Annotated in this window: 108 protein-coding genes, 1 other RNA gene and 3 pseudogenes (2 of these 112 running past the window's edge); 44 read left to right on the top strand and 68 right to left on the bottom strand. The window is 68.8% G+C overall.

Features of this window, described 5'->3' with window-relative positions:
- Positions 1 to 568, top strand: the 3' portion of a protein-coding gene (locus AB0E90_RS38035; RefSeq protein ID WP_360416731.1) for a DUF6624 domain-containing protein. Its footprint begins 560 nt before the window's first position; 568 of the gene's 1,128 nt are visible here — the last part of the coding sequence; the start codon falls outside the window, past its left edge; the stop codon is at positions 566 to 568.
- 26 nt (positions 569 to 594) lie between these two features.
- On the opposite strand, the gene AB0E90_RS38040 is transcribed toward AB0E90_RS38035, so the two are convergent.
- Positions 595 to 1,032: a hypothetical protein gene (locus AB0E90_RS38040; RefSeq protein ID WP_360416733.1), complete on the bottom strand. Its 438-nt coding sequence runs from the start codon at positions 1,030 to 1,032 to the stop codon at positions 595 to 597.
- Between the two features lie 435 nt (positions 1,033 to 1,467).
- On the opposite strand from AB0E90_RS38040, the gene AB0E90_RS38045 reads away from it, so the two are divergent.
- From AB0E90_RS38045 to AB0E90_RS38055, 3 genes are all read left to right on the top strand, one after another.
- Entirely contained in the window at positions 1,468 to 2,850 is a 1,383-nt protein-coding gene (locus AB0E90_RS38045; RefSeq protein WP_360416735.1) for a radical SAM protein, read from the top strand.
- A gap of 79 nt (positions 2,851 to 2,929) precedes the next feature.
- Complete coding sequence (locus AB0E90_RS38050) at positions 2,930 to 3,829, top strand: phosphoribosyltransferase family protein (RefSeq protein WP_360416737.1); 900 nt, start codon at positions 2,930 to 2,932, stop codon at positions 3,827 to 3,829.
- Between the two features lie 271 nt (positions 3,830 to 4,100).
- Positions 4,101 to 4,592, top strand: coding sequence for an HIT family protein (locus AB0E90_RS38055; protein WP_360416739.1), 492 nt, complete (start codon positions 4,101 to 4,103; stop codon positions 4,590 to 4,592).
- Between the two features lie 134 nt (positions 4,593 to 4,726).
- On the opposite strand, the gene AB0E90_RS38060 is transcribed toward AB0E90_RS38055, so the two are convergent.
- The 3 genes from AB0E90_RS38060 to AB0E90_RS38070 all read right to left on the bottom strand — a co-directional run bounded on the left by AB0E90_RS38060 (position 4,727) and on the right by AB0E90_RS38070 (position 6,104).
- A complete protein-coding gene (locus AB0E90_RS38060) occupies positions 4,727 to 4,921 on the bottom strand; it encodes a DUF397 domain-containing protein (RefSeq protein ID WP_360416938.1) in 195 nt (64 codons plus the stop codon).
- 100 nt (positions 4,922 to 5,021) lie between these two features.
- Positions 5,022 to 5,228, bottom strand: a complete 207-nt coding sequence (locus tag AB0E90_RS38065) for a DUF397 domain-containing protein (protein WP_360416741.1) — start codon at positions 5,226 to 5,228, stop codon at positions 5,022 to 5,024.
- Positions 5,229 to 5,246: 18 nt separating this feature from the next.
- Positions 5,247 to 6,104, bottom strand: a complete 858-nt coding sequence (locus AB0E90_RS38070) for a helix-turn-helix transcriptional regulator (RefSeq protein ID WP_360416743.1) — start codon at positions 6,102 to 6,104, stop codon at positions 5,247 to 5,249.
- Between the two features lie 604 nt (positions 6,105 to 6,708).
- Between AB0E90_RS38070 and AB0E90_RS38075 the strand changes: the two genes are divergently transcribed.
- Together AB0E90_RS38075 and AB0E90_RS38080 are read left to right on the top strand one after the other, a co-directional pair.
- Positions 6,709 to 7,227, top strand: coding sequence for a hypothetical protein (locus AB0E90_RS38075; protein ID WP_360416745.1), 519 nt, complete (start codon positions 6,709 to 6,711; stop codon positions 7,225 to 7,227).
- The gene (locus AB0E90_RS38080; protein ID WP_360416747.1) at positions 7,224 to 7,883 is read left to right on the top strand and encodes a 3'-5' exoribonuclease; all 660 of its coding nucleotides are present in this window, start codon (positions 7,224 to 7,226) and stop codon (positions 7,881 to 7,883) included. Before AB0E90_RS38075 ends, AB0E90_RS38080 begins: the two co-directional genes overlap by 4 nt.
- A 139-nt stretch (positions 7,884 to 8,022) precedes the next feature.
- On the opposite strand, the pseudogene AB0E90_RS38085 reads toward AB0E90_RS38080, so the two are convergent.
- Positions 8,023 to 9,458: pseudogene (locus AB0E90_RS38085) on the bottom strand (IS3 family transposase).
- A gap of 329 nt (positions 9,459 to 9,787) precedes the next feature.
- Here AB0E90_RS38085 and AB0E90_RS38090 point away from each other — a divergent pair.
- Positions 9,788 to 10,801: a hypothetical protein gene (locus tag AB0E90_RS38090; protein ID WP_360416749.1), complete on the top strand. Its 1,014-nt coding sequence runs from the start codon at positions 9,788 to 9,790 to the stop codon at positions 10,799 to 10,801.
- 112 nt (positions 10,802 to 10,913) lie between these two features.
- Here the strand turns inward: AB0E90_RS38090 and AB0E90_RS38095 are convergent, their stop codons facing one another.
- On the bottom strand, positions 10,914 to 11,441 hold the full coding sequence (locus AB0E90_RS38095) for a hypothetical protein (protein WP_360416751.1): 528 nt from the start codon (positions 11,439 to 11,441) through the stop codon (positions 10,914 to 10,916).
- Between the two features lie 512 nt (positions 11,442 to 11,953).
- Here AB0E90_RS38095 and AB0E90_RS38100 point away from each other — a divergent pair.
- Entirely contained in the window at positions 11,954 to 12,385 is a 432-nt protein-coding gene (locus AB0E90_RS38100) for a GIY-YIG nuclease family protein (protein ID WP_360416753.1), read from the top strand.
- 47 nt (positions 12,386 to 12,432) lie between these two features.
- Here AB0E90_RS38100 and AB0E90_RS38105 read toward each other — a convergent pair whose 3' ends face one another.
- Together AB0E90_RS38105 and AB0E90_RS38110 are read right to left on the bottom strand one after the other, a co-directional pair.
- On the bottom strand, positions 12,433 to 12,801 hold the full coding sequence (locus AB0E90_RS38105) for a hypothetical protein (RefSeq protein WP_360416755.1): 369 nt from the start codon (positions 12,799 to 12,801) through the stop codon (positions 12,433 to 12,435).
- A 417-nt stretch (positions 12,802 to 13,218) separates the two neighbouring features.
- Positions 13,219 to 16,959 (bottom strand): DUF4365 domain-containing protein, encoded by a 3,741-nt coding sequence (locus AB0E90_RS38110; RefSeq protein ID WP_360416757.1) that lies wholly within the window; start codon positions 16,957 to 16,959, stop codon positions 13,219 to 13,221.
- Positions 16,960 to 17,331: 372 nt separating this feature from the next.
- Between AB0E90_RS38110 and AB0E90_RS38115 the strand changes: the two genes are divergently transcribed.
- Positions 17,332 to 17,625: a hypothetical protein gene (locus tag AB0E90_RS38115; RefSeq protein ID WP_360416759.1), complete on the top strand. Its 294-nt coding sequence runs from the start codon at positions 17,332 to 17,334 to the stop codon at positions 17,623 to 17,625.
- Between the two features lie 652 nt (positions 17,626 to 18,277).
- Here the strand turns inward: AB0E90_RS38115 and AB0E90_RS38120 are convergent.
- From AB0E90_RS38120 to AB0E90_RS38130, 3 genes are all read right to left on the bottom strand, one after another.
- Positions 18,278 to 19,216 carry a hypothetical protein gene (locus tag AB0E90_RS38120; protein ID WP_360416761.1) on the bottom strand — a complete coding sequence of 313 codons (939 nt, stop codon included), beginning with the start codon at positions 19,214 to 19,216 and terminating at the stop codon, positions 18,278 to 18,280.
- Between the two features lie 353 nt (positions 19,217 to 19,569).
- On the bottom strand, positions 19,570 to 21,465 hold the full coding sequence (locus AB0E90_RS38125) for a hypothetical protein (protein ID WP_360416763.1): 1,896 nt from the start codon (positions 21,463 to 21,465) through the stop codon (positions 19,570 to 19,572).
- A gap of 256 nt (positions 21,466 to 21,721) precedes the next feature.
- Positions 21,722 to 22,003, bottom strand: a complete 282-nt coding sequence (locus AB0E90_RS38130) for an HAD hydrolase-like protein (protein ID WP_360416765.1) — start codon at positions 22,001 to 22,003, stop codon at positions 21,722 to 21,724.
- 359 nt (positions 22,004 to 22,362) lie between these two features.
- On the opposite strand from AB0E90_RS38130, the gene AB0E90_RS38135 reads away from it, so the two are divergent.
- From AB0E90_RS38135 to AB0E90_RS38145, 3 genes are all read left to right on the top strand, one after another.
- Entirely contained in the window at positions 22,363 to 23,229 is an 867-nt protein-coding gene (locus tag AB0E90_RS38135; protein ID WP_360416767.1) for a hypothetical protein, read from the top strand.
- Positions 23,230 to 23,452: 223 nt separating this feature from the next.
- A complete protein-coding gene (locus AB0E90_RS38140; RefSeq protein ID WP_360416769.1) occupies positions 23,453 to 23,650 on the top strand; it encodes a DNA-binding protein in 198 nt (65 codons plus the stop codon).
- Between the two features lie 357 nt (positions 23,651 to 24,007).
- Positions 24,008 to 25,252, top strand: a complete 1,245-nt coding sequence (locus AB0E90_RS38145) for an ATP-binding protein (protein ID WP_360416771.1) — start codon at positions 24,008 to 24,010, stop codon at positions 25,250 to 25,252.
- 159 nt (positions 25,253 to 25,411) lie between these two features.
- On the opposite strand, the gene AB0E90_RS38150 is transcribed toward AB0E90_RS38145, so the two are convergent.
- Together AB0E90_RS38150 and AB0E90_RS38155 are read right to left on the bottom strand one after the other, a co-directional pair.
- Positions 25,412 to 25,756 (bottom strand): Lsr2 family protein, encoded by a 345-nt coding sequence (locus AB0E90_RS38150; protein ID WP_360416773.1) that lies wholly within the window; start codon positions 25,754 to 25,756, stop codon positions 25,412 to 25,414.
- A 935-nt stretch (positions 25,757 to 26,691) separates the two neighbouring features.
- Positions 26,692 to 28,035, bottom strand: a complete 1,344-nt coding sequence (locus tag AB0E90_RS38155) for a site-specific integrase (protein WP_360416775.1) — start codon at positions 28,033 to 28,035, stop codon at positions 26,692 to 26,694.
- 313 nt (positions 28,036 to 28,348) lie between these two features.
- On the opposite strand from AB0E90_RS38155, the gene AB0E90_RS38160 reads away from it, so the two are divergent.
- Together AB0E90_RS38160 and AB0E90_RS38165 are read left to right on the top strand one after the other, a co-directional pair.
- A complete protein-coding gene (locus AB0E90_RS38160) occupies positions 28,349 to 29,368 on the top strand; it encodes an LCP family protein (protein ID WP_360416777.1) in 1,020 nt (339 codons plus the stop codon).
- Positions 29,369 to 29,380: 12 nt separating this feature from the next.
- The gene (locus tag AB0E90_RS38165; protein WP_360416779.1) at positions 29,381 to 29,728 is read left to right on the top strand and encodes a hypothetical protein; all 348 of its coding nucleotides are present in this window, start codon (positions 29,381 to 29,383) and stop codon (positions 29,726 to 29,728) included.
- 1 nt (position 29,729) lies between these two features.
- Here the strand turns inward: AB0E90_RS38165 and AB0E90_RS38170 are convergent, their stop codons facing one another.
- Both AB0E90_RS38170 and AB0E90_RS38175 read right to left on the bottom strand, forming a co-directional pair.
- Entirely contained in the window at positions 29,730 to 30,242 is a 513-nt protein-coding gene (locus AB0E90_RS38170) for a hypothetical protein (protein WP_360416781.1), read from the bottom strand.
- 64 nt (positions 30,243 to 30,306) lie between these two features.
- Complete coding sequence (locus AB0E90_RS38175; RefSeq protein ID WP_360416783.1) at positions 30,307 to 30,696, bottom strand: helix-turn-helix transcriptional regulator; 390 nt, start codon at positions 30,694 to 30,696, stop codon at positions 30,307 to 30,309.
- 137 nt (positions 30,697 to 30,833) lie between these two features.
- Here AB0E90_RS38175 and AB0E90_RS38180 point away from each other — a divergent pair, with 137 nt between their 5' ends.
- From AB0E90_RS38180 to AB0E90_RS38205, 6 genes are all read left to right on the top strand, one after another.
- Positions 30,834 to 31,073, top strand: a complete 240-nt coding sequence (locus AB0E90_RS38180; RefSeq protein ID WP_360416785.1) for a hypothetical protein — start codon at positions 30,834 to 30,836, stop codon at positions 31,071 to 31,073.
- Positions 31,074 to 31,126: 53 nt separating this feature from the next.
- Positions 31,127 to 31,528 (top strand): helix-turn-helix domain-containing protein, encoded by a 402-nt coding sequence (locus AB0E90_RS38185; protein ID WP_360416787.1) that lies wholly within the window; start codon positions 31,127 to 31,129, stop codon positions 31,526 to 31,528.
- Positions 31,529 to 31,539: 11 nt separating this feature from the next.
- A complete protein-coding gene (locus AB0E90_RS38190) occupies positions 31,540 to 31,905 on the top strand; it encodes a hypothetical protein (protein WP_360416789.1) in 366 nt (121 codons plus the stop codon).
- Positions 31,906 to 32,013: 108 nt separating this feature from the next.
- Positions 32,014 to 32,709, top strand: coding sequence for a lytic transglycosylase domain-containing protein (locus AB0E90_RS38195; protein ID WP_360416940.1), 696 nt, complete (start codon positions 32,014 to 32,016; stop codon positions 32,707 to 32,709).
- A 40-nt stretch (positions 32,710 to 32,749) separates the two neighbouring features.
- Complete coding sequence (locus tag AB0E90_RS38200) at positions 32,750 to 33,757, top strand: type IV toxin-antitoxin system AbiEi family antitoxin (RefSeq protein ID WP_360416791.1); 1,008 nt, start codon at positions 32,750 to 32,752, stop codon at positions 33,755 to 33,757.
- The gene (locus tag AB0E90_RS38205) at positions 33,735 to 34,574 is read left to right on the top strand and encodes a hypothetical protein (RefSeq protein WP_360416793.1); all 840 of its coding nucleotides are present in this window, start codon (positions 33,735 to 33,737) and stop codon (positions 34,572 to 34,574) included. The genes AB0E90_RS38200 and AB0E90_RS38205 overlap by 23 nt, the downstream gene beginning before the upstream one ends.
- Here AB0E90_RS38205 and AB0E90_RS38210 read toward each other — a convergent pair.
- From AB0E90_RS38210 to AB0E90_RS38230, 5 genes and pseudogenes are all read right to left on the bottom strand, one after another.
- On the bottom strand, positions 34,564 to 34,881 hold the full coding sequence (locus AB0E90_RS38210) for a hypothetical protein (protein WP_360416795.1): 318 nt from the start codon (positions 34,879 to 34,881) through the stop codon (positions 34,564 to 34,566). The genes AB0E90_RS38205 and AB0E90_RS38210 overlap by 11 nt on opposite strands.
- 91 nt (positions 34,882 to 34,972) lie before the next feature.
- Positions 34,973 to 35,587, bottom strand: coding sequence for an NAD(P)-binding oxidoreductase (locus tag AB0E90_RS38215; RefSeq protein ID WP_360416797.1), 615 nt, complete (start codon positions 35,585 to 35,587; stop codon positions 34,973 to 34,975).
- Between the two features lies 1 nt (position 35,588).
- Positions 35,589 to 35,867 carry an inositol monophosphatase family protein gene (locus AB0E90_RS38220; protein ID WP_360416799.1) on the bottom strand — a complete coding sequence of 93 codons (279 nt, stop codon included), beginning with the start codon at positions 35,865 to 35,867 and terminating at the stop codon, positions 35,589 to 35,591.
- Between the two features lie 22 nt (positions 35,868 to 35,889).
- Positions 35,890 to 36,210, bottom strand: a pseudogene (locus AB0E90_RS38225) (inositol monophosphatase family protein); the annotation flags it as partial.
- 14 nt (positions 36,211 to 36,224) lie between these two features.
- Positions 36,225 to 36,989: an inositol monophosphatase family protein gene (locus tag AB0E90_RS38230; protein WP_360416801.1), complete on the bottom strand. Its 765-nt coding sequence runs from the start codon at positions 36,987 to 36,989 to the stop codon at positions 36,225 to 36,227.
- A 66-nt stretch (positions 36,990 to 37,055) separates the two neighbouring features.
- On the opposite strand from AB0E90_RS38230, the gene AB0E90_RS38235 reads away from it, so the two are divergent.
- Positions 37,056 to 37,961, top strand: a complete 906-nt coding sequence (locus AB0E90_RS38235; protein ID WP_360416803.1) for a LysR family transcriptional regulator — start codon at positions 37,056 to 37,058, stop codon at positions 37,959 to 37,961.
- Between the two features lie 63 nt (positions 37,962 to 38,024).
- On the top strand, positions 38,025 to 38,876 hold the full coding sequence (locus AB0E90_RS38240) for an SGNH/GDSL hydrolase family protein (RefSeq protein ID WP_360416805.1): 852 nt from the start codon (positions 38,025 to 38,027) through the stop codon (positions 38,874 to 38,876).
- On the opposite strand, the gene AB0E90_RS38245 is transcribed toward AB0E90_RS38240, so the two are convergent.
- Positions 38,873 to 39,748 carry an NmrA/HSCARG family protein gene (locus AB0E90_RS38245; RefSeq protein WP_360416807.1) on the bottom strand — a complete coding sequence of 292 codons (876 nt, stop codon included), beginning with the start codon at positions 39,746 to 39,748 and terminating at the stop codon, positions 38,873 to 38,875. The two genes, AB0E90_RS38240 and AB0E90_RS38245, sit on opposite strands and share 4 nt — an antisense overlap.
- A 110-nt stretch (positions 39,749 to 39,858) precedes the next feature.
- Here AB0E90_RS38245 and AB0E90_RS38250 point away from each other — a divergent pair, with 110 nt between their 5' ends.
- Positions 39,859 to 40,287, top strand: coding sequence for a MarR family transcriptional regulator (locus tag AB0E90_RS38250; RefSeq protein WP_360416809.1), 429 nt, complete (start codon positions 39,859 to 39,861; stop codon positions 40,285 to 40,287).
- A gap of 52 nt (positions 40,288 to 40,339) precedes the next feature.
- Here AB0E90_RS38250 and AB0E90_RS38255 read toward each other — a convergent pair whose 3' ends face one another.
- Entirely contained in the window at positions 40,340 to 41,209 is an 870-nt protein-coding gene (locus AB0E90_RS38255) for a type II CAAX endopeptidase family protein (protein ID WP_360416811.1), read from the bottom strand.
- 220 nt (positions 41,210 to 41,429) lie between these two features.
- Here AB0E90_RS38255 and AB0E90_RS38260 point away from each other — a divergent pair.
- A pseudogene (locus AB0E90_RS38260) lies at positions 41,430 to 42,377 on the top strand (FAD-dependent monooxygenase); the annotation flags it as partial.
- 267 nt (positions 42,378 to 42,644) lie between these two features.
- Here the strand turns inward: AB0E90_RS38260 and ssrA are convergent.
- The 9 genes from ssrA to pruA form a co-directional block, all read right to left on the bottom strand.
- Positions 42,645 to 43,019: a transfer-messenger RNA gene (ssrA, locus tag AB0E90_RS38265) on the bottom strand.
- Positions 43,020 to 43,041: 22 nt separating this feature from the next.
- Positions 43,042 to 43,662, bottom strand: coding sequence for a cellulose binding domain-containing protein (locus tag AB0E90_RS38270; RefSeq protein ID WP_360416813.1), 621 nt, complete (start codon positions 43,660 to 43,662; stop codon positions 43,042 to 43,044).
- A 45-nt stretch (positions 43,663 to 43,707) separates the two neighbouring features.
- Entirely contained in the window at positions 43,708 to 44,184 is a 477-nt protein-coding gene (gene smpB, locus AB0E90_RS38275) for an SsrA-binding protein SmpB (RefSeq protein WP_360416814.1), read from the bottom strand.
- 34 nt (positions 44,185 to 44,218) lie between these two features.
- The gene (locus AB0E90_RS38280; RefSeq protein ID WP_360416816.1) at positions 44,219 to 45,388 is read right to left on the bottom strand and encodes a M23 family metallopeptidase; all 1,170 of its coding nucleotides are present in this window, start codon (positions 45,386 to 45,388) and stop codon (positions 44,219 to 44,221) included.
- Positions 45,389 to 45,607: 219 nt separating this feature from the next.
- On the bottom strand, positions 45,608 to 46,483 hold the full coding sequence (gene ftsX / locus AB0E90_RS38285) for a permease-like cell division protein FtsX (protein ID WP_360416818.1): 876 nt from the start codon (positions 46,481 to 46,483) through the stop codon (positions 45,608 to 45,610).
- Positions 46,484 to 46,549: 66 nt separating this feature from the next.
- On the bottom strand, positions 46,550 to 47,230 hold the full coding sequence (gene ftsE, locus AB0E90_RS38290; protein ID WP_203728313.1) for a cell division ATP-binding protein FtsE: 681 nt from the start codon (positions 47,228 to 47,230) through the stop codon (positions 46,550 to 46,552).
- A 143-nt stretch (positions 47,231 to 47,373) separates the two neighbouring features.
- Positions 47,374 to 48,486, bottom strand: coding sequence for a peptide chain release factor 2 (gene prfB / locus AB0E90_RS38295; protein ID WP_360416821.1), 1,113 nt, complete (start codon positions 48,484 to 48,486; stop codon positions 47,374 to 47,376).
- 55 nt (positions 48,487 to 48,541) lie between these two features.
- Entirely contained in the window at positions 48,542 to 49,057 is a 516-nt protein-coding gene (locus AB0E90_RS38300; protein WP_360416823.1) for a PadR family transcriptional regulator, read from the bottom strand.
- Positions 49,058 to 49,303: 246 nt separating this feature from the next.
- The gene (gene pruA / locus AB0E90_RS38305) at positions 49,304 to 50,935 is read right to left on the bottom strand and encodes an L-glutamate gamma-semialdehyde dehydrogenase (protein WP_360416825.1); all 1,632 of its coding nucleotides are present in this window, start codon (positions 50,933 to 50,935) and stop codon (positions 49,304 to 49,306) included.
- Between the two features lie 121 nt (positions 50,936 to 51,056).
- Here pruA and AB0E90_RS38310 point away from each other — a divergent pair, with 121 nt between their 5' ends.
- Entirely contained in the window at positions 51,057 to 51,968 is a 912-nt protein-coding gene (locus AB0E90_RS38310; RefSeq protein ID WP_360416827.1) for a hypothetical protein, read from the top strand.
- On the opposite strand, the gene AB0E90_RS38315 is transcribed toward AB0E90_RS38310, so the two are convergent.
- Positions 51,965 to 52,426: a hypothetical protein gene (locus AB0E90_RS38315; protein WP_360416942.1), complete on the bottom strand. Its 462-nt coding sequence runs from the start codon at positions 52,424 to 52,426 to the stop codon at positions 51,965 to 51,967. The genes AB0E90_RS38310 and AB0E90_RS38315 overlap by 4 nt on opposite strands.
- Before the next feature lie 150 nt (positions 52,427 to 52,576).
- Positions 52,577 to 52,987: a rhodanese-like domain-containing protein gene (locus AB0E90_RS38320; protein ID WP_360416829.1), complete on the bottom strand. Its 411-nt coding sequence runs from the start codon at positions 52,985 to 52,987 to the stop codon at positions 52,577 to 52,579.
- Between the two features lie 93 nt (positions 52,988 to 53,080).
- On the opposite strand from AB0E90_RS38320, the gene AB0E90_RS38325 reads away from it, so the two are divergent.
- Positions 53,081 to 53,608, top strand: coding sequence for an Lrp/AsnC family transcriptional regulator (locus AB0E90_RS38325; protein ID WP_360416831.1), 528 nt, complete (start codon positions 53,081 to 53,083; stop codon positions 53,606 to 53,608).
- 12 nt (positions 53,609 to 53,620) lie between these two features.
- Here the strand turns inward: AB0E90_RS38325 and AB0E90_RS38330 are convergent, their stop codons facing one another.
- From AB0E90_RS38330 to secA, 3 genes are all read right to left on the bottom strand, one after another.
- A complete protein-coding gene (locus AB0E90_RS38330; RefSeq protein ID WP_360416833.1) occupies positions 53,621 to 54,205 on the bottom strand; it encodes an Rv3235 family protein in 585 nt (194 codons plus the stop codon).
- Between the two features lie 134 nt (positions 54,206 to 54,339).
- Complete coding sequence (locus tag AB0E90_RS38335) at positions 54,340 to 54,570, bottom strand: helix-turn-helix domain-containing protein (protein ID WP_360416835.1); 231 nt, start codon at positions 54,568 to 54,570, stop codon at positions 54,340 to 54,342.
- A 103-nt stretch (positions 54,571 to 54,673) separates the two neighbouring features.
- Positions 54,674 to 57,577: a preprotein translocase subunit SecA gene (gene secA, locus AB0E90_RS38340; protein ID WP_360416837.1), complete on the bottom strand. Its 2,904-nt coding sequence runs from the start codon at positions 57,575 to 57,577 to the stop codon at positions 54,674 to 54,676.
- Positions 57,578 to 57,757: 180 nt separating this feature from the next.
- Between secA and AB0E90_RS38345 the strand changes: the two genes are divergently transcribed.
- Positions 57,758 to 58,888 carry a GNAT family N-acetyltransferase gene (locus tag AB0E90_RS38345; RefSeq protein ID WP_360416944.1) on the top strand — a complete coding sequence of 377 codons (1,131 nt, stop codon included), beginning with the start codon at positions 57,758 to 57,760 and terminating at the stop codon, positions 58,886 to 58,888.
- Positions 58,889 to 58,893: 5 nt separating this feature from the next.
- On the opposite strand, the gene raiA is transcribed toward AB0E90_RS38345, so the two are convergent.
- The 16 genes from raiA to AB0E90_RS38425 form a co-directional block, all read right to left on the bottom strand.
- Positions 58,894 to 59,514 (bottom strand): ribosome-associated translation inhibitor RaiA, encoded by a 621-nt coding sequence (gene raiA / locus AB0E90_RS38350; protein ID WP_360416839.1) that lies wholly within the window; start codon positions 59,512 to 59,514, stop codon positions 58,894 to 58,896.
- A gap of 324 nt (positions 59,515 to 59,838) precedes the next feature.
- On the bottom strand, positions 59,839 to 60,567 hold the full coding sequence (locus tag AB0E90_RS38355) for a phosphoribosyltransferase family protein (RefSeq protein ID WP_360416841.1): 729 nt from the start codon (positions 60,565 to 60,567) through the stop codon (positions 59,839 to 59,841).
- Between the two features lie 68 nt (positions 60,568 to 60,635).
- Positions 60,636 to 62,444 (bottom strand): LpqB family beta-propeller domain-containing protein, encoded by a 1,809-nt coding sequence (locus AB0E90_RS38360; RefSeq protein ID WP_360416843.1) that lies wholly within the window; start codon positions 62,442 to 62,444, stop codon positions 60,636 to 60,638.
- Complete coding sequence (mtrB, locus tag AB0E90_RS38365; protein ID WP_360416946.1) at positions 62,444 to 64,087, bottom strand: MtrAB system histidine kinase MtrB; 1,644 nt, start codon at positions 64,085 to 64,087, stop codon at positions 62,444 to 62,446. Before mtrB ends, AB0E90_RS38360 begins: the two co-directional genes overlap by 1 nt.
- A gap of 50 nt (positions 64,088 to 64,137) precedes the next feature.
- Complete coding sequence (mtrA, locus tag AB0E90_RS38370) at positions 64,138 to 64,827, bottom strand: MtrAB system response regulator MtrA (protein ID WP_360416845.1); 690 nt, start codon at positions 64,825 to 64,827, stop codon at positions 64,138 to 64,140.
- 66 nt (positions 64,828 to 64,893) lie between these two features.
- Positions 64,894 to 66,147 (bottom strand): iron uptake transporter deferrochelatase/peroxidase subunit, encoded by a 1,254-nt coding sequence (gene efeB / locus AB0E90_RS38375; RefSeq protein WP_360416847.1) that lies wholly within the window; start codon positions 66,145 to 66,147, stop codon positions 64,894 to 64,896.
- A 6-nt stretch (positions 66,148 to 66,153) separates the two neighbouring features.
- On the bottom strand, positions 66,154 to 67,245 hold the full coding sequence (gene efeO / locus AB0E90_RS38380) for an iron uptake system protein EfeO (RefSeq protein ID WP_360416948.1): 1,092 nt from the start codon (positions 67,243 to 67,245) through the stop codon (positions 66,154 to 66,156).
- 54 nt (positions 67,246 to 67,299) lie between these two features.
- On the bottom strand, positions 67,300 to 68,142 hold the full coding sequence (efeU, locus tag AB0E90_RS38385) for an iron uptake transporter permease EfeU (RefSeq protein WP_360416849.1): 843 nt from the start codon (positions 68,140 to 68,142) through the stop codon (positions 67,300 to 67,302).
- A 148-nt stretch (positions 68,143 to 68,290) separates the two neighbouring features.
- Positions 68,291 to 68,491, bottom strand: a complete 201-nt coding sequence (locus AB0E90_RS38390) for a DUF397 domain-containing protein (RefSeq protein ID WP_360416851.1) — start codon at positions 68,489 to 68,491, stop codon at positions 68,291 to 68,293.
- A gap of 39 nt (positions 68,492 to 68,530) precedes the next feature.
- Positions 68,531 to 69,391 (bottom strand): helix-turn-helix transcriptional regulator, encoded by an 861-nt coding sequence (locus AB0E90_RS38395; RefSeq protein ID WP_360416853.1) that lies wholly within the window; start codon positions 69,389 to 69,391, stop codon positions 68,531 to 68,533.
- Positions 69,392 to 69,576: 185 nt separating this feature from the next.
- Complete coding sequence (gene ahcY, locus AB0E90_RS38400) at positions 69,577 to 71,043, bottom strand: adenosylhomocysteinase (RefSeq protein WP_360416855.1); 1,467 nt, start codon at positions 71,041 to 71,043, stop codon at positions 69,577 to 69,579.
- Between the two features lie 628 nt (positions 71,044 to 71,671).
- Positions 71,672 to 72,826, bottom strand: coding sequence for a mannose-6-phosphate isomerase, class I (gene manA / locus AB0E90_RS38405; protein WP_360416857.1), 1,155 nt, complete (start codon positions 72,824 to 72,826; stop codon positions 71,672 to 71,674).
- A gap of 60 nt (positions 72,827 to 72,886) precedes the next feature.
- A complete protein-coding gene (locus AB0E90_RS38410; RefSeq protein WP_360416860.1) occupies positions 72,887 to 73,861 on the bottom strand; it encodes a cation diffusion facilitator family transporter in 975 nt (324 codons plus the stop codon).
- Positions 73,858 to 75,084 carry an SIS domain-containing protein gene (locus AB0E90_RS38415; protein ID WP_360416863.1) on the bottom strand — a complete coding sequence of 409 codons (1,227 nt, stop codon included), beginning with the start codon at positions 75,082 to 75,084 and terminating at the stop codon, positions 73,858 to 73,860. The genes AB0E90_RS38410 and AB0E90_RS38415 overlap by 4 nt, the downstream gene beginning before the upstream one ends.
- Positions 75,084 to 75,269 (bottom strand): Trm112 family protein, encoded by a 186-nt coding sequence (locus AB0E90_RS38420; protein WP_203802376.1) that lies wholly within the window; start codon positions 75,267 to 75,269, stop codon positions 75,084 to 75,086. Before AB0E90_RS38420 ends, AB0E90_RS38415 begins: the two co-directional genes overlap by 1 nt.
- A gap of 43 nt (positions 75,270 to 75,312) precedes the next feature.
- Positions 75,313 to 76,692 carry a phosphomannomutase/phosphoglucomutase gene (locus AB0E90_RS38425; protein WP_360416866.1) on the bottom strand — a complete coding sequence of 460 codons (1,380 nt, stop codon included), beginning with the start codon at positions 76,690 to 76,692 and terminating at the stop codon, positions 75,313 to 75,315.
- A gap of 144 nt (positions 76,693 to 76,836) precedes the next feature.
- On the opposite strand from AB0E90_RS38425, the gene AB0E90_RS38430 reads away from it, so the two are divergent.
- Genes AB0E90_RS38430 through AB0E90_RS38440 form a run of 3 tightly spaced genes read left to right on the top strand, consistent with a single transcriptional unit; the run spans position 76,837 to position 80,078 of the window.
- Positions 76,837 to 78,135 carry a GAF domain-containing protein gene (locus tag AB0E90_RS38430; RefSeq protein WP_360416868.1) on the top strand — a complete coding sequence of 433 codons (1,299 nt, stop codon included), beginning with the start codon at positions 76,837 to 76,839 and terminating at the stop codon, positions 78,133 to 78,135.
- A gap of 41 nt (positions 78,136 to 78,176) precedes the next feature.
- Complete coding sequence (adh, locus tag AB0E90_RS38435; protein WP_360416870.1) at positions 78,177 to 79,700, top strand: aldehyde dehydrogenase; 1,524 nt, start codon at positions 78,177 to 78,179, stop codon at positions 79,698 to 79,700.
- Positions 79,701 to 79,703: 3 nt separating this feature from the next.
- Positions 79,704 to 80,078, top strand: coding sequence for a DUF779 domain-containing protein (locus AB0E90_RS38440; protein WP_360416872.1), 375 nt, complete (start codon positions 79,704 to 79,706; stop codon positions 80,076 to 80,078).
- On the opposite strand, the gene AB0E90_RS38445 is transcribed toward AB0E90_RS38440, so the two are convergent.
- Positions 80,075 to 80,470, bottom strand: coding sequence for a GNAT family protein (locus AB0E90_RS38445; protein WP_360416875.1), 396 nt, complete (start codon positions 80,468 to 80,470; stop codon positions 80,075 to 80,077). The genes AB0E90_RS38440 and AB0E90_RS38445 overlap by 4 nt on opposite strands.
- A gap of 229 nt (positions 80,471 to 80,699) precedes the next feature.
- Between AB0E90_RS38445 and AB0E90_RS38450 the strand changes: the two genes are divergently transcribed.
- Positions 80,700 to 81,539, top strand: coding sequence for a polysaccharide deacetylase family protein (locus AB0E90_RS38450; RefSeq protein ID WP_360416877.1), 840 nt, complete (start codon positions 80,700 to 80,702; stop codon positions 81,537 to 81,539).
- Here AB0E90_RS38450 and AB0E90_RS38455 read toward each other — a convergent pair.
- A complete protein-coding gene (locus tag AB0E90_RS38455; protein ID WP_360416879.1) occupies positions 81,536 to 81,901 on the bottom strand; it encodes a DUF3499 domain-containing protein in 366 nt (121 codons plus the stop codon). The two genes, AB0E90_RS38450 and AB0E90_RS38455, sit on opposite strands and share 4 nt — an antisense overlap.
- A gap of 299 nt (positions 81,902 to 82,200) precedes the next feature.
- Between AB0E90_RS38455 and AB0E90_RS38460 the strand changes: the two genes are divergently transcribed.
- A complete protein-coding gene (locus AB0E90_RS38460) occupies positions 82,201 to 82,566 on the top strand; it encodes a metallopeptidase family protein (protein ID WP_360416950.1) in 366 nt (121 codons plus the stop codon).
- Here the strand turns inward: AB0E90_RS38460 and AB0E90_RS38465 are convergent.
- The 3 genes from AB0E90_RS38465 to AB0E90_RS38475 form a co-directional block, all read right to left on the bottom strand.
- Complete coding sequence (locus AB0E90_RS38465; protein ID WP_203802391.1) at positions 82,563 to 82,820, bottom strand: WhiB family transcriptional regulator; 258 nt, start codon at positions 82,818 to 82,820, stop codon at positions 82,563 to 82,565. The genes AB0E90_RS38460 and AB0E90_RS38465 overlap by 4 nt on opposite strands.
- Before the next feature lie 334 nt (positions 82,821 to 83,154).
- Entirely contained in the window at positions 83,155 to 85,662 is a 2,508-nt protein-coding gene (locus AB0E90_RS38470) for a bifunctional FO biosynthesis protein CofGH (protein WP_360416881.1), read from the bottom strand.
- A gap of 93 nt (positions 85,663 to 85,755) precedes the next feature.
- Entirely contained in the window at positions 85,756 to 86,676 is a 921-nt protein-coding gene (locus tag AB0E90_RS38475; protein WP_360416883.1) for a hypothetical protein, read from the bottom strand.
- 114 nt (positions 86,677 to 86,790) lie between these two features.
- Between AB0E90_RS38475 and cofD the strand changes: the two genes are divergently transcribed.
- Genes cofD through AB0E90_RS38490 form a run of 3 tightly spaced genes read left to right on the top strand, consistent with a single transcriptional unit; the run spans position 86,791 to position 89,353 of the window.
- Complete coding sequence (gene cofD, locus AB0E90_RS38480) at positions 86,791 to 87,735, top strand: 2-phospho-L-lactate transferase (RefSeq protein WP_360416885.1); 945 nt, start codon at positions 86,791 to 86,793, stop codon at positions 87,733 to 87,735.
- On the top strand, positions 87,732 to 88,799 hold the full coding sequence (locus tag AB0E90_RS38485) for a coenzyme F420-0:L-glutamate ligase (RefSeq protein ID WP_360416887.1): 1,068 nt from the start codon (positions 87,732 to 87,734) through the stop codon (positions 88,797 to 88,799). The genes cofD and AB0E90_RS38485 overlap by 4 nt, the downstream gene beginning before the upstream one ends.
- A complete protein-coding gene (locus tag AB0E90_RS38490) occupies positions 88,796 to 89,353 on the top strand; it encodes an NUDIX hydrolase (protein WP_360416889.1) in 558 nt (185 codons plus the stop codon). The genes AB0E90_RS38485 and AB0E90_RS38490 overlap by 4 nt, the downstream gene beginning before the upstream one ends.
- Positions 89,354 to 89,356: 3 nt before the next feature.
- On the opposite strand, the gene AB0E90_RS38495 is transcribed toward AB0E90_RS38490, so the two are convergent.
- Positions 89,357 to 92,551: a hypothetical protein gene (locus tag AB0E90_RS38495; RefSeq protein ID WP_360416891.1), complete on the bottom strand. Its 3,195-nt coding sequence runs from the start codon at positions 92,549 to 92,551 to the stop codon at positions 89,357 to 89,359.
- A gap of 255 nt (positions 92,552 to 92,806) precedes the next feature.
- Here AB0E90_RS38495 and AB0E90_RS38500 point away from each other — a divergent pair, with 255 nt between their 5' ends.
- Positions 92,807 to 94,750 carry an acetoacetate--CoA ligase gene (locus tag AB0E90_RS38500; RefSeq protein WP_360416893.1) on the top strand — a complete coding sequence of 648 codons (1,944 nt, stop codon included), beginning with the start codon at positions 92,807 to 92,809 and terminating at the stop codon, positions 94,748 to 94,750.
- Positions 94,751 to 94,840: 90 nt separating this feature from the next.
- Positions 94,841 to 95,569 (top strand): glycoside hydrolase family 64 protein, encoded by a 729-nt coding sequence (locus AB0E90_RS38505; RefSeq protein WP_360416895.1) that lies wholly within the window; start codon positions 94,841 to 94,843, stop codon positions 95,567 to 95,569.
- A gap of 1 nt (position 95,570) precedes the next feature.
- On the opposite strand, the gene AB0E90_RS38510 is transcribed toward AB0E90_RS38505, so the two are convergent.
- Entirely contained in the window at positions 95,571 to 96,296 is a 726-nt protein-coding gene (locus AB0E90_RS38510) for a TIGR03089 family protein (protein WP_360416897.1), read from the bottom strand.
- 160 nt (positions 96,297 to 96,456) lie between these two features.
- Between AB0E90_RS38510 and AB0E90_RS38515 the strand changes: the two genes are divergently transcribed.
- From AB0E90_RS38515 to AB0E90_RS38535, 5 genes are all read left to right on the top strand, one after another.
- Positions 96,457 to 97,605 carry a glycosyltransferase family 1 protein gene (locus tag AB0E90_RS38515; protein WP_360416899.1) on the top strand — a complete coding sequence of 383 codons (1,149 nt, stop codon included), beginning with the start codon at positions 96,457 to 96,459 and terminating at the stop codon, positions 97,603 to 97,605.
- 34 nt (positions 97,606 to 97,639) lie between these two features.
- Positions 97,640 to 98,758, top strand: a complete 1,119-nt coding sequence (locus tag AB0E90_RS38520; protein WP_360416901.1) for a sugar phosphate nucleotidyltransferase — start codon at positions 97,640 to 97,642, stop codon at positions 98,756 to 98,758.
- 81 nt (positions 98,759 to 98,839) lie between these two features.
- Positions 98,840 to 99,472: a transcriptional repressor LexA gene (gene lexA / locus AB0E90_RS38525; RefSeq protein ID WP_360416903.1), complete on the top strand. Its 633-nt coding sequence runs from the start codon at positions 98,840 to 98,842 to the stop codon at positions 99,470 to 99,472.
- A gap of 85 nt (positions 99,473 to 99,557) precedes the next feature.
- Entirely contained in the window at positions 99,558 to 99,755 is a 198-nt protein-coding gene (locus tag AB0E90_RS38530; RefSeq protein WP_360416905.1) for a hypothetical protein, read from the top strand.
- A gap of 177 nt (positions 99,756 to 99,932) precedes the next feature.
- Positions 99,933 to 100,400: a substrate-binding domain-containing protein gene (locus AB0E90_RS38535; protein ID WP_360416952.1), complete on the top strand. Its 468-nt coding sequence runs from the start codon at positions 99,933 to 99,935 to the stop codon at positions 100,398 to 100,400.
- A 1-nt stretch (position 100,401) separates the two neighbouring features.
- Here the strand turns inward: AB0E90_RS38535 and AB0E90_RS38540 are convergent, their stop codons facing one another.
- The 7 genes from AB0E90_RS38540 to AB0E90_RS38570 all read right to left on the bottom strand — a co-directional run bounded on the left by AB0E90_RS38540 (position 100,402) and on the right by AB0E90_RS38570 (position 105,607).
- Positions 100,402 to 100,851: a SitI3 family protein gene (locus AB0E90_RS38540; protein WP_360416907.1), complete on the bottom strand. Its 450-nt coding sequence runs from the start codon at positions 100,849 to 100,851 to the stop codon at positions 100,402 to 100,404.
- 13 nt (positions 100,852 to 100,864) lie between these two features.
- Positions 100,865 to 101,260 (bottom strand): hypothetical protein, encoded by a 396-nt coding sequence (locus tag AB0E90_RS38545; RefSeq protein WP_360416954.1) that lies wholly within the window; start codon positions 101,258 to 101,260, stop codon positions 100,865 to 100,867.
- Positions 101,261 to 101,507: 247 nt separating this feature from the next.
- Positions 101,508 to 102,203 carry a hypothetical protein gene (locus tag AB0E90_RS38550; protein WP_360416909.1) on the bottom strand — a complete coding sequence of 232 codons (696 nt, stop codon included), beginning with the start codon at positions 102,201 to 102,203 and terminating at the stop codon, positions 101,508 to 101,510.
- Complete coding sequence (locus tag AB0E90_RS38555; RefSeq protein WP_360416911.1) at positions 102,203 to 102,514, bottom strand: type VII secretion target; 312 nt, start codon at positions 102,512 to 102,514, stop codon at positions 102,203 to 102,205. Before AB0E90_RS38555 ends, AB0E90_RS38550 begins: the two co-directional genes overlap by 1 nt.
- Positions 102,507 to 102,893: a YbaB/EbfC family nucleoid-associated protein gene (locus AB0E90_RS38560; protein ID WP_360416913.1), complete on the bottom strand. Its 387-nt coding sequence runs from the start codon at positions 102,891 to 102,893 to the stop codon at positions 102,507 to 102,509. Before AB0E90_RS38560 ends, AB0E90_RS38555 begins: the two co-directional genes overlap by 8 nt.
- A 59-nt stretch (positions 102,894 to 102,952) precedes the next feature.
- A complete protein-coding gene (locus AB0E90_RS38565) occupies positions 102,953 to 104,602 on the bottom strand; it encodes a bifunctional diguanylate cyclase/phosphodiesterase (protein ID WP_360416916.1) in 1,650 nt (549 codons plus the stop codon).
- Positions 104,603 to 104,791: 189 nt separating this feature from the next.
- Positions 104,792 to 105,607 (bottom strand): SAM-dependent methyltransferase, encoded by an 816-nt coding sequence (locus AB0E90_RS38570; RefSeq protein ID WP_360416918.1) that lies wholly within the window; start codon positions 105,605 to 105,607, stop codon positions 104,792 to 104,794.
- Positions 105,608 to 105,881: 274 nt separating this feature from the next.
- Between AB0E90_RS38570 and AB0E90_RS38575 the strand changes: the two genes are divergently transcribed.
- Together AB0E90_RS38575 and AB0E90_RS38580 are read left to right on the top strand one after the other, a co-directional pair.
- The gene (locus tag AB0E90_RS38575; protein WP_360416920.1) at positions 105,882 to 107,060 is read left to right on the top strand and encodes an oxygenase MpaB family protein; all 1,179 of its coding nucleotides are present in this window, start codon (positions 105,882 to 105,884) and stop codon (positions 107,058 to 107,060) included.
- Between the two features lie 78 nt (positions 107,061 to 107,138).
- A complete protein-coding gene (locus AB0E90_RS38580) occupies positions 107,139 to 108,716 on the top strand; it encodes a diguanylate cyclase (RefSeq protein WP_360416922.1) in 1,578 nt (525 codons plus the stop codon).
- Here AB0E90_RS38580 and AB0E90_RS38585 read toward each other — a convergent pair.
- Together AB0E90_RS38585 and AB0E90_RS38590 are read right to left on the bottom strand one after the other, a co-directional pair.
- Positions 108,713 to 113,947, bottom strand: coding sequence for a hypothetical protein (locus AB0E90_RS38585; protein ID WP_360416924.1), 5,235 nt, complete (start codon positions 113,945 to 113,947; stop codon positions 108,713 to 108,715). The genes AB0E90_RS38580 and AB0E90_RS38585 overlap by 4 nt on opposite strands.
- Positions 113,948 to 114,092: 145 nt before the next feature.
- On the bottom strand, positions 114,093 to 114,649 hold the 3' end of the coding sequence (locus AB0E90_RS38590) for a UDP-glucose/GDP-mannose dehydrogenase family protein (protein ID WP_360416926.1). The gene runs 811 nt beyond the window's last position; the window shows 557 of its 1,368 coding nt (coding positions 812-1,368); its start codon lies off the right edge, out of view; its stop codon occupies positions 114,093 to 114,095.

The following is a 114,649-nucleotide window of genomic DNA, read 5'->3' on the forward strand; positions in this document are numbered from 1 at the left end:
AACCGACGCCCGGTTCGCGTTCTCCCCGCTGACCCCGTACGGCACCGCCCGGACCAGCCCCACCAACCCCTGGCGGCCTGGGGCCCTCGACCCACTTCGGCCGGAGGCCGGTGTCACCGTCACCGTCGATCACCCGGGCCCTCTGCCCGCTGGCACGGTCGGCGTCTATCTCGCCGCCACCCTGCGCTACCGCAACCAGACCTGCCGGATCCGCGAGGCGCTGCCCGCGCCGCTGATCTCCACCAGCAGGTGGCTCGACATCGACCCGCTCACCCGCGCCAGCTGCCAACTCGACGCCGGCCTGGCGCTCAACCAGCTCGCCGCCCGCCTGTGCCTGGCCGATGTCACACGCGCCGACACCATGATCGCGTTCGAAGGGCAACGCCGCAGTCACGGCCTCGGCGTCGAGATCGGGGTCGCGCTCGCCCACCACAAACACGTGATCATCATCGGGCTACCGCGCTGCTCCTTCGACACGCTTGCGGACGTCACCCTCGTCGACGACCTCGACGAAGCACTGGAGGTCGCCGTCACGTACGGGCAAGGCAAAATGCGGGAGCCCGCATGAGGCGGCCCCCGCATCAGCACACCGTCCTACGCCTGCAGCGGAGCCGACATCGCCAGACCGGGCAGATCAGACCACGTGGTCTCCACGACATCGACGGACCCGACCAGTTCCCGGCGTTCGGCCGTGGTCAGGATTCCCATCTCGGCCCGCCGCTGCACCGGCAGATGATCCACGGCCAGCCGCCGCGCGACGTAATCCATCAGCGACGTCGCCATCGGAAGCTCCGGGTCATCAGTCATCCCGGCCGGCACGAAGCGCATGTTCGCGAGCTTCCCGACGTACACCTCCAGGGGTGCGCCAGCCTTCAGTCCCATGGAGATGGTCTGCCCCAGGGCGTCCATCATGCCGGCCAGGGTCGAGCCCTGTTTGGCCATGCGGATCGTGACCTCACCGAGGCCGCCGTCCGCTGCCGTCGCGGTGGTCAGATATCCCTTCTGACCATCCACGGTGAACCGCGTCGTCACTCCTCGACTCATCCGAGGCACGACACGATTTGCTGCTCGAGGATGGACTCGCGGTGTCAACGAATCAGACATTCACCCTCCCGGGTAACGGCGTTCAAACACAAGCAGTGGGCACCCTACCGCAAATCTTCCACCACATGTTGTGGGCTCGCGCGGCTGGCCATACAGTCGCGCGAACGAGTGGTCAGCCTCCGCGACACGCCCCGCGATGACGATCGCGGCCCCGCTGGAGCGCGAACACCACGCAGTGGACGGTGCCGCCTGGACGGGTCGCCCGAGCTGCGGCGCGGCCATCGTGCGGTCTCGTGGAGGCCCGAGGCCGGGCTCCACGCACCCGCCCGAAGGGGCAACAAACCCCTGGCGCCGGATTACTCGCAACAGGGTGCGGCAGACGTTGTGCCCGGTTCAGCCGGCTGAGCGAAAGGAACAGTCCTGATGAATAAAGTCGTTCTGTTCGCAGGCGTCGATCCTCTGGCGACTGGCGAATCCGACTACGCGTGGCATCCGCTGTCCGTCCTGTCGATCGGCTCGATCCTGAAGGCCGACGGATTCGACGTGCTCATCCTCGACTGCCAGGTCGACCCCGATTGGCGTCACCGACTACGCCAAGCCGCCGGTGACGCGCTGTTCGTCGGGGTCACCTGCATGACCGGACCGAGCATCAACAATGTGCTGGATGCGATCAACATCGTGCGTGACGCCGCCCCCCACACCCCAGTGATCTGGGGCGGTTACCACGCCACCCTCGCGCACCAGGCCATCCTGCGCGAACGGCTCGTCGACGTCATCGTCCGCGGCCCCGGCGAGAATGCGGTACTGGCGATGGCCCGACGGCTCGCTGACGGCATCGCGTTGTCGGCGGACACCGTCGCCGACGTCCCGAACCTGGCGCTGCTCGACGGGCGCACCGCGATCACGGCAACCGGGGCCACTGAGCCGCGGGTCATTCGCACCAACTACGAGTTCCTGGGCGACATGAACACGCTGCCGCCGATGGACTACAGCCTCATCGACCCGACCCGCTACTACAACGACCGGACCCGCGACCTGTCCTACATCACCAGCTACGGCTGCCCCTACGCCTGCGCGTTCTGCTCCGAGCCACAGACCAGCACCCGCAAATGGAAGTCCTTGGCACCCGAACGCGTCGTGACCGAACTGGTCGGCCTATGGCGGACCTATGCACCGAGCCAGATCAGCCTGCTCGACCCGAACTTCTCGACCAACATCGCCCGAGTCACCGACATCGTCGCCCTGCTCGAAGCCGAGGGACTGCGACTCGAACTGCGCGCCAACATGCGCACCCGGGATGTCGTCAACCTCGCCAAAGTTATCGACCTGCGAAGACTGCAGGACGTCGGGTTCTCGGCGATCTTCCTCGGCTGCGAATCCGGCTCCGACCGCATGCTCACCGCACTACGCAAGGGCGCGACCGTCGCCGATACTCGCGATGCGTGCGCCCTGCTGGACAAGGCCGGAATCATCCAGCTCACCAGCTGGATCCACGACCTACCCGGCGAAGAGGCCGCGGACAGCGACGAAACATTGGCCCTGGTCACCGAGCTCGCCGCGCTGGAGCACAACCGGCAGAAGCACCACTTCTTCATGCCGTTCCCCGCGACCGAGCTCTACGAGCAGCTGTTCGGCAAGACCGAGGACGACGGCCGAACCCAAGCCGAGTGGGCAGCCAGCGACACCTACGGCGGCTCGTCGCTCTACGCGGGCCGGCCCGACGTCCGCCGCCGGGTTCTTGAACAACTTATCGCCCTCAAACAGCGCTTCCCGCACGCTCTCGAGAGATCGCTGCCACGCCTGTAGACCTGGCAGCCCGGCGCTTCACTACAGCGCCGCCCGACACAGTCATGATCTGCCGACCACGACGCAAAGGTGCACTCGGATGATGCGATCCACCCGGCTCGCGATCCACAACCTGCGGGCGACCGGAACCGGCCAGCTGGTCACCCAGAACGGCGACTTCGACGCGGTCGCCTACAGCCAGATGAAGTATGGGCACATCGTCCCCGCGCGCCGGTACGGATACCAGCTTGCCGAGATGTTGACCGCCGGTGGGGCCTTCACGCCTGTTGACCCGATCCGACCGATCGTCGTCTACGGCCCGGCCACGCGGCACACGCCGAAACCCGCCCACGCTATCGCCGTCTACTTCACCCAACTGTTCAACCACTTGCGGGCCCAACGTGACCTGCGGCCGGCCCAACTGCACGAGGTCAAACACGTTGAGCAGGGCGAGCCGGTACGGTACGCCGCACTCGACCACGCCGGGCGGCGTACCGCCTTGGCTGGCACCATCGACTACGTCGACCCCAACATCATCAAAGACGCATGCGTCATCTGCATCGACGACCTGATCGTGACCGGCGCCGTCGAAGACAAGATGAGCGAGACGCTCGCACCATTACGCCCCGCCGAAGTCCATTACCTCTACGCCGTTTGGCTCGACCCAAAACTCGCCGGCCAGGACCCCGCAATCGAGGAACGAATCAATAACGCCAGCACACCCACCCCGGCCAGCGTCGCGAGGTTCATCGAGCGGGACGAGTTCATCCTCAACGATCGCGTCCTGCGAGAGCTGCTCACCTGGCCTGACCGCGGCGAGGTCCAGGCCTTCCTCGCCGATCGCTCAGACCTCTTCCTGGAGCACCTGGTCACTGAACTCGCCTCGGTAGGCGTGCCCTACCACCGCCTCAGCGTCCACCTCCTCGAATGCCTCCTAGAGGCCCTGGAACGACGAAACCATCCCGTCGTCCTCGCGCTGAAACTCGCGGCCGCCGATTAGCCGGAAGAAGCCGCTTCTGAATGGTGAAAGCAGCCCACTTTTGCGACGCCGCGCGGACCTCCACCGTCATCGCCCGGTCTCGAATGCCTCCCGCGCCAACGTCTGCAGAAGCTACGTCTTGCGTCGATAGAGCCACCCTCTAGGGGGCCGGACAGTATCGTGACTTCCAGGTAAAACCTCAGCGCCGGCTCCCTCGCTGATAGATCCCGCTCGGCAAGGCGATCGGCGTGCATGCAGGTGGCCTCGGTCAGAGGCACGTCAGGGAGCCAACGTGGTGGATGGTGCGAACGAGGACGATTGGCGGCCTTGGCCATCTGACTGGCCGGCGCGTAAAGCGGGCGGAGGCTGTCAACTCTGCGAATTTCTGAGCACCGAGGATCCCGACTGGGGCGTGCGTATCTACACCGGGCGAGCGGCCAATGGATACCTCAGCGTCCGCGGCCAAATCCCAGGCTACTGCTGGGTAATCTGGCGCGGCGACCACGTCTGCGAACCCACCGAAGTGCCCGAAGTTTCTGCGCTCGACTTCTTCGCCGACCTCCTCGCGGTTGGCCGCGCCGTCACCACGCTGTTCCAGCCAGCCAAAGTCAACTACGCAGTTTTCGGCAACAATGTGCCCCATCTGCACGGCCATGTGATCCCGCGCCCGAACCTAGATCCAGACCCGCGAGGAGCGCTGGCGTGGACGTACCTCGACGACGGTCGACAACCAGCCGACCGTGTTCAGCAGAGCGCCGCAGCGCTGGAACACCTACTCAGCTAGGAAGCGCCAGTGTCTATCGCCGAGCAACCACCACCGCTCGGCTACTTGATCCGGACGGTACGGCCAGCGAGGCCTCGACGAGGCGATCTCCGCGCTTGCTGCGGGTGGGTGCTTGCTAGAAGGCCGATGAGGTGTCAGCCGAACTCGTGGGCTTTGACGCCAGCGAGGATCGTTCGCCACTGGTCTGGGCTGAACGCGAGCGCCGGGCCGGAAGGTTTCTTGCTGTCGCGTACGCCGATCACGCCGGGTACGTTGTCGGCAACTTCGATGCACTGACCGTTCGCGTCGCGTCGGGTGCTCTTGCGCCACAGGGCGCGAGACAGCTCCACCGGTTTGCGTCCTTCATTCGTTGCACAGAAGACCGATCTCGGAATCGCACACCGTTGATAGACTTGGTCGTTCAGGTGTCGCATCGCGACACCTGAACGCTTAGGAAGGGTCTAGGCCGAACTCGTTGGCTTTGACGCCAGCGAGGAACGTTCGCCACTGGTCTGGGCTGAACGCGAGCGCCGGGCCGGTAGGGTTCTTGCTGTCGCGTACGCCGATCACGCCGGGTACGTTGTCGGCAACTTCGACGCACTGACCGTTCGCGTTGCTCCGCGTGCTCTTGCGCCACACGGCGCGAGACAGATCCACTGCCGCGCCTCCTTCCATCTAGGCCAGGTCTCTGGCCGTTGCCGCGATCAGCTCCCGTGATTTGCTGGTGCTGAGAGCGGCAGTTTGCAGGTGGGTATAGGTGAGGGTAACGCGCCGGATATCGTCTTCGCGTTCGAGATACACGTCACCAGCCGGCGACTCGATGTACGCCACGGGACTGTGCACACCGTCCGGGAACTCGAGGATCGAGAACGACCCAGACGTTCCAGGATGCCAACCTTCGGTGAATGGAAGGACCTGGATAGTGACGTTCGGTCGCTTCCCCATCTCGATCAGGTGGTGAAGCTGAGTTCGCATGACCTCGTTCCCGCCAGTGCGACGGCGCAGCACAGCCTCGTCGACGACGGCCCAGAAGTTCAGCGTCGGTTCTTCGGTCAGGCACGCCTGCCGAGCTATTCGTAAATCCACGCGCCGCTCAGCCTCCGCCGGCTGATCCGGGAGCGCTGCGGTCTGGATCGCTCTGGCGTAGTCCTCCGTTTGCAACAAGCCAGGCACCACGGCCAGCTCAAAATCCTTGATCTCCGTGGCGGCGCTCTCCAAGCCGACGTACATCGAGTAGACGTTGGACAGCGCGCCGTATTGTGCCCACCAACCTCGTTGTTTGCCCTGTTTCTGCAGTTCAAACGCGGTCTCGCGCTGAAGATCGTCGGAGGCGATGCCGTACCGATCGAGCATCACGATTAAATCGCCGCGATTGATCCCAACATCGCCAGCTTCGATCTTGTAGATCTTCGACTCGGAGCAGCCGAGCACTTCGGCGATCTGGAGCTGCGAGATCTTCGCACCCTCGCGCAGAGCCTTCACCTGCCTGCCGAGCTGCCACCGCGCGATCGTCGGACCGCTTGCTCTGGGCACGTCTGCCTCACCCTCTCGAAGGTCGTAAGGCGTCAGTTTTCCCTCAGTCCTCTCGGCAGGCAAGTTACAACTTCACCGTAAGAATTACGGTATAAAACTTACACTGAAGACTTGAAGTGGACACCAGTGCATGTCAGCCTGAAAGCGGTCGGTATCACCCTGACGATTCGAGTGGCTGCCGACGAAAGCCCCCAGCGGGGGTCGGCATCGCAGGTGGGTACTTGACGTTGCCGCTCCCGCTGGGCTCGGAATCGCAGCTCAAGGGGTGCCGCATGTTGATCTATGGTCTGATCGGCGCACTGCTGACGGGCTTTGCCGCAGGCTTGCTGTCCTTCAGAGTTAAGTCGCGGTGGTGCCCACGGTGCGGAGGCACAACCTGTGTCCTGCCTTCGCCCGGCGTTGGGTGCCCCTGATGAAATCTCGAGGCGTCTTCGACACGACAGCGCGCACAAGCGCAGCCTGTCAGTGTCGTTGTGGGGCAAGTCTGGCCCGTGACCGCATTGGGCCACTATGTGGGTCCTGCGACGCGGCGGCTGGGCAGCGGTGGGCGCAGCCGCCACGGGTACCTGCTCATTTCTGGATATGTCGTCCGATCGTCGAGGCCTTGGCTGAGCAGCACATGGGTCGGGTGGTGCGCGCCTATCGGCACCATCCGTTGCATGGCGGCGCGCCGATACCTCAGGAGGTTCTCGGGCGGTGGTTGCACGTGTCGCAATGCCAGGTCAGCCGACTCGAAGGCGGTTCCGCTCGCAAGGATCTGGACTGGTTGCGGTTCGTGGCGCGGACGCTGCGGATCCCAGCGGACCGTCTGTGGTTCTCGCTCGGTGATCAGCCGACTCACGTCGAGGTTCAAACACCGCTTTCCGTGACGGCGCCTATGCCTTCATCGTCCAGCGTTCTAAGCGCGGTGGGTGCTTCGTTCGAGCCCGCCGTCGTTCGCCTGGAGGTCGCCCCTGGCGCGGAGTTGACCATCACGGTCGACTCCCACGTCAGGGTAGCGATCCGTGTCGTGGCCAGTGCGGCGCCGGAAGTCCCGGCCGGGGTGACCCCGGCGCACTCGTCGGCGGCCGTGGCCGGCGCCCGCCTGTATTCCCTCGACGCTCACCGAAGGAGCGCCAGATGACCGCACGCGACGCCCGGCCGGTCTGCGGCGTATCGCCGCAATCCAGGAACGATGACTCCGTGGTGACTCACGCCGACGCGGTCACCAAAGTTTTCCTCGACACCGAGTACGTAGATACAGGCCGCCTGATCGTGCCGATCAGCATCGCCCTCGTCGCCGAGACCGGAGCCGAGTATTACGCCGTGTTCGCCGAGAACGACCTACGTCATATCGGCGGCCACCCTTGGCTGAGTCAGAACGTCGCCCCGCACCTGCCGATCCGCTCGAGTGGCAGCAGTTGGATGTGGGATCCACGCCATCCGGACTTCACCGCCGTCAAACCGCAAAGCACGATCGCTGCGGAGATCGTGGCCTTCTTCAGCCAGCTGCCTGGCGCCGAGATCTGGGCCTACTTCTCGCCCTTCGACACCATCGTTCTGACCCAGCTCTACGGACCGTTCGACGAGCTGCCTCATACGATCCCTCGGTTCATCAAGGACCTCATGCAAGAGGCAATCCGGATCCGGCGAACAGTTCCGCAGCAGTCACAGCCCGTTCATCACGCGCTGTTCGACGCCCGTCATGCTCTGACGATCGCGGAGGCTATCGGCTTGGTCCAGCCGCGGATTGCCGTAGGCGATGGCGCCACCAGAGCGACACACCTGTCGGCCACGTGACGTTGCCCCCATATTGGGCCCGCGGCGCGATCGTCCTCGCTCAACAACCCGTCGCGTTAGCCACCACGACCGCGCCGGTACGTCCTCTGTTGTTGGCCTGGGCGAGTCGGAACGTGTCAAGATTTTTGAGGCTGGTTGATTAGGGATTCTTTGAGTGAATCTGCTGGTCAGCCTGGTTCTCGGCGGGCGGGTTGATCCATGCCGCTTCGGGCAGGGTTGCCGGTTCGGGGTGCTTGCGGACGAAGCGTTCGGGGTGGCGCTGGTAGGCGGCGGTCAGGACCTCGGCGCGGACCGCGTGGACGGTGCCGGCGTGTCCGTGGTGGACGTTGTGTGGGGTGTGCCAGGCGATCCCGGAGTGCCGGTGCTGGGTGTTGTACCAGGTGAAGAAGTCGCGGCAGAAGGCGCGGGCTGCTTCGATGGTGTCGAAGCGGTCCGGGAAGCCGGGCCGGTACTTCAACGTCTTGAAATGCGCTTCGCTGTATGGGTTGTCGTTGCTGGTGTGCGGCCGGGAGTGGCTTTTCGTGACGCCGAGGTCGGCGAGCAGGAACGCCACCGGTTTCGAGGCCATCGAGGAGCCGTTGTCGGCGTGGATGGTCAGTTCGTCGCGGTCGACGTGCTGTTTGACGATCGTGTCGGCCAGCAGTTTCTCGGCCAGGATGCTGGACTCGCGGTCGGCCAGGAGCCAGCCGACGGCGTACCGGCTGTAGATGTCGATGATCACGTACAGGTAGAAGTACTGCCATTTCGCCGGGCCGTGCAGCTTCGTGATGTCCCACGACCACACGGTGTTCGGGCCGGTCGCGACCAGTTCCGGCTTGACCCGCGCCGGGTGAGTGGCCTGCGCTCGGCGTTCGCGGACCTCGCCGTGTTCACGCAGGATCCGGTACATCGTCGAGACGCTCGCGAGGTAGGCGCCCTCGTCGAGCAGCTCGTGGTAGACCGTGGCCGGCGCCTTGTCGACGTGTTCGGGGTGGTTCAGCAGCGCCCGCACGCTCTCGCGCTCGGCTTGCGACAACGCCCGCGGCTGCGGCTTACGCACGCGTGGTTCCCGTTCGGGTTTCGGGCTCTGCCGGTGCCGGCGGTAATGGTTGGCCTGCGGCCGGCCGGCCGCCGTGCACGCCGCCCGCACCGACCCGAGCACCGCGGTCAGCTCGGCGATCGCCGCGTCGATCACGGCTTCGGCTCGCTCCCGGAGTCCGGGGCGCTGCTGGTCGCGAGCTGACCCAGCAGCGCGGAGAGTTTTCCCTGCACCTCGATCACCGTCTGCGCCTTCGCGAGCTCCGCGGCCAGGCGCTCGTTCTCGCGCCGCAGCTGGGCCAGCTCCCTGTCGCGCGTATCGGCCGGCGGACGTCCCGCCGGACGGGCCAGGGCCTGCCGGGCACCCCGATCGCGCTGCTGACGCCACGTCGTGATCAACGACGAATACAAGCCCTCCCGCCGCAGAAGCGCACCCTTGCCCGCCTTGTCGAGCGACTCGTACTCCTCCAGGACCCGCGCCTTGTACGCGGCCGAGTAACTACGCGATCTCGCCTTCGCCGGAACCTCCGGGTCAGGCACCTCACTATTCGAACCCACCGGTGGTGGTCTCCTCGCTCGCCCTCAGCTCAACGTTTCAAGAGTAGATCTTGCCTCTCATGATCTTGGCACAGAGGGGTTGCGAGAGCAGGCCGGGGATCCCGCTGGCCGTGAACGGATGCGCAGGTTTGGGTTGACTGGCTCGGGCAAAGGTCGCGACCGGGTTGGACTTCAATTTGTAGAACTCTGACTGGGCGTGTCCGGCTGGGGCAAGCGGGAGCTGCGCCTGGACCAGATTTCCCCTGCCCATCGGCTGATCAACCGGCTATCACTGACGGCTCGGCTTCCTCGTACGGAAGCCGGGCCGTCGTGCTCGTAGGCTTCCAAGGGTGCAGATGGTGACCGTGAGAAAGCTGCGCGAGGCGATGGGTGAAGCACTGCGCCACGCGATGTCCTCCCCAGAGGTCGAGCAGTTCTGTACCGGGATCGGGCTGGCTCCGTCTAACCCGGAACAGGACGACATCGCGATTCACAGCAAGCGGAAGTACGTCGTGCGGCGGCTGATCGGCAAGGAACTACCCGAGTTGCTCCGAATCGCAGAGCACGTTCTGAATGAATGCGCCGGCGAGGAAGCCGCCGACGGCGGCAAAGCCGCTGGCGAGTTGGCCAGCCTCGTCGCCCAGGCGCGTGGCGGTGGTGTCGCTGGAGACTTCAAACAGTTGATCTTCGCTGCGGACGGTCCCAAGCCCAAGTTCGTCTTCACCGACGCGATCAACAACGAGATCAAGGCAATCGATAACGCCGAATACAGCCTCATCTACGACCGCCCGCTGGGAGACGGCGGGCTTACCTGGCGCCAGATGAACCGCTGGTGGGCCGAACGTGAGCAGCTCACCGATGCCCCTGACCTCGACGTCTGGAACCACTTGGTGCAGCGGCTCTCCCGCTCGCTGGACAACAACGCCGAACGCCGGATCCTTGACGCGTACGTCAAGCGCTCGCGCCGACTAGGCCCAGACATCCCGGCCCTGGTGCCGCAGGTGTACCTGCACTACGACCCATATCCGCAGTCCCGCTACGGCACGGTGCCGGCGCCGCTGACTCATCAGCGGATGGATTTCCTGCTGTTGTTTCCCGGCCGGGTCCGTGTGGTGATCGAGTGCGACGGCGTGCAGCACTACGCCGACGACCCAGACCCGGCCAAGCCACGCGAACGCCCACGCGCCAACCCGGGCCGGTACGCCAAGATGGTCGCCGAAGACCGGTTCCTGCAGTTGCGCGGCTATGAGGTCTACCGCTTCGGTGGGTACGAGCTGATGGAGGGCGGCGGTGCCGAGCGTCTCCTCGAGGAGTTCTTCGACGCGCTGGCAGCCCGGCATGACCGGCTTCCCTCGCCCGCTTGAGCCGGCGCCTGGTCAGCCGTGGCCGGTAGGCAGGCTGCCTCGCGCTCGCACTGGGGGCGGAGTGCGGTCGCCGATTGACACGGCGATCGCCGGCCGGGGGTCAGCTCTGTATTTACTCGGCAGGTTGGCGATAGGCGGCGTCGAACCAGCGGATGAAGCCCATGGTGTTGCCCCACTGCTCAGCGATCCGCTCGTGGATTGCACGCTGGTCGTGGCCGGGGAGGAACTGCCGGGCGCCGGTGACGACTCCGCCGCACCCGCAGCCGCAGGTTCGCGGCCGGTCGAGAGGGTGGTCGTCGACGTAGGTGACCGGATTGCGGTATTGGTCGAGGCTTGGCTGGCTGATCAAGCCGTCATATAGGGGGTCGCCGGGTTCCAGGACGGTCCCGACGATCGCGGACTTGCCGCCACCGACGTCCTCGAAGTCGTCGATTTCGACCACCAGCACGATCGTGCTGGTGACGGTAGAGGAGAACGCGGCGTACCGCTCCTGGCGGGCCCGAGCGCCGAACTTCCAGCGCCCCCGGTTGCGCTCGAACAACTGGAGCGGGCTCAGCTCTGGCGACCAGCCGACATAGTCACGTTGCATGGTGTCGTCTTCGGCGGCGGGACGAGTGGGGCCCAGCTTGATGTGGATCACGCATCTCCATAAACCATAAACCTTGGTAGTTGGTTTATGAGCATGCAGCGACGGTGCTATAGATGTCAACCCTTGTGTCAAGGTTTATGGGTGAGGCTTAAGGCTGTGGTGTTGGGGCAAACCCCAACACCACAAAACACCCATCGCCGCCGAACCCATGAGTAACAGCGAGCCCTTCCCCGAGTCTTGTGGGGGAGGGCTCACGCGTGGTCTGGGCGGGGTGCCTCAGCTTTCCCGGGCCAGCGCACGGTCGAAAAACGCGTGGTACGTCTCGGCGTCGAGCTTGCCGTCGAGGCCCATAGGATTGCGCGCGGCGGCTCGCCGTTCCGGCGGCGTCGCGTCGCCCCTACACGATCCTGACTTGGCGGGCGTGGAGTAAAACGGTTGGTTATGACCATTCCCGTCCCGGCTGGCCCTCCGCCAGGTGCGCCGACATTCGGCCGTGAGGCCGCCAGCCTTCCCCACGTCCTCCACTCTCTGCCAGCACCCCTGACGAGGCGAACCGAGCCGTGATGAGCAGGAAGGCCGCGAGCCGGAAGATTGAGCAACTACGCCGCGATTACCGCGGCTCTAAGGCCCTCATGACGGACCCCGAGTATCCGCGCTACGACCCTCACAGCTTCCCTGGGGTCTACTTCGTTGTTGAATACCCCGACCGGTTCAACCTGGTCAACGGCGGGAAACCTCACCGATTCAAGATCGGTGAAAGCAAAGATCCTATTCTCAGACTCCCCACTCTCAATACCGGCAACCCGGGCGAACTGCACTTGGCGCACGTCATCTACGAACCCGACGAGCGTCGGCGCCGAGTCCTCGAAACCGAGCTGAAGCATGACTTCCGCGACCTTGGCGTTGCCCGCGAGTGGTTCCGCTGGACTGACGGAGTGGACGACTACGTCAGCTCCTTGTGCAGAGAGCAATGCTGGGATACCCCGGACCGGTGAGGAACCGCCGTGGCTAGGCCGAGCGGATCAGGCTTGTCATAACGCCGTCATCTGCCGGTTCGGGTGAGCAGGGCATCGTACTTGGTCAGGTCCGGCGGCCCAGGACGGCTGTCGACGGGAAGCGCGCCGAGTTGGACAGCCAGGCGCAGCCGGTCGTGGTAGATGCGGTACGCCTTGCGGTCGGCGGACGAGGCGCCCTCGGCCCCGGGTATGCCGGCCGCGGCGAGCAGCGCTTGGTGGCCTTCCAGCAGCGCGGTCACGTGCAGGCTGAAGCCCTGTCCACGCCGCACCATGCGTCCGCGGCGCAGCGCGTGCTGTTCGGCTTCGCCGAGGCCGGCCTGGTCGGTGAGGGGCTGGTGCCGTCCGGCTTTGACGCTGCCAGCCTTGTACTTGCACAGCCTGGCGAGCCCGCGCATAGCCGAGCAGATCCGGCTGCGCTACTGCGACCAACTGGACAGCCGGGACGGCATGCTCAGCCAGCTCTACCTAGCCGGGAGGATTCTCGACCGAGACGACCTCCCCGAGGGTCCGGCCGGGGCCGCTCTCTTCGCTCAGGCCGGGAAACTGCTGGAGGCATTAGGTGCCTCGCCCGGTGCATACGCGCACCTACGAGCCCTCAAGACCCCTGGGCGCTTAACGACTCAAGCGAAACTTCGATCAACTCCGCAGGCTAGCCGCGTTATCCGGCCTGGTGCTCCTACGCGATCGCGTCGAAAACGTCGGCGTCGGTTCCTGCTGCACGAGGGCAGGTCCTCCTATGGAGCGACCCAACACGCCGTCCCTCGACGAGTGCCCGCCGGACAGGGGGCCGATGTCCGGCGGTCCGCACAGGGCTATGGGGTCGCGTCGGTGAGACGTTTGGCGGTATCTACCGCTTCATTGTCCGACATGGCGAAGGAACCGTCTGGGTCGACGAGCGCTGCAATGAGGTCGTCGCGCAGCTGTGGAATCGGGTTCCAGCCGTGCTGAGCGGCCAGCTGGCGGATCGCTCGTAGTGCTGGTTCGGATGCGGCGGCGGTCAGGTCCGTTGCGGTCAGGATGACGGCAGTTCCCAGGGTGGCGAGGACCCGTTCCGGTGGTCCAAATGTCGCGGTTAGTCCCGCGGCTGCCGCACTTGTAAACATTTCGACGGCGCCGGGGGCGCGTTGAACGTGTTCCAATAGCTGGAACAGAGCGCCAATGAAGTTGGCCTGGCCGATGTCCTGCCAAAACGATGTGCGGGCCAGGTTGGTGAGAATCGGCGGCGCACCTGCTCCTTCCACCTGGGCGATACGTGCCGCGAGCGGCCAGGCGTTGGGAAGGTCGACGACCCGCAGCCGGAAGAAGTTCTCGATCATGTCGGTGGCGGCTTGCACATTGATCCGCTCGGCTTCGAGGAGAACTTCGATCAGGGCGAGGCTGCCGAAGGTTCGCGCACCGAAGTAGCCGGCGAGTCTGCGCAGGTAGACGTCGTCGCTGAAGAGAGCGATGTCGTGCTCGATGGCGACCGCTATCGGCGCGAGCCACGGGTTGATGGTTCTCGTGTTAAGCGCCACTCCGAGCCCGCCGGTGTCCGCAACGACGACGACGGGCCGGCACTGCTTGCTATCGTGCAGGAGCTTCTCGGCCTCGTGGAGTTCTTGCATCGGTAAGGCGTCGGCCAGCGGGGCGGAAGGCGAGTTGCCACCGCCAGGACGGGCACCCGCAGCGGCGCCCTCCGCGACGAACCTGTGGCCCAGCACGACGTCATGAGCGGCCGGCTCAGGGATGAGGATCTCTGCGAAGGCATCTTTCGCCACCGCCCAGAGTTGGGTCGTCGCGGAGGCGAGGTAGAGCGCGCTGCCCTCGATGACGATCGCGCCGTCGAGGGCACTCCGGCAGGTTTCGATCTCCTGACTATGCTGTCCATCGTTTGCTGTGATGGCCGTGATCATCCCGGCAGCTCGCCGGACCAGGCTGAGCACATACGGTTCGCCGGTGGCGGCGCTGAGCACGCCGAGCGGAAGTCGCCCTGCCCGAACGGCTTCGCGTGCCTGGTCGAACTTGATCGCGTGTGGCAGGAGAAGAGCGCGTACCTGCTCGGCGAACCCCGAACCCCCGTCGCTCTCCAGCGCGCGCGCCATTGCCGGGTGAAGGCCGACCAGATCGGCCCAGGCTCGTTCGATCTGGCGAGCGAGTTGTTCGCTCACCGTTGCCGTGGAGACGCTGTCGTCGGTGACGTCGACACGCGTCCTGTCCCTGCCTGCCCGGCAGAACTGTTGAAGGGAGAACAAAATCGGTGCGGCGACGAAGATCGGAACATCGTCGCCGCCGGCGACGGCAAGAGCGCGCTCGGCGGTCTCGGGCGTCCAGCCGTGGGCCTGGTGGAGGTCCCCCCACGTAGCGATCTCCACTGCAGTGATTGCTACGGGGTCAAGCCGTTCGAGCATGACGAACGCGTCGTCGATCTGGCCGCGGTGAATCAGGCTGACGATGACGGCCCAGCTGTAATAGCTCAGCCAGGTGTGTAGATCACCTGGCGCGGGCCTGGGACTCTCCACCGTTTCGCTGGCGGACAGCCCACGGCTTTGCAGGAGATCTTGTACTTCGGAAAGACCGGAGCGGGCGAGCTTCTCGGCCTTTAGCCAATCGCAGTGCACGCCATGTGCGTCGATAAGTCGGCAACGGATACGGTGGCGCAGATTGGCAGGAAGATCAGCGCGGCTTAGTAACTCCGTGGCGCGCTCCTGGACATCCTTAGTGCGGCCTGCCCGGCTCAAGACGTCCAGCGCGAGCAGATCCATGCGGGCGTCACCGAACCGCATCGCCGCCTCGTCGCAGACTAGGACGCTGTCCTTGGTGTCGCCTTGCGCGGCGAGCTTTCGGGCGTAGGACTCGGCCATCACGATGCTGGTGCGGCTCAGCGGCCGAAGCAGGTCGAGCGCTTCGGCCCACCGGCCGGCAGCAGCGAGGGCCTCGGCGTGCATCCCGTTGTAGAAGCCATCGGTTAGAAGGCCCCTGCTGTGCATGCGTTCCAGGTCGGGCAGGGGCCAGACGCCGAGTTCCGCAAGATGGTTCAACGCAACCAGGCGCCGGTCGTCCGGGGCATCGGTGTCGAGGAACTGCCGCCACCGGCTGACTTGTTCGGCAGCGTTCGCACCTCCTGTCGATGCCTTCACCGCAGCGCAGTGCGCGGTCCACTCAGCGTTCCCGGACCGGGCGATAGTCGCTTCGAATCGCTCGCCGGCTATGAGGTTGCCGGTCTCGAAACAGAGCCGGGCCGCGTAGAAGGCGAGCTCTGCGGAGGCGGCCTCCGCATCAGTCGCCTCACCGTCCGGGTCTGGTGCAGCGACCCGGATAGCGGATCGCTCGTCCCCGCCGAGCTCGATCGCATGCAGCAGGACCCGTGCCGCAGCAACGCTGTCCGCCCGGCACCGACGGCGGGTCGTACGGGCTCGTTCAGCAAGCGAGGCCGCCCGGCGGTAGTCGGCCAGGCTTGTTTCGCCTGGGCCGGGTTCGCGGCGCCGCAACAGTGCCTCGGCGAGCGTGAGCATTTGCGCCGCCGACCATGGCGCCAACTCCAGCGCCTTCTCGTAGAAGGTGATGGCCATGTCCGTGTCGCCGCGGCGTGCGGCCTGATCGCCCAGAAACCGTTGAACCGTCGCGTCGGCGGCTGCTTGAGTGGGATGCTCGGCGAGCACGGCGGGGACCGGAATGGGCCCGTCCAGGGTGCCGTGATCAAGCGTCGCCAGGCCCACCGCGGCGGAAAGAGCGCCGGCCGGCCTGGTAGACGCCTCAGTGAGCAGACGCCGGGCACGCTCAGGATCGACGGTGATCAGGTAGACGCCGGCGGCCGCGGTCATGCGAGCGCACATCGGGTCGTCGTCACACGCGTCGACACCCTGGAGCAGGCAGTCTGCGGCCAGTGCGTTCAGGGCGTACTCGGCCGCGTACTCGGCGAGGGCTGTCCACGCAGGCCAAGGCCATGCGATCGAGCGGGGTTTCCGGAGACGCCGCACGGCAGCAGCCGGGTCGTCCCGGCCCGCAAGGAGGACCTCGGCGAGCTCCTGTGCCACTGCAGGCGCACGTTCGCGCAGCGTCACCAGAGAGTCCGCACACGCCGACGGTAGATCGGCTACCTGCTTGTCGAACGGATCGTTCGGCGCTCTCCGCGCGAGCTCGGCCAGCCTCGGGGCGCACTCAGCGTCGATCCGTTGACCGCGCGGGACGAACACTTTGAAACCTGACCCGGTCGGCACTGCCGTGTCCTCGTCGACCACCTGCCAGTAAGCGGTATGGGCCTCGATGTCGTACAGGACCACGATCACCGAGAGTGGATAGCGCAACCAATAGCGCCGGTGTGTCTGGTCCCGCTCACGAAACCACCAGCCGCTTGCACCCGACGCTGGCTCGGTGAACCACGACGACCCGGCTTTGATCTGAACGCCCAGTTGTCGGGCGGTGGCAACCGTCTCCATCACGGTTTCAATTTGAGCGTCGATCCCCACGTCGGCTTCCAACTGCCGGCGGAAGTGCCACCCCAGACGATTGACGAGCAGGCCGACGCCATTGGCGCCGGCGGCGCCCGTCACTTCAGTGGAAAGTGGGCTGGTCACCGATGGAGATTAGCGCTCCGCCCACCGGCACAGCGGTTCCCAATTCCGGGGACGGCCTGGGCGAATGGACCGAGAGCTGGCACGCCGCCGAGCAAACCTAGCAAAAGTCACTCACAGTAGTGGGCAAGGTCCGGCGCCGCCTACGTCGCTGTCCACCTTCCGGGTGCAATCGACACCGATCGGCATCCTGGCGGGTGCCAGTTGCCCCGTTTGCGGTCTATCGTTACCGGGCGACGACATGATGCAGTGCATGTCCTCCGCCCGCCATGACGTGATCGGTTAACGCGGGTTGTTCCAGCGTCATCGACAATTTCATATCCACTCGACTCCTCCGCTTTGTAGAGCGCGGCAACCATCATTCGCGGCGAGGGGATGCCTGACGGCGTCGCCGAGCCCGGACAAGAAGGGTTGTTCGTGTTCAGCCTCATGTCTCGCGCCCTCCAATCGTCGATGTGGCTTCTGGCGTTACCTGCCGTCCTGTTCATTCTCCTTTCCCTGTGCGTCGTCCCGGCGGTGTGGGTGGCGCTGCTCTCGGGCAAAGAGACGCGACGCCGCAACGGCAAGGACGTCCTTGTGCTGCTTTTGAACGCGCTGGGCCAGACCTGCCCTGCGGCAGGCTCCTCGCCACGCCGGCCCGCCCGCCGTCGGCGCGCCGCGCCGCGCTGAAGACGCCAGACACTGATGGTGACCACGCCGACGTGCGACGGGGCGCCGACGTGGGCAGGCCGTACCCGAGCCGTTCTCGGATTGCGTCGCGTTCGTGGGAATCTCGTCCGCGGCGACGGCACCGGCGTACCAGTTCCCGGGCGCCGGCGAACGTCTACCAGCTCCGCCGTGCGGCGCAGCGGCTGGTCTCGCGAGGCCCTCTGCCGCGATCTCGAGAACGCCATCAGCGATCAGCAGCTGTTCATGCTCTACCAGCCGATGACCCGACCTGGCCGCGGGCCGCACCACCGGCCGATCCTCCTGACCGTGCCGGCCGCTACCCGGCCTCCGGCCCTCGATGTGTTCTGCGCAGCCTCGGGACACCGCGAACCACATGGCCGCCGCGGCTTCGGGGACAGCGGGACATCCACCGATCGACGACCCAACAAAGACCGATGCGCCTAGACGATCATCGAAACTGCGCCTACGTTGAGGTGAGGTACGCCGCCGCGAATTCATCCCGCCAGAAGAATCCGTGGCGGCGCCGCCATAACGACCTGGCTGGAATGCGGCTCCATAAACACTGAACCAGCATCCTCCACATCCGGCTCGGGAATGCCACTACAGGTCGGTTCTGCAACGCCGATCAACGAGTTCGCCGATGCGACCGCACCTAGACGGACATCGACAACCCCTGCCTATTGTGGTTTGAAGGCGCCGCGGGGAGACCTGCCCAGGCAGGGCGCAGCTCTGCGGAGCGGCGTTGTCGTGCCTTCTCACTCGACTGCTCAAGCCGGTCGGTCCAGTCCGCGCCGCCACGGCGCAGGTTCACGTAGCCGCCGGGATTGGCGACGAAGTCGAGCTCGACCGACCAGCAGCGGTTCGCACCGGAGTCGTGGCAGGTGCATGGTGCGTCGACGGAACCCGGCATCCCGAACACGGGATCCAGCAGGGCGCCCGCCACAGCGGCGTGGTCGTCACCGCCGTACCACTCCAGTTGGATGCTTCCCGGGTTTGTCCACACCCTGATGTCGGTGACCCCACGGAAGATCATCTGTCTACGCAACACGATGGACGCTGCGGCCGCGACGTCGTCGCAGCCCTCGCTCGCCGGCGCGTAGCCGGCGTCGCAGGATCGGGCAATGTCTTCCTCGTCCGGATGCATGACGTCCGGATGGGTTCGCCACAGCAGCAGCGTCTCGTCCGGGTCGTCCCAGATCTTCATGGAGATATCCAGGGCCCGTTGCCACGCGCGCAGCCGTACTCCGCGCAGGCACACCATCCCCGGCAGGCCGATCCGGCTCAGCTCGACACCGTGAGGAGTCAGCCTGGGACGCAGGCCCCGGACTCCCGTCGGTTCGCTGCCGGGTACCAGCATGGGAAGCAGCGCACCGATCGCCTCCGGCAGGGCGTCGGGCCGTACGGCGATATCGAGGGAGTTCGGCATCGGGCGAATCCAGTCGATCGCGAACGGCGGGTCGCCGGGTTTCCAGCCGTAGCGCTCGGTGAATCCGTAGAAACCGATGCGGCGCAGAACCTGAAGCTCAAGATGCCGCTGGGCGACCGAGCCGGTCGGGATCGGCCGGCCAGGGAATCGGCGCAGCCGGTCCAACGCAACCCGATACGGTTCACCGGTGTAGGCCCGCACAGCCCGGGCCAGCCAAGCGGATCGACCTCGCGACATAACATCTCCTCCGGCCCGCTGCCCGGCTCAGCGAGGAAGAAGTCGTTCCGTCAACACATTTGGACCAGCCCAGAGCAGCAGGTTGTCTCATTGTGCCCATGCGCGGGCGCGGCCGGCGTGCAGGCGAGCGCGGCGTTCGCGGGTCGGGAACTGCTGCGGCCGAAGGTCACGGGCGGCGTGCAGGCCGGGGTCGATGAGTTGCGTCTGCCGTCCTCGCCCTGGATGCGGACGCGGCAAGATCTTTCCCGGTGTGACGGCATCGCCGAGTAGGAACCCGGCTCCTACAGGATCTCCACGAGTGACGTGGCGGCCGGTAGTTGGGTGCGCCAAGTATCGGCGGCGTCCATCTGCCCCTGGTTCGCTTCTTTGAGAGGACTGCCGGTCATGATCGCGTCGAGAGTGCCGATTACGACCCAGGCCGACAGCTGACGGCTGAAGCGCTGTACTCGCGACACGGAGTCTGGGGTGACCGGTCCGCCGTGGGCGATGGAGTTACGTACTCGCTCCAGGCGGCTTAGCCGGATCGTCCATTGTTCCTCCAGGCTCTTGACCCACTTGGCGATGGCGGCCTCGTTCGCCGTACGGCGGGCCAGCGTCCGGACCTGGCGGGCCTGCAGGGTTCCGGCGCTCAGAATGGCCTGGATCTCGCTCAGATGCCGCGCCGGTGCGGTGACGTCCCACGTCATCTGCCCGAGGTCGAAGCCGTGGGCCATGGACCGGAGCTCGTCTTGACGCGTGCTGGCGCCGTCCACCACGAATCTGGTGCTCATTGCTCCGAGGAGGGCCTCGTTCGCCTCTTCGCGAATCGCCTGCCGCAGCCACTGGACCTTCCAGTAACGCCCCAGATATTTGTCCCACTGCATGTCAACGGTCAGGGAGGCGAGAACCTCGATGATCCTGACGTTCACGAAGACGGCAGGAGCGCCGGACTGACGGTCGGCGAGGTGCCACCAGTGCAGGGCCTCGGGCAACTCGCGCTTCTTGGTAAGCGCGTGCGGGAGCCCGGTGGCGATGATCCCGGAGTAACGGCTGAGGCCGGCCGCGGTGGCGTCAATGTCCGGCCGGAAGGTCGTCTCGATCCTGTCGAGTCCGAACGTCGGGGATCGGACGATCCGACCGTCCTGCACATGGATGTAGCCCGAGATCTCTACCCATTCGGAGCCTCCGGCGCGGGCCGCGGCGTACGCGGTCATCGTGCGGACCAGGTCGCGGGCCCGGCTCAGGGGATCGGCGCAGAACCCCGAACCCAGATCGACTCTGGCCATCACGACATCGTGGCCATCGGGCACCTGGATCGGGACCCACGTCTTGTGCAGTTCGGCGGGCAGCATGCTGCGATCGGCGTCGTCATCTTCCAGTACCGGGCCGAGTGCGTAACCGGCGTAGAGCGCAACCGGCCCGATCGTCAGCACTGGGCTGCTGGTCAATCCGGCGTTGTCGAAGGCGAGCCAGATGACGTGGTGGACAGGCCGTGGCGGCAATCTCAGGAGTCGCTCGGCGGTGGCCAACCGGTCTTTGGGCTCGGACAGCGGTGGAGTTGCGGCACCTGGCAAGGGGAACGCCTGGGCCGTTTCCGTCGCATCCTGGTTCTGTTTCAGATCGCCGAGCGTGGCGAGGGCGTTGCGCATGGCCCAGGGGTCGCCGCTCAGCAGCGAGATCAGGGTTCGGGACAGGTCGGCCGGCATCCGGCCGGTCAACTTAACGATCGCCCAGAAGTTGTCGTGGCGCACATACGGCGAGTCGATGGCAGTTTCAGGCCGCTTGCAGCTGGCCACCAGGTCTGTCCAGGCGGCGACGAGGGCGTCGTCGGTGGCGAGCAGTCGGCGGGCGTCAACGACCAGCACCGCTAGCTCGGCGACAGCGCTGGAGTCTTTGGCGATGTCGTCTGCGAGTTTCGCGTCGATTGCCGCGAAACTGCTACCGGCGAGGGATTTCAGTCCGGTGCCGACACATTTCAAGGAGTAGCGGAAGTCCGCGTTGACCGAACCCCAGCCGTTGTCGTGAAAGCGGTCATTGTAAGCCCGCGTGTCCTCGCACCAGGCCAGCAGCTCGTCCAGGGCCGCGACAATGTCTAGACAGCCCTCGGCCCAGGTGGCGTCGGCTTCCGTAAGGCACTGCATTTGCTCGAGGAGCCGCTCGTCACCGCAATGCCATACGACATCCATACCTTCGGACACTGCGCCATCTTAGGGCTCAGCTGAGCGCAACAAAATCCATTTCTGTACCAGGCACGTCGCGTTCCGGAGAAAGGCAATCAAAAAAGCCATCTAGTCACCCATTCGATGTGTCCACGGCCTAGCCGTCCGACTGCCGAGCAGGCGGACGACGGCGTCTACCACCGACCTCGGTACGAGACCGGCGGGAGGTCGGGATCAGGTACGCGCGACCATGCCCCCACCACGCCTGGCCGGCTAGGCCGTCCGCATGGGGCCGTCACTGCGATTCGCGGCCGCGAGCACGGCGGCGGCAGCGCGGCCGAGGTCGGGATAGGCCAGGCGCCGACCAGCTGCACGGGCGGTCACTGCGGGGGTCGATGAGCAGGGCGGCGGCGACACCGGTGTGCAGGCTGGCGCGGATGTCGAAGTTAGGGTCGTCGCCGATCATGACGCAGTTGCCGAGCGGGATGCCGAGTTGGGCGGCCGCTAACGCGAAGATCGCGGGTGACGGCTTGGCGGCCCCCGCGTGCTTAATATCAGGACGCGCACGGCAGCCCACAAAACAGGCCCCTCGTTCGCACTGAGCTTTCCGGGCAACTGGGTAGTTCGATGAACATCGTCTTGCGGTACAAGGGTGTCAACGCCCTGCGTGTCACCCGCATGGCCTGCAGCGCCATACCGATCACCTCGAATCACTTGGTCGAGCCGACTAGGGGCCGTCGGCAAGCACGCCATCGTGCTCGGCTCAAGCAGACGCTCTGCGGCCGCTGAGCGGTGATCGACTTGCCAATCACGCACATGTTCTGCCGATCGCGCATCGCACCGGTGAGCGGCGAACGCAAGCCAGCGCGCCAAGGTTTGACGCGCAGCTGCCGGGGCCAGGGCTGCGGAGCCTTCCCCTGCTGCGATTCTGGTCTCGTGACCGTGAATGTGGTTCCCGCTTGGAATGATCGCGCGCAGGCTTGGTGGGTCAAAGCCGACCGCGCCCAAGAGCACCTCGACCGGCTTCGAGGCCAGGTCGACGACTACCGCGAGTCAACCCCGTATGCCCTCGTCGGGGAACCGACGGATGAACCAGGGCTCACCGCTTACCGGCTCCGCTACGTGCGCCCGGTGCCGACGGCCATTCATGCCACGGTCGGAGACGTACTGAGCAACCTCCGCTCCGCTCTGGAGTCGCTGGCATACGGACTGGCAGCAATGTCCAACGGCGGCACATTGACGCCCGAGCAAGAGAGTGCCACGACGTTTCCAATCCGGGAGTCTCCCGAGAAAATGGACGAGTTCTTCGCGAAAACGGAGAAGAGGTTTCCCGGGCTCTTCAATGCCGCCGCGATGGCGGCTCTACGATCCGTGCAGTCGTTTTACTGGACAGAGTGGGCGAGCCAGGGTCGAGTAGAGCCCATCCGCCCGTATGACGATGACTTTCTCTGGCACGACCTACATCGCTTGGATCGGCTTTGGAACGTTGACAAACACCGTCGGCTCGCGGTCCTGCGGTGGTCGCCGGAACTTATTTGGTGGAATGCGGACGAAGCTTCAGACCGGCAGCTGCTCGCCGGCGAGGCAGTGACGGATGGATCAGTCCTGTTCTATCTCAAGGACGCTGACCCGAACAGGACGCCCGCCGTGCAGCATCGGTTTAGCCTGGTCCTCGCTGACGACCCCGCGTACGGGCGGGGAGTCGGACCCGAGACGGACATGCTGAATCTCCTGGATAGCTTTTATGAAACAGTCACGACCAAAGTCGTCGCTCCTATTCTTCGGAAAGTGGCTAGGCCGTAAGGACCGCCGGGCTCCTGGGTTACAGGCAGCCAAGCGGCCAATATCGGCAGGGCCCGCACCAAACTGCACGCCTTGATGGCCCAAACCCAGAAGCCGGCGCCCATCCCGCCCAGCGGAGACGATCGCCCCCGCCGTCCGGTCGGTGCAGAAGTACGGAAGTAGGGAATGCAGCTGCCACCCCACCAATTTCGGCGGTCTAGGCGTACGACTATAGTCGTACAGCATGGCGGTGAAGCGGATCCAGCTTGTGGGCACTCAGGAGATCCGCGTGCAGCTGGGCGGCGTCAGTCGTCAACGTGTCCACCAAATCACCAGCCGACCGGACTTCCCAGCACCGGTCGCCGACCTAGTCCAGGGCCGGGTGTGGCTGGCCGCCGACGTTGACGCGTGGATCGCCCGCCGTCGACGGCCACTTGCCTGAGGTCTTGCCGGCAAACGTTGGACACGGCGCCGGAACGGCGTTGTGCGTGTGGGGACGGAACCGCAAGAGGGATCGCACCGGACCAGCTCACCGGAGTCGACACACCTGCACGGGCTCGACTCACACTGCTCCCCGCCAGCGCGAGGCCACCGCCTCAGTGGATGCCGCATGAGTTGAGATCGACTTGGCCGAGGCACGCCGCTTCTCGAGCGCAGGTGCTCTGGCCCTTCTGGCCGCCCATTCAGCACTCAACGACCAACTCTCCGTCACCAACGCTAAAACCTCGGTAAGAGAACCGCTGGAACCTCCTCGGCGTCACTTGGCTGCATGAGGCGGCACAGATGCGACCATCAGCAGGTGACCGATCTCTATCGCGCTGGCCAGTGGCGCACGTGGGAAGACCTTGAGAAGCACGTCGCATCGGGTGAATTGCGCGAGTCACACACGCTGGAACTCAAGCGCGACAACTACTCCGGCGGGGAGAGCGGCAAGAAGGAGCAAGCCAAGGACATCGCCGCGCTAGCCCTCGACGGAGGCATCCTGATCATTGGGTTGGAAGAGGACAAGGCCACCGGCGCGGCCGCCAAGACAGCCCCGGTGTCCCTCCATGGCGTGATCGAGCGGATCGATCAGATCTGTGCCAACCGGATCAGCCCACAGCTGCGCGTGACGATCAGCGATAACCTGCGCAGCCCATCAGACCCGTCCACCGGCGTCATCGTCATCGAGGTACCAGCCACCGGTGTCCCACACATGGTGGACCACCGCTACCTCGGGCGAGACAACCGTACGACGCGGTTACTCGACAACACCGAGGTCGTTCGCCTGCTCGCCCGTCGTGACCTCGATGTCGAAGCCGTCGACAGAGACCTCGACGCGACGGACGCCCTGATGGCTGGGCAGGGGATGTCTGCCGCCCGGCTGGTCATCTCGGCGACCCCGATCCCCATGCTGCGGCGCGACGCGTTACGCGACCAGCTCTCGCCCGCCCACGCCGTGAAATGGTTCACCGCGAGGATGGAGGCCGCGGCCATCCGCGCCGGCGCAGAACGCAGCGGCAACGAGGCGATGTCCCGCTTATTCAGGCCGTTTCGCTGGACCGACCGCTCAAGCAGCTGGGGCACTCGTCGGATCCCGGGCGGCGCAGCACTGCGGTTCGGCCCACCCGACAGAATGCCCTTTTGCATCGAGGTGCTGGAGTCAGGTGCCGCACGGTTCGCGGCCGACTTCATCACGGAGGTCTACAAGGACCAGCGCAGCGACGCCGAGACAAAGGTCCTCTACCTGGCTGATGCGATGTCCTTCACCTGCGAAATCGTGGCGTGGATCGCCGAGGTGGCTGAGGAAGCAGGGCTGAGAGGAACCTACGGCATCGGCCTACAGCTGAGCGACCTCGCGGGAGCGGTCCGCGAACCGACGAACTCGATCGCGCAAGCCCGTCTGCACTTCCCAGACAAGACCACCTACCGCGACGACACCTACAGACAGGTCATCTTGGCGACCGGCGCCGAGCTGCGCGGTCCCTTCCTTCCGCTGCTTGACCAGATGTTCGGGCCGCTGATGCGAGCATTGGATTACGGCGACCCGCTGCGCCCGCAATAGACGGCGCCGACCCGGCGTGGTGAGGCTTACCCAGTTCGCGAGCGCCGCAGGATCTGGACAGCGCTCGCGAGCTCTGGTAATTCACTGACGGCACCGCTGCGTGTTCTCCCCGTGAAACTCGCAACGATGCCCCGGCAGGCACCCGCTACCGCCTCGCGGTCAGTGTGCGGCGTGGAACGCGTCTACGGCCGTGGTGGGGATCCGTCCCCGCTCCGAGACCTCGAACCCGTTCCTCCCGGCCCACTCGCGAATCTTCAGATTCTGCGCCCGGTGATCAGCAGCGGAGGTCGTCCGCGCTCCGTGACGACGCCGACCGTCGACGCTGCCGCGCCCAATGCGCGTTCCCGCGGCCAGGAAAGGATCCAGCGCCTTGCGCAGCTTGCCAGCGTTTTTCTCGGAAAGATCGATCGTGTAGTTCATACCGTCCAGACTGAACTCGACCGTGCGATCGGCATCGCCGTCGCCAAGGTCGTCCACCAGCTTCGTAATGATTTGCCGAGCCATACGGCTTTGCCCCTAACGGTCCCATCTAGATGCGGATTTGGCACAGAGGTGACCACTACCATAGCTGCTGCGGGGAGGAAATATCCACGACGCATCGCTTAATGACACAGCGGTCAATTGATAGTTGGCCAACGCCATCCGCTGCTTAACGGATCTAACTGAAACAATTACGCACTGCAATCGTACTACCTAACAGTCCGCACCCTCAGCTGCTCGTCGACGCCGCGCACCCTCACCGGACCGCCGCGACAAATCAATCAACGATGCAGCCAAGCAAGAAGTGCTCAAGACAGTCAACCCAAGTGGCGTTGAGACGCTCACTACCGCGCACCGCCGGCAGTACCACGACCGTTGCCATAGCCGAATCGCATCATCCACCAACGGCCCGTCGACCTGGGCCGAACGGTGCCGCGCCCGCAACAGCGCCCCACACCCGACCGCCGCCAGCGCAAACAAGGCGGTGCCGAACCAGAGGCCCCCATCGCCGGGCGTCGACAGCGCCAGTCGCAGGCAATTGAGCGCGACCATCGCCACGATCCCGAAAGCAACCGCCGCGCCCGCTATCGTCCGCGGCCTGACCGGAGGGGCGAGAGCACGTGCCAGCGCAGTCGTCTGCACGACTCGCGCCTCGATCGGCACCTCGTACCCGTATCGACCGACAACACTCCCATGCACCACCCCGCTTGTACGACCTTCACGCACAACTGCCGGCACTCGGACAAGTTGATCGGCGGAGCGGCACCGTAAGCACTCAGGCTTGGCCATCGGCGGCCCGACTCGAGACGCATTGGTCACGCCACACCTCCATTATGGACGCTCGCCGCAGTTCGGCATCCTGCTTTTCCACCAGTCGATCACAGATGCATTGAAGATCGATGCATAGTTGACGATCCACCTGCTGGCCCCAGGCACCAGCCAAAGGGCTATGTCGAGAATCAGGCCGCCTGCCCGATGCCGTCGATGAACGGCGACACAGCCTTCTTCCCCTTCCTCCCCTTCTTCCGTTTCTTCTCGAAGTCCCTCAACGCAGTAGTTTCCTGACCCGGAAGGCGCTGATCGAGCGCCTTCAGGCGCGCCTTGTCACCGCGGGTTAGGCGGTGACCGTAGACGTCGAAGGTCGTCTTGATCGACGCATGCCCGATGTGGTTTTGAATCACGAAAAAGTCCCACCCAGCATCGATCAGATACGCCACATGCGAATGCCGCAGATCGTGAAACCGCGGCCGCTGATGCAAACGCGTCTTGCACTCACAGCTCGAGACCGCTAGATCTCGGGCTCGTCGCTTCTCTGCCCGCCCGCTCACCTTGACTGGCGCAGGCGGATGTTCCGTGCATCGCTGAGCACTCGCCACCGCTTTGTTCCAATAGCGTGAACGGAAGTTGTTCGCATCCCATGGCATTCCACCCGGAGCCGTGAAAACCAAGTCTCCACGGCGCTTGCCCTTAATGCGCTCTGCGAGCAACGCCGCAATGGTCTTCGGCAGCAGAATCGAACGACGAGATCTCTCCGACTTCGGCTCCGCAAAAGTTCCACCCCGACGAAGCGTCTCCTCGACGTAGACAACAGGCTGGTCACCGCGAAGATCGACGGCGCCCACCCGAAGGCCGAAAATCTCGCCCATTCTCATACCCGTACCAAGAGCCACCAGCACTACATCTCGGATGGCTTCCGGGCAGGCCGCCACGAGCAGGTCAGCCTCTTCCGTCGACAGGAAACAGGCGTTGTATTTGTAGACCTTCGGCAGCCCATTGCTCCGATGACCGAGCGGTCGAGCCAGCGGGTTGTCCTCCCGAAACCGGGGAACCGCGTCGCGCATGACCATGCTGAGGACCGCCCAGTGCTTCTGCACGCCAGCGGGCATCAGTTCCGTGTTGAGACCTACCTTCCACGGATTGATGTCGCGGTCACGATCAACAGCGTCGACACGCAACTCACCCAGCGCGGGCACAACTCTCTTCCGGAGCATGCGTGCGTACTCCTTGTGCGTGCTCTGAGCGACGTCAACTTTCAGCGTCAACCACTGCTCGATCCACTCCTCAAGCGACGGCACAGGTGACGCAGCTTCGGTGTTCTCGAGCGCCTCGTCCTCCGCCTCGTCCAGGCCGTAGATCGCGGCATACACGTCGGAATCGGAGATCCTGTGGTTTCGGGCTTTCGCGAGCTTCTGGGCGGCCAACGCCAGTTCTTCGTTCGCGAACGTGCACGTCTGCCAATCTGCGCCGCGCCCTGCACGCCATCTGACTTCGTAGGACTGCCCCCGCGGTTTCATGCTTGCCATGCCCCGCAAGGTAGACCGAACAGGTGTACGCATGCGAGCACCGAGGAGGCGTGTCGCCTCCCACTGAGCGTAAGAACCAACAGTTCAAAAACCTTCTGACCTGCACTAATTGACAAACGCCCTGGTCACGCTGGGTAGAAAGTCGAACTGGCAGTGTGGGGGTCAGGGGTTCGAGTCCCCTCAGCTCCACCCCTTCAAGGCTCGGTCTGACGACCGGGCCTTATTTTTTCGCCCTCACGCGTTGGGCGGGGTCGCCGATAGGTCTAGGGAGAGGTCGTTTCCCCGGACAGAGGCGGTGTGAGTGGTTCGCTGGGTGAAAGCGGTCCTGGTGACCCTTACCGTCCTGGTCGCCCTGGCGGCGGCCGGTTTCGGTGCTTCGGTGCTGTACGCCGGCAACCAGGTCGGCCGGGACGACGTGCTCAGCCAGGCCTCCGCACTACCAAAGATCACCAAGGGCTCCGAGTACGTCGTGATCACCGGCCCGTCGACCGGGCTCAGTTCCGACGCGGCCGTGGGCACCGGCATCAACTACCTCGTGCTCGGCATCGACACCCGGGCCGGCTGGACCCAGGGCCAGTCCCGCAGCGACACGATCATGCTGGTCCACGTCGACGGCGACCGCCGGCACGCCAGCGTCGTCTCGTTCCCGCGCGACTCCTACGTCTACATCCCACCGGTCACGGGCCACTGGGCCGGCGGCCGGACAAAGATCAACGCGGCGTACGCGTGGGGCGGCGCACCCCTGGTGGTGCAGGTGATCAGTCACCTCGCCGGCGTGAGCATCGACCACGTCGTACGGGTGGATTTCGCCGGCGTCCGGAAAATCACCGACATCGTCGGCGGGGTCGACGTGACCGTGCGCAAGACGGTCCGGGACGGCCGCACCGGCTACGTCTTCAAGGCCGGCGTCAACCATCTGGACGGCAAGAAGGCCGAGATCTACGTACGCCAGCGGTACGGCCTGGCCGAGGGCGACTTCGACCGGGTCCGCCGTCAGCAGCAGTACCTGCACGCGCTGGCCGGCCGGGTGCTGTCGATGGGCGTGGTCACCAACCCCATCCGGCTCAACCAGTTGCTGTCCGAGGCGGCCAAGTCGCTGGTCGTCGACCAGGGCCTGGACCTGAGCAGCACCGTGCGCGAACTGTCCCACCTGCGCCAGGACGACCTGAGCTTCACCACGATCCCGTCCACCGGCTTCGTGCACACCCCCGGCGGCACCGCGAACCGCCTCGACACCAACGGCTGCCGGGCCCTGTTCCTGGCGTTGCGCACCGACACCATGACCGACTACTTCCGCACCCACAAGAGCTACCAGGCGGTCACCGGCGCGTGACAGGGTGGCGGCATGCCTGACCCCGACGAGTTGCGGCTGCGCCAGCGGGCCGCGACCGGTGACGCCGAAGCGCAGGACGACCTGATCGCCCTGGCCGTGGACCGCAACGACCTGAACGAGCTGCGCCGCCTGGCCGACGCCGGCAGCTCCGACGCCGCCGACCACCTGATCGAGCTGGCCGGCGAACAGGGCAACCTGCCCGAGCTGCGCCGCCTTTCCGACCAGGGCTTCTCCGACGCCACCGCAGTCCTGATCGAGACCGCCGGCGAACAGCACAACCTCGCCGAACTTCGCCGCCTGGCCGAAGCCGGCCACAGCGACGCCGCCGAGGTCCTCGCCGAACTGACCGACGAAGACTGAGTCAGCGCGCCGGTGGGTTTCGGCGTAGGGCTCGGACCTTGGCGTCGGGCTGGTCCGCGGTTGTCGCGGTGCGCATGCCGTTCAGGTAGCCGTCGGTTTCCCGGCGCTCGCCGAACTCGGCCGTCAGGTCGGTCAGGCGCTCGGTCAGCGCCTCGAGGTCGCGCTCCCGGTCGGCGGCGATCTCGGCGCGCAGGCCGGCCAGCAGCTCACCCAGTTCGCCGCCAGGCGTCGGCGACTGCTGCAGGCGGAGCTGGCGCAGGATCTGGTCGCGGGCGAACACCACCAGGACGGCCAGCCAGGAGAGCACGAAAAGACCGGTGACCAGCGAGAAGACGGCCAATGGGCGCAGGTTCGGCGGAGGTGGCGGCAGGCCGGCCGGGCCGGGCGCCGGCGTCTGGCCGGACGGCATCGAGCTCAGCAGGGTGACGATCAGCGCGCCGGTGGCCGCGGTGGCGATGATGATCGCGACCACGAGCAGCTTGCTGATCTGGAGCTGGAATCCCCGCTCGGTCATGGTTGGAGGCTAGTGACCCGGGACCGTCAGCGCGACAGTCCACCAGAGACAAGCCGGGTATCTGTCACCCGGATTTGCGACGCCGCAGCAGTCTCCGATAGGGATCAAGCATCCGATCGAGGACCGTTTCCAGCGCCTCACGGTCGGCTCGCGGGATCGGCGAGTCGGCGGCGAGGAGCCGGCCCAGCTCGTGGACCAGCGGATGTGCGGCCGGAGCAGCCGGCGCGGGGCCGCTGAGCCGATCGGGATAAGCGGCCAGGACCAGCTCGTTGATGCTGCGGCCGAGCACCGGCGCGATCCGCTCGATCGATTTGATGGTCGGGCGCTGCTCCTCGCTCAGCCAGCGCAGGACGACCGACGGGTCGGTGCCGACCGCGCGGGCGAAATGGGTCGGCGTCGGGAAGCGCGCGGCGAGGATCGCTTCCTTGAGGTAGACGCCGAATCCGGTGGACATCGGCTCAGCATAGGCGCGGCTTCCGCACCTACCCCTCGACATTTCGACGGATTGGCTATGTCGCCCGGCGCTGCTACCGTCATTGTCTCGATAACCAATGACCCCGGGTGAGAGGTCGTGGCAACGTGGTTCGCGCGATGATCCTGATCGGCATCGTCGTCTGCGTAGCGGCGGCGGCGTTCGCGCTCCGGCACGCCCGCTCCCGACAACGCCACCCGGTCCCGGCGGCACCGGGTGCTTCCGTGGCGGCGGAGGCACCCGGTGCGGTTATCAAGCGGCGCCGCCACGACAACAGCGGCCTCTCGCACTTCTCCGCGAGCCACCGCGGCTACCGGCAGATGCCCCGCATCGAAGAGCTCAAGAAGCGCCCGCGCTAATTTAGGAACGCTCGTTCTTGACTGACCGTTCCTAAATTGGTTACCGTGTTCGCATGGGCCGGCCAAGAGCATTCGACGAGGCCGAGGTGGTCGCCTCGGCGGCGGCACTGTTCGCGTCCCGGGCGTACGACGGAATCTCCGTCGACGACCTGGTCACCCACCTCGGTGTGCACCGCAACAGCCTCTACCAGACGTTCGGCAGCAAGCGCGGCCTCTACCTGAGAGCGCTGCGCCGGCACCTCGACCACGAGGTCCGCCCCGCGCTGCAAAGCGACCCGAACCAGGCCCCCCTCGACTTCCTCCTGCTGGCCGCGGTCGAGCGGGCGCCCGCCGACGCCGAGGTCGCCACCGAGATCACCCGCATCCTGGCCGAGTTCGACGAGGCGCTGTCGCCCGCGACCACGGCCGCACTGCTCGGTCACCGCCTGCGGGCCCGAGCAACCCCGACACCGTAAGGACAACGCTGATGGCGCAGATCAACATCGACGGCGACAACCTGATTGTGGAGATCGAAGGCTGGGACAAACTCTGGGCCCTGAAGAGCCGCCTGGAGATCCCCCTGGCCAACGTCCGCGGCGCCACCGCCGACCCCGGCATAGTCCGCGGGCCGAGGGGCATCCGCACCGCCGGCTCCCACTTTCCCGGCGTCCTCACCGCCGGCGCCTTCCGGATAGACGGCGAAAAGGTCTTCTGGGACGTCCACGACCCCACGAAGGCCATCGTGATCCAACTGGCCGACGAGCGCTACACCCGCCTGATCATCGAAGTCGCCGACCCCCGCGAAACAGTCGACCGCGTCGAGCGCGCCATCGTGGACGGTGGCCGCGCGTAAAAGTGCCCTATGACCCGTCCCACATCGGCGCGGCGGCGTTTACCATTGGCCGCCACGTAAGCCATGGTGATCCGCGAGCATCATCGGCCCCCAACGAAGGGATGCTTTGTGAACCGGCCCTGGAGCCGCATCGGCGTGCGATCCGCGTCCCTGGCCCTGCTTCTGGCAGGCGTAGCCGGCGGCGTTTACCTGGGCAAAGGCCACGAAGCACAACAATTCTCGGCGCACGATGCCGCCCTGGAAGTCGCTCAGGTCGACGCCGACGACATGCAGCTGCTGAAACTGCGACAGCGCGAACACGTGGCGGCCCGCGCATATCAGCGTCAGGCCGAGGGTGACGCCGCCGAAAAGGCCGCGGCCGAGGCCAGGACGGCGGCCACCAAGGCCCACACGCTGAACACGAAGATGGTCGAGGCGAAGAAGGCCGAGGAGGCCCGGAAGAAGGCCGAGGCGGGCGGCCCGGTCGCCTACGCCGGCCCGATCCCCGCCAGCTGCAACGAATACAGCGGAAGCCGCCAGATCGGTTGCGCCCTGATGCTCGACTCCGGTTTCGGCCTGGACCAGTTCCCCTGCCTGGACAAGCTGTTCAAGAAGGAAAGCGGCTGGAACTACCGAGCCGAAAACCGCAGCTCCGGCGCGTACGGCATCCCCCAGGCCCTGCCCGGCAAGAAGATGGCCTCGGCCGGCGCCGACTGGAAGACAAACCCGGCCACCCAGATCAAGTGGGGCCTGGGCTACATCGAGGGCCGCTACGACACCCCCTGCAAGGCCTGGGCCCACTCGGAAAGCGTCGGCTCATACTGACTCGTTCGGTTTCTGAGCTTGTTCAGTTAAGCTGAACAGCATGCAGGACCGAACACCGACCATGACCCGTGTCCTGGAGACCGTCCGGGAACGCTTGCGTGAGTTCGGCATTGCGCTCGAGATCGACCAGTCCCACGGCGATGTGACCCTCTCGCACGGAGTCACCCAGGCCCGATATGCGCTGGAAGTCACCGAGCAGATGACGCTTGGCTCCTTGGCGCCGCGCAGGTCCACGGCCCCGGCCCAATCTCTGCTGGTCGCCGGTGAACAGATCAGCCGGCGCAGTGCCGCCGCGTTCCGCGACGCGGGCATCCAGTTCGTGGACACTCTGGGGAACGCGTACCTCGAGTTCGGTCCGGTGCACATCGAGGTGCAGGGGCGCACCGCCCCGGCCGGTCACCCTCCGATACGCGGTTCGGCGGCTCCGCGACCGACCAACCTGTTCAGTTCGGGCCGTTCCCAGGTCATCCTGGCACTGCTGGCGTGGCCGGAACTCGTGGGCGGAAAGGTCCGCCAGATCGCGGCGGCCGCTGGCATCTCGGTGGGTCAGGCGCACGATGCGCTGGGTCGCCTGGAGGAGGCCGGCTATCTCGTACCGTCCTCGAAAGCCCTGAACCGGCGCGACGAACTCCTCGACTTCTGGACCGCCGCATACCCGGCCGGCCTCGGTCGCCGACTCGAGATCGCCCGCTACCACGGTGATCCCACCCGGCCGATCAACAGCAGGTCGCTGCTGCATGTCAGCGGCGAATCGGCGGCCGGCGTCGACATCGCCCGCCCGGCGACCCTCACGGTCTACGTCGATTCGCTCGAACCCGACCTACCGATCCTGAACAGATGGACGGCAAGCCCGGACCACGTGCCGAACGTCTTCGTCCGCAAGAGGTTTTGGACCTCCCCACGTCCCGACGAAAGCCCTTCGGAGTCGACGACCCCGAACGCACCGTGGCAACTCGTCTACGCCGACCTCGCCGCCACCGGCGATCCTCGACTGGCCGAAGTGGCCAGAACCTGGAGGGCTCATTGTGCTCGATCCGGCCAGATCTGATCCGTCCCTGCTGCATCCGGTCGACACCGTCGTCGCCGAACTCTTGGCGAAGGCGACGCTGCTGACCGGCGACGAGGTCATGGTCATCGGCGCCTGCTGCCGCGACATTCTGCAGAGCGCGCTGGGCCACGACTTCACGTTGCGTGCCACCGCCGACATCGACCTCGGCCTGGCGGTCGCCAACTGGGCCGCCTATGACGAACTGGCCGGGGCGCTTCCATCCACCGGCAGCACCGGCATCCGATTCCGGATCGCGAACACTTCAGCCGACCTCATGCCATTCGGCCCGGTGGAGGACCCACCGGGCACTGTGACCCCGCCCGCCCGACGCGAAGCGATCAATGTGTGGGGTTTCGCTGAGGCGTTCGCGGCTTCGCTCGAGCTCCGGCTCCCGCGTGCGGGCACTATCCGCATCCCGACGGTCGCCGGCTATGCCGCCCTGAAGCTGGCCGCGTGGCTGGATCGCAGCGCCTACGGCGAATACAAGGACGCCGTAGACATCGCCACCGCCATCTTCTGGTACCTGCGGTCGCCGGAGATCTCGACTTACATCTACGAGACGGACCACGGCCAAGACCTGTTGATGCAGGAGGGTCTGGACGATGCCGCGGCGGCGGCCCGAGCCCTGGGTGAGGAAATCGCCCGCATCGTCGGCACCGAGCGTTTGTCGGAGATCTCCGATCGTTGGACATCCACCCCGAAACACCTGCTGTACCAATACATGGCGGTGACGAACGCGCCCGACTGGCCCAACTCCGCCGACCGCCGTCGAGAGCTGATTGAAGCAATGGAACGAGGCGTGGGAATCAGGAGTTGATAGCGCGGGCGACGAATCGGAGCAGGAGCCAGCCGAGCAGGGCGGCGGCGAGGGCGAGGCCGGCGGTGCGCCAGGAGCCGGTTGCCATGGCGGTGGCGAACGTGCCGATCGACAACAGTGAGCCGATCGTGCCGATCGACAGGACCGAGGCGACGGAGCCGACCGAGAGGATCGACAGGACGGAGCCCAGCGAGGCGACGGACAGGATCGATCCGAGCGAGCCGACCGACAGGATCGAATCCTTCGAATAGATGCTCAGGATCGAGCCGCTGGACCGGTAGGACAGGATGTTCCTGGTGCGTGGCATTCACCAATCGTGATGCAGCGGGGCCGGCCGCACATCGACCACGACCGGTCGGCGCGGGATGGTTCCGCGCTCAACCGATCGGTGGAGAGCATCAACCGATGGGGATCGCGATCGTGCCCGGGAACACCGGGTTCTCCGCTTCGTCGAGCATGGCCGCGGCCACGGTTGCCCGGCTCACCCGGGCCGGGAACAGGCGTTTCGGCGCCTCGTTCAGGCCGACTGTTTGCCGGGTTTCGCTGAGCGGGCCGTTCGACAACATTCCGGCGTGGAAGACCGTTCCGCCGGCGGCCAGAATGGCGGCGTCGGCGGCGACCTTGTCGGGCAGTTCGGCGCCGAGCATTTTCAGCAGCGTGCGGGTGAAAGCGCCGGCCGCGCGGGCGGACGGGCCGGTGCCGAACGCGCCGAGCCAGATGGCGCGCTGTGGCTGGGCGGCGACGACGGCTCGGGCGCCGGCGGTTAGCGCGCCCGGTTTGTCGCCGCCGGCGATGCCGAGGCCGGAGAGCACGATTTTCTGGCCGGCCAGGGCCGCCGCGATGGATTGCTGATCGCGGACATCGGCGCTGACCCGGATCAGCCGGGTTGAATCCGGGACGGTGATGCGGTCAATGGTGCGGGCGATCGCCGTGACCGTGTGGCCGCGTTCCAGCGCCTGCCGGGTCAGTTCGAGGCCGGTCGCGCCGGACGCCGCGAGAATGGTGAGTTCCATGTCAGTGCACATCTCTCTCTTGCAGCAACAACAGCAATTCCGGGTGTACGCCGGGGGCCGCGGCCAGGATGTCGGATCGTCCCGGCTGCCACGGCCGCCCGCGCAGGTCGGTCACGACGCCGCCGGCCTCGGTGACGAGCAGGACGCCCGCGGCCACGCCGACCAGGTCGCACTCGTCCTGCCAGTAGGCGTCGACGTGACCCGCGGCCAGGTCCAGCTGGGGAAACGTGCTGGGCACCGTCGAGCGGATGAACAGCACCCGGTCCAGCAGATCCGCCACGGCGTCGCCGAAGCACCGGCACGTTCTCCTTGACCAGGGTGACCGTCACCGCCCACTGGTCCATGCCGTGCACGTAGTTGACGCCGCCCTCGATCGGGTCGACGGCCCACCATTCGCCCGGTGGAAGTGTGGTCATCTCCTGCTCGTCGCCGATCCAGCGGGCCTCGGGCCGGATCTCGGCGAGCGCGGGCTTCAGGATGCCGGTGACGAGTTCGTCCAGGCGTCGGCCCGCCGTACCCATCTCCGCTTTGTTCGCCGGGCGCGCCGTCTCGGCGTACCCGTCAAGCAGTGCCTCGCCTGCCTGGACAACGACGGCCTGGACCGGTTGCAGCAGCTGTTTCATCGTGGTTTTCCGTTTCAGCGCAGCGGGCGGAGGACGTCGAGCGCGGCGGCGTGCAGGCCGGGCGCCGCGGCCAGGTAGCCGTCGCTGGTGAGCTGCCACGGCTTGCCGTCGAAGTCGGTGACGGTGGCGCCGGCCTCCTGCGCGATCAGCACGGGTGCGATGTGCGAGCGCAGGTTGTCGAACTGCCAGTGCAGGTCCATCCGGCCGGCGGCGACCTGGGCGAGCTGGTGGCTGACCGGCACCGATGCGCGTACATAAAGGGCGTTTTGCATCATCGCCGCGATGGCGGCGCCGACTCGCTGCGCATTGGCCGGGTCTCGGTTGGGCTTGGCCTGGCCGGTGCCGGCCAGCGCCACTGACAGGTCGGTCTTTTCCGAAACATGCGTGGGTACGCCGTTCAGAAGCGCCCCCTGACCCGCGACGGCGGTGAACGTCTCGCCGGCCGCCGGGAAGTGCAGCACGGCGAGGACGGGCCGGCCGTCGCGCACCAGGCTGACGCCGATGTTCCAGTCGGCCATGCCGTACAGCGCGTGCAGGTTGCCGCCGACCGGGTCGACGACCCACCAGTCGCCGTCCGGCATCGCACCGGCGCCGTGCTCGTCGGTGTTCCACCCGGAGCCGGGCAGCGCGGCGGTCAGGGCGGGCCGGAGCACCGCGGTGACGGCGTCGTCGTTGACGCGCAGCGCGGCCATCAAGGCCTCAGCGGTCGAGGGCCGGGAACCGATCAAAGGCAACTGCTGACCGGCTTCATGTACGGCGGTGATCGTGGCTTCAAGCATGGTTCTACCTTCGAGCCGCGCCACGATTAAGTCCAGCGCACTCTCGTTACCCTAGGATTTACCGTCATGCACTTGGATTTGAACCTGCTGACGGTGCTCGACGCGCTCCTCGAGGAGGGCAGCGTCCTCGGCGCCGCGGAGCGGCTGCGGCTCTCCTCCCCCGCGGTCAGCCGCTCGCTGGGGCGCATCCGGCGGCTGACCGGCGACGACATCCTGGTGCGCACCGGCCGCACGATGACCCCGACGCCCTACGCGCTGGCCGTCCGCGAGCGGGTCGGCGACCTCGTGCGGCAGGCCCAGGAGGTGCTCGCCCCCAGCCGGGAGCTCGACCTGGCCGGGCTCGACCGCACCTTCACGCTGCAGTGCCACGACGCCCTCGCCACCGCGCTGGCGCCACCGCTGCTGAGCACGATCTCGGAGCTGGCCCCCGGCGTACGCCTGCGCTTCCTGGCCGAGCCGGCCTCCGACAACGACGACCTGCGTCACGGCCGGATCGATCTGGCGATCGGCGCGACCGCCCCCGACCTGCCCGAGTTCCACTCGGAAACCCTCGGCCACGACCAGGTCGTGGCGATCCTGCGCCACGATCACCCGTGTGCCGGGCGACTCGACCTGACCGCGTACGCCGCCCAGCCGCACATCCTGGTCTCCCGCCGCGGCCGCCTGACCGACCCGGTCGACGACCTGCTGGCCACGCACGGCCTGCACCGCCGGGTTCTCGCCTCGGTGAGCACCGCCGCGAGCGCCATGCTGATCGTCAGCCGGACCGACGCCGTCCTGACCGCCCCCGAGGCGACCTGGCGCCCCCTGATCGAGACCTTCGGCCTGCGCACCGAACCCCTCCCGTTCCCCGCTCCGGCCCCGCCGATGATCAGCAGCTGGCACCAGCGTTACGAGACCGACCCCGCCCACATCTGGCTGCGAACCCAGGTCCGCAAGGCCGCGGCCGGCTCGCTCGTGGCGGATCGGTGAGCATGCCGGTGCGGATCGGTTGCCCCGCTCAGCGCCCGGATCGGCCGGGCCGAACGGGCAGGCATGCGTCTGATCCCCGGGTTCCGTCATGGCCGTGCCAGCTCCTCCGCCACGTGGGTCCGGCGGTCCGGCCGGGTCGCCCTGATGGCCGGCCTGGTCACCCTCGGCGTGGCCCTGGCACCGGCGTCGCCGGGCCTCGCGGCGGACGTCCCGGCGGCGGCGCAGGCCGGCGCAGGTGAGCCGGCTGATGCGGTAACCGACACCCCGCCCGCGATCGTGACCACCGACCCGGTGCTGCGCGTCATGCCGCTCGGCGACAGCCTCACCTTCGGCAAGCGCGACCCGGCCGAGAACGGCTACCGCGCGACCCTGCACGACTGGCTGACCGCGACCGGCGTGCCGGTCGACTTCGTCGGCTCGCAGAAGAACGGCACCGGGGCCGACACCGACCACGAAGGACACCCCGGCTGGCGGATCGCCCAGCTCACCGAGAACATCGACCAGTGGATGGCCGACTCGCGCCCCGATGTCGTGCTGCTGGACATCGGCACCAACGACCTGCTCCACCACGACCGGATCGCCGAGGCGCCGGCCCGGCTGACCGACCTGCTCGACCACATCGTCACCGCGAACCCGCAGGTCCGCATCGTGCTGGCCAAGCTTCTCGTCGTCGACCTCGGGCACGAGGCCAACTTCCAGGCGTACAACGAGGCGCTGGCCGCGGTGGCCGACCTCTACCCGGACAACGTCACGCTGGTCAGCATGGCCCCGGTGCCGGTGGCGAACACGGCCGACCACGTCCACCCGAACCCGCTGGGCTACCAGCAGATGGCGTACCAGTGGTACTGGGGCCTGCGCGACGTCGTGCCGTCGGCTCGCATGTGGACCCCGGTCGCCAACCCTTTCGACTCTTAGCCCTGGCCCCAGCCGCTGGCGCGGATCCAGGTGGGCAGGTCCCACGCGGTCGGCTCGATCGACTTCACCGCGCCGAGGTCGGCCTGGTAGGCCGGTGTTTCGGCGAACCAGCGGAACATCGCCTGCGCGTCCTCGTTGTCGCCGAGCACGTGCAGGGGCAGGGCTTCGTACCGGGCCGGCAGCCCGGCGTGCGCACCGAACGCGGCGGCGATCTGGCTGCCGGTGCGCTCGTCGCCGGCGATCTCGATGGCGCCGCCGGCCGCCTTCGCGGTGCCGAGCAGGAACGAGGCGCTGATCTGCCCGATGTCCCGCACCGAGACCAGTTGCAGCGGGATGCCGTCGGGCAACGGCCAGCGGAACACGATCTCGCCGTTTTCGACGCTCGGCCCCATGGACGTGAAGTTCTCCATGAAGGCGACCGGCCGCACCAGCGTCGCCCGCAGGCCGGACTGCTCGAGGTGCTCCTCCACCCGGCGCTTCGAGTCGAAGTGCGGCACGCCCGACTCGCGTTCGGCACCACCGACCGAGCTGAAGACGACGTGCGGCACGGCCGCCGCGACCGCCGCCTCGACGAGGGCGATGCCCTGCCGGGTCTCGCCTTCGATCTCGGCGGGGCTGGTGCCCTCCGGGGTGGTCATGAAGAAGAAGGCGTCCACCCCGTGAAGCGCGGCCGACAGCGACGCGGCGTCGCCGATGCCGACCGGCGCGAGCTCGACCCCACGGCCGGCGAGCGCCCGCGCCCGCTCCGACTCGGGGTTGCGGACGAGGGCGCGCACGCGCGCGCCGCGGGACAGGAGCGCGTCGATGACCGCCCCACCCTGTTTGCCGGTGCCACCGAAGACCGCGATCGTGCCGGCTGGCTGCGTGTCCATGGTTCCTTCTTCCGTCGCGTACACCTCAATAGTTCTTGCCAGGAATTAAATTAGTTCTCGGCAAGAACTTCCGCAAGGTAAGCTGGCGCACAGCGAAGAAAGGTGTGCCGGTGACCGGGAACGACGGCTTCGGAAACAACCTCGTCTGGCTGTCCGTGCTGGTCCAGCGCCGATACGCGCAGATCTGCGCCGACCACGACCTGACGTCGACCCAGGCCACCCTGCTGTGCGTGATCAAGGATCAGCCGCAGGGCATGGGCGAGCTGGCGCAGTTGCTGGGCGTGGCCAAGAACGCCCTGAGCGGCCTGGTCGACCGCATGGAACGGCGCGGCCTGGTGCAGCGCGAAACACTCCAGCACGACCGGCGGGCGGTCGCGCTCAACACCACCGCGCTCGGCAAGGAGATCGTCAGCGCCCTCTACGCCGACGTAGCCACCCGCATGCCAGACATCGCCGCCACCCTGCCCCCCGACGAGCAGCACCAGCTCGCCGACTCCGTCGCCCGCATCACCGCCCCCGCCAACCTGAGCATGCGGTAGGGCAGTACGTCCGCCGGTTTGCAATGGAGTTGCTGTCGGCCTACCTGAACGCCTATCGGGCGGCGCGCCAGTTGCCGGCCTTGCGGGCCCGGCGGATGAGGATGCAGGCAGCGAACCCGCCGACCAGGACCGCCCAGATGCTGGCCTCGGGCCCGAAGGTGCCGCCACTGAAGAAGGCGGGGCCGTGCGGGGTGCCGGTGAGCAGGCCGCCGGTGGCGCTGTCGGAGCCGGAGACGGTCGCGCCGAAGATGCCGGACTCGGCGAAGTTCCAGCCCAGGTGCAGGCCGATCGGGAGCCAGAGGCTGCGGGTCGCGGCGTAGGCGGCGCCGGCCAGCAGGCCGCCCTCGATGGCGATCGACAGCGCGCCCCAGACGGTGGCGTGCGGGTTGATCAGGTGCAGGCCGCCGAAGACGACGCCCGAGACGATCAGCGCGACCAGGGTGCCCCACCGCTCCTCGACGATGCGGAAGAGCACGCCGCGGAAGGCCAGTTCCTCGATGGTGGCGACGCCGATCATCATGCCGAAGCTGGCGACCATGCCCCCGAACGAGCCGCCGTGCAGCCGATAGCCGTTACACATGAAGATCAGCGCGAGGGTGAGCACGAACAGGCCGATGCCGAGCAGCGTGCCGCGGGTCAACTGCCGGGGCATCGTGCTGAGGCTGATCTCGGAGGCGCGGCGCTCCTCGAGCCAGGAGACGAGCTTCCCGTAGCCGAACAGGACGATCCCCGCCGTCGCCAGCCCGACGACGATGCTCAGGACCGGGTTGCTCCCGGCGGCCGCCGTCAGCAACGGCGTGCAGAGCGCCTCGACCGCTAGAAAAACAACCAGCAGAAACGCGAGCCGAACCCCGATCGGCCGCAGCCAGCGCGGCGGCCCCGACCGAACAGCCTTCTCAGAACCAGCGTTCTCGATACGCATTTTCTTCTCCCCAGCAGCCCGCGGAATCGCCCCGCACCAACGAGAAGAACGCTATGGAGATCGACCAGCGTAAAAATCCCCCCGCGGTGGACAATCCCTTGTCCCCCGCGCGAGGGACACAGTTTCGCGCCTGGGAGCTGTCCGCCTGTTCGGCGACAGGAAACCATGATGTTGTACGTGTCCGGATGGGTGAGCGGGGGCCGTGGTGAGCAGTAACAGGGTGTTGGTCTCAGGGGCGAGCATCGCGGGGCCGGCGCTGGCCCACTGGCTGCGCCGGCGCGGGGCTGAGGTGACCGTGGTGGAGCGCGCGCCCGGGCTGCGTCCCGGCGGGCAGGCGGTGGACGCGCGCGGGGTGGCCAAGGAGGTCATCCGTCGGATGGGGCTGGACGCGGCCGTCCGTGCGGCCCGCACCGACACCGCCGGCGCGTACTTCGTCGACGTGGACGGGAAGGTGCTGGAGACGTTCCGCGCGGACGACGACGGCGGCGACGGGTTCATCGCGGAGATCGAGATCCTGCGCGGCGATCTGTCCCAGGTGCTGTACGACGACACCCGCGACGGCGTCGAATACCTCTTCGGCGACCGGATCGCCGAGCTCACCCAGGACGCGGACGGGGTCGACGTGACCTTCGCGGGCGGCGGCCGGCGACGCTTCGACCTGGTGGTCGGGGCGGACGGGCTGCACTCGGCGCTGCGCGCGATGGTCTTCGGGCCGCATGAGCGGTTCGTTCGCCACCTCGGTCGCATGATGGCCTTCTACACGGTGCCCAACGCGTTCGGGCTGGACCGCTGGCTGATCGACTACCAGGAACCCGGGACCGGCCGCTCCGCCGGCCTGCGGCCCATCCACGACGCGACCCGCGCCATGGCCATGTTCTCCTTCCCGACAGCGGACCTGGACATCGACTACCGCGACATCACCGCCCAGAAGCGCCTGCTGCGCGAACGAACGGCCGGCCTGGGCTGGCAGGCCCCGCAAATCCTCACCCACCTGGACGACACCCCGGACTTCTACCTGGACCAGGTAGCCCAGGTGGTGATGGACCGCTGGTCGAACGGCCGGGTAGGGCTGCTGGGAGACGCCGCGTTCAGCTCGTCACCACTGTCCGGGGCGGGCACCGGCCTGGCCTTGGTCGGCGCCTACCTGCTGGCCGGCGAACTGGCCGCTCGACAGCGAAGCCCTAACCGACTTGATCGACCGCGCAATCAACGGCGTCAACTTGCCCGACTACACAGACCTGCCGGATTCCCGGCCTACAGCCAAACCCACCACGCCATAGGCCACACCCCAGGGCGACCACCAGACCGCGCGGCGCGACCACCAGACCGCGCGGCGCGACCACCAGACCGCGGGGTTTCCGGGGGCTCGGCCCCCGGAGCAGATATACCGAAACGGCCCCCGGTTCGCGCTTTCCGCGAACAAGGGGCCGCCACGCCGTGGAGGTGCCGGGAATCGAACCCGGGTCCTTCGTTGTTTTGTCAGGGCTTCTCCGAGCGCAGCTCACTATGCCTCTACTCGCCCCTACCGATCATGTGAGCAAGTCGGTATGACAGGGCCAGCCGTGTTTAATCTCGTCGCGCGGTCCTCACGACTGGGACCGGTTGACCAACCTTCTAGCTGATGCCGGAGGTCTGGGACGAAGGTGTTCCCAGTCCGACAGACTCGCTACTTACCTCAGGCGGCAAGAGCGAAGTCAGCGCGATTGTTATCGGCGCTTATAAGTTTCCGACGACCGATTCTCGAGACGACGTCGGCTTCCTCGGCTCGCTTCCCCTGTCTCCACGTACGAAGTCGAAACCAGTCACCCCCCAGTCAGTGCAACCTGGCAATCTTAGCCCACCGAACAGGCTCCGCCCACGACGGAGCACCCGCTCGGCCGCGCCTTGCCTCGGCCGCCGCTGCTGACCTGGTAGCCGAAGGTGAAGGTGGACCCGGGCGCCAGCCCGTCGCCGGTGAAGGTCAGTCTGCTGCCGGACTGGGAGCCACGCGCGTTCCACGTGCCCGTCAGGCGCAGGTTGCTCAGGCCGTTGTTGCTGACGGTCACGGTCCACGACTGGGCGGTCCGGCCGTTGTTCCGGATTCGCACCGCGGCGACGTACCCCTGCTCCCAGCTGGCCGCGACGCTCAGCGTGGCCGCGAGATCAGACGAACGGGCCGCCTTGGTCGCGGTGGGCTTCGAAGCCGACGGCTTGGTGGTCGTCTTTCCCGGTACGGGGGTGTGCTTGGTCGCCTTGGGCGAGGCGGAGGTGCGGCTGGGCGACGGAGACACCGTGCGGGACACCGAGGGCGACGGGGAGGCCGTGTCGAGGACGAGAGCCGGCGTGTGGGCGGCCTCGGCCGGCCCGACCGCTCGCACGGCGATCCAGACGACCATCATGACCAGGACCGCGACGGCCGCGCTGAGGACTATTCGGGCGGGACCGAGCGGGCGCGCGGAGTGCTTCGGCGGCACAGGCTCCCCCTCCCTTGATCTAGGGGCGCCCGGCAGCGTACCTGGTCAGGCCATGCCTTTGGAACGTCGGCCCATCGCGCGGTTGATTTCCTTCTGGGCGTCCCGAGTGGCCAGATCCTGGCGTTTGTCGTAGCTCTTCTTACCGCGGGCCAGCGCGATCTCGACCTTCGCGTACCCGTTCTCGAAGTAGACCTGGAGCGGCACCAGGGTCGTGCCGTCGTCGTGCAGCTTGCCCTGGATCTTGCGGATCTCGTCGCGGTGCAGCAGCAGTTTGCGGACGCGGCGCGGCTCGTGGTTGGTCCAGGTGCCCTGCGTGTACTCCGGGATGTGCAGGGCGTGCAGGAAGATCTCGCCGTTGTCTTCGTGGCCGAAGGCGTCGGTCATCGCCGCCCGGCCGGCCCGCAGCGACTTGACCTCGGTGCCGGTCAGCACCATCCCGGCCTCGTAGGTGTCGAGGATGGCGTAGTCGTGGCGGGCCTTGCGGTTGGAGGCAACGACCTTCCGCCCCTGTTCGCGTGGCATGAGCTCCCCAAAAAGACCAACCCTACAGGGGAAATCAGCAAAGGCAGGACGGCAGGTAGCGGAGCGGATTTTTCGGTACGCCGTCGAAGCGCGTCTCGAAATGCAGATGATTGCCGGTGGAGGCGCCGGTGGTCCCGACCCGCCCGATCACCTCGCCGCGTCGCACGTACTCCCCCACGTGCACCAGAATGCGCGACTGGTGCCCGTAACAGGTCTGGAAGCCCACCCCGTCGAGCTTGCCGTGGCTGACGCAGGTGTAGTTGCCGTACCCGCCGTTCCAGCCGGTCCTGATGACGTGCCCGGCGGCGGCCGCGTGGATGGGGGTGCCGCCGGGGGCGGCGATGTCGGTGCCGGCATGCAGTTGCCAGACCCGGTAGTACGGGTCGTAGCGGTTGCCGAAGTCGCTGGTCTTCCAGCCGTGCACGGGCATGAGCAACCGCCCGCCCAGGTACCGCCCGTCGTTGCCGGCCTTCACCGACCAGCCGCGCAGCGCGGACCGGATGCGATTCTCCTCGGCGAGGGCGGCCCGGTAGCGGGCGAGCACGCCGGCCCGCTCGGCGTTGGCGGCGCGCAGCGCGACCTGGCGGGTGGCGGCGAGCTGCGTCAGGGCCTGCTGCGCGTTGACCGCGGCGACCTGAGCGGCCTTGGCCGCGGTGAGCTTGCTCAGGGAGACCGCCTCGGCCGCTTCGGCGTCGCGTTTGGCGAGCCCGGCCCGGTCCTGGATGGTGCGGGCCTGGGCGCGGGTGTGGATCAGCCGGTCGACGTCCTGCTGCTGGGTGCGCATGAGCTGGTCGACGAGGCTGAGCCGGTCCATGATGTCGGCCGGCCCGGTGGCGTCGACGAGCACGTTGAGCCGGGAGAACGAGCTGCCCATGTAGGTGGCCTGGGCGATCTGGTCGACGCGCTCGCGGGCGTCGGTGAAGTTGTCCTGCGCCACCTCGAAGTCGCCGGCGACCTTGGCATAGGCGGCCCGGGCGACGTCGGCGCGACGGCCGGCGCTGTTGGCCGCGGCGATCGCGGCGGCGACGGCGCCACGGGAGGTGGCAACCCGCCGCTGCGCGGCCGGCATCGCCCGGGTTGCTGCTTCCAGGCGAAGTGCGGCGGTGCGCGCTTGCGCGGTGGCGTTTTCCAGTACGGCCTCGGCCCGGTCCACTTCGCGGGAGGCGGTGTCGCCGGGGTCCGCGGGAGCGGGAGAAGGTGCCACTATCAGGCTGACAAGGCACGCAGATATTGCCAAAACGGGCCATACCCTGCTATGTCGACATTTGGACCACACAGCGACCCACCGTACCCGCATGAACCGCTACCCAAGGTCCAAATCGCCCAACGGCCGCGTCCCCTCTGAGGGGCGCGGCCGTCAAGGAGTGCCTTTAGTCCGCTCAAGGGCGGCGGAGGGGCGGTGGGCGGTGAATCAGCTGGGAATCTAGACCTTGAGGTAGAAGCGCAGGGTGACCCAGGCGGTGACCGCGCTGACCACCGCACCCACGCCGGCCAGCAGGGGCAACATCAGCCACACGTTGCTGTTGTGCACCGGGGTCAGGATCGTGGTGAGCGCATGAAGCTTGTGGTCGAGCAGCACGACCTTGCCGATGAACAGCACCACGAAGCCGATGACCGAGCCGACGATGCCGGCCACCACCGCCTCGAGCACGAACGGCGCCTGGATGAACCAGTTCGAGGCGCCCACCAGCTTCATGACCGCGACTTCTCGCCGTTTGCTGTAGGCCGCCACCTGGATCGTGTTACCGACCAGCAGCAGCGCCGCGACAGCCATGAAGGCGGCCACCCCCAGCGAGCCGAACTGGAAGCCGTTGAAGATGTTGAACACCTTGTCGAGCAGCGTCCGCTGGTCGATGACGTCCTGGATGCCTTCCATGCCCTTGATCTGGTCGGCGAAGGACTTGTACTGCTCGGGGTCCTTCAGCTTGACCCGGAACGACTCGGGCAGGCTGTCCGGGCCGACCGACTTCACGAAGTCGGGCGAGTCGGCCCAGAGCTGCTGGAAGCGGGTGAACGCCTCCGCGCGGGTCTCGTACGTCTTGTCGGACACCAGCGGGTTGCTGGAGATCGCCTGATCGATGGCGGATCGCTGCGCATCGGTGACGTCCGAGCGCAGGAAGATCGACACCTCGATCTCGCCGTAGTAGTAGTTCTTCATCTGGTCGACCTGCATGTACAGAAGCACACTGGCGCCCAGCATGAAGAGCGAGACCGACATGGTGATGACCATGGCGATCGTCATCGTGACGTTTCGCCACAGGCCCACCAGGACCTCGTTGAGGACGTACTTAAACCGCATCGGGGGGTTCCTTCCGGGACTCCGCGTCGTGCCAGTTCAGGGGTCGGGGATGCTACGGAGCCGGGCTCAGCCGTAGACGCCGCGGGCCTGGTCGCGCACGATGCGGCCGCTCTCGATCTCGATGACGCGGCGGCGCATCTGGTTAACGATGTTGGAGTCGTGGGTGACCATCACGACCGTCGTGCCGGTCCGGTTGATCCGGTCCAGCAGGCGCATGATCTCGATCGAGGTGTCCGGGTCGAGGTTACCGGTGGGCTCGTCGGCCAGCAGGATCAGCGGCCGGTTCACGAACGCCCGGGCGACCGCGACCCGCTGCTGCTCACCACCGGAGAGCTCGTGCGGATAGCGGTGTTCCTTGCCGCCCAGACCGACCAGCTCGAGGACCTCGGGCACGACCCGGCGGGCAACCGCCTTGGTCTTGCCGATCACCTCGAGGGCAAACGCGACATTTTCGTACGCGGTGCGGTTGGGAAGCAGGCGGAAGTCCTGGAAGACGCAGCCGATCGAGCGGCGGAAGTGGGGAACTTTCCAGGACCTGAGCGTCGTCACGTCCTTGGTGTTCACCACCACCTTGCCGCGGGTCGGAGCGACCTCGTGCAGGAGGAGTTTGATGATCGTCGACTTGCCGGAACCGGAGGGGCCGATGAAGAAGACGAACTCACCCTTCTCAATGCCCACGCTCACGTCGTCCAGCGACGGGCGAGACGCCTTGGGGTACGTCTTCGTCACGTTCTCGAGCTGAATCACGAGAGCGGAGTCTACGCGGTGTAACGAAATCGCCAACCCCGGCGGGTGCGCCAATCTGCACCCGGCATGCCGGAACAGGCATTCCGGCGGGCGACGCCTGACCGAACGTTCAGGCATCGTCGCCGTATGTAGTGGATCTTATATCAGCCTTCCGTCTGGCCGGTCTTGCGCCAACGGATCCCTGCCTCGATGAACTCGTCCAACTCGCCGTCGAACACCGACGACGGGTTGCCCTGCTCGTGCTCGGTACGCAGATCCTTCACCATCTGATACGGGTGCAGAACGTACGACCGCATCTGGTCGCCCCACGAGCCGGTGGTGTCGTGCTTGAGGCCGGCCATCTTCGCCTCTTCCTCCTGGCGCTTGCGCTCGAGGAGCCGCGCCTGGAGGACCCGCATGGCCGAAGCCTTATTTTGCAACTGCGACTTTTCGTTCTGACACGTCACCACGATGCCGGTCGGGATGTGGGTGAGCCGGACAGCACTGTCCGTAGTGTTGACGCTCTGCCCACCCGGGCCCGACGAGCGGTAGACGTCGACCCGGATCTCGTTCTCCGGAATGTCGATGTGGTCGGTCTGCTCGACCACCGGCATCACCTCGACGCCGGCGAAGCTGGTCTGCCGGCGGCCCTGGTTGTCGAACGGGCTGATCCGGACGAGCCGGTGCGTACCGGCCTCGACGCTGAGCGTGCCGTACGCATACGGCACCTTGACCGCGAAGGTCGCCGACTTGAGGCCGGCCTCCTCCGCGTACGACGTGTCGTAGACCTCGGTGGGGTAGTTGTGCCGCTCGGCCCATCGCATGTACATCCGGAGGAGCATCTCGGCGAAGTCGGCGGCGTCGACACCGCCGGCGCCGGCCCGGATGGCCACGACCGCCTCGCGCGAGTCGTACTCACCGGAGAGGAGGGTGCGGACCTCCATCTCCTCGATGGCCTTGGCCAGCGTGACGAGCTCGGAGCCGACCTCGGCGATCGAACCCTCGTCACCCTCGGCCTCGGCCATCTCGAGCAGCAGGCCGGCATCGTCGAGGCGGGAGCGCAGCCGCTCCATCCTGGAGAGCTCGCCGGAAATGTAGGACAACCGGCTGTTGACGTCCTGCGCCCGCGCCTGGTCGTCCCACAGGTCGGGGGCCGAGGCCTGTTCCTCGAGGTCAGCCTTGTCCTCGCGCAGCTTGTCGACGTCCAGGACGTTCTCGATGTTGCGGAGGGTGGCGTCTAACGCCTTGAGTTGCTCAGGAAAGTCGGCAGCGGTCACGACACCCAAGACTACGCCGCCCGGCCGATGTTCCGGCCGGGCGGTCCGAACGGGTTCAACTGGACGGCGCGGTCTTCAACCAGCTCAGCGCGGCCTTGTGGTAGGCGACGGCGAACTCGAGGGCGGCGGAACCGTACGCGTCGCCGTTCTTCTTCGCCTCCTTCGCCTGCTCCTTGGCCATGGCCATGGCCTCGGCGTGATATTCGCTGGCGCCGGTGTAGAGCTCTTTGAGCTGTCCACCGCTGTGCTGCTCGCCGAAGGCGACGCGCAGGGCGACCGGGTTGCGCAGAGCGTCCCGGCCGGGAGCCTCGGCGAGCCAGCGGCTGAAGGCGCGCTTGCCGGAGGCGGTGATGGCGTAGGGCTGACTGGATCGGGGGCCGGGCTTGCCGAGCCGGACGAATCCCATGTCGGCGAGAACGGGCAATTCGCGGTAGACCTGGCTCCGCGTCATCGACCAGTAGGGCCCGAGGCGGCGTTCGGCAGCCGCCATGAGCTGTCCGCCGGTCATCGGCCCCTCGTGTAGCAGGCCGAGCAGCGCGGCAGCCGTGGGATTGATTTGAGTGTCGGGCATGCCTTCTACGCTGCCACTTTGTCGTGCCCACGTCCAGGATTTCGCCCGATCCGTCCAGTTTGCGTCTCCACAAACGACTGTCCCGCACAGACAGTCCGACCACGAGGGTCGAGACGGCGCGTTTAACCGGCGAGCAGCCATCTGACCAGCTAAAATGGTCCTAGCAAACCGGTCAGACGGCGATGCCGGGCAGCAACCGGACGAAAGCGTACGGACTGCCACTGATAAATGCCCTGAAGCCGACACTCAACCCATATGTGGATAGCGCCAGGAGACCGGCGGCTCGAAGGTCTCCTTGATGGTGCGTGGCGAGACCCAGCGCATCAGGTTCAGCACCGAACCGGCCTTGTCGTTGGTGCCGCTCCCCCGTGCTCCGCCGAACGGCTGCTGCCCGACCACGGCGCCGGTCGGCTTGTCGTTGATATAGAAATTGCCCGCCGTGAAGCGCAGCGCCCCGGCCGCCCGGTCGAGCACGGTGCGGTCGGTCGCGAAGATCGAACCGGTGAGCGCGTACTCCGACGCACCGTCGGCCTGGGCGAGCACCTCGTCGAACTTCTCGTCCGGGTAGACGTACACCGCGAGGATCGGACCGAAGTACTCGGTGCGGAACACCTCGTGCGCCGGGTCGCCACACTCGACCAGCGTCGGGGCCACGAACCAGCCCTCGGTGTCGTCCGCCGTCCCGCCGGCCAGCACCGTGCACGCGTCGCTGTTCTTGATCCGGTCGAGGGCGCCGGCCAGCTTCGCGAACGCCCGCGCGTCGATCACGGCGCCGCCGAACACGGCGGGGTCGGTGACATCGCCGTACGCCATCGAACTGACCGAAGCCGCCAGCCGGTCGCGCAGGCCGAAACCCACCCAGAGGCTCCGCGGGACGTAGGCCCGCGAGGCCGCGCTGCACTTCTGTCCCTGATATTCGAAGGCGCCGCGCAGCAACGCGGTGTGCAGCGCCTCCACATCGGCGCTCGGGTGCGCGACCACGAAGTCCTTGCCGCCGGTCTCGCCGACCAGCCGCGGGTAACTCCGGTAACGGTCGATGTTCGCGCCGACCGAGCGCCACAGGCCCTTGAACGTGGCGGTCGAGCCGGTGAAGTGGATGCCGGCCAGATCCGGATCGGCCAGCAGCACCTCGGAGGTCGCCAGGCCGTCCCCGGTGACCATGTTGATCACACCGGGCGGCAGACCGGCCGCCTCGAACAGGCGCATCGTGAAGTGCGCCGCGAACTGCTGCGTGGGCGACGGCTTCCAGATCACCGTGTTGCCCATCAGCGCCGGGGCGGACGGCAGGTTGCCGGCGATCGCGGTGAAGTTGAACGGGGTGATCGCGTAGACGAAGCCCTCCAGCGGGCGGTGGTCGAACCGGTTCCACACGCCCGGCGACGACTGCGGCTGCTCCTGCAGGATCTGCTCGCCGAAAGCGGCGTTGAACCGGAGGAAGTCGATCAGCTCGCAGGCCGCGTCGATCTCCGCCTGGTAGCAGGACTTCGACTGGCCCAGCACGGTGGCCGCGTTCAGCGTGTCCCGCCAGCTGCCGGCCAGCAGCTCGGCGGCGCGCAGGAAGATCGCGGCCCGCTCGGCGAAGGGCAGCGCTCGCCATTCGCGGGAGGCCGCCTTGGCCGCTGCCACCGCCGCGGTGGCGTCGGAAACGGTCGCGTTGCCGGTCCGGCCGAGCACCGCGTGGCGCCGGTGCGGCTGGACCACCTCGATCCCGGCCCCGCCGGCCATCGACTGCCGGCCCCCGATCGTCATCGTCAGGTCGGGACGGGCGTCGCGCAGATCGGCGATCCGGGCCTCGAGCGAGGCTCGCTCGGGGCTGCCCGGGCGGTAGTCGCGGACCGGCTCGTTGCGCGGAATGGGCACGGCGAACTGGGCGTCCATGGGTTACTCCTCGACATGGTGGTCAGCTGAGTAGATCCGGGCGCCGGGGTCGCCGGGGCCGGATTTCCTCATCCTCGCACCAGTCCCGGGCAGCCCGGACTCGCCGCGTACCCTGAGCCCCATGAGTGCCCAGGACACGACACCGGACGCCGAGCGTCCCTCGTCGAACGGTCTCCTGCTCGCGCTCGCCGCGCTGATCTGGCTGGCCGCCATGCTCTGGTCGGCACGTGCCTCGATCACCGGCCGGGCCGACGCCGAGATGGAAGTGACCTCGACGGCCTATGCGCTGCCGGGTGCGGTCTCGGCGGCGCTGGTCGCCGGCGCGGCCGTCGCTCTCGCGGTGATCAGCCGCTGGCCGTCCCTGGGCTCGACGATGCGGTTCGTGGTGGCCACCGGCACCGGGCTGCTGCTCGGCCTGGCCGGAGCGGCCACGATCGTCACGATCAACACCGAGGGCTGGATCTACGCCGTCGTCGGCGGCACCATCGCGGCCGCGGCCACCATCGGCGGCGCGCTCGCCGGTTTCCGCCAGGCCCGGGTGCTCGGCGCGGTCTGCTGGGCGGCGATGGGCGTGTTCCTGGTCGGGTTCGTGATCAACATCTTCCAGGACCAGGTGCTCAACGTCCTCGGCTCGGGCGACACCCAGGCGTCGCAGGCGAGCGCGGCCCAGTGGTTCACGTTCTGCCAGTCGCTGCTGTCCGGCCTGGCCGCCGGCCTGATCGGGTACAAGGTGCTGCGCCGCCGGGGCGCGGCCGTGCCGTGGCCGTTCTACGCGCTGGCCGGTGGCGGCCCCGGGCTCCTTCTCGTCATCGGCGAGGGGCTGACCCGCACGGCCGGCTCCCGGGTGCTCGACCTGGCCGGCAAGGTCAGCGAGCTGGAGACCGCGGTGCAGAGCATGCTCAGCGGCGCCCGCTTCAACAGCGCCCTGATCGTGCTGTTCGTGGGCGCGATCAGCGCGACGATCGCGATCGGCCGGACGATCCGCCCCGCCGCCGAGGAATCCGAGCCGGAGCCCGCCGCAATCGCCGACTAGGCGAGTTCGTCCAGCTCGGAGGCCGCGTACCACTCCAGTTCGTGGTCCTCGGCGCCATCGACCGTGAACTGGGCGTCCGGGTCGCCGGCCACCGCCTCCTCGACCACGTCGGCGGCCGCGGCCACCTGCTCGGCCGCGTCGGCGCCGTCCACATGGATCGACGCCACCTCCTTGAGCGACAGCGGCTGCGGCAGCCGGACGGTGCTCGAGCCCAGATCGACGTCCTCCCGGACCAGCGCGGTCGACGCCACGTCGGCGGAGACCACCACGCGCCGGCGCGGCGCCGACGGGTCGTGCCTCAGTAGTTGCAGCGCGGCCTGCGCGGCTCGGGTGAACGCGACGTACTCCAGTTCCTCCTCGTCGCCCTCCGCATACCACTCGCGGAGAGCCGGAGTGACCGCGTGCGCCTCGGTCGGACCGTTCCCCAGCTGCCCGGAGGCGCGCATGGCCGCGAGCATCGGCACGGTGGCCGGCACGTAGACCCGGACCAGATCGGTGATCGGCACGTCTCCTCCTGCGGTATGGACCGTCCCCGGTAGTACACCGCCGCAACGGCGCCGGGAAGGCTCATTCCATCAGTCGTGTCCGGATCGTGGCGCAGTGGCCCGTCAGCAGCCGCAGACGACGGTCAGCGGGTCGGCGTCGGCCTCGACCTCCCCCTGAGGCGTTCGCAGGGTGAGGCCCTCCCGGATCCAGTACTCGACGCCGCCGATCATCTCCTTCACCGGGTGGCCGGCCAGCGCGAACGCGAGCGCGGCCCGGGTGGCGCCGTTGCAGCCCGGCCCCCAGCAGTAGGTGACCACCGGCACGGCCGGGTCGAGCTCGCCCGCTCGCGCGACGATCTCCCCGGTGGGCATGTGCACGGCGCCGGGGATGTGCCCCTGCTGCCAGGCGGCCGCGCTGCGCGAGTCGATCAGCACGAAGCCGGGCTCCCCACTCGCGAGGGCGACGGACACGTCGGAGACGTCGGTCTGGAACTCGAGCCTGGCCGCGAAGAAAGCGCTAGCAGTGATCGTCATGCCGGAAACGCTACGGAGGATTTCACGGTGAAAAAAGTGGCCTTCGACGGCGATGCTTGCCGAACGCCGGGGAAAGCCCGGAAGATGGCTGCCATGACCGTGGACTTCACACCCGATGCCACCGACTGGCGGCTGCTCGCCGAGCTGCAGCGGGATGGCCGCGCCTCCTACGCCGAGCTGGCTCGCGCCGTGTCGATGTCGCCCAGCGCCGTGACCGAGCGGGTCCGCCGCCTGGAGGAGGCCGGCGTGATCACCGGTTACCGGGCCACGGTGGAGCCCGAACGCGTCGGCTTGACCGTGATGGCCTTCGTCCGCCTGCGTTACCCCACGGGCAACTATCGTCCGTTCCACGCCCTCCTGGAGTCGACTCCGGAGATCATCGAGGCCCATCACGTGACCGGCGAGGACTGCTTCATCCTCAAGGTGCTGACCCGCTCGATGCGCCACCTCGAGGAGGTGACCGGCCGCATCTCCGGCCTGGGCGCGGTGACCACCAGCGTCGTCTATTCCAGCCCGATGGCGGGCCGGGCCATCTCTGGTCAGCCCGTCTCCGGTCAGCCCGTCTCCGGTCAGCCCGTCTCCGGTCAGCCCGGGACGCCCACCGCCACCTCCCAGCAGTAGGCGCCCCGGGGGTCAGATGAGGCGCAGGGTCGTTGCCGACCACGCCTGCTGGTGCAGCTCCATGCGCAGGGCCATGGCCCACGTGCGGTCACCGGTCACCAGGGCCACCGCCGCCTCCACCGCGCCCGGCCGCGGCTCGCACAGCCGCAGGCGGATGACGGCCACCGGCGAGGGCCGCCGGGGTGGGCGGCGGGCCGGGTGCGCGGCCTTTCGCAGCTCGGCCACCCGGCGGGCGCCGGCCAGGCCCTGCGCCACCACGCCGGCCGCCTCCTCGGGCCGGGAGAACTGGCGCAGGTGGGCGGGTGGCCGATGACCGTTGAGCACCTCGACGCAGAGCCGCACGAAGCGATGCACGGCCAGCTTGGCCTCCTGGGACGCGCCGGCCACCACCGAGCGGGGCAACGGCGGCGGAGGCGGCGCGATCGGCCGCGGCGGCGGGGACGGCGGGGACGGCGACCAGTCGAAGGCCAGCTGGTGGGCGGTGGCCCAGACGGCCGGCTCGATCTCGTCGTCGAAGGGCGGCTCGCAGGGCGGGACCCGGCGGAGACTGATCGAGGGCCGCGACCCCCGTGGCGCGAGCCCGACCGTCCGTCTCATCTCGGCACCGCCAATCGCTTACGTTTGCCTACGTTTGCTTGTGACAGCGATTGTTCCCGGAGCAGTGACTTACGGTCAACGGCGCGATGCGAGACCTCGACCGATGCGAGAAGACGCCCAAACCGGGCGGCGGATCACTCCGGTTCGCGCTCGGTCAGCGGGTTGCCGCGCACCCACTCGGCGGTTTCCGCGTATTTCCGCTGGATGTATTCCTCCAGCTTGGCGCGCTCCACCCGCCACTGACCGCGGCCACCGACCTTGATCGCGGGCAGCTCACCGCTGCGGACCATGTGGTAGACCTGCGAATCCGACACGTTCAGCTCGGCGGCGACATCGGACATCAGCAGGAACCTCGGCTCGGCCACCAGATCCACCCCCTCGCTTGCGATCGGCTCAGTTTGCCACCGTTTGCCGTCACACAAAACGGCCCGCCGGCATCACGCCGACGGGCCGTTCCGGTGCGAACGATCAGACTGGTCCGGGCGCGCCGTGGCAGCGCTTGTACTTCTTGCCCGACCCGCAGTAACACGGGGCGTTGCGCGACGGGCCACCCGACTCGGCCTGCCCGGAGGCCCGGGTGCGGCCGGCGGCGTGCGCGGGCGAGGGCGGCACCGGCGAGTTGCCGTTTCCGAGGCCCAGCGCCGGCGCCTGCTGCTGCTGGATGACGGGAGCGCCGTCGCCGGCCTCGCCGTCGATCGCGGGCGCGGTGTACTGCAGGTTCTGCGGACGGCGAGCGTTGCCGCCGAGGCCCTTGGCCCGCACCTCGACCCGGTCGGACTCGGTCGCGTTGTCGCCGGTCAGCACCCCGCCGGCCGGCAGCGGCACGGCCTTGCTCGGGTCGACGACGACGTTGGGCGACTCCTCGACCTGAACCTCCAGGTTGAAGACGAACCCGACCGCTTCCTCCTTGATGCCCTCCATCATCTGGTTGAACATGTCGAAGCCCTCGCGCTGGTACTCCACGACCGGGTCGCGCTGCGCGTAGGCCCGCAGGCTGATGCCCTCCTGCAGGTAGTCCATCTCGTAGAGGTGCTCGCGCCACTTGCGGTCGATCACCGCCAGCAGGACCTGACGCTCGAGCTCGCGGATCGCCTCGGCGCCGAGTTCCTCCTCGCGCGAGACGTAGGCCTCGGCGGCGTCGTCCTTGAGCTGCTGAACCAGGAACTCCTGGTCGATGGTGCCGCGCTCGCCGCCGGACTCCTCGATGATGTCCTCGATGGTGAGCTTCACCGGGTAGAGCTGGCGCAGGTTGGTCCACAGCTGGTCGAGGTCCCAGTCCTCGGCGTAACCGTCCGAGGTGGCGGTGAGCACGATGTCACCGATCACGTCGTCGATCATGTGCAGGACCTGCTCGTGCATGTCCTCGCCGTCGAGCACGCGCTTGCGCTCGGCGTAGATGACCTGGCGCTGCTTGTTGAGCACCTCGTCGTACTTCAGGACGTTCCGGCGGATCTCGGCGTTCTGGCCCTCGATCTGGGTCTGCGCGCTGCGGATCTGCCGGGTCACCATCTTGGACTCGATCGGCACATCCTCGGGGATGTTGAACCGCTCCATGACAGCCTCGACCGCACCGGCCCGGAACCGCTTCATCAGGTCGTCCTGCAGCGACAGGTAGAAGCGGGACTCGCCCGGGTCACCCTGCCGGCCGGAGCGGCCGCGAAGCTGGTTGTCGATGCGCCGGGAGTCGTGCCGCTCGGTGCCCAGGACGTAGAGCCCGCCCGCCGCGGTGACCTCGGCCGCCTCGACTTCGCAGGCTTCCTTCCAGGTGGGCAGGACCTCCTCGAGCGCCTTCGCATACTCCTCCGGGCTCTCCTCCGGGTCGAGACCGCGCTGGTGCAGCTCGGCCGAGGCGAGGAACTCGGGGTTGCCGCCGAGCAGGATGTCGGTGCCGCGGCCGGCCATGTTGGTGGCGACCGTGACACCGCCCTTGCGGCCGGCCTGCGCGATGATCGTGGCTTCCTGCGCGTGGAACTTCGCGTTCAGCACCGAGTGCGGGATGCCGCGGCGGCGCAGCAGGGTGGAGAGGATCTCGGAGTTTTCCACCGAGACCGTGCCGACGAGCACCGGCTGGCCGGTGGCGTGCCGCTCGGCGATGTCCTCGATGACCGCGTTGAACTTGGCCTTCTCGGTCTTGTAGATGACATCGGGGTGGTCGATGCGGATCATCGGCCGGTGGGTCGGGATGCTCACGACGCCGACCTTGTAGACCTTGTTGAACTCACCGGCCTCGGTCTGCGCCGTACCAGTCATGCCGCCGAGCTTCTCGTACAGCCGGAAGTAGTTCTGCAGGGTGACGGTCGCCAGGGTCTGATTTTCCTGCTTGACCTCGACGCCCTCCTTGGCCTCGATGGCCTGGTGCATGCCCTCGTTGTAGCGGCGGCCGTGCAGGATGCGACCGGTGAACTCGTCGACGATGAGGACCTCTCCGCCCTCGTTGACGATGTAGTCCTTGTCGCGCTTGTAGAGCTCCTTGGCCTTGATGGCGTTGTTCAGGTAGCCCACCAGCGGGGTGTTCACCGACTCGTAGAGGTTGTCGATGCCGAGCCGGTCCTCGACCCGCGACACGCCGCGCTCGGTGATCGCGACGGTGCGCTTGGCCTCGTCGACCTCGTAGTCGCCCTCGCCGTCCTTGCCCTTCTGCATGCGGCTGACCAACGCGGCGAACTCGCCGTACCACCGGGCGGAGTGCTCGGCCGGGCCGGAGATGATCAGCGGGGTGCGGGCCTCGTCGATCAGGATCGAGTCGACCTCGTCGACGATCGCGAAGTGGTGGCCGCGCTGCACCAGCTCGTCCTTCGACCATGCCATGTTGTCGCGCAGGTAGTCGAAGCCGAACTCGTTGTTGGTGCCGTACGTGATGTCGCACTCGTAGGCGGCGCGGTGCTCGACCGAGGGCCGGTTCGGCAGGATCACGCCGACCTGCAGGCCGAGGAAGACATGCACCCGCCCGACCCACTCGGCGTCACGCTGGGCGAGGTAGTCGTTCACCGTGATGATGTGCACGCCCTTGCCGCTCAACGCGTTGAGGTAGGCCGGGAACACACCGGTCAGGGTCTTGCCCTCACCGGTCTTCATCTCCGGGATGTTGCCGAAGTGCAGCGCGGCGCCGCCCATCAGCTGGACGTCGTAGGCGCGCTGGCCGAGCACCCGCTTGGCGCCCTCACGCGCCACGGCGAACGCTTCGGGCAGCAGGGAGTCGAGGGACTCGCCGTCCGCGTAGCGCTCCTTGAACGACTCGGTGCACTCACGCAACTCGTCGTCGGTGAGGTCGACGTAGTCTTCCTCGATCGAGTTGACCGCGTCCGCGATCGCCTTGAGCCGGCGCACCATGCGGCCTTCGCCGGCGCGTAGGACCTTTTCCAATATCGACACGGGTCAGCGCTCCCCTAGACAGTTTGCTCGACCATCGTAGGCACCCTCCCGCGGAAGCTGTGACCCGAGCCTCCGGTTAACCGCACAAAGGGCGCGAAACGGGGCAGTAAGTTCGCTCAGAGCGCAGCGTTTCCGGCAGGATTACCCACGAAAACGGCACTATCTGGAGGCGATTTGAGTATCACCGTGGAGATCACCGGGATCGGCGTGCGTCTACGGGCATATCGCCCGGACGACGTCGAGGCGGTGGCCGCCGGTTACGACGATCCGCTCTGCTTCCGCTTCCTGCCGCCGCTGCCCTCACCGTTCACCGTAGCCCACGCCGAACGCTTCCTCTCCGAGGGCGTGACCTCGGTGTTTGCCGACGGCGGGGTGGTCTACGCGATCGCCGATCCGGAGACCGACGAGGTGCTCGGTGGCATCGGTTTCGACAAGGTGGTGCCGAGCCGCGGCCAGGCCGAGATCGGCTACTGGGTCGCCTCCTGGGCACGCGGCCGGGGTGTGGCAACCGCGGCGGTACGCGCCCTGAGCGCGCACGCCCTCGGCGCCGGCCTCGCCCGCCTCGAGCTACTCACCCATTGGGACAATCCGGCGAGTCAGCGTGTCGCGCTCGCCGCGGGCTATCAACGCGAGGGAGTACGCCGCGAGGCGCTGCCCGGCCGGGACGGTGGCCGCGAGGATCTGGTCGCGTTCACCCGGCTGGCCGGCGACTCCGGCGAACCGATCCCCCGGCTGCTGCCCGACCTGCCCGGCGGCGAACTGGGCGACGGGGTCGTGACGCTGCGCCCGCTCGGCCCGGAGGACACCCCCTTCACGCTCACGCTGCGCGGCCTGCCCGAGGTCTGGCAGACCAGCGTGCCGCCGATCCCGCCCACCCTGGCCGAGATCCGGCAGCGCTGTTCCCGGGCGCCGGCACACTGGCTGGCCGGCACCCGGGCCGAAATGGTGATCGTGGACGCGGCCACCGGCACACCGGCCGGCGAGATCGCGCTCTTCTACCAGGAGCCGGTCACCGGGCAGGCCATGATCGGGTACAGCATGCTGCCGGCGTTCCGCGGCCGCGGCCTTGCGACGCGGGCGGCCCAACTGGTCGCGTTGTGGGCGTTCGCGGAAACGGACGTCGCCCGCCTCATCGCGGGAACGCTTCCGACGAACGTGGGATCGCAGCGGGTGCTCGAGAAGGCCGGGTTCCATCGCGAGGCGTACCTCAAATCGCGCCTGCCCGGCCCGGACGGCACGCGAGTGGACGACGTCGAGTTCGTCCTCCTCGCCGAGGACCTCCTGACCGAAGGCCCCCGGCTTGATGGCTGAGACCGCTAGGCGGGGGTCTCGAGCGACAAAATGCCGTAGTCGTAGCCGCGGCGTCGATAGACGACGCTGGGGCGGCCGCTGTCCTTGTCCAGGAACAGGTAGAAGTCGTGGCCGACGAGCTCCATCTGGAAGAGGGCGTCATCGACGGTCATCGGGTCGGCGGGGTGTTCCTTCTCCCGCACGATGCGCCACGGCTGGTCCTCGGGGTGCTCCGCGAGGGCGGTGGCGACGGATGAGTGCTCCTCGGCCGGTTGGGCCACGGTGAGGTCGGTCGGCAGGCCGGCGGTGGCGGCGGCCACCGAGACAGGCGCGTGCCGCCCGCGGTGGACCCGGCGGCGGTCGGCCGAACGGCTCAACCTTCCGTCGAGTTTGGTGATGGCGAGGTCCAGGGCTGCGTAGAAGTCTTTCGCGCAGGCCTCGGCCCGAACGACGGGGCCTCTGGTCATGACGGTGATCTCAACGCGCTGGCAGGTGTCGGCCTGGCGCGGATTGCGTTCGTGGAACAGTTCCACATCGGCCCGGATCAGCTTCTGGTCGTAGCGTTCGACCTTGCTCAGCTTCTCGGCGACGTGCTCCCGATAGTGGTCGGGAACCTCTACGTTGCGGCCCTTGACGACAATGTCCACTCGTGACCTCCCCCAACGTTTCTGTTCTGCGGGCGCCCTGATCGACGGGTGCCGGGGGCGCCGAAATGCGACGCGCTGATGATGTGCGGAGACACCGGTTGCCAGGCTCAGATCTTGAGGCTCACGCGGCGTGACCGATCGCGAATGAGACGACTCCTTTCCGGTGGCGTCCGATGCGGGTGACCCGCGCTCTCCCGGTGGGCGGATAAGCCAGCTCGCTTACCCTCGTCACCAAGACGCTAACGTGCCGATGCTCCCGCGTCACCCCTCGTTTCGGATAGCTAATCCCTGACCTTTGGCCCTTTCGGTACCTCTGGCCAGTAACTAGGAGAAACTCCCCCGCGCCGCTCGTCGCAGCCGGGTCGCGGCGAGGACCGCAGCGCCGGTGACCTGCATGTCCGCCTCCCTCAGGCGACGCGTCACCGCGGCCAGCGTGGCCCCGGTCGTGACGATGTCGTCGACCACCACCAGCGTGCCTCCCGGCGGCGTCGCGCGTCGGCGAAACCCGATCAGAGTGGATCGGATTCGCAGCGAACTCTCAGCCGCCGCACGGCGCTCTGCGGCCGAAAGTGACGCTGAGTCAGGCCTCGGCAACGCTCGCAGTGGCCGGACCACGCCAGCGTCCCAACCGGCCCCGCGCAGCCGACGCACCGCCTGTCCGGCCAGGCGTGCCAGGTGATCGCCGCCCCGCTCGCGCATCGCGGCAGCGGTCGACGGCACCGTGATCAGAGTGACCGGACGGCCGCGCGGCGCGAGCTCGGCGACCGCCGCGGCGAGCAGCATTCCCAGCGGCCGGGCGAGCCGGTGCCGGCCGCGCTCCTTGTACGCGAGCAGAGCGCCCCGCAACGGCCCCTGATACGTCCCCACGGCCACGCAACGGGGCAGGTCGGGTGGCGGTGGGGTCGGCGCCGTCCGGAACGGCCGCAGCGCCTCCAGGAGCGCCACGCAGCCGGCGCACATCCCATATCGCAACGGCACCCGCTCGGCGGCGCAACCGGCGCACGGCGACGGCAGCACCAGGCCGGCAAGATCGGCGAGGAGCGTGAGCGGCATCAGAGCAGCGCCAGTCGCATCAGAGTGGGGTCAGTCGCATCAGAGCGGGGTCAGTCGCATCAGCGGGGTCAGTCCAGGAAGAAGGGCGCGGTCGGGGTGACTCCCGCCTGCGGCGTCACGGCTGGGCCGGCCAGGTCGGCTGCGGTGATCTTGATCGGCTCGCCGAGCACGTCCCAGGCGTCGCCCGCGGTCTCGTACGACTCGGAGTCCGAGTTCTGCTCGGGCGACAGCGGGTTCGCCGGGTACGCCGTGAGATCGGTGACCGTCTCCTTGCCGATGTCGGTGAGCCGCGGATAGGTCAGCGCGCCGTCGATCGACACGTCCATCACCGCGGACCGCCCGTCGGCCCGGGTGCCGGCCACCGCGAGATAGGTCTCGCTGCTCCAGGCGACCGCCGCGACACTGCTGAAGTTCGGCGGCAGCAGCGTCTCCGGCGCGCTCATCGACAGCGTGTCGCCGCCGGTGTCCAGCACCGTGCGGTAGAGCTTGCCGCCGGCCACCAGCGCGACCCGGTAGCCGTCCGGCGCCACCGAGATCGCCCGGATCGCCCCCGGGTTGCCCTGCCAGTCGACCGGCGCCGACTTACCGCCGACCCCGAAGCTGTACAGCTTGCCGCCCACCGTGACCAGGCCGATCGCGCCGCCGGGGTCGTTGTCCGGGGTGACCGCCCAGACCGGCCGCCCGACCTCGCCGGTGATCCCGGCGACGTCCACCAGGTCGCTCTGCTGGCCGGTGCGGGCCACGGCCACCCGCAGCTTGCGGCTCTTGCCGGTGCCGGTCACCGCGGCGAAGTAGGTGTGGGTGGCCGAGGCGCTGATCGCGGCGGCCGAGAAACCCTTGTTGTCGGCGATCTTGACCACCGGCACGGCCTCGCCCGACTGCGGCGACGAGGCGAGCCGGCGGATGGTGCCGCTGTAGATCACGAAGCGCTCCGGCTGGTCGACCAGCCGGGACGCGACGTTGCTGTCCTGGTAGTCGAGGCCGGAATAGCCGACCGGGTCCTGGTTGCCGATCTTGAGTTGGAGGGTGCGCGTGATGAGCTCGCCCAGGGACCACTGCAACTGCCGGCGTAACCGTTCGAGCGCCTTGCCGTCGCCGGACGGCACGGCCTGGGCGCTGAGCGTGACCTGCAGCGTGTCACCGGCGGCGGCGGGCACGTTGTCCGGCGCGGTGGTGCCGTTCGGCAGGCCTCGCGCGCTGTCGCCCAGCCAGGAGGCCGGCCCGTTCACCAGCCAGTTGAGGATCGTGGTCGGCTGCTGCACCCGGGGCACGCTGCGCGGCATGTACCGCATGTCGGGGATCAGCCCGGTGTTGTCGCTGTTCCAGAAGTAGATCGTGCGGCGCAGGAAGAACTTCTCCAGGGCGGTGTCGGTCAGCAGCAGGACGTGCTGCTGCTGCACGTCGGTGACGAAGAAGCCGGACTGACCGGCGATCGGGCTGACCTTCAGTTTGTATTCCGCGGGCTTCGACTCCGGCGCCGACTCCAGCACGCCGTTGCTCTTCAGCGTGCCGACCTGCAGCGCGCTGAACGAGACCTCGGGGTCGCCCGGGGTGTAGAGCAGGTCGTTGGTCAGCCGGATCACCCGGATGTCCGGGCCGGCCTCGAACCCGACCTTGGCGTCGTCGGAGAGGAACGCCTTGACCCGGTTGAGCGCGTTCTCCGGATCGCCCGCCGCCGCCTGCAGGTAGTTGGTCACCAGCGTCGCGGGGTCGTTGGCGGCCTGCCGGGTGGGCGGTTCCGAGGGCTGGTCGTCGTTACCGGCGGCGAACCCGGCGGACGGCCCGGCGCCGATCACCCGCACATCGGTGTCATCGGGGATGCCACAGCCGCCGGCCAGCAGCGCGAGCGCGGCCGCGAGGACGAGAAAACGGCGCACTAGACCACCTCGGACGTCTCGTCGGCGGCGGCGATCGCCCGGTCCCGCGGGATCAGCGGCAGCGGCGCCGCGAGCAACCGGTCGCCGGAGCGGACCGGGAGCGTGAGCCGGAACTGAGCGCCCTCGCCGGGCGCGCCCCAGGCCTCCAGCCAGCCGCCGTGCAGCCGGGCGTCCTCGGCGCTGATCGACAGGCCGAGGCCGGTGCCACCGGTCTGCCGGGCCCGGGACGGGTCGGCCCGCCAGAACCGGTTGAAGACCAGGCGCTCCTCGCCGGGCTTGAGGCCGATGCCGTGGTCGCGCACGGTCATCGCGACGGCCGCCTCGTCGCAGGCCAGCGTGATCTGCACCGGGCGGCTCTCGCCGTGCTCGACGGCGTTGCCGACCAGGTTGCGCAGCACCCGCTCGATCCGGCGCGGGTCGACCTCGGCGATCACCGGCTCGTCCGGCACGCGCAGCTCGAGGGTGACGCCGACCCGGTCGGCCAGGCCGCTGAGCCGGTCGGCGACCCGGTGCACGATCGGGACCAGGTCGGTGTGCTCGGCGTCCAGGGCGGCGAAGCCGGCGTCGAACCGGCTGATCTCCAGCAGGTCGGTCAGCAGGCTCTCGAAGCGGTCCAGCTCGGCCTGCAGCAGCTCGGCGGAGCGGGCCACGGCCGGGTCGAACTCCTCGCGCTCGGAGAAGATCAGGTCGGCGGCCATCCGCACGGTGGTGAGCGGGGTGCGCAGCTCGTGCGACACGTCCGAGGTGAATCGGCGTTGCAGCCGGGACATCTCCTCGAGGCGCACGATCTGCCGCTGCAGGTTGGCCGCCATCTGGTTGAACGACGCCGCGAGCAGGGCCAGGTCGTCCTCGCCGTCCACCTTCATGCGCTGGTCGAGCAGGCCGGCCGAGAGCCGCTGGGCGGTGCGCGAGGCGTCCCGCACCGGGAGCACGACCAGGCGGGTGACCAGGCCGGCCACCACGCCGAGCAGGATGACCAGGGCCAGGCCGGTGACCAGCACGGTGGTGCGGATCTGGTTGGCCGCGCTGTCCTCGGTGGTCAGCGGCACGAGGTAATAGAGCTCGACGTGGCCGAAGCTGGTCGGCACCGGCGAGCCCCACACCAGGAACTTGATCTGCCGGCCGCCCACCTCGGCGGTGCGGACCTGCTCGGCGACCTTGGAGTCGTGGGAGACCGCACGAATCATGTCGGCGGTGATCAGGTCGGAGGTGTCCATGTTCGCCGAGGTGGCCGGGTCGATCTCGGTGAACTGGTCGGCGCGCAGGGACACCACCGACCCGCCGGACTCGGCCGGGTCGTCGTCGGCCAGCACGTTCACCGTGGTGTCGACGGTGTTCTGCAGGAGTGGGTCGCGCGCCTGCAGAACAATGCTCAGCTGGGAGGACGCGTATTTGACCTTGCTGGCCATGGACGACTGGGCCTCGTCCTGCGCGCGGTTGAGCAGGATGTTGGCGCTGCGCTGGGCCACGAAGAAGCCGAACGCGCCGACCAGCAGGCTGGAGGCGATGAGGGTGAGCGCCACCACCCGCAGTTGCAGGGAGCGGCGCCACTGACGGCGGGCCGGCGCGACGAACCGATCGAACCGGCGGGTGGCCACGCGGAAGTACCGCCGGAGCACCCGCAGGGTGCGCCGCACGGGCATCGGAAGCCAGGCCGGGGCACGCACGCGGAAAGGTTAGCCCGTCCGGGCGATCACCCGGTGCCCGCCTTGTAGCCGACCCCACGGACGGTAAGGATGATCTCCGGCCGTTCCGGGTCCGGCTCGATCTTTGCCCGCAGCCGCTGGACGTGCACGTTCACCAGCCGGGTGTCGGCCGCGTGCCGGTAACCCCAGACCTGCTCGAGCAGCACCTCGCGGGTGAACACCTGCCGCGGTTTGCGGGCGAGCGCGACCAGCAGGTCGAACTCGAGCGGGGTCAGCTTGACCTCTTCGTCGTCGCGGGACACGGTGTGCGCCGGGACGTCGATGGTGATCTGGTTGCCGGGCGGCCCGATGGTGAGCGTCTCGGGCGCCGCGTCCTCGCCCCGGCGAAGACGGGCGCGCATCCGCGCGACCAGCTCCTTGGGCTTGAACGGCTTGACCACGTAGTCGTCGGCACCGGACTCGAGACCGAGCACGACGTCGACGGTGTCGCTCTTGGCGGTGAGCATGACGATCGGGATGCCGGACTCGGCGCGGATCGCCCGGGCCACGTCGATGCCGCTCATGCCGGGCAGCATGAGGTCGAGCAGGACGATGTCCGGCCGGCTTTCCCGGAAAGCGGCCAGGGCGCGTTCGCCGTCGGCGACGAAGGAGGGCAGGAAACCCTCGCTACGCAGAACGATGCCGAGCATCTCGGCCAACGCTGGGTCGTCATCGACGACGAGTACCCGGGCTCTCATGCGGTCCAATATTGCACTGTCCTCCCAGTCGCCGCGTACCCCGGTGCCGATCTTGCCTGCCGAAGGCTATGCGAACAGCGCACGACCCCAGTAATCGTCACTGTCGGTGACCCCAGGAGGACAGGCGAACAACCCGCTCGAGACGTGCCGGACGTATTCGTTCATCGCGTCGTGCCGGGCGAGATTCAGCTGAATGGGTACGAAATGCGTGCGCGGGTCACGTTGGTAGGCGATGAAGAACAGGCCGGCGTTGAGCCGCCCCAGCCCGTCCGAGCCGTCCACGAAGTTGTAACCACGGCGCAGCAGATGCGCGCCCTTGTTGGTGTCCGGATGAGCGAGCCGCACGTGCGCGTCGGTGGCGATCGAGGTCGACGTGAGGTCCGGCTCGTCGAACTCCTTGCCCTGCCCGATCGGGGCACCCTCGCCCTTGGTGCGGCCGATGACGTCCTCCTGCTCGCCCAGCGAGGTGCGGTCCCAGGACTCGACCAGCATCCGGATCTTGCGGGTGACCATGTACGAGCCACCGGCCATCCACTCCGGCCCGTCCGCGGCCGGCACCCACAGGTGCTCCTCGAGCAGGTCGGACTCCTCGGCCTTGAGGTTGGCCGTGCCGTCCTTGAAGCCGAAGAGGTTGCGCGGCGTGGCCTGCGCGGTCGAGGTCGACGACGTGCGCCCGAAGCCCAGCTGCGACCAGCGCACGCTGACCACGCCCATGCCGAGGCGGGCCAGGTTGCGGATCGCATGCACCGCCACCTGCGGGTCGTTCGCGCAGGCCTGCACGCAGATGTCGCCGCCGGAGATGGCCGGGTCGATGGTGTCGCCCGGAAAGTGCGGCAGGTCGGTCAGCGCGGCCGGCTTGCGCGCGGCGAGCCCGAACCGGTCCTTGCCGGTGGCGTCACGGAACAGGGTGGGCCCGAACCCGATGGTCAGGGTGAGCCCGGCGGCGGGCAGCCCGATCGCCTCGCCGGTGTCGTCCGGCGGCGCCTCGAGGATGCCGGACACCGCGCCGACCTCGCCGGCGTCCTTGCCCGCGGTCATCCGGGCGGCCGCCGCGCTCCAGTCCTTGAGCAACTGGATCAGCTGAGCGCGGTCCTTGGTGAGCACGTCGAACGCGACGAAGTGCAGCCGGTCCTGGGCCGGCGTGACGATGCCGGCCTGCACCGGGCCGTGAAACGCCACGGCGTCGGGAACGGCGGTCGCATTTTCCGGGGAGCCGCCGCGGATAAGAGCGCCACCCACGGCGGTCGCGCCGGCGATCCCGGCCACGCCGGCGCCGGCGAGTGCGATCACTCGCCGGCGCGGGAAACCATCAGAGGACATCAGAACCTACTTCTGAGCGATAACTCCGGCGATCTTGCTGATCGGCTCGGCAAGCGCGTTGATCACGTCCGACAGGCCCTTCAGCTCGGCCTGGGTGAGCTCGTTCTGGTACTTCCAGCCGTCGCCGACGCGGTACTTCGCCAGCTCGGTGTCGACCGCGGTGAACGCGGAGTCGATCTGCTTCACCAGGTCAGGGCTGCGCTGCTCGAGGGCCGGGCGCAGGGCCGCGACCGCCGCCTGCGAGCCGTCCACGTTGGCGGCGAAGTCCCACAGGTCGGTGTGCGAGTAGCGATCCTCCTCGCCGGTGATCTTGCTGTTGGCGACCTCGTCGAGCAGCTCCTTGGCGCCGTTGGCCAGCTGCAGCGGGGACAGCTTCTCGGCCTTGGCCTTGGTGACGACCTCCTTGACGTCGGTCAGCAGCTGGTCGGCGACGGCGCCGTCCTTGCTGATGTCCTTGGTCACCCAGAGGTCCTTCTCCAGCTTGTGGAAGCCGGAGAACGGCAGCTCGGCGGTGGCGTCGTCCTCGCGACCGTCGATCTTCGGGTCGAGGTCGCCGAAGATCTCGGCCACCGGCTCGATCCGCTCGTAGTAGGTGCGGGCGATCGGGAACAGCGCCTTCGACTTCTCGATGTCGCCGCCCTTGACCGCGGTGACGAAGTCGGTGGTCTTCTCGACCAGGGCCTCACTCTGCGAGGTGATGTAGCGGCTGTAGCTCTCGGTCGCCTGGGCCAGCGCGGCGTCCTCGGTCAGCGGCGCGGCCGAGCCGGAGACGGTCAGGGCGGCCCGGATGCCGGTGCCGATCATGCCGGGCTTGCACGCGGTCTGGTACGTGCCGGCGGGCAACTCGACGCGCAGCTCACGGGAGAGGCCGGGGACGATGTTCTCGACCTCGCCCATCACCCGGTCGCCGGCGGCGTAGACGTAGAACTCGGTGACCTTGGAGCCGGAGTTGGCGACCTGGAAGACGTGGGTGCCGGCGTCGAGGCTGCTCTTGGCCACCTCGCAGGCGCTGTCCGAGGCCTTCACGGTGATCGGGCCACTGCTCGCGGTCGCCGAATCATCCGACTTGTCGCTGCAGGCGGCCAGGGCGCCGCCCAGGGTTCCGACCGCGACGAGCGCGAGGATCCGAGGGGTATTTCGCACGTATGTCTCCTAAGCCTGAGATGCGGGGGTGGGTTCGGCTTTGACAGGCTTGCGCGCCGGCCAGAGGAAAAGGAACAGGACCGGAACGAGGTAGATCACCCAGGCGACGATCTCGAGCACGCTCGGCTGGGGGGTGATGTTGAACATGCCGGCGAGCAGGGTCGCGTACCACGTGGAGGGGTCGAGCCAGCTCGCCGCGTCGTACGCCAGGTGGGAGATGCCGGGCAGGAACTGCGCCTCCTGCAGCGAGTGCACGCCGTACTTGAAGATGCCGGCGGCGACCAGGATGAGCAGCACCCCGGTCCATTTGAAGAAGACCGTCAGGTTGATCCGGACCGCGGTCGCGTACATCAGGTAGCCGATCGCGACCGCCGTAACCACGCCGCCGAGCAGGGCGAGCAGCGGGCCGCCGTTGAGGTCGGCGCCCTGCACCGCGGCGTAGAAGATCAGCGAGGTCTCCAGCCCCTCGCGAACGACCGCGAGGAAGGCCATGAAGCCGACCGCGAACGAGCCGACCGCCAGCGCGTCCTCGAGCTTGTTGCGCAGCTCACCGGCGATGCCACGGGCCGCCCGGCGCATCCAGAAGATCATCCAGGTAACGAAGCAGACCGCGGCGATCGACGTGACCGCCTCGAACGCCTCCTGCTGCTTGAAGTCCTGCAGCAGCGAGGTCTCGGTGTAGTTGAGCAGCCAGCCGAACAGGACGGAGAGCGCCACCGCCGCGATGACACCGGCCCACACCAGCTTCAGCCGGTCTTGGCGCTCCGACTTGACCAGGAACGCGATGAGGATGCTGACCACCAGAGTGGCCTCCAACCCCTCGCGCAGGCCGATGAGGTAGGTGGCGAACATGTCACTCCGTTAGCTAAGGCAGCCCTAAGTTAGGTTGGGCATACCTTAGCCAGATGAGCGGAAGGCACGTCAAGAGGGGTCCTACGATTTGTAGGTCACATGAAAAGGGCGGCCCCCGAACGGGACCGCCCGAACCAAGCCACGAATATCAGGCGGTGCGGTCGAACTCGCCCGCCCGGACACCCGCGATGAAGCCGCTCCACTGTGCCGCGGCGAACGAGAGCACGGGGCCTTCGACGTCCTTCGAGTCGCGAACCAGCACGGCCGCCGGAACGTCCGCAACCTCGACGCAGTGCCCAGCGGCACCGCTCCGAGTGCTCTTGCGCCAGGTGAGATTGGCGTCCTGCATGGCAGTCCCCTTCCAGGATTGATGCACTCCCATTGGAACTCACCTGGCCGCCGTAGCGCGGAGAGCGTCCTCCCTTTCAGCGATGGCCGTTCGGCTGTCTTCTGGCGACAATGCGCGTTTCCGCAGGTCGTCGAGTGCGTCTCGATAAACGTCGATCTCATCGGGCTTCACCCGGAAGAGACCACCGGTAAGCCCTTCGATGTGCACCACCGGGGCCCGGGTGCCCGCGGCGAAGTCCAGAACCATGAACGACTCGATCTGACCGGCGTGCGCGCCGGCCGAGAACGGCAGGATCAGAAGCTCGATTCCGGGGCGGCGGGTGTCCTCGGCCAGCCGCGACAACTGCCGCCTCAGGACGTCCCGGCCGCCGACCTCGCGATAGAGCACCGCCTCGTCCAGCACCATGTGCAAGGACGGCAGCGGCTCCCTGGTCAGCACCGCCTGCCGGGCCATCCGCAGCGCGAGCCGGTGCTGGATCACGGCCGGGTCGGCCATGTCGACGCCCCGCTCGATCACCGCATGGGCGTACTCGTCGGTCTGCAGCAGGCCCGGCACGACCTGGGCCTCCCACTCGCTGATCCGGCAGGCCTCGCCCTCCAGCGCCACGTACTCGTCGTACGGGTCCGGCACCGACGACCGGTACGGCGTCCACCAGGCCCGCTCCCGACCCCGATCGGCCAGGTCACGCAGGCGCAGGCGATCTTCGACCCGGACGCCGTAGGCGGTCAGCAGGCGGTCGAGATCGTCCTCGCTGATCGACGTGTGTGCCGTCTCGATCCGGCTGAGCTTGGACTCCGACCAGCCCAGCGCGGTAGCGACCGTCGCACCGCGACGGTCGCCTCGAAGCCGGCGCAGCTCGCTGCCGAGCTCCTGCCGCGCCGTAGAAGTAGGCCGAGCCACACCGTCACCATAAGCATGCATCCGTGTCTCTCTGCAACTTGCATCGCACACTATGCACTTGCACGCAGGTCAGGCGGCATGGAGTAATGAACGTGAACGACGGGATCACGGTAGCGGCAACTGTCGTGCCCCCGGAGAAATCGAGCCCCCGTCCGGCGGGCGGACGGGGGCTCGATCCTGCGTTGTCAGTAGCGGTAATGGTCCGGTTTGAACGGGCCCTCGACCGCCACCCCGAGGTAGGCGGCCTGCTCCTTGGTGAGCTCGGTCAACTGCACGCCGAGCGCGGCCAGGTGCAGCCGGGCCACCTTTTCGTCCAGGTGCTTGGGCAGCACATACACCCCGACCGGGTATTCCTCGGTCTTGGTGAACAGCTCGATCTGGGCGATCGTCTGGTTCGAGAAGCTGTTGCTCATCACGAACGACGGGTGGCCGGTCGCGTTGCCGAGGTTGAGCAGGCGCCCCTCGGACAGCACGATGATCGAATGCCCGTCGGCGAACTTCCACTCGTCGACCTGCGGCTTGATGGTGATCCGCGTGACATCTCCGCGCTTCGCCAGACCCGCCATATCGATCTCATTATCAAAATGACCGATATTTCCGACGATAGCCTGGTGCTTCATCTGCGCCATGTGCTCGTGGGTGATCACGTCGAAGCACCCGGTCGCGGTCACGAAGATGTCCGCGTAGGAAACCACCTCGTCGATTCGCGCGACCTGGTAGCCGTCCATCGCCGCCTGCAGCGCACAGATCGGGTCGACCTCGGTGACGATCACCCGGGCGCCCTGGCCACGCAGCGACTCGGCGCAGCCCTTGCCCACGTCGCCGTAGCCGAACACGACCGCGACCTTGCCGCCGATCAGCACGTCGGTAGCCCGGTTGATGCCGTCGATCAGTGAGTGCCGGCAGCCGTATTTGTTGTCGAACTTCGACTTGGTCACCGAGTCGTTGACGTTGATCGCCGGGAACAGCAGGGTGCCGTTCTGCTGCATCTCGTACAGCCGGTGCACGCCGGTCGTGGTTTCCTCGGTGACGCCCTTGATCGCGGCCGCCACCCGCATCCAGCGGCGGTCGTCCTCGGCGAGACTGCGCGCGAGCACGCCGAGGATCACCGCATATTCCTCGGAGTCGGCGATGTCGGCCGACGGAACCGCACCCAGCTTCTCGAACTCGGCGCCCTTGTGCACGAGCAGGGTGGCGTCACCGCCGTCGTCGAGGATCATGTTGGGACCCTCGCCGTCCGGCCACAGCAGCACCTGCTCGGTGCACCACCAGTAATCCTCGAGCGATTCGCCCTTCCACGCGTACACCGGCACGCCCCGCAGGTCCTCCGGGGTGCCGTCGGGGCCCACCGCGATCGCCGCGGCAGCGTGGTCCTGCGTCGAGAAGATGTTGCAGGAGGCCCACCGCACCTGCGCGCCGAGCGCGGTCAGAGTCTCGATCAGGACGGCGGTCTGAATGGTCATGTGCAGCGAGCCGGTGATCCGGGCGCCCCGCAGCGGCTGACCGGGCCCGTACTCCCGGCGCAGCGACATCAGGCCGGGCATCTCGTGCTCAGCCAGCTCGATCTCCTTGCGCCCGAAAGCGGCGAGTGACAGGTCCGCGACCTTGAAGTCGCCATCGGCGACCGTTTGCGGCCGGCTGGTGAGTGTCATTCATAAACTCCTAGCGCGTTGGCGGCCGTTCACTTTACGGGCAGGCTTTCTGCCAGACAAAAGCAAACACTTTTATAAGTACGCGGCCACGCGGTCACCAACCACAAATATCGACCGACCGGCCGCACGGCGCGGCCCAGCGGCAACACCGGCGCCTGCCGCGCCTTTCGGGCAGGGCGGGACTCGGCGCAGCGTCGTCTCCGAATCACGCGGGTCCAGTGCCGGGATAGCGAACGGGGCGGCAGGCCTAGACCTGCCGCCCCGTTCATCCCCCCGGTTTGGTACCGCGCGCGTCCGTGGGACCCCCCGATCACCAATGACGCTGCGTGGTTATAGATTCACACTCCGCAGTTACTCTGTCAAGCAAATCAGGAAATTTCGTATCTTGTTACTCCGCAGGGTCACTCTGAGGAACCACCCAGGGCCGTCGGCATAGCACGAACGTGTCGGCATGCGGGCCGTCTTCTCCACGAGATCCACGACGACGAGGCCACACCGCCCGCCCGGCCCCGCGCCGCACGCGAAACGCGCGGCACGCGCCGGTCATGCCGCTGCGCCGCGGTGTGCGGCCGGTCGGGCGTTATTGCGGTTGTGGACCGGGCGGCCGCGTACTCATAAAGATTTGAATTTAAGCCGGAACCGTGGCGATGAATACCTGGCCGGTGCCGGCGATTTTCAGTTTTCCGGCGTCGGCGGGCGCATAGGCGGCGTTTCCGCGGGTCAACTCGATCGGAGTGCCGTCCACCGATTCACCGATGAAAAGATCGCCCGCCGTGGCCACCATGATGCGCGGGCCCTCAGCCGGAACCTCGGTCGGCGGGCGGGTGGCGTCCACCTCGACGCGGTAGAGAACGAAATCCGGGATCGGGACCGGCCAGGTCAGCACGCCCGGGGCCACCTCGGTCGGATGCAGGATCGGGTCGTCGAGGACCTCGAAACGCAGGACCTCGAGAAGCTCGGGGACATCGACCCGCTTCGGGGTCAGGCCGCCGCGCAGGACGTTGTCGCTGGCCGCCATGAGTTCCACACCGGCGCCGTGGAGATAGGCGTGCAGGTTGCCGGCCGGCATCCAGATCGCCTCGCCGGGCTGCAGGCGGACGTGATTGAGCAGCAGCGCCACCAGCACGCCGGGGTCGCCGGGGTAGAACCTGGCAAGGCTCGTGGCCAGCTCGCTCGTCCCGGCCGCCACCACCGCCTCGACCAGCGGCTGCCGGTCGTCCGCCGGCCAGCTGAGCAGGGTCTGCACCGCGGTCGCCAGATCGCCGTCGCGCAGCGCCTGGATCACCGGCTGCAACGCGGCGATGCCGAACGCCTCGAGGTCGCCGGCGGCCGCGTGCGGGTCGCGGAACCCGCACAGCGCCTCGAACGGCGTGATCGCGACCAGCATCTCGGGCTTGTGGTTGGCGTCGGTGTAGTTCTTCGGCCGGCTCGGGTCGGCCTCCTGGCGGGCGAACGCCTCCCGGGCATATTCCAAGGACGGGTGCGCCTGCAGCGACAGCGGCGCGCCGGCCGCCAGAATCTTGAGCAGGAACGGCAAGCGCGGGCCGAAATCGGCCGCCACCTGCTCCCCCAACTGGGCCTTCGGGTTGTCGGCGATGAGCGTGGGCAGGCTGACCCCGGCGCCGTCGACCGTGACCGTGGACGGGTCGCCCGGGTGCGCGCCCAGCCACAGCTCGGCCTCGGGGGCCTCGGTGGGGCTGGGCCGCCCCTGCAGGTCGGCGATCACCGTGTGCGAGCCCCAGGCGTAGGGGCGGATGACACCGGTCAGCGGGTAGACGCTCATGGGCGGGGCTCAGCCTTTCAGTCCGGTTAAGGGTGGCCGGGCGGGGTGGTCGGATGGCAGCTAGACCGCGGTGGCCGGGGCACCCTCGGCGACCGCACCGTCGGCCGCCGCTTTCGCCTTGCGCTCGCTGAAGATGTCCGGCTCGATGTAGATCACCCGGGCGATCGGGAGCGCCTCGCGGATGCGCACCTCGGTCTCGTCGATGTGCTGCGCGAGGTCCTCGGCGCGCTCGGCCCGCGGCACCGCGATCTTCACCGCGACCAGCAGTTCTTCCGGGCCGAGGTGCAGCGTCTTCATGTGGATGATCCGCTCGATGCCGTCGCCGGCCAGGATCGCCTGCTGGATCTTCTGGACGTCCTCCGGGTTGGCGCCCTCGCCGATCAGCAGGCTCTTCGTCTCGACCGCGAGGATCGCCGCGATCGCCACCAGCAGCAGGCCGATCGCGCCGGTGCCGATGCCGTCCCAGACGCCGTCGCCGGTGGTCAGGGTGAGCACCACACCGAACAGGGCCAGCACCAGACCGATCAGGGCGCCGGCGTCCTCCAGCAGCACCACCGGCAGCTCGGGCGCCTTGGCCCGGCGCACGAAGTTGACCCAGGTGGTCTTGCCGCGGGTGTGGTTGGACTCCCTGATCGCGGTCATGAACGAATAGCCCTCGAGCGCGATCGCGATGACCAGGACCAGGATCGGGACCCACTTCCAGGCGTGGATCGGCTCCGGGTGCCGGATCTTGTGGTAGCCCTCGTAGAGCGCGAACAGGCCGCCGACGCTGAACAGCACGATCGACACGATGAACGCATAGATGTACCGCTCCCGGCCGTAGCCGAACGGGTGCTCGGGGGTGGCCCGGCGCTGCGCCTGCTTGCCGCCGATCAGCAGCAGGAGCTGGTTGCCGGAGTCGGCCACCGAGTGGATCGCCTCGGCCAGCATCGACGACGAGCCGGTGAGCAACCACGCGACGAACTTGGTGACCGCGATGCCGAGGTTGGCGGTCAGCGCCGCGACGATCGCTTTCGTGCCACCCTCGGTGCTCACTGAATTCCCTCTGGCATCGGGTTCGACAGCTCCTTCATCTCGCTGATGGCGGGCACGGCCATCGGGTCGAGTCCGTGTGCCAGAGCAAGATACAGCGAAGCGAAGTCGGGCACCGCGGTGAGCGACGCCAGCCGCTCGAGGGCCGAGCCGCCCTCGGCGGTCAGCACGTCGACGCGCACCCCGCGCCGCTCAGCCAGGGTCTGCGCCGCGTCGGCCCGGCGCTCCTCGACCGCGATCGGCTCGTCGGCGTCTTCCTCCGGGTTGAGCCCGCCGTCGCGGAACACCACGAGACGCAGCCGGGTGCCGGTGGCCTCCTCCTCGGCGTCGGGGTCGGCGAAGATGTCGCGGGACGACTCGGCCAGCCCGCCGAAGACGCCGTCGAGCAGGCCCACCCGGCCACGGCCGGCCTCGCCGAGCGCGCCGGCCATCACCGGGTAACGCGCGTTCGCGGCGAGGGTGTCGCCGAAGCGGCGGGCGGCCACGGTGGCCAGCGGGGACGAGCCCCAGACGATCGGGATCGAGCCGGCCAGCCCGAGCGCGAGCGACTTGGCCGGATTGACGAACGAGTCGGCACCAGGACGGCAGCGCTCGGCGTCGGCGTCGAGCCGGGTCGCGGTCTCGGCCAGGTCGGCCTCGTTGACCTTGACGAGGCCGATGGCCCGCGCGGCGAGCAGCACCGGCACGGTCAGGCCCCAGAGGCTGGCCCGGGCGGGCGCGCGGCGCGGCACCGGGATGAACGGCGAGCGGGCCCGCTCGGCCATCGCCTGCAGCTCGGTGTCGGGGTTGCCGATCGCGATCAGCCGGGCGCCGCGGCGCAGTGCGGCCTCGGCGGCGGCCAGCGCCTCGGGGCTGCGGCCGGAGGCGGAGACGGCGATGACCACGTCGGCGGCGCCCACCCAGCCGGGGATGCCGGCGCTGCGGTGGCCGATGATCGGCACCGGGCAGCGGTGGCCGGCCACGGTGGCCAGGATGTTGCCGGTCAGGCCGGCGGTGCCGATGCCGGCGACGACGACCGCCCGGGGGCGGCCCTCGTCGGCCAGCGCGGACAGGTCGGCCTCGGCGGCCAGGGCCGCCGACTCACGGACCTGGGCGCCGGCCGACGCGGTGGCACGCAGCATGCCGCCCGGGTCGTTGGCCAGCATCGACTTCTCGTCGTCGAGCAACGACTCGTCGGCAACGCGGTGTCCGTTGACCCCGGACGTGCCTTCCAGCGGGGTGGCCATCAGGCCTCCTTCGCGGACGGCTGCCGCGCCTCGTCGAGGAGCAGCACCGGGATGTCATCACGGATCTCGAAGATCCGGCCGCACTCCGTGCAGGTGAGCGTCTGCGCCTCCGCATCGTGGGTCAGCGGCGCATGATGCGTGTCCGGGCAGGCCAGGATGTCCAGCAACTGCGGATCGAGGGCCACCGAACGATCTCCTTTACGGGTGGTGAAAACGAGCCCTCTGATCCTACCGGCGCACGATCGCCAGCACTTCGTCCCTCAGGGATGCCATCCGGTCCGGCTTCGCGGCCTCCACGTTGAGCCGCAGCAACGGCTCGGTGTTGGAGGCTCGCAGGTTGAACCAGGAACCGTCGGCGAGCGTCACGGTCAGGCCGTCGAGCTCGTCGAACGTGGCGTCCGGGAAGGCGGCCCGGACGTCGGCGACCCGCGCCGGGACGTCGGCCACGGTGGAGTTGATCTCACCGGAGGCGGAGTATCGCTCGAACTCGGCGGCGAACTCGGACAGCGGGCGGTCCTGCCCACCGAGCGCGGCGAGCACGTGCATGGCGGCCAGCATGCCGGTGTCGGCGAACCAGAAGTCGCGGAAGTAGTAGTGCGCCGAGTGCTCGCCGCCGAAGACCGCGTTGGTGCGGGCCATCTCGGCCTTGATGAACGAGTGGCCAACCCGGCTGCGCACCGGCTTGCCGCCGTTCTCGGTGATGATCTCGGGCACCGCGGACGAGGTGATCAGGTTGTGGATGACCGTGCTGCCCGGGAACTTGGCCAGCTCGCGCTTGGCGACCAGCGCGGTGACCGCCGAGGGCGAGACCGGGTCGCCATTTTCGTCGATGACGAAGCAGCGGTCGGCGTCGCCGTCGAACGCCACGCCGATGTCGGCGCCCTGCGCCCGGATGGCCTCCTGCAGGTCGACCAGGTTCTTCGGGTCGAGCGGGTTGGCCTCGTGGTTCGGGAACGAGCCGTCGAGCTCGAAGTACATCGGGACGATCTCCAGCGGCAGGGCCGGGAGCACCTGGTCGCCGAGCACGGCCGGGACGGTGTGGCCGCCCATGCCGTTGCCGGCGTCCACGATTACCTTGAGCGGCCGGATGCCGGCGAGGTCGACCAGCGACCGCAGGTGGGCCGCGTAGTCGCGGAGCACGTCGCGGGTCTCCACCCGGTCGGGGCCGTCGGCCCCGGCGTTCAGGTCGGCGAGCAGTTCCTCGGCGCGGCGGCGGACGACGGCGAGGCCGCTGTCCTGGCCGACCGGCTTGGCACCGGCGCGGCACAGCTTGATGCCGTTGTACTGAGCCGGGTTGTGGCTGGCGGTGAACATGGCGCCGGGCAGGCCGAGCGAGCCGGAGGCGTAGTAGAGCTCGTCGGTGGAGCCCAGGCCGGTGTTGAGCACGGCCGCGCCGGCCGCGTTGGCGCCACGGGCGAACGCGGCGGCCAGGCCGGGGCCGGACTCGCGCATGTCGTGGGCGATCACGATCTGATCCGCGTCGTCGCCCGACTCGCGCAACATCTCGACGAAGGCGGTGCCGAGCGCCCGGGCCACCGACTCGTTGAACTGGTCGGGAACCGTTCCACGGACGTCGTACGCCTTGACGATCTTCGACAGATCAGACAATTCTCCCCCTCACCCCGTTGATTCCCGCTGAGAGTAGCCGAGCCAGTTCAACGACAACGTGGCAACGGGGAGCCACCACTGTTACGAGTCAGTCTTGTCGTCCGGGGTGATGCGGGTCACGATGGGTGGGACTGGAGGTGGCCCGTGCCCAACCCGTGGCTCGCCCTCGACCTCGGCACCGATCCCGCCGAACGGATCCGGCAGGTCGGGCACGCCCATGAGCGCTTCTGTTCAGGTGAGCTCAGTCTGTCCGGGGACGACCACCCGCAGAAGATCCGGTCGGTGGTGGCCGACTCGTGGCGCCGCTCGGCCGACGCGCTGGCCGGGCCGGACAGCACCGCGCCGATCGACCTGAGCGACGGCGAGCTCGAGGAATACCGCGCCGCCCACCCGCTGGCCCGGGTGCTGCCGATCTTTCGCGATCTGCTCGGCGGCCTGGCCGACGACGGCGATCACCTGATGGCGGTCTGCGACGCGTACGGGCGGCTGCTCTGGGTCGAGGGGGCCGCGTCCATGCTGCGCGGGGCCGAGCCGATGAACTTCGTGCCGGGAGCACGCTGGGACGAGGCGCACGCCGGCACCAATGCCCCGGGCACCGCGCTGGCCATCGACCACCCGTTGCAGATCTTCGCGACCGAGCACTTCAGCCGCCCGGTGCAGCGGTGGACGTGCGCGGCCGCGCCGATCCACGACCCGGCGACCGGCCGGCTGCTCGGCGCGATCGACGTGACCGGGGGCGACCACCTGGCCAACCCGCACAGCCTGGCCCTGGTGCGGGCAACCGCGCTGGCCGCCGAGGCCTACCTGGGCAGTCGCCGCACGCCGCACGCCGGCGCCGGGCGGGTCACCGCGCTCGGCCGGAACGAGGCCACGCTCACCTTCGGCGGCGGGCTGCAGCGGCTCGGTCGACGGCATTCGGAACTGGTCGTGCTGCTCCTGGCGCACCCGGAAGGGCGTACCGGCGAGGAACTTGGATTTGATCTTTATGGCGACGAGGTCAGCCCGGTGACCGTGCGCGCCGAGCTGTCCCGGCTGCGCCGCACGCTCGGCCCGGAGCTGCTCGAGTCGCGTCCCTACCGGCTGCGCGCCGACCTGGACTCCGACTTCCGCACCGCGATCCGGCTGCTGGAGCGCGGCCGGGTGGCGGAGGCATTGGAGGAATACGCCGGGCCGCTGCTGCCGGGCTCGGACGCGCCCGGCATCACCCGGCTGCGCAACCTCGTCGACGGGCAGATGCGCGCCGCCGTGCTGGCCAGTCGCGACCGCGCCCTGATGCGCACCTGGCTGCACAACCCTTGGGGCGCCGATGACCTGGAGATGTGGGAGGCCTATGCGAAACAGCTCCCGCACGGCGCCCCGGCCCGGCCGCTCGCGCTCAACCGGGTCCGCCAGCTGGCCGCGGAATACGGTCTTGCAACGTCGTTGCAACGTGGCCGTAACTAGCTTGGCCCGTACCTAGCCCGTGCAGGTACGGAGGCCACGCCATGACCACATACTCCCCGCCCGGTTCCGACGGCTCGATCGTCAGCTACCAGTCCCGCTACGACCATTTCATCGGCGGCGAGTACGTCGCACCGGCCAAAGGTCAGTACTTCGAGAACCCGACGCCGGTAACCGGTGAGAACTTCACCGAGATCGCCCGGGGCACCGCCGACGACGTGGAGCGGGCGCTCGACGCCGCGCACGGCGCCGCCGACGCGTGGGGCCGCACCTCGGTCGCCGAACGGGCCAACATCCTCAACAAGATCGCCGACCGGATGGAGGCGAACCTCGAGAAGCTCGCGGTCGCCGAGGCCTGGGAGAACGGCAAGCCGGTCCGCGAGACCCTGGCCGCCGACATCCCGCTCGCGATCGACCACTTCCGCTACTTCGCGGGTGCGATCCGGGCCCAGGAGGGCACCGCCGGCGAGATCGACGACGACACCATCGCCTACCACTTCCACGAGCCGCTGGGCGTGGTCGGCCAGATCATCCCGTGGAACTTCCCGATCCTGATGGCGGTCTGGAAGCTGGCCCCGGCCCTGGCCGCCGGCAACTGCGTCGTCCTGAAGCCGGCCGAGCAGACCCCGGCCTCGATCCACTACCTGATCTCGATCATCGGCGACCTGCTGCCGCCGGGCGTCCTGAACATCGTGAACGGCTTCGGCGTGGAGGCCGGCAAGCCGCTGGCCAGCTCGAAGCGGATCGCCAAGATCGCGTTCACCGGCGAGACCACGACCGGCCGCCTCATCATGCAGTACGCCTCGGAGAACCTGATTCCGGTCACCCTCGAACTGGGCGGCAAGAGCCCGAACATCTTCTTCGAGGACGTCAGCCGGCTCGACGACGACTTCTACGACAAGTCGCTCGAGGGCTTCTCGATGTTCGCGCTCAATCAGGGCGAGGTCTGCACCTGCCCGTCCCGCGCGCTCATCCAGCAGAGCATCTACCAAGACTTCCTCTCCGCCGGCGTGAAGCGGGTGGAGAACATGAAGCAGGGCAACCCGCTCGACACCGACACCCAGGTCGGCGCGCAGGCGTCCAACGACCAGCTCGAGAAGATCCTGTCCTACCTGGACATCGGCCGGCAGGAGGGTGCGAAGGTGCTGACCGGTGGCGCCCGCGCCGACCTCGGTGGCGCCCTGTCCGGCGGCTACTACGTGCAGCCGACGATCTTCGAGGGCAACAACTCCATGCGGATCTTCCAGGAGGAGATCTTCGGGCCGGTCGTGTCGGTGACCTCGTTCAACGACTACGCCGACGCGATCAAGATCGCCAACGACACGCTCTACGGACTCGGCGCCGGCGTGTGGACCCGGGACATCAACACGGCGTACCGGGCCGGTCGGGCGATCAAGGCCGGTCGGGTGTGGACGAACTCGTACCACCTCTACCCGGCGCACGCCGCGTTCGGTGGCTACAAGCAGTCCGGCATCGGCCGGGAGAACCACAAGATGATGCTGGACCACTACCAGCAGACGAAGAACCTGCTGGTGTCGTACAGCCCGAAGGCCATGGGCTTCTTCTAGGCCATGCCTGCCACCAGGGTTGACGTGACCCCCGCCGCTGCCGACATGATGCGGCAGCTGCGGGGGCAGCACGGTCCACTGATGTTCCACCAGTCCGGCGGGTGCTGCGACGGCAGCTCGCCGATGTGCTACCTGGAGGGCGAATTCCGCACCGGCCAGTCCGACGTGCTGCTCGAATCCCTCAAGATCGACGGAGTGGACGAGCCGATCACGTTCTGGATGTCCGGCTCGCAATTCGAGCTGTGGAAGCACACCCACCTGACGGTGGACGTGGTCCCGGGGCGCGGCGCCGGCTTCTCGCTGGAGGCACCCGAGGGCGTACGTTTCCTGATCCGTTCACGCCTGCTCACCACCGAAGAGCTGGCCGAGTTGTCCTAATTGCTGAGTTCCGGGTACGGGTCGTCGCGCAGTCGGCTGAACAGCACGCCGTCGCGCCACTGCCCGGCCTGGAATTCCGATGCCCGGATCACCCCTTCCTCCCGGAACCCAGCCTTGAGCAGCGCCTTCCGCTCGGCCACGTTCTCCGGTTGAGTGCCCGCCTGAACTCTCTGCACCGGCCAATGGTCGAAGACGTACGCCGTGAGCAGCGCCTGCGCCCGCCAGCCGATCCCCCGGCCCCAGTAGGCCGGCAGCAGCGCGCACCCGATCTCGTAGTAGTCACCCCGGATGCCGTAGCGGCCCTTGAGGTACGAGACGAAGCCGGCCGCCTCGCCGTCCACGTCCACCATGAGCCGCTCGTCGGCTCGGATCGGGCGCAGCCGGATTTTCATCCGTCCAGGATGGCCGGTTTGATCCTTGCGCGCCGCCCCTACGTTTCTCTAGGTGGGCCGAGCGGCGGATGGCGTCCGACCCGATACGCGTGAAAGATCGGGATTGCTGGATTTGTCAGGGATCGACGAGTGAATTAGCTCCCTGAAATGTGCCGAACGGGGGTCACGAGTGGCGGTGGGCCGGTTTCAGCGGGCACTGTCGCTATTCGAGATACCTGGGGAGGTTTTGATGCGGTTGTCGCGGTCCAAGAAGCTGGTTCTGTTCGGCGTGGCCCTGGTGATGGTGGGTCTGGCCGGCAGGGCTTCAGCGGACACGACCCCCTCGGCGGCCCCGGCCCCGGCCCCGGCGACGTCGTCAGCCACGCCGGCCGCCAAGCCAGCCACCAAACCGGCGCCCAAGCCGACGAAGCCGAAGCCGAAGCCGACGAAGCCGGCCACGGTCAAGGCCGGCGCACACAAAACGGGCGGGCCGGCCGGCAGCAAGATGACCACCGGCACCAAGGGCGTGGCGCTGACCTTCGACGACGGCCCCGATCCGGCCCAGACGCCGAAGATCCTCAAGCTGCTCGCCCAGAACCACATCCACGCCACGTTCTGCCTGGTCGGCCAGAACGTGCAGAAGCACCCCGAGCTGGTCCGGCAGATCGTCGCCGGCGGCCACACCCTGTGCAACCACACCTGGAACCACAACCTGAAGCTCGGCAAGCAGCCGGCCGCACAGATCAAGGCGGACCTGGCCCGCACCAACGCGGCGATCCGCAAGGCGGTGCCGAACGCGCAGATCCGGTTCTTCCGCGCCCCCGGCGGCAACTTCACGCCCGGCGTGGTCGCGGTGGCCAAGCAGCTCGGCATGACCTCGCTCTACTGGAAGGTCGATCCGCGCGACTGGGACCACCCGAAGGGCGAGACCGCCGCCCAGCACCGGGCGCGGGTAATCGCCCAGGTCGAGAAGCGGACGCACGCCGGGTCGATCGTGCTCTCGCACGACTATGCCCAGCCGGACACCATCGCGGCCTACCGGACGCTGATCCCGTGGCTGAAGAAGCGTTACCGCCTGATCGGGCTCTAGTGCGCCGGGGGAATCACTCGTAGGTGACCGCGGCGGCCGGTCTGGTGGCCGGGGAGTTCCTGCTCGTCGCCGCGCGGCGGCGGGGCCGGCGGCCGGGCGGCCTCGCGCACGGCGTCGGCGAGGGCGACCAGGTCGTCGGTGGTGGGGGGCGGAGGCGCGAAATCGCCGTCGTGACGCACCAGGTCCCAGCCTCGGGGGGCGGTGAGGCTGCGGGCGTGCGGCTCGCACAGGTCGTACGTGTGTGGCTCGGCGAACGCCGCCAGGGGGCCGACGACGGCGGTCGAGTCGCTGTAGACGTAGGTCAGTGTGGCGACCGCCTGTCGGGGACAGCCGTTCCGGGAGCAGCGCCGTGGGGACCTCACGCCGGGCACGTTATCGCTCCACGGGTTCACGCGTGCGCCGATACCTCGCGACACGCCGACCCACCGCGCATCACGATTCGGCCATGGCCGCCCGACACGCCGCCCCGTTGGGACGAATTCCCCGCGATGGTTTTACGGACACGCGGCGGAAACACGGCTGCCGCCGCGCACCCCCGGCGTAGGACTAGAGTTACGAGGTGACCACCAGCCCCGAGCGCCGACGCAACTCGGCCCGCAGAGACGGTCCCGGTCATCCGACCCGTCGCGACCGCCACGGCCGCGGCCTGCGCGGCCGGCTGGTGCCCGCCACGGTCCCGCTGGCCCGCACCAAGGCTGAGATCTTCGACGACCTGGTGCTCGACACGGTCGAGGGCCTCGAGCGCCGCTATGCCAAAGAGCTGGCCGGCGTCGAGTTCGCGGTGGAGGACGTGCCTCCCGATCTCAACGTCTACGACTCCGACGTGCTCGAGGACGGCGAGGTGCCGCTCGCCCGTCTTCTGCCCGGTCGCCCCGGCCGGCAGGAGCTTCCCCCTCGGATTGTGCTCTACCGCCGGCCGCTGGAATTCCGGGCGATGGACCGCGAAGACCTCGCCGACCTCGTCCACGATGTGATCATCGAGCAGGTAGCCAACTTGCTCGGGGTGGATCCGGACGATCTCTCTTAAGCGACTCGCCGCTTCAACTTGCGGCGTTCACGCTCGGACAGTCCGCCCCAGATTCCGAAGCGCTCGTCGTGTCCCAGTGCGTATTCCAGGCACTCCCCCTTGACCTCGCACCGGCCACAGATCCGCTTCGCCTCCCTCGTGGATCCGCCCTTTTCCGGAAAGAAAGCTTCCGGATCAGTCTGCGAACACAGCGCCCGCTCCTGCCACTCGGGCGCGTCCCCGAGCAGGTCTACCCCTTCAACCTGCGCTTCCATCGGCGTGCCTCCCAATTTCCGCGCCGGCATCGCTGCCGGCGCTGACCCCCCACGCACGCGGCGTGTTTTTTGTGGCCGGACGCGAAAATTTCGAAGCGTCCATGCCACAACCCCACCGAAATTACACGCGTGTAAGACGTGCGTCGTCAAGCCGAACCTGATAAATAGGCCCGTTTCCCCGGCGCGCCTTCGGCGCGTCGTGGTCCCGTTCCTGCCCTATCTCTCAGGAGCCACGCAGGGTTACGCCACCCTGGCGCGTCACGTCCAATTTAACCCGATTTGTGACCTTGTAACCAAGGTCCAATCGGATGGGGTGATCAACCTGACAGGGTGACTACCGACGGCCGTACACAGTCGTTCTCTCCACCGCCGGCCGTCCGGCCGCCGCGGCAAGCTCCTTGAGCTCGGCAACCGTCCGCGCCGAGCCGTGTTCCGAGCCCGCCATCCGGGAGATCGTTTCCTCCATCAGGGTGCCGCCGAGGTCGTTGCAACCGCTGTTGAGCATTACCCGGGTACCCTCGTCGCCAAGCTTCACCCAGGAGCACTGAATGTTGTTGATCCGGCCGTGCAGCAGAACCCGGGACATCGCGTGCACCACCCGGTTCTCCCGCCAGGTCGGGCCGGGGCGGGCGATGCCGGCCAGGTAGATCGGCGCGTTGGTGTGGATGAACGGCAGCGCCACGAACTCGGTGAAACCACCGGTCACGTCCTGGATCCCGGCCAGCACCCGGAAGTGGCCGAGCCACTGGCGGGGGTGGTCGACATGGCCGTACATCATCGTCGAACTTGATCTGATGCCCACCTGATGGGCCGTGGTGACCACGTCGATCCAGGTGCTGGCCGGCAGCTTGCCCTTGGTCAGCACCCAGCGCACGTCGTCGTCCAGGATCTCGGCGGCAGTGCCGGGGATGGTGTCGAGGCCGGCCTCGTGCAGCTCGGTCAGCCACTCCCGGATCGGCACGCCGGCCTTCGAGGCGGCCGTGACGATCTCCATCGGCGAGTACGCGTGGACGTGCATGCCGGGCACCCGCTGCTTCACCGCGCGCACCAGATCGGCATACGCCGTGACCGGCATCTTCGGGTCGATGCCGCCCTGCATGCAGACCTCGGAGGCGCCGTCCTGCCAGGCCTGCTCGGCCCGGTCGGCGACCTGCTCGACCGACAGGCGATAGGCGTCGGCGTCCTGCTCCCGCTGGGCGAACGCGCAGAACCGGCAGCCGACGTAACAGATGTTGGTGAAGTTGATGTTCCGGTTCACCACGTACGTGATGTCGTCGCCGTTGACCTCCTTGCGCAGGTCGTCGGCGATGCGGGCGAGTTCGTCGAGGGCGCTGCCGTCCGCGTTGAACAGGGCCATCGCCTTGTCCTCGTGCTCCGGGAGGAGGAGCGCGGCCGGGTTCTCCGACGCCAGCTTGAGCCCGGCCAGCACGTCGGTCGGCAGCGAGATCGTCGCGTCGGTGGTGATGTGGGCGGCGACCTCTTTCCAGTCGCCGTAGACCTCATCGAAGTCGGAGCGGCGGTCTTCGGTGCGGCCGGTGGTGTCGATCGTGGCAAAAAGATCGGTGCGGCCCATGCCGTACGCGTCATCGGGCTCCTGCCAAGGTTTTCCCGTCACCTCGGCGTCTTCCCTGGCCAGACCGTCACTGTCGGCCAGCGCGGCTACGTGGGCCATCAGACGCGGGTCCAGCCAGCCCTCGTTGGCGCGCTTCACGTACTCCGGGTAGATCGTCAACCGCTCCCGCAGCACAAAACCGGCATCAGCCGATTTTTCGCGAAGAAGGTCGATCTGCGGCCACGGGCGCTCCGGGTTGACGTGGTCGGGGGTCACCGGGGAGACGCCGCCCCAGTCGTCGATGCCGGCCCGCAGGAGCAGCTCGAACTCCGTGTCGATCAGGTTCGGCGGAGCCTGGATGCGGGCGCGGGGGCCCAGGATGATCCGTGCCACCGCCACCGTCGCGGCCAGCTCACGCAGCTCCGCGTCGGGCATCCCGCGCATCGCCGTGTCCGGCTTCGCGCGGAAGTTCTGGATGATCACCTCTTGGATGTGGCCGAACTCCCGGGCGGTGCGCCGCATCGCGAACAGCGAGTCGGCCCGCTCGGCCCGGGTCTCGCCGATGCCGATCAGGATGCCGGTGGTGAACGGGACGCCCACCCGGCCGGCGTCGTCGAGCACCCGCAGGCGCACCGCCGGCTCTTTGTCCGGCGAGCCGTAGTGCGGGCCGCCCGGCTCGGACCAGAGCCGGGTCGCGGTGGTCTCCAGCATCATGCCCATGCTCGGCGCGACCGGCTTCAGTCGCTGCAGCTCATCCCAGCTCAGCACGCCCGGGTTGAGATGCGGCAGCAGACCGGTCTCCTCCAGCACCGCGATCGCGCAGGCACGCACGTAGTCGAGGGTGGAGTCGTAACCGCGCTCGTCCAGCCACTGGCGCGCGGCCGGCCAGCGCTCCTCCGGCCGGTCGCCCAGCGTGAACAGCGCTTCCTTGCAGCCCTGCGCGGCGCCCTGCCGGGCGATCTCGAGGACCTCGTCGCGCTCCAGGAACGCCGCCGGCAGGCGATGCGGCACGGTGGCGAACGTGCAGTAGTGGCATCGGTCGCGGCAGAGCCGCGTCAGCGGGATGAAAACCTTGCGGGAGTACGTCACGACGCCCTCGCGACCGGCCAGGCGCAGGCCCGCGTCCCGGATGCCGCCGGCGATCGCCAGCAAGTCGTCGAGCGGGTCACCGGTGGCCGCCAGCAGCGCGGCAGCTTCCTCGGCGTCGATGGCCTTGCCGTCGGCGGCGCGGCGCAGAGCGCGTCGGATGCTCGCCTCGGTCGGAACCGGTTCCTCGTTGACCTTTACCACGCAGTGCAGCCTAGGCCGGAAAGTGACCGGTTGCCCCGGTCGTGCCCGGGCGCGCGCAGTGGAATAGAACACGGCGCGCGCCCTTTGCTGGGCCTATTGCCGCGGCGGGTCCTGATCGGCCGGGCCGAAACCGGGCCGATCGTCGCTGATCTTCTCGGTGCGGTCGTCGACCGGGCCGGCCTCGGTCCGCGGCACGACCTGGGTCGGCTCGCTGAACGAGTTCGTCTCCGCGGGCGGCGGCGGCGTGAACGGCGCGGTCGGGGCGGGCGGAGCCGCCGGCATTGTTGCCGGGGCCTGGTTCCACGCCGGGGCCGGCGGCTGGCCGTACATCCCGGGGGCCGAGTAGCCCGGCTGACCGGGCGCCGGCGGGTAGCCGCCCTGCGGGGGCGCTCCGTATGGATTGGGCTGGCCGGGGTGTCCGGGAGGCGGGCCGGGCTGTCCCGGAGGCGGGCCGTAGCCCGGCTGGCCCGGGAAAGAGCCCGGCTGGTTGTACTGCGGCTGGCCGTAGACACCCTGCTGCGGCTTCGGGCGCGCGGTGTAGAACATGTTGCGCCAGATCAGGTAGACCGCGTAGGCGGCCACGGCGAAGACCGCCAGCCAGCCGACCCGCAGGAGCAGCCCCTCGAACGCGCTCCGGGCGCCGTTGTTGTCGGCCTCGTTGATCAGGCCGATCAGCACGCCGAAGAACAGCCCGAACACGGCCATCACCGCGTACTCCACCACGGCCACGGTCACGATCAGCTTCGCCTTGGGGTGTCGCGGCTCGATGAGCAGCGAGAGCAGGACGGCGGCGATCGGGAACGCGATGGTGGCCAGATTGATGAAGTTGTCGAAGGCGCTCTGCGTGCGGTAGCTGAACGCGAGCCCGTTGTCCGGAATCAACCGGACGACCGCCACGAACAGGAACACGGCGGTAGCCCCGACCAGGGCGTACGCTGCGAGATCGCGCAACGGGCGAAGGAACTGGCCGGCCGGTCTGCCCTCACCCGGCGTGGGCTGCGGTTGGCTGGTCACGGATTCTCCCTGACGACGATGATATTGAGGTCGGCCCAGCGTAGACCGACCGAGCATGTGGCGCCGCTTACCCAGAGGGCGTTCTTGTCATACCCGTACGCGAAGATGGTGGCCATGCGGATCGTGGTCCTCACCGGCGGTATCGGCGGTGCGAAATTCCTCGTCGGTGTGCGCGCCCATGCTCGGGCCATCGGCGCCGACGTCACCGCCGTGGTCAACGTGGGCGACGACGTGCGCATGCACGGCCTGCAGATCTGTCCCGACCTCGACAGCGTGATGTACACGCTGGGCGGCGCTCACGACCCCGAGCGGGGCTGGGGCCGCGTCGGCGAGACCTGGGTGGTCAAGGAGGAGCTGGCCGCCTACGGCGTCGAGCCGTCGTGGTTCGGCCTCGGCGACAAGGACACAGCCACTCATCTCGTACGCACCCAGATGCTCGACGCCGGTTATCCGCTGTCCGCGGTGACGGCCGCGTTGTGCCGGCGCTGGCAGCCCGGCATGACCCTGCTGCCGGCCACCGACGACCGCGTCGAGACGCACGTGGTGGTCGACGTCGACGGCGAGCGCAAAGCCATCCACTTCCAGGAGTGGTGGGTGCGCTACCGCGGCGACCTGCCCACCCACCGATTCGTGTTCGTCGGCGCCGACGCGGCCAAGCCCGCCCCCGGCGTGCTCGACGCGATCGCCGCGGCCGACGTCGTGCTGCTCGCCCCGAGCAACCCGGTGGTCAGCATCGCCCCGATCCTCGCGGTCGACCCGATCCGCGACGCCCTGCTCAGTGGCGTGGCGCCGGTGGTGGGCGTCTCCCCGATCATCGGCGAGTCGCCGGTGCGCGGCATGGCCGACAAATGCCTGGCCACGCTCGGGGTGGCGGTGAGCGCCGCCGGCGCCGGCGCGCTCTACGGCAGCGACCTGCTCGACGGCTGGCTGGTGGACAGCTCCGACGAGGGCACCGAGGTCCCCGGCGTGCCCACCCGGGCCGTCCCGCTGTGGATGACCTCCGAGGAAACCACCGCCCAGATGGTGCGTGACGCCCTTTCCCTGGCCGGCGTCGCGTGAGCGGCCTCGAGATCCGCCCGGTCGTCGGCATCGGCGACGTGACCGCCGGCGACGACCTGGTCGGGCTGATCGCCGGCGCCGCGTCCTGGCTCGCCGACGGCGACGTCCTCGTGGTGACCAGCAAGATCGTGTCCAAGGCCGAGGGCAACCTGGTCGAGGTCCCGGCCGACGGCCCCGAGCGCGACGCCGCCCGCGCGGCCACCCTGGTCGCGGAGACCGCCCGGGTGGTGGCCCGCCGCGGCCCCACCACGATCGTGCAGACCCACCACGGGTTCGTGATGGCCGCGGCCGGCATCGACGCCTCCAACGTCGACAAGACCCACCTGGTCCTGCTGCCCGCCGACCCCGACGCCTCGGCCCGCCGGCTGCGCGCCGGCTTCCAGGCCCGCGGCCTCGACGTGGCGGTCATCATCTCCGACACGATGGGCCGCACCTGGCGCAACGGCCTCACCGACGTGGCGCTGGGCGCGGCCGGCATCGCCCCGTTCCGCGACCACCGCGGCGAGACCGACCCCTACGGCAACGAGCTCCAGATCACCCAGATGGCCGTGATCGACGAGCTGTCCGCCGCCGGCGAGCTGGTCAAGGGCAAGGTCGACAACGTCCCGGTGGCCGTCGTCCGTGGTTACCTCTCGTCTGTTTCCGCGCGTGATGACGGCCCGGGCGCCGCCGTGCTGCTGCGTGACGCCGAGAGCGACATGTTCAGCCTGGGCACGGCCGAGGCCCGCGCGGCCGGCCTGCGCGACGCCGCCCAACTGGCCGACGGCCTGCAGCTCGACCTGCCCGGCCTGCCGGTCGACCCGGAAGCCGTGCGGCGCGCGCTGGAGACGGTCGCCGATCATCTGTCCCGCTTCACCACGATCACGCCCGACGAGGTCCTGGCGTCGAACGGCGCCACCGCCGCCCTGCACCTGCAGACCCGCGACACCACCCCCGGCGGCCTGATGCGCCTCGGCGCCGACGCCCACCGCCTGCGCGCCGCCCTGGCCGCCGAGTCGGTCGCCAGCATCGCCCTGCCCCACGACGACGGCATCCGCCTCGACCTTTCCGGAGTTCCCGCATGAATGCCCTGCACGCCGACGCGGTCCGGGTGCTGAGCGCCTGGCGCGCCACCACCGAGGAGGGCGACCTCAACCGCAAGCGCACCCTCGAGCTGCTCGCCGACGGCCCGGTCGCGATGACCCGCGCCCACCGGGCCGGCCACGTCACGGCGAGCGCCCTGGTCGTCGACCCCGACGGCCGCGTGCTGCTCTGCCTGCACGGCCGCCTGGGCAAGTGGATGCAGCTGGGCGGCCACTGCGAGCCCGCCGACCAGACCCTGGCTGAGGCGGCCCTGCGCGAGGCCACCGAAGAATCCGGCATCACCGGCCTGCGGATCGACCCCGACCCGATCGACGTCGACGTCCACGAGGTCCGCTGCGGCGCCGCCGAGGGCACCCCGGCGACCGGGTCGGTGCACTACGACGTCCGCTTCCTGGTCCACAGCCCGGCCGGCGCCACCGAGCAGATCAGCGACGAGTCCGCCGACCTGGCCTGGTTCACCCCGGAGGCACTGCCGACCCCGCTGGCCTCGGCCACCGCCCGGCAGATCCCCCCGGCGCTGGCCCGCCTGGCCTGATCCCTATTCGCCGTCCCCCGGCTGCCGCTGCGCCGGGATGTGCGTGGTGTCCTCGCGCACCTCGTCGGCCGGCCGCTCCATGTCCAGCACGGTCCGCGGCCGCGGCCCGTCGGCGTCGTCACGCGGCGCCGGCGGCACGATTCGCCCGGTCGGGTCCTCGGCGAAGTTGGGCGCCTCGGCATCCGCGATGGACACCACCGGCGCTTCCGCGTCGTCGGCAACCGGCTCGACGACCCGGGCGGCGCCCTTCGCGGGGATCCCCGGCGGCGGCGTGACCAGCGGCGGCCGGATGATCTGCGTCCGCTCCTCGTCCACGCTCTTGCCGGCGAGCCGAATCACCTGGGTCTCATCCCCGCCGACGTCCCCGGTGGCCCGATTGCTGAGATCCCGGGTCCGCCCACCCAGCCCACGCACGTCCCGGGTCGGCCACTCCCCGATCGGCCGCGACGGAAACCGCAGCACCTGGGTCCGCTCCGCCGAGTCCGGCGTGGTGTCGATGACCCGGGTCCGCTCACCGGGATCACTGATCGGAAACGGCAGCAGGTTCCGCCGTACCACCTGAGTTTCTTCCGCCGTCTCCCCCAGCGGAAGCCGGACGACCTGCGTCTTTTCCCCGTCATCCCGCACCGGAAGCCGCACGACCTGGGTCCGCTCCGCGTCATCCCCCAGCGGAAGCCGAACGACCTGCGTCCTCTCGGAGTCATCCCCCTCCGTCGCCTCCCGCACCGGAAGGCGCACCACCTGCGTCCGCTCGGCGTCATCCGCAACCGGAAGCCGGATGACCCGCGTCCGCTCCCCGACGTCCTCGGCCTCCGCCTCGCTCGCGTCCGGCGCGCCGTCAGCGCGAGCAACGACCAGGTCCTCGGCCTCGTCCGCGCTCCCACCATCCGCGACGGCCGACTCGCTCGCTGCCGGCACATCGGTGTCGGCCCGAGCAGGCCGACGCCGCCGCCGAAGCCCGAGCCGGAACCGACGCCCGGTCGGCGCTTCCCCAGCAACCACAGTCAGCCCGGCGCCGGAAGGCTCCTCATCGACCCCCACGGCACCCGAAGCCACAGCGGCGGCCGATTCATCACCGTCGCCCTGGACCTGCTCATGTTCGTCGCTCTGAACCGAAGCGGCCGGATCGTCGTCGCCGGCCGCGTCGGTCGCGGACTCGTCCTCCTCCGAAGCTCCAACGGTCGGCTCTTCCTCATCCGCCCCAGCGAGCGCCGTCGTAGGCGCCTCATCCGCTGCCGAGTCGCCGAGGTCTGTCGTCGATTCCCCGTCGTTGTCGTCGGCCTCGACCGCAGCCACCAACTCGGTCGTCTCGTCGTCGGCGACGTCCGCTTCAGCACCGTCCGACCCACCTGCAGCCGCCTCAACTACCGGCTGCTGGTCATCGTCGCCGGCCAACTCGTCCGCAGCTGAGTCCGGCTCACCTTCGCCACTCGCGTCGGCCGGCTGCGGCTCACCCGCAACAGTCTCGGCCGTCGGCTCAGCCGCATCCGGCTCACCGCCCACCAGGGCCATAGCCACGGTCTGCTCGTCTTCGGCGATCGTCTCAGCGGCCGCCGGTGATTCGCTCTGAGCCGCAGATGCCGGCCCAGCGTCCGGGCGAGTCTCAGCCCCCGCTGACCCGTCGTCGGCGGCCGCTCCTTCGTCAATCGCCGATTCACCACCGAGCGAAGCCGGCCCGCGCTCGTCATCCGCGACGCCGGCCTCGACCGGCTCGCCATCGGCCGGCTCAGTTGCCAAGGTCGGTTCACCGTCAGGCTCGGCTCCAATCGCCGCAGTCGGCTCATCCGCGGCGGCTTCAGCCACCAACGTCGGCTGGGCCTCGGTCAGCCCATCACCACCGTTGTCCGCAGCCATGGCCAGGGTTTGTTCGTCGCCCGCAGCGGCCTCGGCAGCAGTGGCCTCACCACCGGCGAACTCATCCGCCCCCGTCGCGCCCCCAGCCTCAGCCCCGTCCAGCGCCGCCGACACGCCCTCGGCCGGCTCAGCATCAGCCGACTCAACCTCGCCCGCTACTTCGCCGCCGGCCGTGCGACCCGCCGCCGCAGCGATCGCCGTTCCACCGCCGAACCAGGCCGCCGTCGACTCATCATCGACAGCCTCAATCGCCGCGGTCGACTCGCCCTCGGCGATCAGTTCGTCGTCTTCGACGGCTACCTCGCCGACCTCGGCCGCCTCGATCACGCCAGTCGGATCATCAGCCGTCACCGCAACCGTCGGCTCGCCCTCGACCGCCAGCTCACCATCCGTCGCCGGCCCAGCCTCATCGCTCTGCTCGCTCAGAGCCGTGGTCGGCTCCACGGCCGCCGGCTCGCCCTCGGCCGGCGGCTCACCACCCGCTGCCGGCTCGGCGCCATTGCCCAGCTCGCTCAGAACCGTGGTCGGGTCATCGGCCGCTCTCGGCTCGTCCTCGGCGGGCGGCTCGTGCGGGGTCGGTTCGCCGGCTAAGGCCTCTGCCACGAGCGTCGGCTCGTCGTCGGTCGGCTCGGCCTGCGCTGTGGCTGCCGTTGGTTCTTCGGCGTTGGTGGTCGGGCTGGGGGTGCCGGTGGGGTGGGTCAGGTCGGTGGTCGGGTCATCGGTCGTCGTGGGGGTGGGGACGGTTGGGTCGTTGTCGGCTGGGGGGAGGGTGACCGTCGGGCTCAGGAGCACCGTGTCTTCGGTCTGCGGGAGGCGCAGCACGGTGGTCGGGTCGGGGTCGAGGGTTGGGATGACCGTCGTGGGGGCGGCGGCGATCGTGGTGCCGGGGGCTCGGGCGGTGCCCCAGAAGCGGCTGATGTCGCCGATCACCGGGAGGACCGGCGGCTCGTGCTTTGCCCAGCGGCGCGCGCTCAACGCCGTACACAGCAAAGGGACCGCGAGCAAAGCGGCCAGGCCGTAGCCGGGCCGGGAAAGGTCGAAGCCCTCTTTTGTCACCGAAGGTGACCAGGCGTCGGCGTAGGCCGACGGGGAGATCAGCGCCCAGAGGGTGATGATCAGGTAGATCAGGCCGGCAGCCAGCGGGCCGGCGGGTGAGATCGGGCCGAGGACCAGGATTCCGTACGCGGCGCCGGCCAGCAGCAGGAGCAGCAGGCCGGTGAAGTTCTCGACGGCGAAACCGTCGCGGCCGCGAGGGGTCAGGTCGCTGTTGAGGCCCACCCCGGTGAGCACCCAGGCGGCCGGCGCCAGGACGAGCGCGTACAAGATCGACCTGAAGTGACGCACGGTTCTCTCCCCGGGTGACTCGCTGACTCGGCACGCTACCCACGCTGGGCAACTAACCCGTCATCACCGACTGCACCAGTGCTCGGCCGGGTTTTGCTCCGCCGGGCGGACATAGTTGGCGGCCGATCAGCCAACCGCGAAATGTGGTCGGGGCACGCGGCGTCGCGCCGGGTGTGTCGGCCGGCTACATGGACGTACGGCTGCGAGGTGCGAGAGGCTCAAATCCGGGGCCTGAACAGAAGTTAAGGTGTGTGAATGACGGGCACAGTGCTGTGGGAACCGCCGGCCGATGTTCGCGAGACCACCCGTATCGGCGCTTATCTGCGCTGGTTGGAGCGGGAGCGCGGGCTGACCTTCGCCGACTACGCGGCGCTGTGGGAGTGGTCCGTCACCGACCTGCCCGGGTTCTGGCAGTCGATCTGGGACTACTTCGAGGTGATGAGCCAGACTCCGCCGACCGGGGTGCTGCCCGAGCCGACCATGCCGGGGGCGCGGTGGTTCCCGGGGGCGACGGTCAACTACGCGGAGCACGTGCTGCGCATGCCGGGGATCGGGGACGACGACCCGGTCGTCATGGCGTACTCGCAAAGTCGCCATCCGGTCAGCCTGACCGCGCGGCAGTTGCGTGAGCAGGTGCGGCGCGTGCGTGCCGGGCTGAAGGCCCGGGGCGTCGGCAAGGGTGACCGGGTTGCCGCCTATGCCCCGAACATCCCCGAGACGTTCGTGCTGATGCTCGCCACCACCAGCCTCGGCGCGATCTTCTCGTCGTGCGCGCCCGAGTTCGGCAACCGCAGCGTCGTCGACCGGTGGAGCCAGATCGAGCCGAAGGTGCTGGTCGCGGTCGACGGCTACAAATACGGCGACAAACCGATCTCCCGTACGGCCGAGGTTCAGGCGATCACCGAGGCGATCCCGTCGATCGAGCACGTGGTGACGATCGGTTACCTGGATCCGGCCGCCGACGACTGGCAGTCACTGACCGGCGATGACCCGATGGAGTTCGAGGCCGTCCCGTTCGATCACCCGCTGTATGTGCTGTACAGCTCGGGGACGACCGGCCTGCCGAAACCGATCGTGCACGGCCACGGCGGCATCCTCATCGAGCACCTCAAGATGCTGGCCCTGCACCACGATCTGGGCCCGGGCGACCGGTTCTTCTGGTTCTCCACGACCGGCTGGATGATGTGGAACTTCCTGGTCAGCGCCCCGGCGGTGGGCGCGTCCATCGTGATGTTCGACGGCAATCCCGGCTTTCCCGACATGTCAGCCCTGTGGGACCTGGTCGACGAGGCCGGCATCACCTATTTCGGCACGTCGGCGCCGTTCCTCATGGCTTGCCGCAAAGCCGGTCTCGAGCCCCGCGAGCCGGGCCTCAAGGCCATCGGCTCCACCGGCGCACCCCTGCCGGCCGAGGGCTTCGACTGGGTCTATCAGGCGGTGGGCACGCAACTGCAACTGCAATCACTTTCCGGGGGTACGGATGTGTGCACCGGATTCGTCGGCGCGTCACCGCTGCACCCGGTCATCGAGGGCGTGATCGCCTGCCGGTGCCTGGGCGCGAAGGTGGAGGCGTACGACCCGGCCGGCAAGCCGGTCGTGGACGAGCTCGGTGAGCTGGTGATCACGGCCCCGATGCCGAGCATGCCGGTCAGCTTCTGGAACGACCCGGACGGCAAGCGGTACCGGGAGGCCTACTTCGACGTCTTCCCCGGCGTCTGGCGGCACGGCGACTGGATCACGATCGACGGCGAGGGCCGCTGCGTGATCACCGGCCGGTCGGATGCGACCCTCAACCGCGGTGGCGTACGGCTGGGCACCGCCGAGTTCTATTCGGTCGTCGAGGGCCTGCCGGAAATCGTCGACTCGGTGGTGGTCCACCTCGAACAGGACGACAACCCGAACGGCGAGCTGCTGCTGTTCGTGGTCCTCGAGGAGGGCCGGGAGCTGGACGACGCGCTGATCGGCAAAATCCGCACGGAACTGCGCTCGGCACTGTCCCCGCGGCACATTCCGGACGAGATTCATCAGGTACGCGCGGTGCCGCGCACGCTGTCGGCCAAAAAGCTGGAAGTGCCGGTCAAACGAATCCTGACCGGTACGCCGGTGGAGTCGGCGGCAGCCAAGGGCGCGCTGGTCAATCCGGAGTCGCTGGTGGCGTTCGAGAAACTGGCCCGGGAGCGCTCCGCGGGCGGCGAATAACACCAATCAAGCGGCGTCGATCATCACGTTGACCTGCCCGTTTCCGGCCGGGACGCTGCTGGGCGTGGCGATTCGTTGAACGTGCTCACCGTGAAGGTGCTCAACCGCACGAAGGGCGCCTATCCCGACAGCAAGGTCTACTGGACGTTCAACGGGCAGACCCACTCGATCGCCGACCAGCCCTACCTGGACATGCCGGCGAACTCGGCCGGCCGGATGTATTTCCATCTGGGCTCGCCGACCGGCAAATACAACGACTTCATCGAGTTCACGGTCGGCGCCGACCAGTTCAACGGCAACACCACGCGGGTCGACGCCTTCGTCCTGAAGATCGCCATGCGGCTGCACGCCCACGACGGCTTCGACCAGGAGGTGGGCGAGAGCCGCAAGGTCTTCGCCGAGTCCCGGGCCGCGACGTTCGCCCGGTTCAAGGCCGCGGTCCCCGCCGAGTTCGACCACCTCGCCCAGGGCCTGGACAAGATCCTCTCCCCCGGCGGCGACCCGCAGTTCAAGCCGGGCGGCCGTTACGCCGGCTATTTCGGCGCCGCCGGGTCGAGCTCGGACATCCTGGGCTGCGCCGGCCCGCTGTCCGGCAAGCCTGACGAATGCGCCCAGCTCAACCGCCATGTGACCGCCGCCCAGGCGAACAACCCGAGCGCCTACTACAAGGCCGCCCCGGCCAACTTCTACGCGAAGTTCTGGCACGACAACGCCCTCGACGGTCGCGCTTACGGATTCCCGTACGACGACGTGAACGCCCAGTCGACGTACGTCTCCCACCAGGACCCGCAGTACCTGCTGGTCGCGGTCGGTTTTTAGATCACGTCAGCAGGACGGTCGCCTTCTCCGAGTCGGCTCTCGCGGCGGTCTTGGCCGGGTCGAGGTTGGCGCACAGGATCACCGAGGCGCCCACCGCCAGCGGGGCGAAGAGCCAGTCGGCCGGGTCGGAGTAGGTGCGGGTGTCGATCAGGACCCGGTCGCCGGCGCCGAAGCCCAACTCCGACGCCCGGACCATGCCGGTGCGCATCACCGCCAGGTGGCTCATCTCCACCGGGCCGGCCAGCGCCCGGTCGTCGGGGGACAGCGCCTCGCCGCGGAAATGGTCGCCGTAGTTGCGAACCTCTGTCACATAGTCGACAAAACCCGGCGGCAGTTCGCGCAGCGGCATGGCGAGCGGCAGCAGGCCGGTCATGAAGCGGTCGCCGGTCGCCCACCCGGCCGCGCGTTCGGCCAGTGCCGGGCTCGTGAACAGGGCATCCACCGGCTGCGGCTCGTCGCCCAAGTCGGCGGCGACGCCCGCCGCGGCGGCGCCCAGCACGATCGCGGCGGTTTGCCAATGTGGCGGGAGCAACACCGCGATGTGGTCGCCCACCCCCAGACCGAGTCCGTCGATCAGCAGGTTGGCGGTCTTCGCGACCCAGTTGTCGAGGGTGGCGCCGGACAGTTCGGTCCGGTCTCCGGTGGCGTCGTCGTACCAGGTCAACAGGGGCGTGGTCGGGTCGCGGCGAACCGCTTCGGTGAGAGCCTGCGGGATCGTGGTCTGCACGGCACCAACGATAGGAGAGTCACCCTGTGTAACCGACCCTGAACTAGCGATAAGTTCCGGGAAACGCTTCGAATCAGGCGGTGTCGCGGTCACGTGCCCGATGCGATCCCGGCGTACGCTTGCCAGTGGTCTGAATTACAACCTCTTTGGGAGTTGCCTCGTGACCGCCGGTCGCCCCCCGCGAGTGCTCGTCGACGCCACCAGCGTTCCCGCTGACCGTGGAGGTGTCGGCCGATACGTCGACGGCCTCCTCGGCGCCCTCGGCCGGATCGATCCGGAGAGGGTCGATCTGGCGGTCGTTGCTCAGCGTTCGGATGCGGAGCGTTACAGCCGCATGCTCGGTGACGCCGAGGTGATCGCCGGCCCGGCCGCGGTCGCCCACCGGCCCGCCCGGCTCGCCTGGGAGCAGACCGGTTTGCCACTGCTGGCCCAGCAGGTGGGCGCCAAGGTGCTGCACTCGCCGTTCTACACGTGCCCGCTGCGGGCCGGCTGCCCGGTGACGGTGACGGTGCACGACGCGACGTTCTTCACCGAGCCGGAGCACTACGACAACACCAAGCGCACCTTCTTCCGCAGCGCGATCAAGACGTCTCTGCGGCGCGCGGCCCGGGTGATCGTGCCGAGCAAGGCGACCCGCGACGAGTTGATCCGCCTGCTCGACGCCGACCCGACCCGGATCGACGTGGCCTACCACGGTGTCGACCAGGTCGCGTTCCACGCGCCGAGCGACGAGGAAAAGGCCCGGGTCCGTGCCCGGCTGGGCCTGACCGACGCCGGTTATGTCGCGTTCCTCGGCGCCAAGGAGCCCCGGAAGAACGTGCCCAACCTGATTCGCGGCTGGGCCCGCGCGGTCGCCGACTGGCCGCACCCGCCGGCGCTGGTGCTGGCCGGTGGCCAGGGGCACGACGACGAGATCGACCGCGCGGTGGCCGAGGTCCCGTCGCACCTGCGCCTGCTGCGCCCGGGTTACCTGCGTTATGCCGATCTGCCCGGTTTCCTGGGCGGCGCCCTGGTCGCCTGCTACCCGTCGTTCGGCGAGGGCTTCGGCCTGCCGATCCTGGAAGCGATGGCCTGCGCCACCCCGGTGCTGACGACGCCGCGCCTGTCACTGCCCGAGGTGGGTGGCGACGCGGTGGCCTACACCACCGAGGACCCGGACCGCATCGCCGCCGATCTGGCCGACCTGCTGCACGACGAGCAGCGCCGGATCACCCTGGCCAAGGCCGGTTTCGACCGCGCCAAGGAGTTCACCTGGGAGTCCAGCGCGGAAGTGCATGTCACCACCTGGAAACGTGTCGCGGCAGCTTGAGCCACTACACTCTGCCAGCATGAACGAGGCCAGCATGATTGAACAACAGGGTGCGCTGTACGGGGTCGTGCTGGCCGGAGGCACCGGAACACGCCTCTGGCCGCTGTCCCGCGCCGGCCACCCCAAGTTCCTCCACCCGCTGACCGGCACCGACGCGTCGCTGCTGCAGGCGACGGTCGACCGACTCGACCAGCTGTCGTCGGCCGATCGGGTGTTCGTGGTGACCGGGGTCGCGCACGCCGCCGCGGTGTCCCGCCAGCTCACCGAGGTGCCCGCCGACAACGTTCTGGTCGAGCCGTCGCCGCGGGACTCCTGCGCGGCGATCGCGCTGGCCGCCGCGGTGATCGCCCGGCGTGAACCGGAAGCGGTCATGGGCGCGTTCGCCTCCGACCACCTGATCGCCGACAAGGACAAGTTCACCCAGGTCATCCAGGCCGCGATGGACGGCGCCCGGCAGGGCCTGCTGATGACGCTCGGCATCACGCCGACGCGTCCGGAGACCGGCTACGGCTACCTGGAATGCGGCAGCGTCGTCGGCGACGGCCCGGTGATGGCCGTGCAGGAATTCAAGGAGAAGCCGACGTACGACGTGGCCGAGACCTACGTCAAGTCCGGCAACTACCTGTGGAACGCCGGCATGTTCGTCTGGCGGGTCGACGTGTTCCTGGCCGAGCTGGCCCGCCAGCAGCCGCAGCTCGCGGCCGGCATCTCGCGCATCGCCCAGGCCTGGGACTCGCCGGCGCGCGAGGAGGTGCTCGGTGAGGTGTGGCCGACGCTGCCGCGCATCTCGGTCGACTACGCCGTGATGGAGGGCGCCGCCACGGTCGGCCGGGTCGGCACGATCCCGGGTGACTTCGGCTGGAACGACGTGGGCGACTTCCACACGCTCGGCGCGGTGCTCGCCGCCGACAACTCCGGCAACGTCGTGGTCGGCCGCGACATCGCCGACACGTCGGGCGTGCTGCTGCGCGAGACGGAAAACCTGGTCGTGGTGCCGACCCAGGGCCGGCTGATCGCCGCGCTGGGCGTGCGCGACCTGGTCATCGTGGACACTCCGGATGCGGTGCTGGTGTGCCCCCGCGACCGCGCGCAGGAGGTCAAACAGCTGGTCGACGCTCTGCGGGACTCGACCGAGCACAGCAACTACATCTGACCCCTGCCGAGAGTCACCTTCCGGTGCTCTTGGGTAATCCGCGTTAGTACAAATGATCGAGAAATGTAGTATCGTCGCGGCATGGCTTCCCCCACGCAGGAGCTCACCACCCGCCAGCGGCAGATCCTCGCGATGATTCGTGAGTGGGTCGACCGACACGGTTACCCGCCCACCATGCGCGAGATCGCCGCCGCCGTCGGTCTGGCCTCACCCTCCTCCGTCGCCCACCAGCTGCAGGTTCTCGAGGAGCGCGGCCACCTGCGCCGCGACGCCCGGGGGTCACGCGCGGTGGACATCCGCTCGGCCGACCCCGCCGTGCCGGAGCAAGCCCTCTCGGTAAATGACGTCCGCGTCCCGCTGGTCGGCTCGATCGCGGCCGGTGCGCCGATCCTCGCCGACGAGCAGGTCGAGGAGGAGCTGACCCTCCCACAGAGCCTGGTCGGCCACGGCACCCTGTTCGCCCTGCGGGTCAAGGGCGACTCGATGATCGACGCCGCGATCTGCGACGGCGACCTCGTCGTGGTCCGCCAGCAGCAGACCGCCGACAACGGCGACATCGTGGCCGCAATGCTCGACGGTGAGGCCACGGTCAAGGTCCTGCGCACCGACGGCCACAACGTCGACCTGGTCCCCCGCAACCCGGCCTACGACGTGATCCCCGGCAACGACGCAGTGATCCTCGGCAAGGTGGTCAGCGTCCTGCGCCGAGTCTGAATGAACGTTGCCTGAACCCTCGGTTCGACCGTCCACCAGGGACTCCTGACGGCTGAATAATGCGGTCATAGAGTTCTGGTGGAGTGTGGCGCTCGCGACCCTGGGTGTGGTCGTCCCCGGGATCGCGGCGCTCTACGAATTCGTCGTCAAGTGCCGTAAACGTCTCGGCTATCGCGTCCAGTTGGACACGACCGCCAGCAACGTGGTCAAGACCGAGCACGACGGGCCGTTCGCCCAGCTGATGGTCGACGGCCACAAGTTCGAAGACCCCGCCTTCGCCTGACCGGCTCGACCGCCTTCGAGCCGGTGGCGCGCGAAGCGGCGAAGTCCTATCAGGACCTCTGCCCCGGCGCTTCGTTCGCCTTCGACATGCGGGCAGCGGCGAGGGTCTGCAGGCGGTGAATCAAGCCGGCCGCGACGGCATGATCACCTTCTCCGACGGCGAGAAGCCCACCTGCCGATCCGCCTGATCAGCCGGAACCCGGGCTCCGGCACCAGGGCGGCCTTCCAGCGCCGGGTCCTGGCCGGCGAGCGCGGCTGCAACTCCGACGACTGCCAGACTCGGGACCCCGGCTCACCGGCGGGCGTGGTGCGCTGCGCCCGCGACTCGACCGACGCGGTGCTACGCACGGTGGCCGCAACGCCGGGCGCGATGGGTTACAGCGAACTCGGTGCGGCTGCGAACCGTAAAGGCGTCGTGTCCATCCGGATCAACGGCCACGCGGCAACGGTCGCCGACGCCGATCACGGCACCTACCCGTTCTGGGAGACGGAGTTCGGCTACACCTACGGCGAGCCGCCGGCCGAATCACTGGCGGCCAGCTTCCTGCGCTACCTGACCAACCAGGTCGGCGCCGACATCATCCGCGCCCACGCCGACCGCCCCTGCGCCGAACTGGCCAACCCCCAGCTCTGCCACACCACGTAACTCACCCAGGAATCAGCTGCTCGGCTTCCGGATGGTGGGTCCACCACGTATCTCGGCGGTGCTTGACGAGAACACCGTCAAGGCGTGCGAACAGCAAAATGTCGCCATTCAAGATGAGTGTGGTGTCCTCGTCGCCGGCTTTGAGGACACGACGCACGGCCAGGAAGACGTTGCCGGTTGCGAACTCCCGGTCGGCCTCGCTGTCGAGTCGGAACGTAACCGACACGAAGGACTCCGGTTCCCACTCCCACAGGCCGGCGTCGGTTTCCACGGCCATATAGCCGTTCCGGCTCGCCACGACCGTGACGGCGAATCCGTATTTCTTGTCCAGGGCGGCCGTCAGTAGCCGTCCCGGTCCGGTGGGTCGGTCGTCCGGCTCCGGAAATGCCCACTCCGCCACCACCGCGCTGGGAGTTTTGCCGGCGAGCGTCAGCCGGTATTCGATCGCCACGAGGCGCTCCCCATCATCTCGGTGGAGGTAGGTCGATCTGGACGATATCGCCATCCGGAGTGATGGCCTTGACCTCCTTGAGGCCCTCGATCGGCCAGTCGTAAAACTGCTTCCGAAGGGCGGCCATGTCGCCCTCCCAGTCTGTCAGGTTCAACACGATGCGCTGCGTTTGTTCCCGCAGGACGACTTTGTCCACAACCTCGCCGTGGATGCCGCGAGGAGGTTTTGCCGCCTTGGGCGAATAGCACTCGAAGACCCGTCCTTCGACGATGTAGTCCGGCCTCGACCCGGGGCCACCGACATCACCGGTCGCTAGCCGGGCCTGGGCGATCTGCTCAGCGGTCGGATTTTGCTGTGTCTGGTAGCCGTTTGCGGCCAGGATTGTCGCGCCGTCGTTTTCCAGTTCGATGGCACGCTGAACGTCCGCATCGTCCTTTGGCCGGACGCGGGTGCGATGGCCGGAAGGCACGCCCCCGGCCGTTGCCGTCGTCCGTGTGGTCAGGTGATCGGTCTGCTGCCCCAGTCGCCCTGACCGTGCCTCCTCACCAAGATCGTCGTGACCGGCACGCACGCTTCGTGCGGACGGCCGGGGTCTCGGCCCGCGTGACGGCTCCTCGCCCTCGCCGCCGTGGCCGCGCCCCTTCGGCGGCACCCGGTCAGCCCTCGACCAGCTGCGTCAGGTTTCGGAGGCTGGTGACCAAGGACGTTGTGTAGCCGAGGATTCGGCCGGCCCATTTGACCACTGCGGACATGATCTGGGCGGCCACCACCGGGATCGTCACCACCAGGAGGGACTCCGCGGCCCAGACGATCACTCGGGCCACCAGGTCGGCGATCAGGTCGCGGACCAGGTCTCGGGTGAACTGCACCAGGTTGCCGGCGGCCTGCGTGGACGCGGACATCGTCGCGGCCAGGGCGCTCAGGCCGTCCAGGGACTGCACGTTGTGGGCCATCAGGCTCTGGTAGGTCTCTGCTGCCTGGCCCTGCCAGTCGGGCAGGTCGGAGGTCAGCGCCGCCTTCAGGTCGGTGGCCATCGAGCCGAGCTCGGCCGCCATGTTGGTCCACGTCTCGGCGTGGGCCATCACGCGGTCGGGGATGCCGGCCAGGTTGTCGAGCATCTCGCGGAGGGGCTCGAAGTATTCCAGCGCCCAGCCGAGGCCGTTCGACAGCAGGGCGCTGAACGGGTCGAGCACGGTGGCCGCGGCCTCGGTCGCGAACGCGCCGCCGGCCAGTGCGCCCTCGACCCAGCTGCCACCGCTCACCGACTGGTGCAGGCCCTGGAAGCCGTCGGCCAGTGACGCGCCGGTCCACGCCGTGCGGGTGGAGTGCGCCTCGGCGACCAGCCCGGCCATCAGCGGCCGCCCGCCTGGCGGAGGCGCTCGGCGGCGCTGTCGTCGGCCCGGTCGTAGTCGCCGCCGGTCTGGATCAGGGCTTCCGAGGCGAGGTGGAGGTTTTCCGCGACGTACGCGATCAGTTCGTCCTGTCTTGTGTGCCGGCGTTCGAGAATCGCCGAGATCCAGCCGCAAAGCCGGCCGTAGGCCTCGTCGTCCTGTGCGATGGCGCGGCTCGCGCCGAGGACCGTGGCGAAGCGCGCCTGGATCGCGTCGATCTTCGCGGCGTGCGCCCGCAGTTGCTGCGAGTCGGCGGTGAAGCCGTCAGCCACGGTCGCCCCCGGCCAGTTGCTTCTCCATCCGTTCGGCGATCGCGCGGCCGGCGACCGAATCGTCGCCGATCGTCTCGGCGACGATCTGCCGGGATAGACGGGCGGCGGAGAGGCGGGCGCTGCGCAGGGCGCTCAGCACCGCGCGGGAGACGGCGTCGGGTGCGACCCGCTGGATGCGCTCGGCGAACTCGACGTCGACCAGGACGCCGGTCGAGTCGATCGTGACGGTGGCCAGTTTGTTGTCGTCGGTGGCGGTGACCCGCATCGAGGTCAGCCGGTCGCTCATCGCCTGGGTGTCGGCCGCCATCCGGTCGACGCGGCTCTTCCAGTCGCGCAGATAACCCATCGCGCCGTCCGGGTCCAGCAGGCCCTCGGTCACCACCCACGCCCCACTTCATGATCGATCACCGTGGATGGTCCGACCTTACCAAGCGCGGTCTACCCCAGACGCTCCGTGAGGACGGCGGCCGGGACCGGCCGTCCGAAGTGGAAGCCCTGGCCGTGGTCGCAGCCGAGTTCGCGCAGCAGAAGCTCCTGGTCGGCGGTCTCGATGCCCTCGGCGGTGACGGTCGCGCCGAGCGCGTGGCACAGGCCGATCGTGTGCCGCAGCACCTCGGTCACGGCCGGTGCGCCCGCGTCCGTGATGAACTCGGCGGCCAGTTTCACGCTCGTCACCGGCAGCCGCGACAGCACCGCCAGGCTCGAGAAGCCGGTGCCGAAGTCGTCGAGTGCCAGGCGTACGCCCAGGCCGGCAAGCTGCCGCAGAGTCGCGTGCCGCTGGTCGAGCGCCGCGCTCTCGGTGATCTCCAGTTGGAGGTTGGCGGCCGGCAGGCCGACGCGGTGCAGGACGTCCGCGATGTCGGCGGCGAGCCCGGGCTCGCCGAGTTGCAGCGGCGAGAGGTTGACGCTGATCAGCAGGTCGTGGCCGGCCTCGCGCCACGCGACGCCCTGGTGGCAGGCCTGTTCGAGCAGGTAGCGGCCGAGCGGGCGGATCATCCCGGTGTGCTCGGCGAGGGTGATGAAGTCGGGCGGCCCCAGCAGCGAGCCGGGCCGCTGCCAGCGGGCCAGCGCCTCGACGCCGACGATCGCGCGGTCGGCGATGCGGTAGAGCGGCTGGTAGTGGGCGAGGAACTCGCCGTTCTCCAGGGCCGACGGCAGCGCGGCGGCCAGGCGGTGCCGGCGGCGGTCGGCCTCGGCGCGGCCCGGCTCGAAGACGGCGTGGTCGCGGCGCTCCTGCCGGGCCCAGCCGAGCGCGAGGCGGGCGTCGCGCAGCCAGTGGTCGGGGTTGACGCCGGCGGCGCGCTCCTCGACGAGGCCGGCCGTGACGTCGACGCGCAGCGCGTGGCCGTCGAGCGGGAACGGCGACTGCAGCGCGCGGCGGCACTGGTCGGCCAGCTTGATCACGTCGTCGGCGCCGATCGTCGTCACGACCAGGGCGAACTGGTCATCGCCGACGTGGGCCAGGAAGTGATCGCCGGCCAGCCGGTGCGCGATGGCGGTGCGCAGCTTGGCGGCGTTGTCGTGGCCGAGCGTGTCGGCGAGTTCCGGGTAGCGGTCGATGCCGAGCAGGCACAGACCGACCCGGCCGGACCGGCCGGCGAGGTGCTGGCGCAGGTGCTGCTCGTTCGGCAGGCCGGTGGCCGGGTCATGCAGCAGCGCGTCCTGCAACCGGCGTTGCAGGTCGGTCTGCACCTGCCGCCAGTGGATCTTCTCGGACCGGTTCATCTGCTCGGCGGCGTGGACGGCCGCGTCGCGCTGGGCGGTGACGAAGCCGGTCACCAGGGCTTCCAGCAGGGCCGGGACACGTTGCGGGTCAGTGTCCACAAAGGCGGGCAGTCGCTCGGCGAGCAGTCGCACGGTCATCCCGATCACCGGCGGGGCCGACATCCGCAGGTCGACGAGCTCCGCGCCGATGCGGCGGCCGACGGCCGGGTCGAACGGCTCGGCGCGCAGCGCCGCCACGATCTCCTCGAGCAGTTCGTGCAGGGCCGTGCGGGCACGGGCGCGCACGCCCGGGACGAACCCGAAACGGGTCACCCCACGCAGCCACTCCCGAGCGAGCACGGACAGGTCCGGCGGATGCCCCATGCCGCCTCCATGCCATTTGGCCGCCGAATTATGCCCATTCACGTGAGCCGCGGACCATTCTTGTCTTCTGAGCCCTCTGTGCTAGCTGTCAAGATCGTCACGCTTGGTCCGGGTTGAGCGTTAACACGGCCGACTTAGGGTGACGATCAACCCGCAATCGCGCAATTGGTGGGACAAACGGCATAAGCCTCAACGCTTGCGGGCCACCACCACCAGGGCGGTCGGCTGCGGCAACTCGTCCGCTTCGTCCGGGTCCGGGTGCCAGGACGTCGCCGGAACCACGCCCGGCGCGACGACCTCGAGGTCCGGCCCGATCAGCGCCGCGATCTCCGAATCATCGCGAATAACCACCGGTGTGGGCGTTTTCTCGTACAGCTTCCGAGCCCGTTCCTGCAGCTCACGGCCTTCCGGCGTGACGTCCGGCCCGAGATGCGAAATCACCAGATAGCTGCCCGACACCATCGCGTCGCCGAGTCGCTTCAGAATGCCGACCGGATCGGCGGCATCCGGCACGAAATGCAGAACGGCGACGGTCAGCACCGCTACCGGCTCGGCAAAATCCAGCAACTGCAGCACATCCGGGTGATAGAGAATCCCCTCCGGATCCCGCAGATCGCCCTCGATCGCCCGCGCATACGGATTTCCGGAAAGCAGACTGCGGCTCTGCTGCACCGCGATCGGATCGATGTCGACATACATCACCCGGGCCGCCGGATTGGCCTCCTGCGCCACCTCGTGCACATTCCCGAGCGTCGGAATCCCCGATCCGACGTCCAGGAACTGCCGCACCCCGGCATCGGCGAGCCAGCGCACGGCCCGCCCGAGAAACGCCCGATTGGAACGCGCCACCAGCGCCGCCCCGGGATTGGCGGCCGAGGCCCGATGCCAGAACTCCCGGTCCACCGCGAAGTTGTGCACCCCACCAAGCGCATAGTCGTAAACCCGCGACGCATCCGGAACCGTAATATCCACACCCTCCGGCACCCAGCCATATGACTCACCCATTCAGATATCTAAGCCTCCACATCGGAGCGAGAGAACCCCAAACCGAAGATCAAGAGCTTGATGTCGTAGCTGGGCGGGTGGTGCGAAACGCTGCTCCCGCCGAGGCCGGGCCGGGGCCCAGCTTCGCCGGCCCTGGCCCTTCATTCTGCGTGAGTGGTCAACCGAAACCCATGGCCGCTTCGCGCCCCTCGCCCGGCGGCTCGCCCCGCATCAGCAGCTCGAACGAGGCCCATCCGTCAAGCCCGAAGGCCGCGTCACGACTTATCGTCGAAGCATGACCACCGACGCGGACCTGCGAGTGCCGACGCGGTTCGCCGCCGACAAGCGATGGAGCGAGAGAGCAGCCCGCCCGTTGCGGATCGTTGCCGGGCCGGGCGCTCAGCCGACCGCGGAGGAGATCGAGGCCCTCCGCGCCGGGCTGATCCGGCGGGACGAGCCGGCCTCGGCGCTGGTCAGAGCTATACAGGCCACGCCTGGGCTGGCCATTCGCGACCTGCATCGGGCGCTCGCTGCCGGGCCCGGCGCGGAGGCGCCCGCGCCGATTCGTGCCTTCTTCGACGTCGTGACGACGCGGCCGGCCTGGGTCGACGACCGGCTGCTGGCTCGCGGCGCGCAGGCGAGCCGCGCGTTCGGCATGGACGCCGGCCTGGTCCTGGCGTACGGCTCGCTGCTGGGTGGCTACCGCACCGCCGCCGCCCTCGAGCCACTGGTCCGCACCGGCCGGCTGACCGGTGACGAGACGCTGCGCCGCATCAAGGAGACCACGATCTGGTGGCGCGCGGTGACCGCCTCCGGCGGGCTGACCACCGAGGGCGACGGCTTCCGGCTGTCGATCCACGTGCGGGTCATGCACGCCCTGGTCAACTCCCAGCTGGAGGCCGACCCCGGCTGGGACTGGGCCGGCCGCGGCATCCCGATCAACCAGTACGACCAGGCCAGCACGCTCGGCGTGTTCAGCACCAGTTTCCTGCTTCATCTGCGCCTGCTCGGCGTACGCGTGTCGAAGGCCGACGCCGAGGCCGTGATGCACCTGTGGTCGTACGTCGGCTGGTTGATGGGCGTCGACGACGCCTGGCTGCCCCGCACCGAGCGGCAGGGCCGCCGCCTGCTGTACCACTTCCTCTCGAACGACCCGCCGCCCGACGCCAACACGCTGGCCCTGGCCAAGGCCTTGATCCACATGACCGACGAGGTGGTGGAGGGCCGCTGGCGCCGCCGCTTCGAGCGGGAGCGGGCGCTGTCGGTCAGCACCTGGCTGCTGGGCCGGGCCGCGATGCGCGACCTCGGCCTCTCCTACCGGCCGCCGTGGTACGGCCTGGCCCGGGTCGGCGCGAACCTGCTGGTCAGCCAGGGCCTGGGCCGCCTGCCGGGAGGCCGGCGACTGCTGCTGGCGCGCAGCGAGCGGCAGGCGCGGGCACAGTTCGCCCGGTGGGGCGAGACCCTTCCCGGGTAGCAACAAGATTGCTTTGAACGTCTAAAGATGCCGGCGGCCGCGCCGATACCTCGGGTCGAATCCGTGGAAAGGACGGCGATGGCAAAGCTCGCACTGTCGGCGCTGTTCGTCACCGCCATGATCATCGGGGCCGTGCTGACCACGGTCGCGTGGCGGCGGCGGCGCGAATCGGTGGGGTTCGCGGCCATCGCCGCGCTCTGCGCCGGCGCCGTCTGGTGGTCGCTGTGCACGATGGTGCCGCTGTACAGCCATGACCCCACCGTCGTGACCGTCGCCATGTCGCTGCTCTATCCGGGCGTCTTCCTGGTGGTGATCGGCTGGTGGGCGGTCGCCCGCTCGCTGACCAACCGCTTCTGGCGCCTGGACCGGCGAACCCTGGCGTTGCTCGCCGTCGAACCCCTGCTCTGCGCCGCGGCCCTGATCACCAACCCGTGGCACCACCTGTTCATCGAGCGCCTGCGGCCGACCGCGATCGACGGCGCTTTCGCCGCCGAGTTCGGGCCGCTGTTCTGGCTGCACACCGTCTACAGCTACGTCGTGATCGTCTACTCGGCGGTCACCATCTTCCGGATCTACATCCAGCAGACCGGCCGCTATCGCGGTTATCTGGCCGCCGTCTTGAGCGTGCTGCCGACCTCGGTGGTCAACCTGGTCGGCATCCTGGCCGGCGGCCGCCTGATCGACCTCACCGCGATCGGCTTCGCGCTGAGCGCCCCGGTCATGTACTGGGTGGCCCGCCAGTCGACGCTCTCGCTCGCCCCGGTCGTGCACCGCGAAGTGTTCCAGAACATGGACGACCCGGTTCTCATCCTCGACTCCGGGCAGCGCCTGGTGGAGGCCAACCCGGCCGCCGGCCGGCTGCTCACCGAGCTCGGCCTCGTCGAGAGCGGGAACGACGAGTGGGTCGCTCAGCTGCTGAGCCGGCTGCCCGAGCACGCCATCGGCGAGTACGTCATCCGTGACGTCCGCGGCTCCGGCCTCGACTTCAGCGTGCAGGTGAGCCCGCTGCGCGACCGCCGGGGCGAACCGTCCGGGTCGATCCTGGTCGCTCACGACATCACCGTGCAGCTGCGCCAGCGCGAGCAGATCGAAGCCGTCAACGAACAGCTGCGCGCCCAGCTCGCCACGATCGAGGCGCTGCGCGCCACTCTCGCCGATCAGGCCGCCCGCGACTACCTGACCGACCTGCACAACCGGCGGCACCTGATGACCGAGCTCGACGCGGCCATGGAGCGCGGCGACGACTTCGCGTTCGTGCTGCTCGACATCGACTTCTTCAAGCTGATCAACGACCGGCACGGCCACAACACCGGCGACGACGTGCTGGTCCACGTCGCCCATCGGCTGCGCGGCGCGCTCCGCCCCGGCGACCTGGCCGCGCGCTACGGCGGCGAGGAGTTCGCCCTGCTCCTGCACGGGTTGACCGGCGCGGAGGCGGCGGCCTGGGTGGACGGCCTGCGGCAGCAAGTCTCGGCCGAGGCGCTGCAGGTCAACGGCCACGCGGTGCCGGTGACCTTCAGCGCCGGGGTGAGCACCAGCGCCGGTTACCGCTGCCCGATCAACCTGATCGACGACGCCGACCAGGCCCTCTATGCGGCCAAGGCCAACGGCCGGAACCGGGTGGAGCAGGCCGTGGTGGCGGCCGCCGCCGGCTAGCGGAGCCGGACCAGGGCGTCCCGCAGGCCGGCCCGGGTGCGCCGGCGGTTCTCGTTCGTCGCGCCGAAGATCAGCAGGATCAGGCCGACCGGCAGCAGCACCGGCCACGGGCCGACCAGCGTCGTCACGAAGTGGACGGCGGTGAACACCGTCGCCAGCGCGCCGACCACCACCGGGGCCTGCTGGCGGTAGGTCGAGCCGACGATCAGCGTGGCCACGGCCCCCAGCAGGAGCAGAACCTCGCGCAGCTCGCCGCCGTCACCGGCGATCACGATGCCGATCGTCGGGATGAACGCGGCCAGCAGCGCCGGGCCGTAGGCGGCCCAGCTGCTCAGGTCGGACCGCGTGCGCGACTCCACCACGCCGACCGCCAGGGCCAGCGCGGCGAACGGAAGGGTGTAGGCCTCGGGAAGGGCCACGTCGGCCAGGGCGATGAACATCCACCAGCCCACGATCTCGAAGCCGACCGCCACCCAGAACAGCAGGCGGCGCTGGTTGGTGGTGCGGCCGGTTCGCGACCCGGCCAGGCCGAGCACCGCGCCCCACGCGGCCAGCAGCGCGGCCAGGTGGGCCGGCGCGTCGTAGGCCAGGGCGCCGGCCAGGACCGCCGACGTGTAGCCCGCCCACTCGACCGTGGTCGCCTCGGCCCGGTATTGCGGCAGGCCGAGGCGGGGCACCACCGCCTCGATGATGAGCAGGGCAGCGCCCACCGCCAGGACGCCGAAGGCCGCCCAGGAACGGTCCACGCCGGCCGCGATGGCCGCGGTCAGGACGAAGAACTGGGCCATCACCGCGGCGAACAGCCAGCCCAGCACCCGGGCCGGCTGGGATCGGCCGGCCAGCGCCGCCACCAGGCCGACCCCGACCGCGCTGCCCAGGGTGAACAGGGTCATCGGCTGCTGGGCGAGGCTGCCGGCCAGGCCCGCGTTGCCGGCCAGCAGGCCGATCACGAAGACGACGTTGCGCACGGTGCGCAGCATCGAGGCTCGCCGCGACGCCGGCGGCGGGGTCAGGGCCAGGCCCAGCATCGAGACGGTGAAGACCAGCAGGGCCGCGGTCGTCGCCCCGGGGAACGGGACGTGCAGGGCGATCGGGGCGATCAACAGGGTGATCGCGATGCCCGGCAGGATCACCGGCACTGCCTCGGACGACTTGCTCCCGAAGCCCGCCGCGGCCAGGGCCGAGGCGCCGGTCAGCAGCACGATGGCCAGGACGCTGGTGGCGTCCACGTAACCCGACGAGGGCTGGGAGAGGGCCAGGATCGGGCCGTCCCAGATGTGCCGGATCTGCTGCAGCGGGTCGATCAGCGCGGCCTTCAGCGCCGGGGCGATCGAGAAGAGGGCCAGCACGGTGGGAACCAGGGCCAGCACCACCGCGCTGGTGGCCGGGTCGACCAGCCACCGGCCGCTGAGCCCGCTCGGGCGCAGGCTGGTCCACCGGGTCGTCTCGTAACGGCTGCCGGACCAGGCCCGGCTCCGCGCGACCGTCAGGCCGGGCGCCGGTGTCGCGCCGCGCAGCAGCTCGGCCATCACGCCCATCAGGGCGGCGGCCGCGGCGTACAGCGCCGTCGAATAAGGGGTCGGGATCGAGGCGAACGCGGTGGCGGTCGCGCCGAGCACCAGGCCGACCGTCGCCCACGGCAGGTACTGCGGGATGTACCGGCCGGCCAGGGCGAGCACGGCCAGGCTCAGCGCCGACGCGGCCAGCGCCGCGGTCAGCACCACCTGGGCGTCGTGGCCCTGGTCAGCAGCCATCGCGGCCAGCACGCCGGGCACCGCGAGCAGGGCGCCGCCGGTGGCCGCGCCGCCGATCTGGGCCCGGTGCCGGGGCATGCCGGTGTCGTCCCGGGCCAGGTCGGCCTCGGTCACCACCGGGGTCCAGAAGCGCGATTGCAGGATGCCGTCCTCGCCGGCGGTCGAGTGCGCCACCGGAGTGCGGGCCATCACCGCGGTCAGCGCGCCGATCATGACGATGAGCAGCAGCGCCAGGCACGTCGACCAGGGGCGGGCGAGGCCCGCGCCGGCCGCGTGCAGGAGCACGGCCGCGGCCGCGCCGGCCCGGCAGAGGGCGGCGCGCGGGTCGGCCGCGGCGATGGCGGCCATCGCGTATGCCACCGCCACCGCGCCGCCGACCAGCAGCGGCGACCACCAGGGCAGCCCGAGCGCGAACGGGGTGCCGATGGCGGCGAGGGCGCCGCAGGTCGCGGAAAGTGCGTACGACCATGGGCGGGGGGCGGCGAAGACCGCCGCGGCCGCGACCACGACCAGCGTGAACGGGGCCTGCCAGGCGCCGGCGGGAGCGGTCGCCGGGTATTGGCTCAGGTCGGCCGCCCACACGTCGCCGTGCAGGGCCAGCACCTTCAGGCCGCCGGCCAGGGCCTGGTAACCGGCGATCGCGCCGACCACGATGCCGGCCGCGGCCAGGCCGCGCACCGGCCCCCGGCGCCACTCGTCGGGCAGCGCGGCCACACCGAGCGCGACGATCAGCACCACCACACCGGCCACCGCGAGCGGCGCGTTCGTGAACGCCAGGGCGAACACCCGGGCCAGGGCGCCGCAGATCGCCACCGTGGCGGCGGCCGCCGCGATGTCGGGGCCGTCCAGGAAGCGGTCGCTGCGCCGGCCGTTGTCGATCGACTTGGCGAAGAACAGCAGGCCCGCCGCGACCAGCAGCAGCGCGCCCACCCACACGTCCGGCGGGGTGGCGCCGGGCGCGAACAGCGCGGCGAGGGCCAGCGCGACCGCACCGAGGCCGGTGCCCGCGGTCAGCGGGACGCTGATCTCACGGCGGGCAACCTGGAACACGGCCGCGTAGCTGAGCGTGGCCGCCACCGCCAGGAAGCCGACCGCCAGGGCCGGAACCGTGACGGACTCGGTGGGCGGCGGCCCGCCGCCGGGGTCGGAGACGGCAAGGGCGGCGGTAACCACGGCGCCGGGCAGGGCCAGTGCGGCGGCGCCTGAGGCCCAGTCGCCGACCAGCCACGCGTACAGCCGGATCGGGATCTGGCGGGCGGCCACGGCGATCATCACGCCCGCCCCGGCCAGGGCGGTCAGCACGGCCGCGGTCAGCCACGAGGCGCTGAGCGCGGCGCCCGCGCCGAACAACCCGACCGTGCCGGCCGCGGCCACGTGCGTGACGGCGATCCGGCGGGTGCCGGCGGCCAGGCCGGCCGCGCCGATCGCAATCGAGGCCAGCACCAGCGGCCACGGCGCCTCCGACCAGCGCAGACCCAGCGAGGCGGGCACCGACAGCGCGGTCAGCGCGACGCCGATCACCGCACCCTCGTGCCGCACGCTGCGCGGCAGGGCGAGGGCGGCGGCGAACGTGACCAGCAGCGCACTGAACGCCAGCAGCCAGCCGGAATCACCGGCCGCCTCGGAGATGCGGTGCGCGTAGTTCGCGGTGTCGGCGTGCCAGATCGGGCGGGCCGCCTGCAGCGGCGCCAGCGCGGCGCGGACGCCGTCGATCGTCAGGAAGACCCCGATGATCACCAGGGCGACGGCCGACGCGGTCTCCGGGCCGGCCCGGACCGCCGGGGGGAGCAGGGCGACCAGGGCGCCGATCACCGCGATCGTCGCGGCCGCCACGACCAGGGTCCAGCGCGGCGACACCACGTCGGCGATGCGCGCCGCCGACCCGATCACGGCCAGCATCAGCACGCCGCCGGTGATGTTGCGGGCCAGCACGTTGTCGAGCAGGTGCGCGGCGGCCACGGCGGCGAGCGCGGCGAGCACCAGCACCAGGCCGGACCGCAGCGCGTCGGGCACCACCCGGGCCTGCAGCAGCGCCACCGCCGAATAGAGCAGGGCGCCGGCGCTGGCCACGCAGAGCAGCGCGAACGTGAGCTCGCGCAGCCAGTCGGCGGACGGCGGACTGGCCGGCGGGGCCACCGGCACGGTCGCGGCGGCGGGCGCGCCGGCCGGGCGCGGACCGGGGAAGATCCGGGTGGGCAGCCACCGCCAGCGCCGCCGGCCGGTCATCCCCTCGAGGATCAGGTCGGGTTCCTCGGGCTGCGACTCGGGGCGCGGCGGGGTGCCGGCCACGAAGTCGGCGGCGCCGGCCGCATAGGCCTCGTCACCGGGCGCGAGGCCCTCGCGGTCGGCGGCGACCGGGCGGTTCACCGGCCACTGCGGCACCAGCCGGCCACTGCTGATCACGGTGGTGAGCAGCAACAGGTCGAGCACGGCCACCACGGTCAGGGCGGTGCCCCAGCCGGCCGGGCTCTGGATCGCCGGGTAGGCCAGCAGGAGCGGCACCGGCTGCAGCGCGATGACCGTCGCGTACCTCGGCGCGCTCAGTTTCGTCGCCGTCGCGTAGAGGAAGCTGGCCACCGAGGTGACCGCGAAGGTGATGCCGAGGTAGAGAGCGGCGGGGGTGCCGGCGCCACCGGCCAGGGCGCTGCCGTGCAACGCCCACAGGGTCATCGGCATCAGCACCAGGCCGACGCCGGCCACCGTCTCGGCGGTTGAGCTCAGCGCCCGCCGGGCGATGCCGGGCGCCGCGGCCAGCGCGACGCCGGTGAAGATGGCCAGGATCATCGCCCGGGCGAACGGGTTGCTGACCGCCACTCCGGCGAACACCACGGCGGCCACGCCGATCAGCAGCGCGCCCAGCGCGAGCGTGATGTTCTGCACCGACTGGCTGGACGCCTCGGGCGGGTGCTGCATGTGCTGCTCGCCGCCGGTGAAGCCGACCCGGCGCGGCGGCGGCCCGATCCGCTCGGTCGGCGGCGGATCGTCGAGAAGCATGGTCACGCCATCGGTCGCGACGCCGGGCGGGCCGGTGTGCGCCGAGCCGGGTGGAGCCCACTCGGGCCGCGGGCCGGGGCCGCCGGAGCCGGCGCCGGAGCCCGCCGAGCGAGGGCCGGTCGATGGGGGCGGCGGCGCGTCGGCCGCGCGGGCGCCCGGCGGGGGCGGCGGCACGTCATCCACCCGGGTGGCGCCGGGCGGGGGCGGCGGGGGCTCGCTGGTGGCGCCGCCCGGCGGGGGCGGCGGCGCGAACTCCTCGGCCGAGCGGCGGCGGGTGCGCCGGGGCTTGGCCGCTTTCTTCGCCTTGGCCTGCTGGTTGGCGTGGGACAGGATGTCGCGCTGGAACTGAGCCGCCTGGATCTTGGCGGCGATGTTCGTGCGCTCCTTGGCCGCAGCCATATCGCGGATCTTCAGCTCCGCGATGGAGGCCTCGATCCGGGACAGCTCCTCGTCGTAGCTGTCGGACTGTCCAGCCTGCGCCACGGCACCTCCTCGACCCCGCCGGCGGCCCGGCCGGCCCGGGATAACCAGCCAGGGATAACTAGAGCATGCCGGTACGACACCTCATTAGAACAGGCTCAGTAGGGCGGAGATCTATGGAAACGGGCGCGAAACGCCGCAGACGTTGTTAGGCGGGTGGCCGGCCGATCCCCCGGTAGGTCCATCCGGCGCGGGACCACTGGGCCGGATCCAGGCAGTTCCGGCCGTCGATGACGCGGCGGGCGGCCACCAGATCGCCGAGCGCGGCCGGGTCGGCGTTGCGGAACTCGGCCCACTCGGTGGCGATCACCACAAGGGCGACGCCGTCCACCGCGGCCGCCATCGTCGGGGCGTACGTCAGGGTGGGTTGCGCGCGGCGGGCGTTCTCCATGGCCTGCGGGTCGTAGACGCGGACCTCGGCCCCGGCCGCGGCCAGTGCCGCCGCGGCGGCGAGACTCGGCGCGTCGCGTACGTCATCGGAATTGGGCTTGAACGCCGCGCCCAGCACCGCCACCCGGGTCCCGGAGAGGTCCGGCCCGGCCGGACCGACCGGCCGGTCCAGCAGCTCGGCCGCGAGATTGAGCACCCGGCCCCGCCGCCGGATGTTGATCAGGTCGACCTCGTGCAGGAAGCGCAGCGCCTCGCCCGCGCCCAGCTCCTGCGCCCGGGCCTGAAAGGCGCGGATGTCCTTGGGCAGGCAGCCGC

The organism is Actinoplanes sp. NPDC026619, from assembly GCF_040638295.1.
In the GTDB taxonomy this organism is placed as follows: Bacteria; Actinomycetota; Actinomycetes; order Mycobacteriales; family Micromonosporaceae; genus Actinoplanes.

Coding starts and splice junctions, on each gene's coding strand:
- AB0E90_RS38230 (WP_360416801.1), bottom strand. CDS start 36,989: ATGCTTGAAGCCACGATCACCGCCGTACATGAAGCCGGTCAGCAGTTG.
- AB0E90_RS38180 (WP_360416785.1), top strand. CDS start 30,834: ATGATCCTGATCGGCATCGTCGTCTGCGTAGCGGCGGCGGCGTTCGCG.
- AB0E90_RS38445 (WP_360416875.1), bottom strand. CDS start 80,470: ATGAAAATCCGGCTGCGCCCGATCCGAGCCGACGAGCGGCTCATGGTG.
- efeU (WP_360416849.1), bottom strand. CDS start 68,142: ATGTTCGCCACCTACCTCATCGGCCTGCGCGAGGGGTTGGAGGCCACT.
- AB0E90_RS38320 (WP_360416829.1), bottom strand. CDS start 52,987: ATGACGATCACTGCTAGCGCTTTCTTCGCGGCCAGGCTCGAGTTCCAG.
- AB0E90_RS38050 (WP_360416737.1), top strand. CDS start 2,930: ATGATGCGATCCACCCGGCTCGCGATCCACAACCTGCGGGCGACCGGA.
- adh (WP_360416870.1), top strand. CDS start 78,177: ATGACCACATACTCCCCGCCCGGTTCCGACGGCTCGATCGTCAGCTAC.
- AB0E90_RS38330 (WP_360416833.1), bottom strand. CDS start 54,205: ATGAGACGGACGGTCGGGCTCGCGCCACGGGGGTCGCGGCCCTCGATC.
- mtrA (WP_360416845.1), bottom strand. CDS start 64,827: ATGAGAGCCCGGGTACTCGTCGTCGATGACGACCCAGCGTTGGCCGAG.
- AB0E90_RS38550 (WP_360416909.1), bottom strand. CDS start 102,203: ATGGCCGGGCTGGTCGCCGAGGCGCACTCCACCCGCACGGCGTGGACC.
- AB0E90_RS38080 (WP_360416747.1), top strand. CDS start 7,224: ATGACCGCACGCGACGCCCGGCCGGTCTGCGGCGTATCGCCGCAATCC.
- smpB (WP_360416814.1), bottom strand. CDS start 44,184: ATGCCACGCGAACAGGGGCGGAAGGTCGTTGCCTCCAACCGCAAGGCC.
- AB0E90_RS38300 (WP_360416823.1), bottom strand. CDS start 49,057: ATGCCCGACACTCAAATCAATCCCACGGCTGCCGCGCTGCTCGGCCTG.
- AB0E90_RS38565 (WP_360416916.1), bottom strand. CDS start 104,602: ATGGGGCATCCGCCGGACCTGTCCGTGCTCGCTCGGGAGTGGCTGCGT.
- ftsX (WP_360416818.1), bottom strand. CDS start 46,483: ATGCGGTTTAAGTACGTCCTCAACGAGGTCCTGGTGGGCCTGTGGCGA.
- AB0E90_RS38175 (WP_360416783.1), bottom strand. CDS start 30,696: ATGTCCACCGGATTCGGCGTCTACCTCAAGGAAGCGATCCTCGCCGCG.
- mtrB (WP_360416946.1), bottom strand. CDS start 64,087: ATGCCCGTGCGGCGCACCCTGCGGGTGCTCCGGCGGTACTTCCGCGTG.
- AB0E90_RS38190 (WP_360416789.1), top strand. CDS start 31,540: ATGGCGCAGATCAACATCGACGGCGACAACCTGATTGTGGAGATCGAA.
- AB0E90_RS38355 (WP_360416841.1), bottom strand. CDS start 60,567: ATGCCGCTCACGCTCCTCGCCGATCTTGCCGGCCTGGTGCTGCCGTCG.
- AB0E90_RS38390 (WP_360416851.1), bottom strand. CDS start 68,491: ATGCAGGACGCCAATCTCACCTGGCGCAAGAGCACTCGGAGCGGTGCC.
- AB0E90_RS38465 (WP_203802391.1), bottom strand. CDS start 82,820: ATGGAAGCGCAGGTTGAAGGGGTAGACCTGCTCGGGGACGCGCCCGAG.
- lexA (WP_360416903.1), top strand. CDS start 98,840: ATGGCTTCCCCCACGCAGGAGCTCACCACCCGCCAGCGGCAGATCCTC.
- manA (WP_360416857.1), bottom strand. CDS start 72,826: ATGAGCGTCTACCCGCTGACCGGTGTCATCCGCCCCTACGCCTGGGGC.
- AB0E90_RS38575 (WP_360416920.1), top strand. CDS start 105,882: ATGACCACCGACGCGGACCTGCGAGTGCCGACGCGGTTCGCCGCCGAC.
- AB0E90_RS38255 (WP_360416811.1), bottom strand. CDS start 41,209: ATGCGTATCGAGAACGCTGGTTCTGAGAAGGCTGTTCGGTCGGGGCCG.
- AB0E90_RS38580 (WP_360416922.1), top strand. CDS start 107,139: ATGGCAAAGCTCGCACTGTCGGCGCTGTTCGTCACCGCCATGATCATC.
- AB0E90_RS38310 (WP_360416827.1), top strand. CDS start 51,057: ATGAGTGCCCAGGACACGACACCGGACGCCGAGCGTCCCTCGTCGAAC.
- AB0E90_RS38450 (WP_360416877.1), top strand. CDS start 80,700: ATGCGGTTGTCGCGGTCCAAGAAGCTGGTTCTGTTCGGCGTGGCCCTG.
- AB0E90_RS38185 (WP_360416787.1), top strand. CDS start 31,127: ATGGGCCGGCCAAGAGCATTCGACGAGGCCGAGGTGGTCGCCTCGGCG.
- AB0E90_RS38235 (WP_360416803.1), top strand. CDS start 37,056: ATGCACTTGGATTTGAACCTGCTGACGGTGCTCGACGCGCTCCTCGAG.
- AB0E90_RS38570 (WP_360416918.1), bottom strand. CDS start 105,607: ATGGGTGAGTCATATGGCTGGGTGCCGGAGGGTGTGGATATTACGGTT.
- AB0E90_RS38045 (WP_360416735.1), top strand. CDS start 1,468: ATGAATAAAGTCGTTCTGTTCGCAGGCGTCGATCCTCTGGCGACTGGC.
- pruA (WP_360416825.1), bottom strand. CDS start 50,935: ATGGACGCCCAGTTCGCCGTGCCCATTCCGCGCAACGAGCCGGTCCGC.
- efeB (WP_360416847.1), bottom strand. CDS start 66,147: ATGTCCTCTGATGGTTTCCCGCGCCGGCGAGTGATCGCACTCGCCGGC.
- AB0E90_RS38100 (WP_360416753.1), top strand. CDS start 11,954: ATGAGCAGGAAGGCCGCGAGCCGGAAGATTGAGCAACTACGCCGCGAT.
- cofD (WP_360416885.1), top strand. CDS start 86,791: ATGCGGATCGTGGTCCTCACCGGCGGTATCGGCGGTGCGAAATTCCTC.
- AB0E90_RS38215 (WP_360416797.1), bottom strand. CDS start 35,587: ATGGAACTCACCATTCTCGCGGCGTCCGGCGCGACCGGCCTCGAACTG.
- AB0E90_RS38150 (WP_360416773.1), bottom strand. CDS start 25,756: ATGGCTCGGCAAATCATTACGAAGCTGGTGGACGACCTTGGCGACGGC.
- AB0E90_RS38245 (WP_360416807.1), bottom strand. CDS start 39,748: ATGGACACGCAGCCAGCCGGCACGATCGCGGTCTTCGGTGGCACCGGC.
- AB0E90_RS38520 (WP_360416901.1), top strand. CDS start 97,640: ATGATTGAACAACAGGGTGCGCTGTACGGGGTCGTGCTGGCCGGAGGC.
- AB0E90_RS38115 (WP_360416759.1), top strand. CDS start 17,332: ATGCCTGACGGCGTCGCCGAGCCCGGACAAGAAGGGTTGTTCGTGTTC.
- AB0E90_RS38240 (WP_360416805.1), top strand. CDS start 38,025: ATGCGTCTGATCCCCGGGTTCCGTCATGGCCGTGCCAGCTCCTCCGCC.
- AB0E90_RS38490 (WP_360416889.1), top strand. CDS start 88,796: ATGAATGCCCTGCACGCCGACGCGGTCCGGGTGCTGAGCGCCTGGCGC.
- AB0E90_RS38315 (WP_360416942.1), bottom strand. CDS start 52,426: ATGCTCGCGGCCATGCGCGCCTCCGGGCAGCTGGGGAACGGTCCGACC.
- AB0E90_RS38140 (WP_360416769.1), top strand. CDS start 23,453: ATGGCGGTGAAGCGGATCCAGCTTGTGGGCACTCAGGAGATCCGCGTG.
- AB0E90_RS38325 (WP_360416831.1), top strand. CDS start 53,081: ATGACCGTGGACTTCACACCCGATGCCACCGACTGGCGGCTGCTCGCC.
- AB0E90_RS38440 (WP_360416872.1), top strand. CDS start 79,704: ATGCCTGCCACCAGGGTTGACGTGACCCCCGCCGCTGCCGACATGATG.
- AB0E90_RS38200 (WP_360416791.1), top strand. CDS start 32,750: ATGCAGGACCGAACACCGACCATGACCCGTGTCCTGGAGACCGTCCGG.
- AB0E90_RS38155 (WP_360416775.1), bottom strand. CDS start 28,035: ATGGCAAGCATGAAACCGCGGGGGCAGTCCTACGAAGTCAGATGGCGT.
- AB0E90_RS38500 (WP_360416893.1), top strand. CDS start 92,807: ATGACGGGCACAGTGCTGTGGGAACCGCCGGCCGATGTTCGCGAGACC.
- AB0E90_RS38210 (WP_360416795.1), bottom strand. CDS start 34,881: ATGCCACGCACCAGGAACATCCTGTCCTACCGGTCCAGCGGCTCGATC.
- ahcY (WP_360416855.1), bottom strand. CDS start 71,043: ATGACACTCACCAGCCGGCCGCAAACGGTCGCCGATGGCGACTTCAAG.
- AB0E90_RS38165 (WP_360416779.1), top strand. CDS start 29,381: ATGCCTGACCCCGACGAGTTGCGGCTGCGCCAGCGGGCCGCGACCGGT.
- AB0E90_RS38170 (WP_360416781.1), bottom strand. CDS start 30,242: ATGACCGAGCGGGGATTCCAGCTCCAGATCAGCAAGCTGCTCGTGGTC.
- AB0E90_RS38105 (WP_360416755.1), bottom strand. CDS start 12,801: ATGCGCGGGCTCGCCAGGCTGTGCAAGTACAAGGCTGGCAGCGTCAAA.
- AB0E90_RS38415 (WP_360416863.1), bottom strand. CDS start 75,084: ATGGCCACCCCGCTGGAAGGCACGTCCGGGGTCAACGGACACCGCGTT.